Annotated in this window: 107 protein-coding genes; 83 read left to right on the top strand and 24 right to left on the bottom strand. The window is 61.2% G+C overall.

What is annotated here, in order from left to right:
* Positions 1-227: 227 nt before the first annotated feature.
* From pgfA to QP968_RS07890, 3 genes are all read left to right on the top strand, one after another.
* A complete protein-coding gene (pgfA, locus tag QP968_RS07900) occupies positions 228-1205 on the top strand; it encodes a cell envelope lipid trafficking protein PgfA (RefSeq protein ID WP_284855862.1) in 978 nt (325 codons plus the stop codon).
* Positions 1206-1512: 307 nt separating this feature from the next.
* A complete protein-coding gene (gene rpoB, locus QP968_RS07895; RefSeq protein WP_284855861.1) occupies positions 1513-5010 on the top strand; it encodes a DNA-directed RNA polymerase subunit beta in 3498 nt (1165 codons plus the stop codon).
* Positions 5011-5095: 85 nt separating this feature from the next.
* Positions 5096-9103, top strand: coding sequence for a DNA-directed RNA polymerase subunit beta' (locus QP968_RS07890; protein ID WP_284855860.1), 4008 nt, complete (start codon positions 5096-5098; stop codon positions 9101-9103).
* A 100-nt stretch (positions 9104-9203) separates the two neighbouring features.
* On the opposite strand, the gene QP968_RS07885 is transcribed toward QP968_RS07890, so the two are convergent.
* Both QP968_RS07885 and QP968_RS07880 read right to left on the bottom strand, forming a co-directional pair.
* The gene (locus QP968_RS07885) at positions 9204-9839 is read right to left on the bottom strand and encodes a DUF1707 SHOCT-like domain-containing protein (RefSeq protein ID WP_284855859.1); all 636 of its coding nucleotides are present in this window, start codon (positions 9837-9839) and stop codon (positions 9204-9206) included.
* A 585-nt stretch (positions 9840-10424) separates the two neighbouring features.
* A complete protein-coding gene (locus QP968_RS07880; RefSeq protein WP_284855858.1) occupies positions 10425-11369 on the bottom strand; it encodes a hypothetical protein in 945 nt (314 codons plus the stop codon).
* A 337-nt stretch (positions 11370-11706) separates the two neighbouring features.
* Between QP968_RS07880 and rpsL the strand changes: the two genes are divergently transcribed.
* The 4 genes from rpsL to tuf all read left to right on the top strand — a co-directional run bounded on the left by rpsL (position 11707) and on the right by tuf (position 16384).
* The gene (rpsL, locus tag QP968_RS07875) at positions 11707-12078 is read left to right on the top strand and encodes a 30S ribosomal protein S12 (RefSeq protein WP_076598032.1); all 372 of its coding nucleotides are present in this window, start codon (positions 11707-11709) and stop codon (positions 12076-12078) included.
* A 6-nt stretch (positions 12079-12084) separates the two neighbouring features.
* The gene (gene rpsG, locus QP968_RS07870; protein WP_284855857.1) at positions 12085-12552 is read left to right on the top strand and encodes a 30S ribosomal protein S7; all 468 of its coding nucleotides are present in this window, start codon (positions 12085-12087) and stop codon (positions 12550-12552) included.
* A 173-nt stretch (positions 12553-12725) separates the two neighbouring features.
* Complete coding sequence (fusA, locus tag QP968_RS07865; protein ID WP_284855856.1) at positions 12726-14849, top strand: elongation factor G; 2124 nt, start codon at positions 12726-12728, stop codon at positions 14847-14849.
* Between the two features lie 344 nt (positions 14850-15193).
* Entirely contained in the window at positions 15194-16384 is a 1191-nt protein-coding gene (gene tuf, locus QP968_RS07860; protein ID WP_284855855.1) for an elongation factor Tu, read from the top strand.
* Between the two features lie 330 nt (positions 16385-16714).
* Here the strand turns inward: tuf and QP968_RS07855 are convergent, their stop codons facing one another.
* The gene (locus QP968_RS07855) at positions 16715-17809 is read right to left on the bottom strand and encodes an HNH endonuclease signature motif containing protein (protein WP_284855854.1); all 1095 of its coding nucleotides are present in this window, start codon (positions 17807-17809) and stop codon (positions 16715-16717) included.
* 257 nt (positions 17810-18066) lie between these two features.
* Here QP968_RS07855 and QP968_RS07850 point away from each other — a divergent pair, with 257 nt between their 5' ends.
* Entirely contained in the window at positions 18067-18762 is a 696-nt protein-coding gene (locus QP968_RS07850; RefSeq protein WP_284855853.1) for a hypothetical protein, read from the top strand.
* Here the strand turns inward: QP968_RS07850 and QP968_RS07845 are convergent.
* Genes QP968_RS07845 through QP968_RS07820 form a run of 6 tightly spaced genes read right to left on the bottom strand, consistent with a single transcriptional unit; the run spans position 18759 to position 21784 of the window.
* Positions 18759-19322, bottom strand: coding sequence for a hypothetical protein (locus tag QP968_RS07845; RefSeq protein WP_284855852.1), 564 nt, complete (start codon positions 19320-19322; stop codon positions 18759-18761). The genes QP968_RS07850 and QP968_RS07845 overlap by 4 nt on opposite strands.
* Positions 19319-19876 (bottom strand): DUF6286 domain-containing protein, encoded by a 558-nt coding sequence (locus QP968_RS07840; protein ID WP_284855851.1) that lies wholly within the window; start codon positions 19874-19876, stop codon positions 19319-19321. The genes QP968_RS07845 and QP968_RS07840 overlap by 4 nt, the downstream gene beginning before the upstream one ends.
* A 4-nt stretch (positions 19877-19880) precedes the next feature.
* On the bottom strand, positions 19881-20729 hold the full coding sequence (locus QP968_RS07835) for an Asp23/Gls24 family envelope stress response protein (RefSeq protein WP_284855850.1): 849 nt from the start codon (positions 20727-20729) through the stop codon (positions 19881-19883).
* Positions 20729-20929 carry a hypothetical protein gene (locus QP968_RS07830; RefSeq protein WP_284855849.1) on the bottom strand — a complete coding sequence of 67 codons (201 nt, stop codon included), beginning with the start codon at positions 20927-20929 and terminating at the stop codon, positions 20729-20731. Before QP968_RS07830 ends, QP968_RS07835 begins: the two co-directional genes overlap by 1 nt.
* Positions 20930-20944: 15 nt before the next feature.
* Positions 20945-21286, bottom strand: a complete 342-nt coding sequence (locus QP968_RS07825; protein WP_284855848.1) for a hypothetical protein — start codon at positions 21284-21286, stop codon at positions 20945-20947.
* The gene (locus tag QP968_RS07820; RefSeq protein WP_284855847.1) at positions 21287-21784 is read right to left on the bottom strand and encodes an Asp23/Gls24 family envelope stress response protein; all 498 of its coding nucleotides are present in this window, start codon (positions 21782-21784) and stop codon (positions 21287-21289) included.
* Positions 21785-22594: 810 nt separating this feature from the next.
* On the opposite strand from QP968_RS07820, the gene rpsJ reads away from it, so the two are divergent.
* From rpsJ to QP968_RS07745, 15 genes are all read left to right on the top strand, one after another.
* Positions 22595-22900, top strand: coding sequence for a 30S ribosomal protein S10 (rpsJ, locus tag QP968_RS07815; RefSeq protein ID WP_003848085.1), 306 nt, complete (start codon positions 22595-22597; stop codon positions 22898-22900).
* 23 nt (positions 22901-22923) lie between these two features.
* Complete coding sequence (gene rplC / locus QP968_RS07810) at positions 22924-23577, top strand: 50S ribosomal protein L3 (RefSeq protein WP_034664277.1); 654 nt, start codon at positions 22924-22926, stop codon at positions 23575-23577.
* Positions 23574-24227 (top strand): 50S ribosomal protein L4, encoded by a 654-nt coding sequence (gene rplD, locus QP968_RS07805; RefSeq protein WP_034664275.1) that lies wholly within the window; start codon positions 23574-23576, stop codon positions 24225-24227. The genes rplC and rplD overlap by 4 nt, the downstream gene beginning before the upstream one ends.
* The gene (rplW, locus tag QP968_RS07800; RefSeq protein ID WP_034664273.1) at positions 24227-24529 is read left to right on the top strand and encodes a 50S ribosomal protein L23; all 303 of its coding nucleotides are present in this window, start codon (positions 24227-24229) and stop codon (positions 24527-24529) included. Before rplD ends, rplW begins: the two co-directional genes overlap by 1 nt.
* Positions 24530-24571: 42 nt before the next feature.
* The gene (gene rplB, locus QP968_RS07795) at positions 24572-25408 is read left to right on the top strand and encodes a 50S ribosomal protein L2 (protein WP_284855846.1); all 837 of its coding nucleotides are present in this window, start codon (positions 24572-24574) and stop codon (positions 25406-25408) included.
* 16 nt (positions 25409-25424) lie between these two features.
* Positions 25425-25700 (top strand): 30S ribosomal protein S19, encoded by a 276-nt coding sequence (gene rpsS / locus QP968_RS07790; protein ID WP_034664270.1) that lies wholly within the window; start codon positions 25425-25427, stop codon positions 25698-25700.
* A 3-nt stretch (positions 25701-25703) separates the two neighbouring features.
* Positions 25704-26060, top strand: a complete 357-nt coding sequence (gene rplV / locus QP968_RS07785; RefSeq protein WP_284855845.1) for a 50S ribosomal protein L22 — start codon at positions 25704-25706, stop codon at positions 26058-26060.
* 3 nt (positions 26061-26063) lie between these two features.
* Positions 26064-26816, top strand: a complete 753-nt coding sequence (gene rpsC / locus QP968_RS07780; RefSeq protein ID WP_284855844.1) for a 30S ribosomal protein S3 — start codon at positions 26064-26066, stop codon at positions 26814-26816.
* A 5-nt stretch (positions 26817-26821) separates the two neighbouring features.
* Positions 26822-27238, top strand: coding sequence for a 50S ribosomal protein L16 (gene rplP / locus QP968_RS07775; protein ID WP_034664264.1), 417 nt, complete (start codon positions 26822-26824; stop codon positions 27236-27238).
* Positions 27238-27474, top strand: coding sequence for a 50S ribosomal protein L29 (rpmC, locus tag QP968_RS07770; RefSeq protein WP_034664262.1), 237 nt, complete (start codon positions 27238-27240; stop codon positions 27472-27474). Before rplP ends, rpmC begins: the two co-directional genes overlap by 1 nt.
* The gene (gene rpsQ / locus QP968_RS07765; protein WP_034664260.1) at positions 27474-27758 is read left to right on the top strand and encodes a 30S ribosomal protein S17; all 285 of its coding nucleotides are present in this window, start codon (positions 27474-27476) and stop codon (positions 27756-27758) included. Before rpmC ends, rpsQ begins: the two co-directional genes overlap by 1 nt.
* Positions 27759-28007: 249 nt before the next feature.
* On the top strand, positions 28008-28823 hold the full coding sequence (locus QP968_RS07760; RefSeq protein ID WP_284855843.1) for a hypothetical protein: 816 nt from the start codon (positions 28008-28010) through the stop codon (positions 28821-28823).
* Between the two features lie 23 nt (positions 28824-28846).
* Positions 28847-29803, top strand: a complete 957-nt coding sequence (locus QP968_RS07755; RefSeq protein WP_284855842.1) for a hypothetical protein — start codon at positions 28847-28849, stop codon at positions 29801-29803.
* Between the two features lie 10 nt (positions 29804-29813).
* A complete protein-coding gene (locus tag QP968_RS07750) occupies positions 29814-30488 on the top strand; it encodes a DNA methyltransferase (RefSeq protein WP_284855841.1) in 675 nt (224 codons plus the stop codon).
* A gap of 129 nt (positions 30489-30617) precedes the next feature.
* Positions 30618-31493, top strand: coding sequence for a hypothetical protein (locus QP968_RS07745; protein ID WP_284855840.1), 876 nt, complete (start codon positions 30618-30620; stop codon positions 31491-31493).
* Between the two features lie 18 nt (positions 31494-31511).
* Here the strand turns inward: QP968_RS07745 and QP968_RS07740 are convergent, their stop codons facing one another.
* Positions 31512-33113, bottom strand: coding sequence for a GTPase (locus QP968_RS07740; RefSeq protein WP_284855839.1), 1602 nt, complete (start codon positions 33111-33113; stop codon positions 31512-31514).
* Positions 33100-35004 carry a GTPase family protein gene (locus QP968_RS07735; protein ID WP_284855838.1) on the bottom strand — a complete coding sequence of 635 codons (1905 nt, stop codon included), beginning with the start codon at positions 35002-35004 and terminating at the stop codon, positions 33100-33102. The genes QP968_RS07740 and QP968_RS07735 overlap by 14 nt, the downstream gene beginning before the upstream one ends.
* A gap of 205 nt (positions 35005-35209) precedes the next feature.
* Between QP968_RS07735 and QP968_RS07730 the strand changes: the two genes are divergently transcribed.
* The 5 genes from QP968_RS07730 to rplE all read left to right on the top strand — a co-directional run bounded on the left by QP968_RS07730 (position 35210) and on the right by rplE (position 37317).
* On the top strand, positions 35210-35443 hold the full coding sequence (locus QP968_RS07730; RefSeq protein WP_284855837.1) for a hypothetical protein: 234 nt from the start codon (positions 35210-35212) through the stop codon (positions 35441-35443).
* A 39-nt stretch (positions 35444-35482) separates the two neighbouring features.
* A complete protein-coding gene (locus QP968_RS07725) occupies positions 35483-35746 on the top strand; it encodes a hypothetical protein (protein WP_284855836.1) in 264 nt (87 codons plus the stop codon).
* Between the two features lie 306 nt (positions 35747-36052).
* Positions 36053-36421: a 50S ribosomal protein L14 gene (gene rplN / locus QP968_RS07720; RefSeq protein ID WP_284855835.1), complete on the top strand. Its 369-nt coding sequence runs from the start codon at positions 36053-36055 to the stop codon at positions 36419-36421.
* Positions 36422-36736: a 50S ribosomal protein L24 gene (gene rplX / locus QP968_RS07715; RefSeq protein ID WP_034664250.1), complete on the top strand. Its 315-nt coding sequence runs from the start codon at positions 36422-36424 to the stop codon at positions 36734-36736.
* A complete protein-coding gene (gene rplE, locus QP968_RS07710; RefSeq protein ID WP_284855834.1) occupies positions 36736-37317 on the top strand; it encodes a 50S ribosomal protein L5 in 582 nt (193 codons plus the stop codon). Before rplX ends, rplE begins: the two co-directional genes overlap by 1 nt.
* Positions 37318-37404: 87 nt before the next feature.
* Here the strand turns inward: rplE and QP968_RS07705 are convergent, their stop codons facing one another.
* Positions 37405-38097, bottom strand: coding sequence for a hypothetical protein (locus tag QP968_RS07705; RefSeq protein ID WP_284855833.1), 693 nt, complete (start codon positions 38095-38097; stop codon positions 37405-37407).
* A gap of 119 nt (positions 38098-38216) precedes the next feature.
* On the opposite strand from QP968_RS07705, the gene QP968_RS07700 reads away from it, so the two are divergent.
* The 3 genes from QP968_RS07700 to QP968_RS07690 all read left to right on the top strand — a co-directional run bounded on the left by QP968_RS07700 (position 38217) and on the right by QP968_RS07690 (position 40184).
* Positions 38217-38912 carry an ABC transporter ATP-binding protein gene (locus QP968_RS07700; RefSeq protein ID WP_284855864.1) on the top strand — a complete coding sequence of 232 codons (696 nt, stop codon included), beginning with the start codon at positions 38217-38219 and terminating at the stop codon, positions 38910-38912.
* Positions 38884-39609, top strand: coding sequence for an ABC transporter permease (locus tag QP968_RS07695; RefSeq protein WP_284855832.1), 726 nt, complete (start codon positions 38884-38886; stop codon positions 39607-39609). The genes QP968_RS07700 and QP968_RS07695 overlap by 29 nt, the downstream gene beginning before the upstream one ends.
* A gap of 317 nt (positions 39610-39926) precedes the next feature.
* Positions 39927-40184, top strand: a complete 258-nt coding sequence (locus tag QP968_RS07690; RefSeq protein ID WP_284855831.1) for a hypothetical protein — start codon at positions 39927-39929, stop codon at positions 40182-40184.
* Between the two features lie 77 nt (positions 40185-40261).
* Here the strand turns inward: QP968_RS07690 and QP968_RS07685 are convergent, their stop codons facing one another.
* A complete protein-coding gene (locus QP968_RS07685) occupies positions 40262-41242 on the bottom strand; it encodes an L-lactate dehydrogenase (RefSeq protein ID WP_284855830.1) in 981 nt (326 codons plus the stop codon).
* 246 nt (positions 41243-41488) lie between these two features.
* On the opposite strand from QP968_RS07685, the gene QP968_RS07680 reads away from it, so the two are divergent.
* Positions 41489-42232, top strand: coding sequence for a DUF2786 domain-containing protein (locus QP968_RS07680; RefSeq protein ID WP_284855829.1), 744 nt, complete (start codon positions 41489-41491; stop codon positions 42230-42232).
* A gap of 7 nt (positions 42233-42239) precedes the next feature.
* On the opposite strand, the gene QP968_RS07675 is transcribed toward QP968_RS07680, so the two are convergent.
* Together QP968_RS07675 and QP968_RS07670 are read right to left on the bottom strand one after the other, a co-directional pair.
* Positions 42240-43550, bottom strand: coding sequence for an MFS transporter (locus tag QP968_RS07675; RefSeq protein WP_284855828.1), 1311 nt, complete (start codon positions 43548-43550; stop codon positions 42240-42242).
* Positions 43547-44932 (bottom strand): family 1 glycosylhydrolase, encoded by a 1386-nt coding sequence (locus QP968_RS07670; protein WP_284855827.1) that lies wholly within the window; start codon positions 44930-44932, stop codon positions 43547-43549. Before QP968_RS07670 ends, QP968_RS07675 begins: the two co-directional genes overlap by 4 nt.
* A 449-nt stretch (positions 44933-45381) precedes the next feature.
* Here QP968_RS07670 and rpsH point away from each other — a divergent pair, with 449 nt between their 5' ends.
* From rpsH to eccB, 18 genes are all read left to right on the top strand, one after another.
* Positions 45382-45780, top strand: a complete 399-nt coding sequence (rpsH, locus tag QP968_RS07665; protein WP_284855826.1) for a 30S ribosomal protein S8 — start codon at positions 45382-45384, stop codon at positions 45778-45780.
* Between the two features lie 14 nt (positions 45781-45794).
* On the top strand, positions 45795-46331 hold the full coding sequence (rplF, locus tag QP968_RS07660) for a 50S ribosomal protein L6 (protein WP_284855825.1): 537 nt from the start codon (positions 45795-45797) through the stop codon (positions 46329-46331).
* A 3-nt stretch (positions 46332-46334) separates the two neighbouring features.
* Positions 46335-46736, top strand: coding sequence for a 50S ribosomal protein L18 (gene rplR, locus QP968_RS07655; RefSeq protein ID WP_034664239.1), 402 nt, complete (start codon positions 46335-46337; stop codon positions 46734-46736).
* A 46-nt stretch (positions 46737-46782) separates the two neighbouring features.
* Positions 46783-47472, top strand: coding sequence for a 30S ribosomal protein S5 (rpsE, locus tag QP968_RS07650; RefSeq protein ID WP_284855824.1), 690 nt, complete (start codon positions 46783-46785; stop codon positions 47470-47472).
* A 5-nt stretch (positions 47473-47477) separates the two neighbouring features.
* Positions 47478-47663 (top strand): 50S ribosomal protein L30, encoded by a 186-nt coding sequence (rpmD, locus tag QP968_RS07645; RefSeq protein WP_284855823.1) that lies wholly within the window; start codon positions 47478-47480, stop codon positions 47661-47663.
* A gap of 7 nt (positions 47664-47670) precedes the next feature.
* Positions 47671-48141 (top strand): 50S ribosomal protein L15, encoded by a 471-nt coding sequence (rplO, locus tag QP968_RS07640; RefSeq protein ID WP_284855822.1) that lies wholly within the window; start codon positions 47671-47673, stop codon positions 48139-48141.
* A gap of 231 nt (positions 48142-48372) precedes the next feature.
* On the top strand, positions 48373-49701 hold the full coding sequence (gene secY, locus QP968_RS07635) for a preprotein translocase subunit SecY (protein WP_284855821.1): 1329 nt from the start codon (positions 48373-48375) through the stop codon (positions 49699-49701).
* Positions 49701-50246, top strand: a complete 546-nt coding sequence (locus QP968_RS07630) for an adenylate kinase (protein WP_284855820.1) — start codon at positions 49701-49703, stop codon at positions 50244-50246. The genes secY and QP968_RS07630 overlap by 1 nt, the downstream gene beginning before the upstream one ends.
* A gap of 69 nt (positions 50247-50315) precedes the next feature.
* On the top strand, positions 50316-51113 hold the full coding sequence (map, locus tag QP968_RS07625) for a type I methionyl aminopeptidase (protein WP_284855819.1): 798 nt from the start codon (positions 50316-50318) through the stop codon (positions 51111-51113).
* A 44-nt stretch (positions 51114-51157) separates the two neighbouring features.
* Positions 51158-51922, top strand: coding sequence for a L,D-transpeptidase (locus tag QP968_RS07620; protein WP_284855818.1), 765 nt, complete (start codon positions 51158-51160; stop codon positions 51920-51922).
* Positions 51923-52123: 201 nt separating this feature from the next.
* Positions 52124-52342 carry a translation initiation factor IF-1 gene (gene infA, locus QP968_RS07615; RefSeq protein WP_034664224.1) on the top strand — a complete coding sequence of 73 codons (219 nt, stop codon included), beginning with the start codon at positions 52124-52126 and terminating at the stop codon, positions 52340-52342.
* A 181-nt stretch (positions 52343-52523) separates the two neighbouring features.
* Positions 52524-52892: a 30S ribosomal protein S13 gene (gene rpsM, locus QP968_RS07610; RefSeq protein ID WP_034664222.1), complete on the top strand. Its 369-nt coding sequence runs from the start codon at positions 52524-52526 to the stop codon at positions 52890-52892.
* Between the two features lie 3 nt (positions 52893-52895).
* The gene (rpsK, locus tag QP968_RS07605; RefSeq protein WP_034664220.1) at positions 52896-53300 is read left to right on the top strand and encodes a 30S ribosomal protein S11; all 405 of its coding nucleotides are present in this window, start codon (positions 52896-52898) and stop codon (positions 53298-53300) included.
* Positions 53301-53330: 30 nt separating this feature from the next.
* Complete coding sequence (gene rpsD, locus QP968_RS07600) at positions 53331-53936, top strand: 30S ribosomal protein S4 (RefSeq protein ID WP_284855817.1); 606 nt, start codon at positions 53331-53333, stop codon at positions 53934-53936.
* Between the two features lie 109 nt (positions 53937-54045).
* A complete protein-coding gene (locus tag QP968_RS07595; RefSeq protein WP_034664216.1) occupies positions 54046-55059 on the top strand; it encodes a DNA-directed RNA polymerase subunit alpha in 1014 nt (337 codons plus the stop codon).
* A 52-nt stretch (positions 55060-55111) separates the two neighbouring features.
* Positions 55112-55654, top strand: coding sequence for a 50S ribosomal protein L17 (rplQ, locus tag QP968_RS07590; protein WP_284855816.1), 543 nt, complete (start codon positions 55112-55114; stop codon positions 55652-55654).
* A gap of 269 nt (positions 55655-55923) precedes the next feature.
* Positions 55924-56802, top strand: a complete 879-nt coding sequence (gene truA / locus QP968_RS07585; protein ID WP_502870927.1) for a tRNA pseudouridine(38-40) synthase TruA — start codon at positions 55924-55926, stop codon at positions 56800-56802.
* A 105-nt stretch (positions 56803-56907) separates the two neighbouring features.
* On the top strand, positions 56908-58191 hold the full coding sequence (gene eccB / locus QP968_RS07580) for a type VII secretion protein EccB (protein WP_284855814.1): 1284 nt from the start codon (positions 56908-56910) through the stop codon (positions 58189-58191).
* Here eccB and QP968_RS07575 read toward each other — a convergent pair.
* Together QP968_RS07575 and eccD are read right to left on the bottom strand one after the other, a co-directional pair.
* On the bottom strand, positions 58127-59368 hold the full coding sequence (locus QP968_RS07575) for a S8 family serine peptidase (protein WP_284855813.1): 1242 nt from the start codon (positions 59366-59368) through the stop codon (positions 58127-58129). The genes eccB and QP968_RS07575 overlap by 65 nt on opposite strands.
* A 2-nt stretch (positions 59369-59370) precedes the next feature.
* Positions 59371-60720, bottom strand: coding sequence for a type VII secretion integral membrane protein EccD (gene eccD, locus QP968_RS07570; RefSeq protein ID WP_284855812.1), 1350 nt, complete (start codon positions 60718-60720; stop codon positions 59371-59373).
* Positions 60721-60934: 214 nt separating this feature from the next.
* Between eccD and eccCa the strand changes: the two genes are divergently transcribed.
* From eccCa to QP968_RS07520, 10 genes are all read left to right on the top strand, one after another.
* Positions 60935-64525 (top strand): type VII secretion protein EccCa, encoded by a 3591-nt coding sequence (gene eccCa / locus QP968_RS07565; RefSeq protein WP_284855811.1) that lies wholly within the window; start codon positions 60935-60937, stop codon positions 64523-64525.
* Entirely contained in the window at positions 64522-65445 is a 924-nt protein-coding gene (locus QP968_RS07560; RefSeq protein ID WP_284855810.1) for a type VII secretion-associated protein, read from the top strand. Before eccCa ends, QP968_RS07560 begins: the two co-directional genes overlap by 4 nt.
* A gap of 164 nt (positions 65446-65609) precedes the next feature.
* Positions 65610-65930, top strand: a complete 321-nt coding sequence (locus QP968_RS07555; protein ID WP_284855809.1) for a WXG100 family type VII secretion target — start codon at positions 65610-65612, stop codon at positions 65928-65930.
* A gap of 47 nt (positions 65931-65977) precedes the next feature.
* Positions 65978-66265 carry a WXG100 family type VII secretion target gene (locus QP968_RS07550; RefSeq protein ID WP_284855808.1) on the top strand — a complete coding sequence of 96 codons (288 nt, stop codon included), beginning with the start codon at positions 65978-65980 and terminating at the stop codon, positions 66263-66265.
* 386 nt (positions 66266-66651) lie between these two features.
* Positions 66652-67095, top strand: coding sequence for a 50S ribosomal protein L13 (gene rplM / locus QP968_RS07545; RefSeq protein WP_284855807.1), 444 nt, complete (start codon positions 66652-66654; stop codon positions 67093-67095).
* Positions 67095-67649, top strand: a complete 555-nt coding sequence (rpsI, locus tag QP968_RS07540) for a 30S ribosomal protein S9 (protein WP_284855806.1) — start codon at positions 67095-67097, stop codon at positions 67647-67649. The genes rplM and rpsI overlap by 1 nt, the downstream gene beginning before the upstream one ends.
* Positions 67650-67744: 95 nt before the next feature.
* Positions 67745-69088 (top strand): phosphoglucosamine mutase, encoded by a 1344-nt coding sequence (gene glmM, locus QP968_RS07535; RefSeq protein WP_284855805.1) that lies wholly within the window; start codon positions 67745-67747, stop codon positions 69086-69088.
* Positions 69089-69214: 126 nt separating this feature from the next.
* Positions 69215-69517 carry a hypothetical protein gene (locus tag QP968_RS07530; protein WP_284855804.1) on the top strand — a complete coding sequence of 101 codons (303 nt, stop codon included), beginning with the start codon at positions 69215-69217 and terminating at the stop codon, positions 69515-69517.
* Positions 69510-70841, top strand: a complete 1332-nt coding sequence (locus QP968_RS07525; RefSeq protein WP_284855803.1) for a hypothetical protein — start codon at positions 69510-69512, stop codon at positions 70839-70841. Before QP968_RS07530 ends, QP968_RS07525 begins: the two co-directional genes overlap by 8 nt.
* Positions 70841-71086, top strand: coding sequence for a hypothetical protein (locus tag QP968_RS07520; RefSeq protein ID WP_284855802.1), 246 nt, complete (start codon positions 70841-70843; stop codon positions 71084-71086). The genes QP968_RS07525 and QP968_RS07520 overlap by 1 nt, the downstream gene beginning before the upstream one ends.
* Before the next feature lie 25 nt (positions 71087-71111).
* On the opposite strand, the gene QP968_RS07515 is transcribed toward QP968_RS07520, so the two are convergent.
* Positions 71112-71939 carry a dienelactone hydrolase family protein gene (locus tag QP968_RS07515; protein WP_284855801.1) on the bottom strand — a complete coding sequence of 276 codons (828 nt, stop codon included), beginning with the start codon at positions 71937-71939 and terminating at the stop codon, positions 71112-71114.
* A gap of 93 nt (positions 71940-72032) precedes the next feature.
* Between QP968_RS07515 and glmS the strand changes: the two genes are divergently transcribed.
* The 11 genes from glmS (at position 72033) to groL (ending at position 81556) form a co-directional block, all read left to right on the top strand.
* Entirely contained in the window at positions 72033-73895 is a 1863-nt protein-coding gene (gene glmS / locus QP968_RS07510) for a glutamine--fructose-6-phosphate transaminase (isomerizing) (RefSeq protein WP_284855800.1), read from the top strand.
* Positions 73895-74542, top strand: a complete 648-nt coding sequence (locus QP968_RS07505; protein ID WP_284855799.1) for a sulfite exporter TauE/SafE family protein — start codon at positions 73895-73897, stop codon at positions 74540-74542. The genes glmS and QP968_RS07505 overlap by 1 nt, the downstream gene beginning before the upstream one ends.
* A gap of 27 nt (positions 74543-74569) precedes the next feature.
* A complete protein-coding gene (alr, locus tag QP968_RS07500) occupies positions 74570-75664 on the top strand; it encodes an alanine racemase (RefSeq protein WP_284855798.1) in 1095 nt (364 codons plus the stop codon).
* Positions 75648-76145 carry a tRNA (adenosine(37)-N6)-threonylcarbamoyltransferase complex ATPase subunit type 1 TsaE gene (tsaE, locus tag QP968_RS07495; protein ID WP_284855797.1) on the top strand — a complete coding sequence of 166 codons (498 nt, stop codon included), beginning with the start codon at positions 75648-75650 and terminating at the stop codon, positions 76143-76145. The genes alr and tsaE overlap by 17 nt, the downstream gene beginning before the upstream one ends.
* A gap of 10 nt (positions 76146-76155) precedes the next feature.
* Positions 76156-76680, top strand: coding sequence for a hypothetical protein (locus QP968_RS07490; RefSeq protein ID WP_284855796.1), 525 nt, complete (start codon positions 76156-76158; stop codon positions 76678-76680).
* A 12-nt stretch (positions 76681-76692) separates the two neighbouring features.
* Positions 76693-77382, top strand: coding sequence for a tRNA (adenosine(37)-N6)-threonylcarbamoyltransferase complex dimerization subunit type 1 TsaB (gene tsaB / locus QP968_RS07485; protein WP_284855795.1), 690 nt, complete (start codon positions 76693-76695; stop codon positions 77380-77382).
* Positions 77383-77390: 8 nt separating this feature from the next.
* Positions 77391-77882 (top strand): ribosomal protein S18-alanine N-acetyltransferase, encoded by a 492-nt coding sequence (gene rimI / locus QP968_RS07480; RefSeq protein ID WP_284855794.1) that lies wholly within the window; start codon positions 77391-77393, stop codon positions 77880-77882.
* Positions 77879-78928 (top strand): tRNA (adenosine(37)-N6)-threonylcarbamoyltransferase complex transferase subunit TsaD, encoded by a 1050-nt coding sequence (gene tsaD, locus QP968_RS07475; RefSeq protein WP_284855793.1) that lies wholly within the window; start codon positions 77879-77881, stop codon positions 78926-78928. The genes rimI and tsaD overlap by 4 nt, the downstream gene beginning before the upstream one ends.
* An 82-nt stretch (positions 78929-79010) precedes the next feature.
* Entirely contained in the window at positions 79011-79457 is a 447-nt protein-coding gene (locus QP968_RS07470; protein ID WP_284855792.1) for a hypothetical protein, read from the top strand.
* A gap of 175 nt (positions 79458-79632) precedes the next feature.
* Complete coding sequence (groES, locus tag QP968_RS07465) at positions 79633-79935, top strand: co-chaperone GroES (RefSeq protein ID WP_034664178.1); 303 nt, start codon at positions 79633-79635, stop codon at positions 79933-79935.
* 19 nt (positions 79936-79954) lie between these two features.
* A complete protein-coding gene (gene groL / locus QP968_RS07460) occupies positions 79955-81556 on the top strand; it encodes a chaperonin GroEL (RefSeq protein WP_284855791.1) in 1602 nt (533 codons plus the stop codon).
* Positions 81557-81608: 52 nt separating this feature from the next.
* On the opposite strand, the gene QP968_RS07455 is transcribed toward groL, so the two are convergent.
* Together QP968_RS07455 and QP968_RS07450 are read right to left on the bottom strand one after the other, a co-directional pair.
* Positions 81609-82718 carry an HNH endonuclease signature motif containing protein gene (locus QP968_RS07455; protein ID WP_284855790.1) on the bottom strand — a complete coding sequence of 370 codons (1110 nt, stop codon included), beginning with the start codon at positions 82716-82718 and terminating at the stop codon, positions 81609-81611.
* 139 nt (positions 82719-82857) lie between these two features.
* Positions 82858-83157: a WhiB family transcriptional regulator gene (locus QP968_RS07450; protein ID WP_284855789.1), complete on the bottom strand. Its 300-nt coding sequence runs from the start codon at positions 83155-83157 to the stop codon at positions 82858-82860.
* Positions 83158-83465: 308 nt separating this feature from the next.
* Between QP968_RS07450 and QP968_RS07445 the strand changes: the two genes are divergently transcribed.
* Both QP968_RS07445 and QP968_RS07440 read left to right on the top strand, forming a co-directional pair.
* Positions 83466-84041: a sigma-70 family RNA polymerase sigma factor gene (locus tag QP968_RS07445; protein ID WP_284855788.1), complete on the top strand. Its 576-nt coding sequence runs from the start codon at positions 83466-83468 to the stop codon at positions 84039-84041.
* A 2-nt stretch (positions 84042-84043) separates the two neighbouring features.
* On the top strand, positions 84044-84826 hold the full coding sequence (locus tag QP968_RS07440; RefSeq protein WP_284855787.1) for a hypothetical protein: 783 nt from the start codon (positions 84044-84046) through the stop codon (positions 84824-84826).
* Positions 84827-84847: 21 nt separating this feature from the next.
* Here QP968_RS07440 and QP968_RS07435 read toward each other — a convergent pair whose 3' ends face one another.
* Positions 84848-85219, bottom strand: coding sequence for a DUF5319 domain-containing protein (locus QP968_RS07435; protein WP_284855786.1), 372 nt, complete (start codon positions 85217-85219; stop codon positions 84848-84850).
* Between the two features lie 128 nt (positions 85220-85347).
* On the opposite strand from QP968_RS07435, the gene guaB reads away from it, so the two are divergent.
* From guaB to QP968_RS07410, 5 genes are all read left to right on the top strand, one after another.
* The gene (guaB, locus tag QP968_RS07430; protein ID WP_284855785.1) at positions 85348-86895 is read left to right on the top strand and encodes an IMP dehydrogenase; all 1548 of its coding nucleotides are present in this window, start codon (positions 85348-85350) and stop codon (positions 86893-86895) included.
* A gap of 2 nt (positions 86896-86897) precedes the next feature.
* Positions 86898-88112 carry a GuaB3 family IMP dehydrogenase-related protein gene (locus QP968_RS07425; RefSeq protein WP_284855784.1) on the top strand — a complete coding sequence of 405 codons (1215 nt, stop codon included), beginning with the start codon at positions 86898-86900 and terminating at the stop codon, positions 88110-88112.
* Between the two features lie 163 nt (positions 88113-88275).
* Positions 88276-89196: a metal ABC transporter substrate-binding protein gene (locus QP968_RS07420; protein WP_502870926.1), complete on the top strand. Its 921-nt coding sequence runs from the start codon at positions 88276-88278 to the stop codon at positions 89194-89196.
* 4 nt (positions 89197-89200) lie between these two features.
* Positions 89201-89941, top strand: a complete 741-nt coding sequence (locus QP968_RS07415) for a metal ABC transporter ATP-binding protein (RefSeq protein WP_284855783.1) — start codon at positions 89201-89203, stop codon at positions 89939-89941.
* A complete protein-coding gene (locus tag QP968_RS07410; protein WP_284855782.1) occupies positions 89938-90852 on the top strand; it encodes a metal ABC transporter permease in 915 nt (304 codons plus the stop codon). The genes QP968_RS07415 and QP968_RS07410 overlap by 4 nt, the downstream gene beginning before the upstream one ends.
* On the opposite strand, the gene QP968_RS07405 is transcribed toward QP968_RS07410, so the two are convergent.
* Both QP968_RS07405 and QP968_RS07400 read right to left on the bottom strand, forming a co-directional pair.
* Complete coding sequence (locus QP968_RS07405) at positions 90780-91490, bottom strand: metal-dependent transcriptional regulator (protein ID WP_284855781.1); 711 nt, start codon at positions 91488-91490, stop codon at positions 90780-90782. The two genes, QP968_RS07410 and QP968_RS07405, sit on opposite strands and share 73 nt — an antisense overlap.
* Before the next feature lie 10 nt (positions 91491-91500).
* Positions 91501-92376 carry an EamA family transporter gene (locus tag QP968_RS07400; protein ID WP_284855780.1) on the bottom strand — a complete coding sequence of 292 codons (876 nt, stop codon included), beginning with the start codon at positions 92374-92376 and terminating at the stop codon, positions 91501-91503.
* A 42-nt stretch (positions 92377-92418) separates the two neighbouring features.
* Between QP968_RS07400 and guaA the strand changes: the two genes are divergently transcribed.
* Positions 92419-93990: a glutamine-hydrolyzing GMP synthase gene (gene guaA / locus QP968_RS07395; protein ID WP_284855779.1), complete on the top strand. Its 1572-nt coding sequence runs from the start codon at positions 92419-92421 to the stop codon at positions 93988-93990.
* Positions 93991-94019: 29 nt separating this feature from the next.
* Here the strand turns inward: guaA and QP968_RS07390 are convergent, their stop codons facing one another.
* Positions 94020-95087, bottom strand: coding sequence for a PspC domain-containing protein (locus tag QP968_RS07390; protein WP_284855778.1), 1068 nt, complete (start codon positions 95085-95087; stop codon positions 94020-94022).
* 111 nt (positions 95088-95198) lie between these two features.
* Here QP968_RS07390 and QP968_RS07385 point away from each other — a divergent pair, with 111 nt between their 5' ends.
* The 4 genes from QP968_RS07385 to QP968_RS07370 are packed head-to-tail and all read left to right on the top strand — an operon-like array spanning position 95199 to position 99337.
* Positions 95199-96332, top strand: coding sequence for an ATP-binding protein (locus QP968_RS07385; protein ID WP_284855777.1), 1134 nt, complete (start codon positions 95199-95201; stop codon positions 96330-96332).
* A 10-nt stretch (positions 96333-96342) separates the two neighbouring features.
* Entirely contained in the window at positions 96343-97014 is a 672-nt protein-coding gene (locus tag QP968_RS07380; RefSeq protein WP_284855776.1) for a response regulator transcription factor, read from the top strand.
* A 58-nt stretch (positions 97015-97072) separates the two neighbouring features.
* Positions 97073-97774: a DnaE2-dependent mutagenesis accessory factor ImuA' gene (gene imuA' / locus QP968_RS07375; RefSeq protein ID WP_284855775.1), complete on the top strand. Its 702-nt coding sequence runs from the start codon at positions 97073-97075 to the stop codon at positions 97772-97774.
* On the top strand, positions 97775-99337 hold the full coding sequence (locus QP968_RS07370; RefSeq protein WP_284855774.1) for a DNA polymerase Y family protein: 1563 nt from the start codon (positions 97775-97777) through the stop codon (positions 99335-99337).
* Positions 99338-99415: the final 78 nt, after the last annotated feature.

Raw genomic sequence — 99415 nt, 5'->3', positions numbered from 1 at the left:
CGCCCGGGTGTTACTGGATACTCACCCGGGCGTTACTCGATCCTCACCATGGCGTTACTAAATCGGTGGTCTGAACACACAACCCCCATTAAAAGACCAGGATTGCTACATACTTTTGAAAATCGTGCAGAACCGGATTGCCCCGAGAGCCGCCCACGACGAACTCCGGGGAGTTGCCGCGGTGGCTCCTTAACACTCCCCAGGGCCAAGCCCGTAAACTCGCTGGCATGCTTCCAAAGTCCCGTATTCTTTCTGCTCTCCTCGTTGGCCTGGGTTTGGCGTTGGTGGTGGCGGGGTTGGCGGCGCCGTCGTTTTTGAACGGTGATGCGCGGTTCCCGCTGGACTTGGAAAAGACAACGTGGACGATGAAGGATCCGGCAGCGCAGGTGGGGGAGGAGACCACCGCGGTGACGCGGCAGTTGCACATGACGGTGCAGAACCCGGCCACGGACAAGGTGGTGGCGCTGCGTATTGGGGATACGCTGCGGCGGGAGGATAAGGGCGATGACCTGGAGAATCTGATTTCGGCGGCGACGTGGTCGTTGGAGATGGACCGCAGGACGGGGGAGTTTGTGTCGCCAGCGAAGTTGAGCACCGTGATGGTGATGCCGGAGGAGACTGTGCCGGTTGAGGGGGTGTGGCTGAAGTTCCCGTCGAATGTGCAGCAGCAGAACTATGAGGTGTTTGAGCCGACGCTGCGCAAAGCGGTTCCGGCGACCTTTACGGGTGAAGACGAGATTGGTGGACGGAAGGTCTACACCTTTACACAAGAGGTGACACCGGTGAATGTGGCCACGTTGTACGCGAATATGACAAACACGATCATGGCGCCGCCGGAGCAGGGTGGGGGCCAGGCGTTCTTACACCATGAAGCATCGCGGACGTTTACGGTGGACCAGGTCACGGGCTTGGTAGTGGGTATGACGGAGAAGGTGTCTGATTATTACGCTGACCGCGAAGGGAACCGGGTGCAGGATGTCGTGTCCTATGACGCGGCGATGGATGAGGCGCAGCAGGTGGGGTTGGCGGAGCAGCTGACTGGAGTGACGCAGGCGATCTCCCAAACCGTGACGTGGGTGGTCATTGGTCTTGGTTCGGCGCTGGTTCTTCTGGGATTGGTGGGGGCGTTCCGGCCGGGTGGTGGCCGCCCAGGGGGCGACCACCAGAAGCTAGGCCTGGAACTCGACCAGAAACTGGATGTGTAACACGCCGAGGGGTTGCGGCGCTTTCGGGATTGGGTGGTAAGGTTCCACGCGAAAGTGACGGCGTAGTAGCGGGCCGATAAATCGGTCCAGCTGAGCGCTTTACAAACAGCTGTTGGGGGTATAAGCTGTCTCCTTGCGCTGGAAGCCGTCACCGGTGCCCAAAAGTAAACCTTGGTAAAGCGATTGAGAAATCGATTTGACAAGGTGGTTTTGTGCTTTTTAGGGGACGGGGCTTCCACTATGAAAGAAATGCTATTTATCCAGCGGGAATGCTTACATATAGCGCCGTATGTAAGACCCGCGTGAGGTGCTGGAAGGACCCATCTTGGCAGTCTCCCGCCAGACCAAATCGGTGGCCACTATTCCCGGAGCTCCGGAGCGTTACTCGTTCGCTAAGATTGACGAGCCTATTGCTTTGCCCGGACTCCTTGATGTTCAACTTGAATCTTTCGCCTGGCTTGTCGGCACGTCGGAATGGCGTGAGCGCCAGGCTGCCGAACGCGGGGATGATGCCCGCATTACGTCGGGGCTCGAGGACATCCTCGAGGAGATCTCCCCGATCCAGGATTACTCCGGCAACATGAGCTTGTCTCTGTCTGAGCCGCGCTTCGAAGACGTGAAGTACACGATCGACGAGTGCAAGGACAAGGACATTAACTACTCCGCACCGCTGTATGTGACGGCGGAGTTCATTAACAATGACACCCAGGAGATTAAGTCTCAGACTGTCTTCATCGGTGATTTCCCGCTGATGACGGACAAGGGCACGTTCATTGTTAACGGCACGGAGCGCGTTATCGTTTCCCAGCTGGTGCGTTCCCCGGGTGTGTACTTCGATGAGACCATCGATAAGTCCACCGAGCGTCCTCTGCACGCTGTGAAGGTGATTCCTTCGCGTGGTGCGTGGTTGGAGTTTGACGTCGATAAGCGTGACACGGTGGGTGTGCGCATTGACCGTAAGCGTCGTCAGCCGGTGACCGTGCTGTTGAAGGCACTGGGCTGGACTGAGGCGCAGATCAAGGAGCGTTTCGGCTTCTCCGAGATCATGATGTCCACGCTGGAGAACGACGGTGTGGCTAACACCGACGAGGCTCTGCTGGAGATCTACCGCAAGCAGCGTCCGGGTGAGCAGCCGACGCGTGATTTGGCGCAGGCTCTGCTGGAGAACGCGTTCTTCCAGCCGAAGCGCTATGACCTGGCGCGCGTGGGCCGCTACAAGGTCAACCGCAAGCTTGGTCTGGGCGGTGACCATGATGGTGAACTGACGCTGACGGAAGAGGACATTGCTACCACGCTTGAATACCTCGTGCGTCTGCACGCTGGTGAGCGTGAGATGACCTCCCCGGAGGGCGTGGTTATCCCGATCAACACCGATGACATTGACCACTTTGGTAACCGTCGTCTGCGTACCGTGGGTGAGCTGGTGCAGAACCAGGTGCGTGTTGGTCTGTCCCGTATGGAGCGCGTGGTCCGTGAGCGCATGACCACCCAGGATGCGGAGTCCATCACTCCGACCTCCCTGATTAACGTGCGTCCGGTGTCCGCAGCGATCCGCGAGTTCTTCGGTACTTCGCAGCTGTCCCAGTTCATGGACCAGAACAACTCTCTGTCGGGTCTGACCCACAAGCGTCGTCTGTCGGCTCTTGGCCCGGGTGGTTTGAGTCGTGAGCGCGCCGGCATTGAGGTGCGAGATGTGCACCCGTCCCACTACGGCCGTATGTGCCCGATTGAGACTCCGGAAGGCCCGAACATTGGTCTGATCGGTGCGCTGTCTTCTTACGCTCGTGTGAACCCGTTCGGTTTCATTGAGACGCCGTACCAGAAGGTCGTTGACGGCAAGGTCACGGACCAGATTGATTACCTCACCGCTGATGAGGAAGACCGTTACGCCATCGCTGAGGCAGCTACTGCCCGCGATAAGGACGGCACCATCACGGAGGAGCGCATTGAGGTCCGTCTGAAGGACGGTGACATCGGTGTTGTTGGCGCAAAGAGCGTTGATTACATTGACATTTCCCCGCGTCAGATGGTGTCTGTGGCAACGGCGATGATTCCGTTCCTCGAGCACGATGATGCTAACCGTGCCCTCATGGGTGCGAACATGCAGAAGCAGGCTGTGCCGCTGCTGCGTTCGGAGGCTGCATACGTGGCCACCGGTACGGAGATGCGTGCGGCGTATGACGCGGGCGACATCGTCATCGCTAAGAACGGCGGTGTGGTCCAGGACGTCTCCGGCGACGTGATCACCATCTACGAAGACGATGGGCATCAGGAGTCCTACCTGCTGCGCACCTTTGAGCGCACGAACCAGGGCACCTGCTACAACCAGACCCCGATCGTGTCTGCAGGCGACCGTGTTGAGGCTGGCCAGGTCATCGCTGATGGCCCGGGCACCAAGAACGGTGAGATGGCTCTGGGTACTAACCTGCTCGTGGCATTCATGCCGTGGGAAGGCCACAACTACGAGGACGCCATCATCCTGAACCAGCGTGTGGTGGAGCAGGACATCCTGACTTCCGTGCACATTGAGGAGCACGAGATTGATGCTCGTGACACCAAGCTGGGTGCAGAAGAGATCACGCGTGAAATCCCGAACGTCTCCGAGGACGTGCTGAAGGATCTGGACGAGCGTGGCATCATCCGCATCGGTGCAGATGTCCGTGACGGTGACATCCTCGTGGGTAAGGTCACCCCGAAGGGTGAGACCGAGCTGACGCCGGAAGAGCGCCTGCTGCGCGCCATCTTCGGTGAGAAGGCACGTGAGGTGCGCGATACTTCCCTGAAGGTTCCGCACGGTGAGACCGGTAAGGTCATCGCGGTTCGTCGCTTCTCCCGTGAGGACGATGATGATCTGAGCCCGGGCGTGAACGAGATGATTCGTGTCTACGTTGCTCAGAAGCGCAAGATCCAGGACGGCGATAAGATGGCCGGCCGCCACGGCAACAAGGGTGTTGTAGGCAAGATCCTGCCGCAGGAAGATATGCCGTTCATGGCTGACGGCACCCCGGTGGACATCATTTTGAACACCCACGGTGTGCCACGTCGTATGAACATCGGTCAGGTCCTTGAGGTCCACTTGGGTTGGCTGGCTAAGGCTGGTTGGACCGTGAACCCGGATGACCCGGCTAACGCGAAGCTGCTGGAGACCCTGCCGGAGCACCTCTACGACGTGCCGGCTGAGTCCCTGACCGCGACCCCGGTGTTCGACGGTGCGACGAATGATGAGATCGCTGGCCTGCTGGCTAACACCAAGCCGAACCGTGATGGTGACGTGATGGTGGATGCGGACGGCAAGACTGTGCTTTTCGACGGCCGCTCGGGCGAACCGTTCAAGTACCCGATTTCGGTCGGCTACATGTACATGCTCAAGCTGCACCACCTCGTGGACGAGAAGATTCACGCACGTTCGACTGGTCCGTACTCCATGATTACGCAGCAGCCGCTGGGCGGTAAGGCCCAGTTCGGTGGCCAGCGTTTCGGCGAGATGGAGGTGTGGGCAATGCAGGCATACGGTGCGGCCTACACCCTGCAGGAGCTTCTGACCATCAAGTCTGATGACGTGGTGGGTCGTGTGAAGGTCTACGAGGCCATCGTGAAGGGCGACAACATCCCGGATCCGGGTATTCCGGAGTCCTTCAAGGTCTTGCTCAAGGAGCTTCAGTCGCTGTGCTTGAACGTGGAGGTTCTGTCCACGGATGGCACGCCGATGGAGCTGACCGGCGACGATGACGAGTATGACCAGGCCGGATCCTCTCTGGGTATCAACCTGTCCCGTGATGAGGGGTCTGCGGCTGATACGGCGTAGGGGAGACGTCGATAAGCAATTGCTTATCGACGCAAACCTGCAAGCAAATAGAACTCATTAAAAACTACTGAAAAGGAACTTTTACGTGTTTGACGTAAACCTCTTCGATGAGCTCCGCATCGGCCTGGCCACTGCTGATGACATTCGCCGTTGGTCCCACGGCGAGGTGAAGAAGCCGGAGACCATTAACTACCGCACCCTGAAGCCGGAGAAGGATGGCCTCTTCTGTGAGCGCATCTTCGGCCCGACCCGTGACTGGGAGTGCTCCTGCGGTAAGTACAAGCGTGTCCGCTACAAGGGCATCATCTGTGAACGCTGTGGCGTTGAGGTGACCAAGTCCAAGGTGCGACGTGAGCGCATGGGCCACATTGAGCTGGCTGCTCCGGTGACGCACATCTGGTACTTCAAGGGTGTGCCGTCCCGTCTGGGCTACCTGCTGGATCTGGCTCCGAAGGATCTTGAGCGCATCATTTACTTCGCCGCCAACATCATCACCTCTGTCGACGAGGAGGCACGTCACAATGACATGTCCACCCTCGAGGCTGAGATGATCCTGGAGAAGAAGGAAATCGAGCAGGACACTGAGGCTGATATTGCTGACCGTGCCCAGAAGCTCGAGGAAGACCTCGCTGCGCTGGAGGCGGAGGGCGCTAACGCGTCTGCCCGCAAGAAGGTGCAGAACGCTGCTGATAAAGAAATGCAGCACATGCGCGAGGCTGGCGAGCGCGAGATCGAGCACCTGGACGAGATCTGGAACACCTTCATCAAGCTTGCTCCGAAGCAGATGATTATTGATGAGAACCTGTATGAGGAACTCGTTGACCGCTACGAGGATTACTTCACCGGCGGCATGGGTGCAGAGGCGATCCAGACCCTCATCCGCAACTTCGACCTGGATGCTGAGTCTGAGGAGCTGCGCACCATCATTGCTGAAGGCAAGGGCCAGAAGAAGGTCCGTGCTCTCAAGCGCCTGAAGGTTGTCGCTGCTTTCCAGCGTTCCGGCAACGACCCGGCGGGCATGATCCTGGACGCTATCCCGGTGATCCCGCCGGAGCTGCGCCCGATGGTTCAGCTTGACGGTGGCCGCTTTGCTACCTCCGACCTGAACGACCTGTACCGTCGCGTGATCAACCGCAACAACCGTTTGAAGCGCATGATCGATCTGGGTGCACCAGAGATCATCGTGAACAACGAGAAGCGCATGCTGCAGGAATCCGTTGACGCCCTGTTCGACAACGGCCGCCGCGGTCGCCCGGTCACTGGTCCGGGTAACCGTCCGCTGAAGTCCCTGTCTGACCTGCTGAAGGGTAAGCAGGGTCGCTTCCGCCAGAACCTGCTGGGTAAGCGCGTGGACTACTCCGGTCGTTCCGTGATTATCGTTGGTCCGCAGCTGAAGATGCACGAGTGTGGTCTGCCGAAGCTGATGGCTCTCGAGCTGTTCAAGCCGTTCGTGATGAAGCGCCTGGTGGACAATGACTACGCGCAGAACATCAAGTCTGCGAAGCGCATGGTGGAGCGTCAGCGCCCCGAGGTGTGGGACGTCCTCGAAGAGGCGATTGCTGAGCACCCGGTGCTGCTGAACCGTGCACCGACGCTGCACCGCCTGGGTATTCAGGCCTTCGAGCCGGTGCTGGTTGAGGGTAAGGCTATCCAGCTGCACCCGCTGGCATGTGAGGCGTTCAACGCTGACTTCGATGGTGACCAGATGGCTGTTCACCTGCCGCTGTCCGCTGAAGCCCAGGCAGAGGCCCGCATCCTCATGCTGTCCTCCAACAACATCCTGTCCCCGGCATCCGGTAAGCCACTGGCTATGCCGCGCCTGGACATGGTGACCGGCCTGTACTTCCTCACCATGGAGAAGGGCGAACACGAGATCGGCGGCGAGGGCGCTTACGCTCCTGCTGATGAGAACGGTCCGGCACGCGGCACCTACACCGACCACCGTGAGGCCATCATGGCCTACGACCGTGGCGTTCTTGGCCTGCAGGCGCCGATCAAGGTGCGCATCAGCCACCTGCGTCCGACGGTGGAGATCGAGGCTGAGCAGTTCCCCGATGGTTGGGAGAAGGGCCAGACCTGGACCGCTGAGACCACCCTGGGCCGCATCATGTTCAACGAGATGCTGCCGTTCAACTTCCCGTACCAGGAAGGCGCCATGGTGCGTAAGGGTGGCGGCGCTGGCAAGGTGCTGCTCGGCGACATCATCCAGGCGATGGTGGAGAAGTACCCGATGATCACCGTCGCTCAGACGATGGACAAGCTGAAGGACGCTGGCTTCTACTGGGCTACCCGTTCCGGCATCACCATTGCTATGTCTGACGTTCTGGTTCTTCCGAACAAGGATGAGATCCTGGAAGAGTACGAGCGCGAGGCTGCGACCATTGAGCGCAAGTTCTGGGAGAAGGGTGCTCTGACGGAGGAGAACCGTTACGACCGTCTGGTTGAGCTGTGGCAGGACGCCACCAACAAGGTGGGTCAGGCTGTGGAGGACCTCTACCCGGACGACAACCCGATCCCGATGATCGTGAAGTCCGGTGCTGCCGGTAACATGCGCCAGATCTGGACCCTGGCCGGCATGAAGGGCATGGTTGTGAACTCCCGGGGTGAGTACATCACCCGCCCGATCAAGACCTCCTTCCGCGAGGGCCTGTCCGTGATGGAGTACTTCAACAACTCCCACGGTTCCCGTAAGGGCCTGGCTGATACGGCTCTGCGTACCGCTGACTCCGGTTACCTCACCCGTCGTCTCGTCGACGTGGCACAGGATGTCATCGTCCGCGAAGACGACTGTGGCACCCACCAGGGCGTCAAGGTTCCAGTCGCCGTGGAAAGCGCTGGCAACGAAAAGAAGTACACCCGTCACGATCTCATCGAGACCTCCGTGTCCGGCCGCGTGCTGGCCTCCGATGCAACTGACGCTAACGGCAACGTCGTCGTCGCTGCAGGTGAGGATCTCTCCGAGGAGCGTATCGACGCGCTCGTGGAAGCCGGCATCACCGAGGTCAAGGTCCGCTCCGTGCTGACCTGCCAGACCCCGACCGGTGTCTGCGCGAAGTGCTACGGGAAGTCCATGGCCACCGGCAAGCTGGTGGACATCGGCGAAGCTGTGGGTATCGTCGCTGCTCAGTCCATTGGTGAGCCTGGTACCCAGCTGACCATGCGTACCTTCCACCAGGGTGGTGTCGGTGGCGACATTACCGGTGGTCTGCCACGTGTTCAGGAGCTGTTCGAGGCGCGTGTGCCGAAGAACTGCGCCCCGATTGCGTCCGTCGCCGGTGAGATCTCGCTGGAAGACGAAGGCAACTTCTGGACGTTGACCATTCACCCGGAGGACGGCTCCGACGACGTGGTCTACGAGAAGCTGTCCAAGCGCCAGGGCCTGGCCCAGGTGCGTCGCCCGATGGAGTCCAACCCGGACGCCATGATCGAGCGTTCCCTCAAGGACGGCGACAAGGTCCAGGTCGGCGACCGTCTGCTGCGCGGTGCTGCTGATCCGCATGACGTGCTGGAGATCCTTGGCCGTCGCGGTGTGGAGAAGCACCTTATCGACGAAGTGCAGGCCGTGTACCGCACCCAGGGTGTGTCCATCCACGACAAGCACATCGAGATCATCATCCGCCAGATGCTGCGTCGCGGCACGGTCATCGACGCGGGCTCTACGGAGTTCCTCCCGGGCACCCTCGTGGACCTGTCCGAGGCACGCCAGATCAACGGCCAGGCTGTAGCCGAGGGTGGCGAGCCGGCAGAGCTCCGCTCGGAGATCATGGGTATCACCAAGGCCTCCCTGGCAACCGAGTCCTGGCTGTCCGCCGCCTCCTTCCAGGAGACGACGCGTGTGCTTACCGACGCCGCTATTAACAAGCGCTCCGATAAGCTCATCGGTCTCAAGGAGAACGTGATCATCGGTAAGCTGATCCCGGCTGGTACCGGTATATCCCGCTACCGCAACATCTCCGTCAAGCCGACGGAGGCTGCACGTTCCGCCGCCTACTCGATCCCGACCTTCGGCGATTCCATCTACGGCGACGAAGGCTACGGCGAGTTCACCGGCGCATCCGTGCCGCTGGATGAGTACGGCTTTGAGCAGTACTAAGCACTAGCCGCAACTAGCGCCTAGGTAGCTAAACCCGGTCCTTTCTCCCCGCACTCAGCGGGGGTGAGGACCGGGTTTCTCGTTAGTGCAGGCGTGCTGATTAATGCAGGCGCGCTGAACGCGATGCGCGTACCACCCCGATACCACCCATGACGGCGGCACCACGGATGCGGATGGTGGGGGCGTTGGGTGGAAGATCGCTCATGAGCACCGTGCACGAAGGGTGATCTTCGATGCCGAAACCGCCCATGATGCCGATGCCTTCGCTGATCACACGCACATCCTCCGGGACGATGATTTCCATGCCACCCATCACTGCGTAAGCGTGGATCACTGTCTCCCGCGCCGACAGTTCGGCGTGGCGCAGGTCAAGGGTGTTGCCACCCATCGTGGTGAATGAGGCGTGGTGCCGTGCGACCTGCCAGCTGCCTTCGCGGGAGGATCCGCCCATGATGGAGAACGTCAGCCGGGCACCGCCGGGCGTCGGTGTGATGGCCGGTGCGGCGCTGGCTGCGGGCGCGGGGGCGTGCGTGACGTCTAGGTCCGCGGTGAGTTCCGCGAGCTCATCGGCGTACGTCAGCCGCCACAGCTTTGTGCTGCGTTCATCGAATTCAGTGACATTGAGCTGCCCATCAGCCAATGCGGCCGACAGCATGTCCGCCACATCTTGACGCGCGGCGGTGGAAACCCGCTTGCGTGGTAGGTGATCATCAGTCCGTTCAATCTCAGAATTCATGCTTTCAGCGTACCTAGCCAGGCCCGAACTGCACGGCGAAAGAACATGAAGGAATACTACTTCGGCCACAACTAACGGCAAACAGAATTTGCTACGAACGCCGAGGTTGAGAGCACCCAAGGGGCAACCGTGCATTACTGGCTTATCTCCGCTATTTCTGGTGAAGGACAGAACCGCCCGCGGATGACACGTGGTTTATGGACCTTTTCCCATTTGATGGAAAGAGCTGGACAGACACATCTATCGGTCGCGACTGCACCAACAAAATCGCGTGGAACGTGATTCTTCAGCGCGGAGGTTATCAAGGAATCACTGAAAAGCACCAGGATTTCCTACACAGGCATGACCCGAAGCGCGTCGACGTGGCTCAACTCATGCAAGAAGGTGTGACATGGGTCGATGGCCTGAAATGCCTGCCCAACGGCCCGGCTCTCTCATCTCGGGGGGCGGGCCGTTCTCGCGCATTGGGCACGGCGCATACGAAACGGCCACTTCCCGGTCGCTCTTCGTAGGGAGGGGGAAGTGGCCGTTAGAGGGTGTGCGCCTCTGGGAAGCGTGTCACCTTAGTGGTTCTGGGTTGTTCCTCTACTGGGTGAACTTCGCCAAAGTGGAGAAGAGAACAGCGAGGATTCCACCACCGATGATGGCGGACCAGAAGGTGATAGCGGTCTGCTTGCCTTCATCGGACTTGTCCATCCCGAAGATCTTGAAGATGAACGAGAGGAAGTCATCAGTCGAGGAACCCTGCTGCTCTGGGTCGGACGGCGCAGGATCGCCTCCGCCCGGGTTTTCGTTGTTGTTGTCGCCCTCACCCGGGGTCTGGTCATCACCCTCACCTGGGTTCTGGTCGTCGCCCTCGCCAGGGTTCTCGTTGTCGCCCGGTGCCGGGTCCTCGGGGTTCGGTTTTGGCTCCGGCGCCGGGGCTGCCTTGATGGTGGTTTCGTTCAGTTGGGTGGCGGTGGTCTGGCAAGTCGTTGGGACCTCGCCGACCGATGCCTTCAGCTTCACGTCGATGACGTTGCTTGCGGCGCCGACCGTGACCTTTTCACCGTCGGTGGAGCGCAGGGTGAACTCGGCTGGCTTCGCGGTGACAGTGACGTCGCGCATTGCAGTCTTCGATGCGGAGAGAACATTCGCGACGCTCAGTACACCGTTATTCAGGGTCACACCCTCAGGTGTGCCAACGAGCTCCGCGTTAGGGGAGACCTGCAGGCGGATGGTGCTGCCCTCGGCGCTCACCTTAGTTACGGCAATGAAGGCGCCGTGGGAGATCGTTGCGTCGCCAGTGGTGACCTTCACCGAAATATCAGCGCCAGCGTCGACCTCTTTGGGCATGTCAACGGTGACTTTCGCGGTTGTCTCAACGTCCTTGGTTCCTACGAGAGGTGCGGTGTAGGTGCACTTCAGTGCCAGGTCCTTGCTCGCGGCCTCAGCGGCGGCGTGGGGAATGGTTACGGTGCTTGCTGCGAAAAACAGGGATGCTGCGGTCACGCCGACGGCGGCACCGCGATTAATACGAAGGCTCTTCATGGGCCATCCTTTAAGTCTCGTACCAATTGCCAAACAGAGGATTCTGAGGCAAAAGTAAATATAACTGTGATGCGAGTCACCCGTGGAGAAATGGGGAAAATATTTTTTGGGGGGCGTCGAAAAGCAATTTGCTTATCGACGTCTCCCTTGTGTATCTTTTACTCCGATTCCACCAACGGGCGATGAGGTCGTTGGATGTGGAAAATGAACTCCCCGTTCACCTTGAATGGTTCGATGTTCATGCACGCGGAAGGGCCCCGAAAAAGAGCCCCCATTTTTGCGTGTCTGGGCATGGTTCCGTTCGGGGTGGGCGATAAGACGACAAGAAAGTGTTGGTATGCCAACTATTCAGCAGTTGGTCCGCAAGGGCCGCCACGATAAGAGCAAGAAGGTCGCTACGGCAGCCCTGAAGGGCTCCCCGCAGCGCCGCGGTGTGTGCACCCGCGTGTACACCACCACCCCGAAGAAGCCGAACTCCGCTCTGCGTAAGGTCGCGCGTGTGCGTCTGACCTCCGGCATTGAGGTTTCCGCATACATCCCGGGTGAGGGCCACAACCTGCAGGAGCACTCCATGGTGCTCGTGCGCGGTGGTCGTGTGAAGGACCTTCCGGGTGTCCGCTACAAGATCATCCGTGGTGCACTGGATACCCAGGGTGTCAAGGACCGCAAGCAGGCTCGCTCCCGTTACGGCGCGAAGAAGGGACAGTAATCAAAAATGCGTAAGCAGCAAGCACCGAAGCGTCCCGTCGTTAAGGATCCGGTTTACGGCTCCGAGCTGGTCACCCAGCTGATCAACAAGATCCTGAAGGACGGCAAGAAGTCCACCGCGCAGCGCATCGTCTACGACGCGTTGGAGATCTGCCGCGAGAAGACCGGAACCGACCCGGTTGGCACCCTGGAGAAGGCACTGGGCAACATCCGCCCGGACCTCGAGGTTCGCTCCCGCCGTGTTGGTGGCGCAACCTACCAGGTTCCGGTTGAGGTCCGCCCGGGCCGTTCCACCACCCTGGCGCTGCGCTGGATGGTTACCTTTACCCGTCAGCGTCGTGAGAACACCATGGTTGAGCGCCTTGCAAACGAGATCCTGGACGCATCCAACGGTCTCGGCGCATCCGTGAAGCGCCGCGAGGACACCCACAAGATGGCAGAGGCCAACCGCGCCTTCGCCCACTACCGCTGGTAGTTTCCCGCTTTGCTGCGTCTGGCACGACGCCTTTGCGGCGTGCTAATGCCAGATCAGCGAGGACGTGGCACAATTGACCAAGGAAAATATCCGCAAAGGCGTCTCACAGTCGCCCCGTTTAGATGGGGATGCGGCTCAAGGGCGTCGACGACAATTAAGTTGGGGTACACAACGTGGCACAAGAAGTGCTTAAGGATCTGAATAAGGTCCGCAACATCGGCATCATGGCCCACATCGATGCTGGTAAGACCACCACGACCGAGCGCATCCTGTTCTACACGGGCATCAACCGTCGTGTGGGAGAGACCCACGACGGCGGCGCAACCACTGACTGGATGGAGCAGGAGAAGGAACGCGGCATCACCATTACGTCCGCTGCTGTGACCTGCTTCTGGAACAACAACCAGATCAACATCATCGACACCCCGGGCCACGTCGACTTCACCGTTGAGGTTGAGCGCTCCCTGCGCGTTCTCGACGGCGCTGTCGCAGTGTTCGACGGTAAAGAGGGTGTGGAGCCGCAGTCCGAGCAGGTGTGGCGTCAGGCTGCTAAGTACGACGTCCCGCGTGTCTGCTTTGTCAATAAGATGGACAAGCTGGGCGCTGACTTCTACTACACCGTTCAGACCATCATCGACCGCCTCGGCGCTAAGCCGTTGGTTATGCAGCTGCCGATCGGTGCTGAGGATGACTTCGACGGTGTTGTTGACCTGATCAACATGCAGGCCATCACCTGGCGTGGCAAGACCGAGATCGGTACCGAGGGCACCATCGAGGAGATCCCGGCCGACCTTCAGGAGAAGGCTGAGGAGTACCGCGAGAAGCTGCTCGAGACCGTTGCTGAGTCCGACGAAGAGCTCATGGAGAAGTACTTCGGCGGCGAAGAGCTGACTATCGATGAGATCAAGGGCGCCATCCGCAAGATGACCGTCAACTCCGAGATTTACCCGGTCTTCTGCGGTACCGCATACCGCAACAAGGGCGTCCAGCCGCTTCTCGACGCGATTGTGGACTACCTGCCGAACCCGCTGGACATCGGTGAGGTCACCGGTACGTCCATCGATGGCGACGAGCAGCTGACCCGTAAGCCGTCCGTGGAGGATCCGTTCTCCGCACTGGCATTCAAGATTGCTGTTCACCCGTTCTTCGGCAAGCTCACCTACGTGCGCGTCTACTCCGGCCAGGCAATCCCGGGCGAGCAGATGCTCAACTCCACGAAGAACAAGAAGGAGCGCGTGGGCAAGCTCTTCCAGATGCACGCGAACAAGGAGAACCCGGTCGAGCACGCTGACGCCGGCAACATCTACGCGTTCATCGGCCTGAAGGAAACCACCACGGGTGACACCCTTTGCAGCCCGGACCACCCGATCATCCTCGAGTCCATGGACTTCCCGGATCCGGTGATCCAGGTTGCTATTGAGCCAAAGACCAAGGCTGACCAGGAGAAGCTGGGCACCGCTATTCAGAAGCTCGCCGAAGAGGACCCGACCTTCACCGTCCACCTCGACGAGGAGTCCGGCCAGACCGTCATCGGCGGCATGGGCGAGCTCCACCTCGACGTCCTCGTGGACCGCATGAAGCGCGAGTTCAAGGTTGAGGCAAACATCGGCTCCCCGCAGGTTGCTTACCGCGAGACCATCCGCAAGGCAGTCGAGCACCTCGACTACACCCACAAGAAGCAGACCGGTGGTTCCGGCCAGTTCGCGAAGGTCATCATCTCCATCGAGCCGTACAACCCGGACCCGGAGACCCTCGAGGAAGGCGAGTCCGCCATTTACACCTTCGAGAACGCCGTCACTGGTGGCCGCGTGCCGAAGGAGTACATCCCGTCCGTCGACGCTGGTATCCAGGACGCAATGCAGTACGGCTACCTCGCTGGCTACCCGCTGGTGAACATCAAGGCCACCCTGGAAGACGGCGCCTACCACGAGGTTGACTCCTCTGAGATGGCCTTCAAGCTCGCTGGTTCCCAGGCTCTGAAGGAAGCTGTGGCTAAGGCAAAGCCGGTCCTGCTCGAGCCACTCATGGCCGTCGAAGTTGTCACCCCGGAGGAGTACATGGGCACCGTCAACGGTGACATCAGCTCCCGTCGTGGCCAGGTGTACGCCATGGAAGACCGCTCCGGCGCCAAGGTTGTCAAGGCAAAGGTTCCGCTGTCCGAGATGTTCGGCTACATCGGTGACCTGCGTTCCGCAACCGCCGGCCGCGCAAACTTCACCATGGTCTTTGACTCCTACGGCGAGGTCCCGTCGTCCATCGCCCAGGAGATCATCGACGAGCGCAACGGCCGGGCCTAACGTCCAGCCGTCCCCGCTTGGCTCTTGCCAGTAAGTGTTGAGCGGGGGCTCACCCACCCAGTGGTAGTGGCCGGGCTGAGGTTGGTGCAGGTCACAGAACCCGCCCAGCTTGAGCCGGCCGTTACCACCGGGAGACCCCGTTGTGGTTTGAAAAACGGCCACGACAAATCTAGGATCAAGTAACTGGCACATTGTGAAATGGCCATTGTTTCCATGCCCTCGCACCGGTTCACTGTTCGATTACGTGGACTGTGTGGACCGAGTGCTAGGAAATGAAAACAAGGCAAAGTAAATCCACGTGGCTGCGAGAGTCGTAGTCACATGTACGTCCAGGAGGACAAACAGTGGCAAAGGAAAAGTTCGAGCGCACTAAGCCGCACGTGAACATCGGTACCATCGGTCACGTCGACCACGGCAAGACCACCACCACCGCTGCTATCACCAAGGTGCTGGCTGACAAGTACCCGGAGGAGAACAAGGCCTTCGACTACGCTGCCATCGATAAGGCTCCGGAGGAGCGCGAGCGCGGTATTACCATCAACATCTCCCACGTGGAGTACAACACCCCGAAGCGCCACTACGCACACGTTGACGCCCCGGGCCACGCCGACTACATCAAGAACATGATTACCGGTGCTGCTCAGATGGACGGCGCAATCCTCGTTGTTGCTGCTACTGACGGCCCGATGCCGCAGACCCGCGAGCACGTTCTGCTCGCTCGCCAGGTTGGCGTTCCGTACATCCTCGTTGCACTGAACAAGTGCGACATGGTTGACGATGAGGAGATCATCGAGCTCGTCGAGATGGAAATCCGCGAGCTGCTGGGTGAGCAGGACTACGACGAAGAGGCTCCGATCATCCACATCTCCGCTCTCAAGGCTATCGAGGGCGAGGAGAAGTGGGTTCAGTCCATCGTTGACCTGATGCAGGCTTGCGACGACTCCATCCCGGACCCGGTCCGCGAGACCGACCGTGACTTCCTGATGCCGATCGAGGACATCTTCACCATTTCCGGCCGCGGTACCGTTGTTACCGGCCGTGTTGAGCGTGGTGTCCTGAACCTCAACGACGAGGTCGAGATCATCGGTATCCGCGAGAAGTCCCAGAAGACCACCGTCACCTCCATCGAGATGTTCAACAAGCTTCTCGACACCGCTGAGGCTGGCGACAACGCTGCTCTGCTGCTCCGCGGTCTGAAGCGTGAGGACGTTGAGCGTGGCCAGGTCATCATCAAGCCGGGCGCTTACACCCCGCACACCAAGTTCGAGGGCTCTGTCTACGTCCTGTCCAAGGACGAGGGCGGCCGCCACACCCCGTTCTTCGACAACTACCGTCCGCAGTTCTACTTCCGTACCACTGACGTGACCGGTGTTGTGAAGCTGCCGGAGGGCACCGAGATGGTTATGCCGGGCGACAACGTCGACATGACCGTTGAGCTCATCCAGCCGGTCGCTATGGACGAGGGCCTGCGCTTCGCTATCCGCGAGGGCTCCCGTACCGTCGGCGCTGGCCGCGTGACCAAGATCCTGGGCTAGTTCTTAGCTAAACCAGGTTCTGGTTCTGCCAGAACAGCTCTTCAGAAGCCGCATCCCCTGATCGCAGGGAGTGCGGCTTTTGCTATGCCTGATTTCCGGTCGCTGTTACAGGTCGGGGAGGAAACCAAAGCGCACGTCCGGGTTTGGTGATCTGCAGTTGCTGAATAGTGGCCATGCTGACATACCGGAGTGTGGAGTTGATGGGCCGGTTTGACTATCGCACTGCGCAGCGTTCCGCGACCTGGGGTTTTGCGGTGCGTGATTCGCGATAGTCAAACCTGGGCATGCCGAAAGACCAGCTGTTGCTGGCTTTCGACATGTGTTGGCGGGCTATCTTCCGTACAGGAGTGTCATTGCCCCAAAGGGGTGGATGGTGTTGGGGATGAGGTGTCCGCGGGGTGATCTCCATTTGGGTGCGCCCCGGATGTTGTCTACCCGGCCGTGGTAGCTGCGTTCGGGGTCGTCGTCGTTGGTGCGGTTGTGATAGCGGCACAGCATGGCCAGGTTATCCATGTTGGTTAACCCGCCCTGTGACCAGGCTTTGATGTGGTGGACCTGACAGTTATCCGCCGCATGCCGGCAATCCGGTACTGGGCAGGTTGGTGATAGTGCTCTGGCTAGGTCGCGTTGTTTCTGGTTAGCAAACCGTTGCGTGTCATACAGGTTGACCGCACCTTGTTGTGGATGGAATACCGCCACTTCGAGTACGTCCCCAAAATTCTGGGCCAAGTATTCCGCACCGGTCATGGTGGTGCCATCGGTTAGCCCCAGGATGATGTCATCGCCTACACCACGGATGATTTTGATGTGTTCTTCTAGTGGGATCAGGATCAGTGGACGGGGGACAGCAGGAGCAATCCGAGCTGGAGTCTCGCCCACAGTGTCGGGACGAAGACCAAGGATGGTCATGAATGCTTCGTACATCTGTGGCCCGGCAGGCCCATCACCGGTGACTTTTTGGCGTAGTGCGTACTCGATGGCTGCCATGTCGTGTTCTGGACCCATAATGTTCATGGGGCGGGACTGTTTACGTGAGCGACCAAACCGGATTGTTGGCTCCGGGGCAGGCGTGTCCACTTCGGGGATGATGTCTTTCGCCCGACGCTGAAGCGTGTCGTAGTTTCCCTTGACCGACAACAGGGCAAGGCGTAACTCCCATGTCTTGCCGGGGTCTGTGATCCCGGCAAGACATGATTCGATGTAGGCGAGCTGATCCAAGGACTTCTTCGTCGAGCGAGCTATCTTGATCGCGTTGGCTTGTTTGCGGGTGAACTTGGTGGGCCCGTAGTAGACCTTGTGGACTTTGGTCCATTCGCGTACAAGGGCGGGTTTGCAGCCAGCGTCGAGGAGGACCTGGGCATCAAAGGATGCCAGGGTCTCGATCGGGTTGGTTAGACCCGCCACTAGTGCTGCAAAAGTGTTCATGCCACGCACACTAAACCGAAAACCAGAAACGTGCAGCTAGGGGCCAAAAAAGCCTGTGGATAACTCAAAAACTATCCACAGGGGGTGCGCGCGATAGCGCACGCCGAAACACGTAAAGAAGCCACATAACCTGCGAGAACAGAGCGAGTTCCCAAACCGGCAAAAAAGTTAAAGCCCGCGGGAAACAACCAAATTCTGAGCCGCGGCGGGGCACCGCTAGGTACATATGTGGTCGTTTACCCCTAAGCTCTGTGGGCGTGCATGACCCGACGCGTATTCCCCGAGTACTTGACCGCCTGCGTGAGGCGTGGGAGGGCCAGCCTGATCTTCCGCTGGCTACGCTGTTTGGCATTCTTGCGAATCAGGGTGCTGGGTGGGGCACTACGGATGAGGAGTTGGAGGACTTGCTTATCCGTGAAGCCCAGGAACACCCCGCTGAACTGCCGCGCACCGATGAGGGCTGTGTGGCCATGGATGTCCTGGTGGAAACAACCTCACCGGAACACCGTGTCACGCTGACGGCTGCAGGGGATGTGGTGGTGCGCTCCGGCACTGAGCGTGAACGGCAACCGAGCGTGTGGGGGTATAGCTCGGTGCGTCCCACCGGGCCGGGCAGGATGCTCGTGGTCGCGGACAGTGTTGGTGTGGAGCATCGCTTGGGTGTGGTCACGCTGATCTCCCGTGTGGAAGGCTCTGCGCTGCTGGAAGGGCTGGAGCGGTCGGAGATCGGTAACGCGGTGTGGCTCGCTGTCATGGAGGGAGGGGCCCGAGCAGTGGTGACGCAGCGCATTCACCTGTGGCAGGTGGAAGGGCGCTCTGTGCTAAAGACAGCGCAGGCGTGGGAGCGCATCGTCAGCGCGGAGCCCGGTGAAGACTTCCGCTACGCCCCAGCTGGTGGTGGCCAACCTGTGTCTCTCGGGCGGGTCGAACAAATCCTCAGGCTTGAGGCTTAAAGTGCTTTGACCTTGTCCAGGTGCAGCTTGAATACGGTGTCAATGTCCATGGTGTCCACTGCGTCGCGAAAATCCGTGTCCATCTGCTCCGCAAAGGAAATGATGGTGTCTAGCTCCACGTTGGGGTTCGCGTTGATGGTGAAGGTCACGGTGGGGCGCTGACCCACATAGGCGACAGTCTGTGTTGCCTTGCTAACAAAACTTGTGTCTTCGGCATGGTTGCAGGCGGCCTGAGCTACTCGCGCGACATTGATGCGGGTGTTGCCCAGCTCTGGTTGTGCGGGCATAAGGGTGCGGTTGCTGAAGGAGCGGCTGCGGATGTTCGGCAAGATCAGCAGCAGGGCAAGGACCAGGGAGACCACCAGTGCCCCGATCAGAGCAATGCCGTACCAGTCCATGCCAGGAACATCCATGAGTACGGAGCGGTTCAACGTTCGCACGAAGGGGGAGAGGTAGGGGATCTCCCAGTAAAGACCCACCGGCACGAGCCCACCGGCAACCAGCACCAACCCGAGCAGGAAGATAATCAGGCGGTCAAAAAAGGCGAGGACTTTGGTCATGGCATGTCCTTTGCTGGGGGTGCGGGCAACACGTTGACTTTCACGCGGGGAGTGGGCTTGAGCTTTTGTGCTTGCTCGGTCAGCGCGGAGGTGAGTTGGGTTTCAAGGTCAGCCGAGCCATCGTCAACAACGCTGACGGTGAGTTTGCGGCGGCTCGCACGCGAAGCGATGCTGGTCTGCCCCATCTCCGAACGCACCGCGGCGGTGGATTTACGCGCAATGTCCACGGGGCGTACCCACATCGAAGATGTAGGGGACACCACCTGAACGTAGCGCCGCGGACGGGGTTTCACAGCCGCGATGATGCACCACAGGCCCACCAGTGCCATGAGTATGCCCACGGTCACGCCCGCGCCATCGACGCCGGCAGACCCGAACCATTCAAAGGCAGGCCGCAGCCAGGAATTCTGCGGGTCGTCTGCTTGGTAGCGGTACCACAGATCGCGGCCAATCACGCTGGACAAGCCCAGAAGAAGCAGGCCGAGCAGGACAGTGAACCACCGTACGAGGGGGTTGCCCTTCGGTTCGGCGCCCGGTGTGGGGGTATCTGCCATGGTTTTAGCGTCTCTCCTTCCTGCTTGCGGTGGTTTCGGTGTAGGAATCCTGGTCCACGCGGTCCGGGTCGATGAAGATCTTGTCTAAGGGCCGTGGCTCCGGAACATGGGGGGAGGTGATGGGGGAGGGGGTGACGGTGATGCGTCGTAAAGCTTGCGGCATGGGACGCTCCACCGGAACGAACTTGGGGCGCCGCGCGGTGATCAGGCGAAGGGCTTTTTGCTTCTCGACGCTCACCGGCCTCAACCTTTCCACCCCCGGCACCTCCGCCCCCCGGGGAACAACCGGTGGCGGCGCGGCCACGGATATGGGTCGCACCGGTCGTGGGGTCTCAACGGGGGTCAACGGGGCAGCGTCAGGTACGTCGACGTGGCGCACGGACTCGTAAGTGGAGGAATCCACCGTGACCGGGCTGAGCTCCTGGGCCGGCTGCGTCACCGGGTACACTACGTGCGTGGCAGTGACCTGAACGGGGGTGGGGACAAACCCCACTGGGTGGTCGGCTAGATCCGAACGAGTGACAGTCGCCCCGGCAGTGACTTCCGCATCGGCCACCGCGATGTTCAGGCGGCTGACAGTCAATCCCGTCAACGTTTCCACATGGGCAACCACCGTACGGCGCACCTCATCGGTGATTGCGCCGACGGGGGCGGGGTAGGCGGTGACAATCTCAATGTCTAAAGCCACCAATCCCGCTGGGCGGTCAAGGTGCACATCCACCCGCGGAAAACTGCGTCCAGCGAGACCAGCGAGCTTTGCATCAACATCACGTGTCCCCGGCACGGAACGAATAGCCGCGCTGGCAACATGCGCGACTGTCTTTTCGCTGATGCGGTAGGAAGAGGGATCCATTATCCGCGACCCCGGCCGGAGGTGGCGCTGATGAGGGCAGCTACATCAATGCGGCCGTCCAGCTGCGCGCCGATGACGCCACCAATGGTGCCCAGCAGGAGGGTCGCGAGGAACCCGAGCCAGCCACCGAAAATCAAGGCGAAGGCTAACGCCACGCCGATGATGGCCCCGAGTGCTGTTTTGTTGGAAAAGATGTTCATGCTAGATCCACATTTCTACTTCGTGGGTGCGTGACGGACGGCGTCGGAGACCACCACATCCACGCGGGGTGAGCCCGGTACTTGAGCAAGTGCCGGGACGGCAAGGACAGTCGCTTGGACATCCCTGACCAGTTGAGGGATCTCGCGACGGGAGGACAAGTCATAGATGAGGTGAACTGCGATATGCGGGTTTTCCGTATCCGTCTCAAACACTTCAAGCCCCTCAATGAGCGCGCCAGGTAGTCGGAGTACGGCATGGGCCATCCGGCCACTGCTCAACCCCGCCACGCCGTCAACGGACAGGACAGCATCGCAGATCGCGTCAGCGATGTCCTTAGTAATGGTCAGGGGAGCCATCTACTGTTCCAGAACCTGGCCGTTGTTCGGTGTTGGCTGCTCGGTGCGGGCTGCGTCAGCGTCCGCGTTGTCATCCGGCAGATGCACGTCATGGACGGTGACATCCACGCGGTCAACGATGAGACCCGTCATGCGGGTGACAGCAACGGTAATGTTCTCGCGGATCGCGTTAGCCAGCTCATGGATAGCCACGCCGTACTCGGCGATGATGGCCACCGCCACGCTGGCATGGCCACTTTCTACCGCGACGTTCACACCCTGCTGCACATTGGTGGAGGAGGTCAATGACTCACGCACAGCACCCCACATACGGGCAGCGCCACCACCAAGGTTGTACACGCCGGAGACCTCGCGGGCTGCGATGCCGGAGATCTTGCCCACCACGTTGTCATCAATGACAGTGTTGCCGTGTTCCGTCTCCAGCACCTCATTGCGCTTCACCGGAGTTTCTTCCGTGGCAGCAGCTTCGTTCGTGGCCGGAGTGTTATTCGTTGCCATTAGTGGTCCTTTCGCCGTTAGTTATAAGCATCCTTGATGCGACACCTGTCCATCCTAGGGAGAAGCAAGCGCTACGGCTATAGCTTCTTTCGGCGGTCATTGAGCTTCACATCGTCATGGGGGCAAGCCGTGGTGAACGAACTGCAATAAATCAACTGCAATAAATGAACTCAAATAAACCAGGTGGATTAGCCTGGTGTGCCGCATTCGCCGTTTTGTCACCTGGCTTATTTGAAAACGTTTATTGCAGTCTGTTGTTGGGGGCGTCGATAAGCAAAAAGCGCAGTTTGCAAATGTGCGGTGAGGTGTGTTTGAATACTCGGGTTGCTTTAACACGACGCATCTGCGTCGCTGGTAGGGCGAACATGACACCTTTGCACGATGGGCTCTTGCTTATCGACGAAGGACCTGCGATCGAGCACAGGCCACCACAGAGTAGGCACTCTCGAGACCGGGGACCGGAGAAGGGGCATGGCAAATAAACAGCGGCAGTACGCGAAGGCCACGTCAGCGCCATTTTTATGGTGCACGTACCACCTTGCGAGCCTGACACTGCACACATGACGCGCCTGGCGCGTGCACGTGCGCGGCGGAAGCACTGACAAGCGTTGTTTATGCGCTTGCGCACCTTCCGAAGATGTCATGGCAGTCATTCATAAGAAAAGACACTGGCGTTGATGCCGGACCCAAACCGGACAACGTTATAGAGAAAAAGAAGACAGCTAGGTTTCCACCTCTTCGCTCTCGATTCACTTCGTTCACGTCGAGCGAAGCGAGAGGTGAACGTGGGACAGCGAGGAAGAGGTTGACGTGGCGGGACAGAAGATCCGCATTCGGCTGAAGGCCTACGACCACGAAGCGATCGACGCATCTGCGAAGAAGATCGTTGAGACGGTTACCCGCACGGGTGCCCGCGTCGTTGGACCGGTGCCGTTGCCTACCGAAAAGAACGTGTACGCCGTTATTCGTTCTCCCCACAAGTACAAGGACTCGCGCGAGCACTTTGAGATGCGCACGCACAAGCGCCTCATCGACATCCTCGACCCGACGCCTAAGACAGTTGATGCCCTCATGCGCATTGACCTGCCGGCCAGCGTCGACGTGAACATCCAGTAGGTCGTAGTAGGGAGAACTGACACATGACTAATGAGATCAAGGGCATTCTGGGCCGCAAGCTCGGCATGACCCAGATCTTCGACGAGGAGAACCGGGTTGTTCCGGTGACCGTCGTCGAGGCTGGGCCGTGCGTTGTCACCCAGATTCGCACTGAAGAGACTGATGGCTACTCCGCCATCCAGATTGCTTACGGCGACATTGATCCCCGTAAGGCAAAGAAGCCGCAGGCTGGCCACTACAAGAAGGCTGGCCAGAACCCGCGCCGCCACGTCGCTGAGATCCGTATGGATGACACCTCGGCGTACGAGCTCGGCCAGGAAGTGTCCGTCAATATCTTCGAGGGTGACACCTTCGTTGACGTTGTTGGCACCACCAAGGGCAAGGGCTACGCAGGCGCCATGAAGCGCCACGGCTTCGCTGGCCAGGGTGCCTCCCACGGTAACCAGGCTGCTCACCGCCGCGTCGGCTCCATCGGTGGCTGCTCCACCCCGGGCCGCGTGTTCAAGGGCACCCGCATGGCTGGCCGTATGGGCAGCAACCGTGTGACCACCCAGAACCTGAAGATTCAAAGGATCGACGGCGACTCCAACCTGCTCCTCATCAAGGGCGCTATCCCTGGTGCTAAGGGCAGCCTGGTTACCGTCAAGACCGCAGTGAAGGGCGGTGCTCACGCATGACAAACCTGACACTTGATGTCCACACCGCTGACGGAGCCACCAAGGGCACCGTTGAGCTCCCGGCTGAACTCTTCGACCGCGAAGCGTCTGTGCCCCTGATGCACCAGGTTGTGAACGCTCAGCTCGCAGCCGCACGCCAGGGCACCCACAAGACCAAGACCCGCGGCGAGGTTGCCGGTGGTGGCCGTAAGCCGTTCCGCCAGAAGGGCACCGGCCGCGCACGCCAGGGCTCCATCCGCGCTCCGCACTTCACCGGCGGTGGCACGGTGCACGGCCCGCAGCCGCGTAACTACGCGCAGCGCACCCCTAAGAAGATGATCAAGGCAGCTCTTGCTGGTGCTTTGACCAACCGTGCTCAGAACGACCGCATCCACGTGGTCGAGGAGCTCGTTCCGGGTCAGAAGCCGTCCACCAAGTCCGCCCGCACCTTCGTCGAGCGCCTCACGGACCGCAAGTCGGTCCTGCTGGTCATCGGTCGTGAGGACGTGAACTCCCGTCTTTCCGCACGGAACCTGCCGGGTATCACGATCCTTGAGCCGGGTCAGCTGAACACCTACGACGTGCTCAACGCAGACGATGTCGTCTTCTCTGTGGAAGCTCTGCACGACTTTGTCAACCGCGCCACTGCAGCAGTGGAGGATGAGAAATAATGGCCAAGATTGCTAACCCGCGCGACATCATCATCGCCCCGGTCGTCTCCGAGAAGACCTACGCGCTGATGGAGCAGAACACCTACACGTTCTACGTCGACACTGACGCAAACAAGACCCAGATCAAGATTGCCGTGGAAGAGATCTTCGGCGTGAAGGTCGCCTCCGTGAACACCGTCAACCGTGAGGGCAAGCGCAAGCGCTCCCGCACCGGTTGGGGTAAGCGGAAGGACACCAAGCGCGCTTACGTGACTCTCCGCGAGGGCAGCGACTCCATCGACATTTTTGGCGGCGTCGCCTAACGGCAACGAACCAAAAAGAGTTCGATACGAAAGAGGAAAATTATGGCTATTCGTAAGTACAAGCCGACAACCCCGGGTCGCCGCAACAGCTCTGTTTCCGAGTTCCAGGAACTTACCCGTTCCACTCCGGAGAAGTCCCTGCTGCGCCCGCTCCCGAAGAAGGGTGGCCGCAACACTCACGGCCACATCACTACCCGTCACCGCGGTGGTGGCCACAAGCGCCAGTACCGTGTGATTGACTTCCGCCGTACCGATAAGGATGGCGTGCCGGCAAAGGTTGCTCACATTGAGTACGACCCGAACCGCACCGCTAACATCGCTCTGCTGCACTACGCAGACGGTGAGAAGCGCTACATCATCGCACCGAAGGGTCTGACCCAGGGCACGATGGTTGAGGCAGGCCCGAACGCCGACATCAAGGTTGGCAACAACCTGCCGCTGCGCAACATCCCGACTGGTACGACCATCCACGCCGTGGAGCTCAAGCCGGGCGCTGGCGCCAAGCTTGCACGTTCCGCTGGTACGTCCATCCAGCTGCTGGGTAAGGAAGGCTCCTACGCAGTTCTGCGTATGCCGTCTTCTGAGATCCGCCGCGTGGACATCCGTTGCCGCGCAACCGTTGGTGAGGTCGGCAACGCTGACCAGATCAACATCCGCTGGGGCAAGGCCGGCCGTATGCGCTGGAAGGGCTGGAGGCCCACTGTCCGCGGTGTCGTCATGAACCCGGTCGACCACCCGCACGGTGGTGGTGAGGGTAAGACCTCCGGTGGCCGTCACCCGGTGTCCCCGTGGGGCCAGAAGGAAGGCCGTACCCGCAACCCGAACCGTTATTCCAACAACATGATCGTGCGCCGTCGTCGCCCGAACAAGAAGCGTTAAGAGGAGGTAACTTCATATGCCACGCAGCCTGAAGAAAGGCCCGTTCGTCGACGAGCACCTCCTCAACAAGGTGGACGCTCAGAACGAGGCTGGCACCAAGCAGGTCATCAAGACCTGGTCTCGCCGCTCGACCATTCTCCCCGATTTCATCGGCCACACCTTTGCTGTCCACGATGGACGCAAGCACGTGCCGGTGTTCGTGGATGAGTCCATGGTCGGCCACAAGCTCGGCGAGTTCGCACCGACCAAGACCTTCAAGGGTCACGTTAAGGAAGAGAAGGGGCGTCGATAAATCATGAGCGACACCATCACCTCCGCACGCGCGACCGCTAAGTACGTGCGTACGTCCCAGATGAAGGCGAACCGCGTCCTGGACCTCGTCCGCGACAAGACCGTGTCCGAGGCCCTGGCCATCCTGAAGTACGCGCCGCAGGCCGTTTCCACCCAGGTGGCAAAGGTCGTCGCGTCCGCCGCAGCCAACGCTGAGAACAACTTCGGTTTGGATCCGCGCACCCTGGTCATCTCCGAGGCTTACGCCAACGAGGGCCCGACCATGCGCCGTTACCAGCCGCGTGCTCAGGGCCGCGCATTCCAGATCCGTAAGCGCACCTGCCACATCACCGTGGTAGTGGAAAGCCAGAAGGAGGCTTAAACAATGGGTCAGAAAATTCACCCGCACGGCCTCCGGCTGGGTATCACTTCCGACTGGAAGTCCCACTGGTACGCCGACAAGTCCTACTCCGACTACGTCGCTGAGGACATCAAGATCCGCGAGTTCCTGAAGAACAACCTCGAGCGCGCCGGCATCGCCGACGTTGTCATCGAGCGCACCCGTGACCGCGTCCGCGTGGACATCCACACGGCACGTCCGGGCATCGTGATCGGCCGCCGTGGTGCTGAGGCAGACCGTATCCGTCGTGAGCTGGAGAAGCTCACCGGCAAGATGGTCGCCCTCAACATCCTCGAGGTCAAGAACGTCGACGCCAGCGCTGCACTCGTTGCACAGTCTGTGGCTGAGCAGCTGGTCAACCGCGTCGCTTTCCGCCGCGCAATGCGCAAGGCAATCCAGTCCGCAATGCGTCAGCCGCAGGTCAAGGGCATTAAGATTCAGTGCTCTGGCCGTCTCGGTGGCGCTGAAATGTCCCGCGTCGAGCGCTACCACGAAGGCCGCGTTCCCCTGCACACCCTCCGCGCTGAGATCGACTACGGTCTCGCCGAGGCAGACACCACCTTCGGCATCATCGGTGTCAAGGTATGGATCTACAAGGGTGACGTTGTCGGCGGTGTCCGCGAGTCCGAGCTGAACGCTCCGGGCAATGACCGCCGTGGCCGCGGTGACCGCGATCGTCGCCCGCGCCGTGGTGGCCAGCGCCGCCAGCGCGCCGAACAGCAGAATAAGGAGGGCTAAGACACATGCTTATCCCTAAGCGCGTTAAGTTCCGTCGTCAGCACCGTCCGGGCCGTTCCGGCGTGTCCAAGGGCGGCAATACCATCAACTTTGGTGACTACGCTCTGCAGGCTCTCGAGCCGGCGTACATCACCAACCGCCAGATCGAGTCCGCTCGTATTGCCATCAACCGCCACGTCAAGCGTGGTGGCAAGGTGTGGATCAACATCTTCCCGGACCGTCCGTTGACCCAGAAGCCGCTCGGCGTGCGTATGGGTTCCGGTAAGGGCCCGGTGGAGAAGTGGGTGGCCAACGTTAAGCCTGGCCGCATCCTGTTTGAGATGTCCTACCCGAACGAGGCAGTGGCTCAGGAAGCTCTCCGCCGTGCAGGCGCGAAGCTTCCCTGCAAGACCCGCGTTATCTCGAAGGAGGACCTGTTCTAATGGCAGTTGGAACCCCCGCACACGAGTTCCGTGAGCTGAATGATTCCGAGCTCAACGATCGTCTGTCCGCGGCTAAGGAAGAGCTGTTCAACCTGCGCTTCCAGCTGGCCACTGGGCAGCTGACCAACAACCGTCGTATTTCGGCGGTCAAGCGCGACATCGCACGCATCTACACCGTGCTGCGCGAGCGTGAACTTGGTCTGTCCACCGTCCCTGGTGCTGAAGGAGCGAACTAATGGCTGACAACACCACCGCACAGGCCCCGAAGGAAAAGGGTCTGCAGAAGCGTCGTCGCGGTTATGTCGTGTCCGACAAGATGGACAAGACCATCGTTGTCGAGCTCGAGGACCGCAAGTCCCACGCCCTGTACGGCAAGATTGTCCGTACCACCAAGCGCGTGAAGGCACACGACGAGGAGAACACCGCTGGTATCGGCGACCTCGTCCGCATCGAGGAGACGCGTCCGCTGTCTAAGGACAAGCACTTCCGTCTCGTCGAGATCATCGAGAAGGCTCGTTAAGCCCAAGTCGCTTATCGACGATTCTCTTACCCGCCCCTGCCCCCAATCCTTTCTGGATCGGGGGCAGGGGCGGGGTCTTTTGTGCCGCCTTTCTTTAGACTGGCACCTATGTTTCGAAAGATTGTCGCCTTGGTTGCGGTTTTGTCTACCTTCGCTCTCGGTGGATGTGTAGGTGGGTGGTCGGCGCAGTATCGCCTCAATGAGTTGGCGGAGTGGGTTGGCACCCAGCCTGCCTTGGATAGTCTGAGTGTGTCGCGGGCGAAGGAGATGGGGCTTTTCGGAAGCACGCTTTCTGACACCCTTCAGGCGCAAGGCGCGCTGCATGTGACAAGCGTTGTCGAATTCGCTACTGCCTTGGATCAGCTGAACGCTAAGTTCGATGAGCTGCCGTTTAGAGAACACCGATTCTTGAAGGTCGACGTCAAGGCTGATATCCAGGGGACGGAGTTCACGTGGGAAGGGTTCAGGTGGGAGCCGGGGTGGCGCGAGAGGTTGACAGAACTTCTTGACCTTTTCGCAGCCCCCGAGGTTCGCACTGTGAATGTCCGGCATGACGACGACGTCCTCTGGGTCAAAGTGGAAAGGGACTTTCAGGTCAGCGACGATGATGCGCGCGCATACCGTGACAGGGTGTTCCACTACTTAGACGACACGAAGGCCACGGAACTAATCGATTTGTTTGGATTCCCACTGCTGCACCCCACCGAGCCAGATGGTGGGGCTGCTTCTCCGTCGCTTCGTCTCTCGGGGTTCCCCCAGGGGTATGTAGCCACAGCAGCTTTCGCGGAGAAAGTAGACGCTGCAATCCCCTATGCGGTGCGAAGTGTGTGGAGTAATGAGATTTCGTATTCATGGAGGTTTTTCACCGAGGATGAGTACGACGAAGAAGTGATGAAGCAGCTCAAGGAGTTGCTCTCACAGCCGGAAGCCGGTAGCCCCATCAAAGTCGAGATCATAAGCAGCAAGAGGATTCTGGGCACTGTGGATACGAGCCCAACGCCAGAGAAGCTTCCTAAACATCCTGGGAAGTGGCAGGAGGACATGGAGCGAGTGTTTTTTGGCTGAAGCCCACCCCTACACTGGCTGTCATGTTCCGGAAAATCACTGCCGTCGTGGCCGCGTTAGCTAGCCTTGCTCTCGCTGGGTGTGTGTCATCAAAGATCACGCGTGAACTCGCCCCGGAACTTTCGCAGTGGGCAGCTACTCAACCCGCGCTCGTCGATGTGAAGTTTTCAGCTGCCCTGGCAGGCGGTATCCCGACCAACAACATTGACGTGGTCGGCGACGTGCATGTGGGCAGTGTGGCTGAGTTCTTTTCCGCTTTGGATCAGCTCTACGCCAGGCTGGCTGAGATGCCTGACGGAGATCGTCTCGGGTTGGATCTGAACGTCAACGCCGACATCGAGGGCACCCCGTTTACCTGGAAAGGCCGCAATTGGGAGCCGGGCCGGGATAAGGAACTAACCGCGGTTTTCGAGCCGTTCGCAGCGCCCGAGATACGCACGGTTTTGATGGACGATTTCTCACGCGGCTTGCGGGCCGAGGTTTATCGTGATCGTGAGACCAGCGACGAGGACGCGCATGCCTACCGTGACACGGTGCTCCGCCACCTGGACGTCGTGCAACCGACCGGCAGCATCGAACTGGTTGGGTTCCCGCTGGCGCGTCCCACACTTTCTGAAGAGGAAGGACCCTCCAGGCGCATCTCGCCGGTGCTTCGCCTTTCAGAGTTCCCCCGAGGCTATGCCGCCACAGCTGCTTTCGCGGACAAGGTGGATGCCGCAACCCCCTATGCGGTGCGATCCGTTTGGAGCTTTGAAGGTTTCTACCACTGGGAGTTTTACACCGAGGGGGATTATGACGAGGCAGCGATGAAGCAGCTGAAGTCCGTGCTTTCCAGCTCAGCAGCCGGCGCCCCCGTTGGGGTGCAAATCAAGGGGCCGGACGGCCGCCTGGGCGAGGCAATTGTTGGGGCACCAATGGACGAACAGCCTGAGGACACCGGGCCATGGGGTGACCGCATGGTTCAACTTTTCGCTGATTAAACTGCTCGATATGGCGCTTTCCCAGCGGTTACGGGCGACTCTCACCCAATTCCACGCGGACCGTCCTGCCGGTGCGGATGAGGACGTGCACATGTGCACCGCCATCGTGGACCACGTAATTAACACGTACTCAGCGTCGGGTGATCTGGTATTCGACCCCTTCGCTGGATTTGGCACGACGCTGTCCCGCGCCGTAACGCTCGGCCGCCGCGCAGCCGGCATTGAGCTCCTCCCAGATCGCGTGGCCCAGATCCAGGCAGCCGTGCCAGAAGCAAGTATCGTCACCGGTGACGCGCGCCGCACCCTGCCGCAGCTAGCTTCCGCGGAGCTGCGCCCCGCTGTCGACCTGATTCTTACTTCCCCGCCCTATATGGCCGCAACGGAGACGGATACAGATCCGCTCGAAGCCTATGAACGGGGAAGTGGGGACTATCAGCGCTACCTCGCTCAGCTCAACGCCGTGGCGCGTCAATGCTCACGCCTCGTACGTCCCGGCGGTCACGTGGTGTGGAATGTTGGCAACATCCACCATGCCGGTGCACTCACCCCGCTTATCGACGACTGCGCCGCCCTACTCGCCGAACACCTCGAGCAGGTAAGCGTTACCGACATCGAGTGGGACGAGTATCCGCACGACATCACTCGCGATGCTCTGCTTGTGTTCCAGCGTGGAAAAACTGGTTAATGGCTGGGAAACGCTGAGTAGCCCGAGTAAAAGACTGCTCCCCAGGAGCCGGATTGGCCTGCCGGTGCAACGAATAGGGGCAGTTCAGGGTGTGGAGGTCCGGCAGTTCTGTCTTTTAGGATGGTGGGCATGATGCGGAAAGTCATTGCTGGCGTTGTTGGTGCAGTTGTTCTAGCGCTTTCTGGCTGTGTGGACCCGACTGCAGATGAGCAGGAGGCGTTGGCACAGTGGGCTGCCACGGACCCGGTGTTTGAGGGGCTGACGTTCTCTTCGGTGATTGCGGGCGGCATTCCATCGAGCACGATCTCGGTGAGTGGTTCCGTGAATGTGCACGATGCCCCCGAGTTCGTGGCTGCCTTGGCCACGCTGCATGAAAAGGGGGAGGAACTCAATCAGGAGATGACTTCGCATGTGCACGCGGATCTGGATGGAACGGCTTTCAAATGGCAGGGCCCGTTCCCAACCGCGGAATTCGGAGCACAATCTGGAGAGCAATTGGCGCCGTTTGCAGCACCCGAGGTGGCAGAGGTCTCCATCTCGGCTTCGAGCCCGGATGGGGAACTGAGTGTGGTGGTGTTGAGGGAGACGTCGATAAGCGATGGCGCGGCACGTGAATTTCGTGACCGTGCGTGGGAGCATCTTGACGCGCACGGGGGAGGCATATTTAACCTGCGCGGTTTTCCGCTGCACAAGCCCGCGCGGCTGGACGGCGTACCTGGCTGGGGTGATCTCGCCCCGAGCCTTAAGCTTTCACCAGACAGTGGGAGCGTGAACGCATTCGTTGAACAGGCAGAACGCGTTGATGCCGCAAGTAACCTTTACCTGTATGAGACGGGCAATACCGGCCTGCTGAGCGTGTGGTACTTCTACACCGACGGCGAATACGATCCCGCGGAGCTAGATCCGATCAAAAAGATCCTGTCTCAATCCGTCGACGGCAAAGCTGCCAACCTGATAGTCAACGGACCTGAAGGCGAAATCGAGCGGACAATCGTGGGAGAGTAGTGCACCTGATGCGTGGGCTTACGTGCCCGCGGCGACGGCGATGTATTCGGTAAAACGCACGTAGTCATCCCGGATCTCCGCTAACGGCGCGACAACGGTTGTCTCCGACATCGCAGCAATTTCTTTGCGGAGCGCTGTGCGCGTACGCCGCTTGATATTGCTACCGACGATCCCTCCAACACCCGCAGACATCAACCCGATGACCACGCCAGTGAGGATTCCCACCATGATGAGCAGCGTGGGGATGGGCCATCCCTCGACGTCCGGCACAAGATCTTCGCCTAGAAGTGGGGTGAGAATTCCCGGTACGAGCGCCACGATGAGATACCACAGCGCGCCAACGAGCGCTGCGACAAAGGCAAGCCATTGAATGAAGGTGAGCACGCGCCACGCCTTTGAGGGTTCCGCCGGGAGCTTTGTCCGCGTCACAGCAACATCGAGTTCGGCCGGAACACTCACAGCCACGTCATCAGCACGGTCGAACACGGCTCCAGCCCACTGGGGTGGCAAACCTTCCGCAATCGTGGCCGCATACTCGCGGACACCCTTGTTGGCCACAGCCTTTGAAGCAGCGTCCAACTCAGGCAGGGATGAGCGATGAACACCAACACTATCTGGTTCTTCGCGCAGCCCCAGCCGTTTTAAGGGGTCAGGCCGGAAGCGTGCCATCCAGGAAACAACGGGCCAGCCGGTGCGCTGAAAAAGCCTCTTGCGGTACGCAGCCGCAGTGGTGTTGGCCAGACGGTCTGCTCCCACAGCGTGGCTCAAGGCCTTGTCTAGCTCGCGTTTTGCGCGTTTATCCGGGGCGCTTGTCTTGGTGCCGTGGGCAAATTCATCGGTGACGGACACAATGTCTGCCTCGATTCGGGCGGATTGCGCCGAGTGAGCACGGGCGACGCGGGCAATGGCCGCTCGAACATCACCAATACCTGCACCGGTGAGCGTCGATGTAGGCAGAACAGAGACATGTGTGAGGCCATCAGAGCGAAGCAGCTGCGCATAAGACTGTGCAACGGTGGGCACATCCCCAGAATCCAGCAGGTCTGATTTATTCAGAACAGCAAGGGTAACTGCAGAGTGGTTGGCATGCGGTTGGATGAACTGTTCATGGATGACACTGTCGGCATACTTCTCTGGGTCGGAGACCCACACGAGAACATCCACTTGACCTGCAAGACGGGTGGCAATCTCCCGGTTGGATAGTTCTACCGAGTCGAAATCTGGGAGGTCCAACAAGATCAATGGCCCAGCACCAGGAGCGAATTCACCGGGGCGTGTCCGACGGTCTTCCACCTCAAGCCAGTCGAGCAGTTCCTCTGAACCAGCAGGTTCCCAGACCGCTGCGAGCGGCGAGGAGGTCGTTGGGCGGCGTGCAGCAGCCTTGCCTAAATCTTCCCCAACAACCGCGTTGAACAGCGATGTCTTACCGGAACCCGTTGCCCCGAAGAAACCAACAACAGTGTGCTCTGCCGACAGGGCGCGACGTTCTGCCCCCGCGCGTGCCACGTTTTCTAACCGTTCCCTTTGCGCAGGCGAGAGGTACGGTGCACCAATCTCGGCGGCATCTTTTAAAGCCGTAAGGCGCTCACCAAGCGGCGCGGTGCGTTTAAACAGTGCCACCGGATTCTCCTTCCGCTTGTTGCGCGGGGCGCTGGAAACCGCCACGGAGTTGAGTGAACAGATCACGCAAGGGTCCACGTTGCGCGGATGCCGCTAGATCCGTGGTGCCTCCACTGTCTTGGTCATCCTGAGTAGCAGGGGCCAGCGCGCGCGAGGCGACGTTGGTTGTCCCGGCCAATTCAGGGAACCGCCCGGCAACGGCGGTGCGGGCAGTACTGACTGCTTCCTGTAGCTCGCCTGCTGGAGTGCCTTCAACCAAGGGATCAGTGACGGGGTAGAAGCGCGCGCGTTCGCGTTGCAGGAGCGTGTAGAGGCGCTCATTCAAATCATTGCGGGCATCAGTGGCCATGCGACGCACCGTGTCTTCACCGAAGATTGTTTCCAACAGCTTCTGGCCAAGCACCGCTGACCCACCAGCGATGGCAACTTCAGAGCCCGTGATCCCCGCCGTGGAAGCAAACACGACGAGCATGAGTGCCACGGTGAGGACATTTAAACCAAAAGACATGGCGCGGGCACGCTGCCGCTTCGCCCCAGCGGTTTCCTGGATGTGAGCGAGCAACGCAGCCTGCCATTCCCTCACGAGTGCCGCCGCTTGGGCATCAATATCCTCGCTCGAACGTGCCAGAGCCGGATCAGCGGCAGCGCGAAGATCTGGGGCAACTGCGCCGATGTGGGCCCATGAACGGGCGGCCGCGGTATCGGCGGCATCAACGATGACAGCATGTAAGCCAGATTCCAGTTCTGTTTCCACCTCGCGCAACGGGGCAGGCTCGCCACTGAAGAAGCTGCCAACCTTATCCATGGCGTTGGAAAACCAGCGTTCGAATCCGCGGGTCACATCGGAGGTACCCACCACGTCCTGCCAGCGGTTCATCACCTCGGTGCGTAGCAGCTTGCCATCGGACGTGGCATCGATGACATGGGCATGTGCGGCCGAATACTGCTCATCAATCGCGGTATTGAGTTGGCCGGCGAAGGCTTCTTGGCGGGAACGGGCCTCCACCACAGCGTCGATACGCGAAAGGGCCCCGATGATTGCTCCCGCGACAGTTTTTCCAGCCACTGCGCGGCGCGCGACAGAATCTTCAGCGAGACCAGTGAGATACGCGCGCACATCAGCAACAAACTCATCGCGAAGGAATTCGCCGTCCGTGCCAGCGCCATCGCTGCCCAAGCCAGGTACGAATGGGACAGTGAACACGGTGGCGCCACCCAGCCCGGCCTCATCCATCATCCGGCGCAAATCATCGGGAACGGTTGCAGCCGCAGACTCATCAAGACGATTCAGCACCACAACAACTTCGATGCCTCTTCCCGCAGCATCGTGCAAAAAGTTCCACACAAGCTGATCGGCATAACGCGCTGGTGTAGTAACAAAAACCCACAGATCTGCAGCGGCCAGCAGTTGTGATGCCAACGCTCGATTCCGGTCATCGATTGAGTCAAAGTCCGGCGCATCCAACAGCGCTAAGCCAGCCGGGATGCTAGAGGTAGGGACAATCCGCAGCGTGGTGGATTGTTCATCCCCTGCGCCATGGGATCGTGCCAAGCCAGGAAGGACCTGAGGCGAATTGAACCAATCAGCGTCATCCGGGTGAGCCACCAGCACAGGCTGGCGGGTAGTAGGCCGGATCACGCCCGGATTGGACACGTGTTCACGCAATATCGCGTTAACCAGGGTTGATTTACCGGATCCCGTGGAGCCACCGATCACGGCTAGTAGCGGCGCATCCAGATTGGCCAGCCGGGGCAGAATATAGTCATCCAGCTGGTTCACAATGGCACGAGCATCTTCAGCTGCGTCATCCAGCCGGGTTCCGGCGAGAGCATCGCGCAGCCCGTGCATAGCATCGAGCATGTCAGGCGTAGAGGACTTCACCTGATCCATTCTGGCAGATGACATAGTGAGCAGCCGGGCACACCATGGCGTATGTGGGCGCACAGCTACCCCCAGAAGGGAGCACTGAGGAAAACCAATGGCAGAAGATGCCAGCTAATCCTGCGGTAATTCGCAGAGTCCTTTAATATTGGGGGTTGCTGGGACTGACCGGCTCTACTGCATTAATTCGTTCCCCGAAGATATGGAGACCCCTATGAAGCTTCGTCGTTTTGCGGCAGCTGCTCTTGTTGCTACGTCTGTGTTCGCCGCTGCTCCGGCAGCTAACGCTCAGCCGGCTCCGGAACCGCTGGCACAGGTTCTGCGTGAGATTGAGGCACGTGCGGGTTGGCAGGCTCAGAACCTCATCCTGGTGCCGGCTGCCCTGTCCGCCACGTCCATGACGATCAGCATCATCACGTCCATCATTAACGCAGCCATCAAGAAGTAAGCCGCCAGTCGGTTAATACAGAGTTTAAGGAAATAAGACATGAAGATTCGTCGTTTCATTGCCGCTTCGCTGGCCGCTACTGCCATCACCGCTGGCGTCACCGCTCCCGCTCAGGCTCAGACCTACCCGGAGCCGCTCAACCAGGTGATGAATGAGCTGCGCAAGATCGGTGGTCCGCAGGGCCCGAACGCACTGCTCGTCCCCGCAGCCCTGTCTGCAGTTGGTCTCATTCCGAGCATCCTGAGCCTCCTTGCTGTAACTGGCGTTCTCACCGCCGGCACCATCGCAGCATCCAGCTCCTAAATTAAAAACAGAAACAGCACCATCCCTTAAGGCCTGAACAGGCCATGGGGGATGGTGTTTTTCTTTTTCGCACTCCGAAAACCTAGGCGAACCAGCATGGATTTGGGTTTACCAGGGGGAGCGTGGTTTAATACCACAGTTGTCTAAACGCTGGTCGTAGCGGATGCGCGTTTCCGAGTTGAAGCTGCGAGACCCTTCGACGGTGGGTTCCACTGTTCGTCGATAAGCGAAAAGGCACAAAGACATTGACCACGTGCGTACAGGACGGAAATCTGGCGCACATTGATCCAGGTCAGGAGACCAAAAGTGATTCAGAAAGAATCGCGTCTGAAGGTCGCCGACAACACTGGTGCACGCGAAATTCTGTGCATCCAGGTGCTCGGCGGTTCTGTTCGACGCTTCGCCGGTATCGGCGACACGATTGTCGCCACCGTGAAGGAAGCTGCCCCCGGCGGCAACGTCAAGGAAGGCGAAATTGTTCGCGCTGTTGTGGTGCGCGCAAAGAAGGAAACCCGTCGCCCGGACGGCTCCTACATCTCCTTCGATGAGAACGCTGCAGTTCTGATCAAGAACGACACCGAGCCGCGCGGTACCCGCATCTTCGGCCCGGTGGCACGCGAGCTGCGCGACAAGAAGTTCATGAAGATTGTTTCTCTCGCTCCGGAGGTGATCTAGTTGAAGATCAAGAAGGGCGATATGGTCCAGGTCATCGCTGGTAAGGACAAGGGCGCGCAGGGTCGCGTCATTGAGGCTTACCCGAAGCGCGACCGCGTCCTCGTTGAGGGCGTCAACCGTGTGAAGAAGCACGTGGCCAACTCCTACAATGAGCGCGGCGCTGAGTCCGGCGGCATTGTTACCCAGGAAGCAGCGATCCACGTGTCCAACGTGATGCTCGTTGACTCCGATGGCAACCCGACCCGTGTGGGCTACCGCTTCGATGAGAACGGCAAGAAGGTCCGCGTGGCCAAGTCGAACGGGAAGGACATCTAATGAGCGAGGCTAACTACACCCCGCGTTTGAAGACGCGCTACAAGGACGAAATCCGTGGCAAGCTCTCTGAGGAGTTCGGCTACGACAACGTCATGCAGATCCCGGGTCTGACCAAGATCGTGGTCAACATGGGTGTCGGCGACGCTGCTCGTGACTCCAAGGTGATCAACGGTGCCCTCGAGGACCTCACCGCCATCACCGGTCAGAAGCCGCAGCTGCGTCGTGCGAAGACCTCGATTGCTAACTTCAAGCTGCGCGAAGGCATGCCGATCGGCGCGAAAGTCACCCTCCGCGGCGACCGTATGTGGGAGTTCCTCGACCGTCTGCTGACGGTTGCTCTCCCGCGTATTCGTGACTTCCGTGGCCTGTCCGACAAGCAGTTCGACGGCAACGGCAACTACACCTTCGGCCTGTCTGAGCAGACCATGTTCTACGAGATCGACGTGGACAAGATCGACCGTCCGCGCGGTATGGACATCACCGTTGTCACCACCGCTGTCAACGACGAGGAAGGCCGCGCGCTCCTGCGCCACTTCGGCTTCCCGTTCAAGGACAAGGGTGGCAAGATGCAGCGCCCATAAGCTTTTGCTTATCGACGTCTCACTTGGCCCCCACCACGCAGCCTTCCCGCTGGGTGGTGGGGGTTTCGTCTTTCCAAAAGATTTCGGTTACATGTCGATGAGGGCCCAGCCAACCTGCGGCAAGCGTTCACCGGTAGCCATCCACGTTTCAAATGTGGCGAGGGTCTCGTCGTAACTGGCGATCATTGCCTGGTAGTGGGCATCAGGGCCGCCGTCGCGGACCTCCACCTGGTACGCCTCTATAGCGGGCCGGTAGATCGTTTGGATGAACTTGTGTTCTTTGCTGGTGTCTTCGACAACGAGGAAGTCCACGGCGTCGCTTCCATGGTCATGGTAAAAGATCATTTCCTGGGTCGTACGGCCCAGCCACTGTGGCAGTGCGCGGAGGGAAGCCCAGGCAATGTCCCATTCGTTTGTGCGGATAGACATGCCCGGAATTTCATCACCGAAGGCGAATACGAGGCCGTCAAGCTCGGAGACGACTACTAGCCCCTTTCCCGCAGTTGTCTGTGATAGGCGCTTGATGACCAAGGAGACCACATGGTCCGATACGTCCACGACGAGGCAGCGTTCGCCGCGAAGCCCAGTCCTGTCGGGGTAGAGGAGACCGTCGTCGATGAGGTCGCGGTTATCCTGCAGGATCTGGTTGTGTAGCTGCACCAGGTATTCATCTGATACCTGTGGTCCGTCGGTGGCAGCGACCACGGCCTCGATCAGCTCTTGGTCGGGCATGGTCAGGGGTGCGTCAGGTTTGTGGATGATCAGGTCTGTGTTTCCCATGTTTCTTTCGTTTCGGCGTGGCTTTCCGTGTCTTTTATTCAATACACTTGTCAGGTTACTGTTCTGTGCTCAAAGGTGAAGCTATGAGTAACCTGAAAAACCAAAGCGCGGCCGTAGTGATGGAAGGTGCATCAGCCCGCATTGTGGACTGTGCCACTTTCAGCTTGCCGCGAGGATCGATGACAGCACTAGTCGGGCCATCGGGCTCAGGCAAAACCACGTTGATGCGCATGATCGTGGGAACCCAGGCCAATGTCCAGGGTGAGGTGCGGGTACTTGGGCTGCCCGCAGGCCATCCCGATTTGCGGACGCGGGTGACGTACGCGACCCAAGCTGCGAGTATTTTCGACGATCTCACTGTCCGAGAGGATCTTGACTACGTGCGCAGCATCTATGGCTTGCCGGTGGGGCGGTGCAAGGAGATCGTCGACAAGCTTGATTTGCAGAACCACGTCGGTAGCATCTGCGGAAATCTGAGTGGTGGACAGCGCAGCCGGGTGAGTCTTGCGATGGCGCTACTACCGTATCCGGAGCTCTTGATCCTAGACGAGCCGACTGTCGGCCTTGACCCGTTGCTGCGGCGCCAACTGTGGAATCTCTTCCATGATCTGGCGGAAGAGGGCACAACACTCATTATCTCCAGCCATATTCTCGACGAAGCTGAGCACTGCGACCAGGTGCTTTTCGTGCGAGATGGGGATGTCATGCGCACGACCCGCGACAGCATCGTGGCGCAGACGGGAACCGCGAACCCTCGTGCTTGTGTTTGTGGTCCCGGCGTTATTGATGGCTTTGTTGTATTGGATACTCATTGATACTCCGTTGTTCGGACGCATCGCTCACGCGATTTTCGCGCTGTTTCCATTCTTGGTGATGTTCATGGTTGCGTCGATTACAACGCTGCGAGAGCGGCGTTCCGGGACGCTCGAGCGAACGCTCACCATGCCAGTGTCACGTGGCGCATTCATTGCAGGTTACGCGTTGGCGTTTAGCCTGCTCTCGCTCGTGCAAACCTTGATCACTGTTGGTGTGTGCGTAGCATGGCTCGGCGTAGAGGTAGATGGGTCTCTCGGCACTTTCTTTGGCATCGCGCTTCTCGACGCCTTGGTGGGCACCGCCGCAGGCCTCACCTCCTCCGCATTTGCGCGCACGGAATTCCAGATCGTGCAGTTCGTTCCGGCGGTGGTGGTTCCACAGTTCCTCCTGTGTGGGCTTCTCGTGCCACGGGCGGACATGCCACGTGTACTCGAATTGATTTCGGCAGCCATGCCGGTGAGTTATGCCGTCGACGCCATGCAAACCCTGGGAGGCATGCCTGCACAAGTCATATCATCGATCATGGGCTGTGGCTCGGGGTTACCCATGGCGGCCAGAATATCCGGAAAACGCACCGGACATTCGGTGGTGAAGTCCACGACAGGCTCGTACCGCACCCGTTTATCTGCTGGTAAGGAGGGTGACTGCGCTCGGATCGTTGCTTCCGTGTCCTCGTTTCGCATGGCCACCTCGTAGATGTGCCGCATCGTGTCTACATCACCGGTGAGTGAGATCACTCCAGGCTCATGCTTTACGTCGACTGTGTTGGGGGCGACCCAGGCAGCGTCGATAAGCATGCGGGCAACATCCTTCGGACCTGTAGCTGCCACGAGTGTGGGAGGCAGAAAATCCTCAAACACGAAGACATTTCCCACGCCCCCGATTTCTGAGAAGTGGAGAGTCTCGCCCGTGAACCGGCACCGCGCGGAGGCAAACAAGCGGATGAAATGCAGGTAGTCATCGCAGTCGGTGGATAGGAGTAAGCCGAGGGTGCCCCAGGAATACCCAGTATTGTGGATGAGCCTATGGACGGCCATGAAAGCATCCATGGCCAGCCCATCAAGCGGATTCAGATCCTCGGGCCACGCATTATCCTCGGCCTGATCAAACTGGTCCTCGAAACGATCCAGCAGATCTCGTGCCTCCTGCGGAAGAGAGAACTGACCCGTCGCTTCGTCGTACTCGAGATGGTTGATCACGGCCCGTACGTCAGGCCACCGCGCGGCGCACGGGCGGATGAAACCTTGGAGCAACACTTTGACAGTGGCTAGCGCTCCAAGGACCTCGGCCGTAGCGGAACCTGCACGGTCCAGGGCCTCGTCGTAATGCATTGATGTCGCCCTGGCTGCTACCCGACGAGCCCGCCGTCCACCATCACCTGGCGCAGTACCTCTGCGGAGTGCTGGAATTGCTTGGACTCTGTCTCGTCGAGCGTGAGTTCGACGACATCGCGGATGCCGTTGCGATTGATCACAGCCGGGGTGCCAATGTAGATGTCCTCGAGGCCGTACTGGCCTTCCAGCAGAGCACTGACCGGCAGCACCACGTCCTCATTACGCAGGACAGCACGGGTGATGCGGGCAAGGCCACCACCGATACCGTAGGACGTTGACCCCTTGGCCTGGATGATCTTGTAGGCAGCGTCCCGGGTTTCCTCAAAAATGGTGGTCATGTCGGAGGAAGCTTCCGGGTTGTGTTCCGCGGCCTTCTTGAGTTTCTCCGGCAGAGGGACGCCGGCGACGCTGCCGGTGGATACGACGGGCAGCTCCGTATCGCCGTGCTCGCCGATGACGTAGGCGTGGACGGAGGTGGAGCTCATGTCGAAGTACTCGCCGAGTGAGTGGCGGTAGCGTGCCGTGTCCAGAATGGTGCCGGAACCGATCACGCGGGACGACGGCAGCCCGGAGAACTTCCAGGTGGCGTAGGACAGCACATCCACCGGGTTGGTGGCCACGAGGAAGATGCCGTTGAAGCCGTGGGCCATGACCTCGTCCACAATGCTCTTGAAGATCTTCAGGTTACGGGCCACCAAGTCCAGGCGCGTTTCGCCTGGGCGCTGAGCAACACCAGCGCAGTTGACCACCATTGCGGCATCGCGGCAGTCCTCGTATGTGCCCACGGTGACGCGGGTGTTGTGGCCAGACCATGGCACCGAGTGGTTGAGGTCCTCCACGTGGCCCCACGTCTTTTCCTCATTGATGTCAATGATGGCCAGGTGATCGCACAATCCCTGGTTCACCAGGGCGTAGGCGTAGGCAACGCCGACGTCACCGGCGCCGATGAGCACGATCTTGTTGCCGGGGGTGGGTTTGCTCGTCGTGGTTGTCATGGCGGAGGTCTGTCCTTTCAAGTGTGGCTTTGGTTGAGGTCGAATGCGGTCGCGCCACTGGTATTGCCCGTAACGGCCTTGCTTTCGACGGTAGTCCAGTTGCGCAGATCGTGCTTAGCAAAAGTCCCTGGACTGCGCATTCGAACGGTTATCCACAGGCTGTCGCGCACAACGAGGAGGGCGTGTCGCCCCTAGACGATAGATGTGGGTTCGTACCTTTCAACAACACACCACAAGGGGGAAATCATGGGTACAGGAACAATCGGCACTTACGGCAACATCGACAAAATCAAAGAGCGCGTACAGAAATTACTCAACCAAGCCGCTGATCAGGAGGGCACTGCGGAAGGTGCCGCCTTTTACCGCAAAGCCTTTGACTTAATGGCCACGTACGGTTTTGAGGAGCGTGATCTGGATAGCCCCGGTGCGGACGATGAGGTGATTACGCGCGAGTTCCGCTTCGCTGGCTCTTACACTGACATGCAGTCGCAGTTACTCAGTTACCTCGTTGCCGCACTTCACTGCGTGGCATTTAGACACGGCAAGCGTAACTCCACCAAGGTGGAATCAACCATGGTCTTCGGTGTGCGCAGACATGTTGAGCGCGTGGAATTACTCTTCGCCATCCTCAACCCCCAGATGGCTGCGGGCGCGCGCCGGGTGAAAGGGGATCGCATGCGCGGGGTGTCCACGGTGGTGGCGCGCCGTTCGTACATGCACGGGTTTGCCGTCACCATCTATGAGCGCCTGAGCGGTGCCGAAACCAATGTCGCCTCTGGGCAAGAAAGATATGCGCTCGCGCTTATCGACGATGTAGGGAAGGCCGAATCCGCTCGCGACGAATTCATCCGTGCGCAGGGGATGTACCTGGTGTCGTCGAAAACTAAACGACGCACAGATGCGACCTCGTACTGGCAAGGAATGAGCGATGGGGAACAAAGCGACCTCGGCCAAACGCGCGTAAGAGCCCGGCCGGCGCTGCCGTGTTAGGCGGCGTCTAACGGGAGGAACGAATGGTCAGGGCCAGTCCGGCACCAATGATGCAGGCTACGGCGCACGCCTGGTACAGCCCTGGGTAGCCACCGAGGTACTTCAAACCTGCGGCGGCGAATCCGCCGGCGACCATGTTCGCAGTGCCTTGAGCCAAGGTCATGATGGACACGTCCCGGGCGCGGCTGATCTTTGAGGGGAGAGACTCATTGATCATGGCTTGTTCCACGGCTGAGAACATGCCCCACGCCACACCAAGGAACACCGCGGCGACAACCACGAAGGCGACGGCGTCCACGAAGGTCATGATCACGGTGGCTGCTGCCATGGTTAGTGCGGCCAGGATGAGGAAGATGCGGCGTCGCTCTAGCTTGTCCGACAAGGTGCCGGACACTGCGGCGGTGACCATTGTGACTACGGCGAACACAACGGTGAGGATGAGTACCCAGGTATCCGGATCACCGACACCGATGTAGTCACGCAAGTAGTAGAGGAGGTAGAACAGCGCGGTGTACTGGGTGGCGTGCATGACAAAGCGCGCTAGGAACACAGTCCAGTAGTTGCGGTAGACCGACAGTGGGAGCTTTTCTGCCTCACTATCGCCACCGAGGACGATGGCGCCGAACTCTGCTTGTTCATCCACGGTGGATTGGTTCACCACTGGGTCTATCGCGCCACGGCCGAAACCAAGCTGGATGACTAAGCCCAACGCCAGGCCCGCAATGATGATGTAAGCCCAGTTCAGTGGGAGGAGGCTCGCAATCGCGGTGCCACCCACGAGCCCAAGGACGTACGTGACACCGAGGACGCCGGAGATCGCCCCGAAGCGTTTCTGAGGGACAACGTCGGCGGTGATGGTGAACAGGTTGTTCGTCATAAACGCGACGAAGCATTGGATGAGACACCACAGCACTACGAGTGACCAGTAAGGAGGTGTGAAGGACAGTGCCAACATGCCCAGCGATGCCAGCGGGAGCGCCAGCATGATCCACGGGAAGCGCTTACCCCAGCGCCGTGCCCACGCCGAATGGTTGGACAGGTGTGAGCGGTCAGCGATCAACCCCACCAGCAGACTCGTGATCACGGCGGTGGCGCCACCGCACATCATGAGCAGCGCCAGAGCATTCTCGTAGCTCTCTGGCCGCACCGCGATCATCTGGTTGGCCAGTAGGAGCTGCGATGGCCCGGCCCAGACGAGGCAGGTGCCAAAGTAAGCCAGCGCGAACTTCCAGAAGAACGCGCGCGGGTGACGCTCCGCGATCGTCGTGCCGGCGGATGTGTCAGCCGGTGCTGGGCTGAGGTGCTGTGCGTGCGTCACTTCAGGCCCCTGCCGGGTGTGCTGATGCGGGCATTCTTCGCGGTGGGTTCGCGGTACTGCTCATCGATGGCGGTGGTCAGTGCGCCAGCGCGGTTGATATCGCGCAACATGTAGGCCGCAGGTTTGGGGTGGCGGCCAAGCTCATTATCGAGCGCCACCACACCGAAGTGTTGTGCCATGCCCTCAGACCACTCCCAATTGTCCACGAAGCACCAGTGGTAGTAGCGCTGGACCGGGACCGCCTCCTGCGGGGTACCGTCGGGAGCGGGCATGCCCGCATTGAGGCGGGCGAGCTCCTCCAGGTGGTCGTAGACAAAGCCGCACCGGAAGGACTCGGTGTTGTCAGCGGTGCCGTTCTCTGTGATCCAGATGGGCAGGCCGTATTCCTTGGCTAGTGGGGCGGAAACTTCCACGATGCCGCGTGGGTAGATCTCCCACCCGAGGTCATTGGTGGGACGGCCAGGGAAGGTGGCGTCATTAAAACCTTTGACAGCGGTGCGGGAGTAGTAGTTAATCGCAATCGCATCCGCGTAGTAGGTTTTAGAGCCCGCACCGTTGCCAAAGCCGCGGGGCAGGGACTCTGGCCGGCCGAGGACGGGATCGAATTTCCCGTGGTAGAAGGCCTTTTCCATAGCGCCTTGGAAGAGGTATTCCACCAGCGGTGTCAGCGCGCGGTGGATCGGGTTGGCGGGGTTCATCGGGTCGAAGACGCGCTTGTGGTGGGCGAAGGTGACCTTGATCTCCCGGTCGGGGGAATCCAGGCGGGCGTGGATGTGCTCGTAGGCAAGTAGGTGGGCCGCAGCCATGTTCTGCAGGACCTTACGCACGGGTAGGTAACCGCCCTTACCGGGTGGCTGGGAGCCGAAGAGGAAAGCTTCGGAGGCGTAGACGTTGGGTTCGTTGATGGTGATCCAGTCGTCGATGAAGTCCCCGAGGTGGTCGAGCACAACGTCCACGAAACCGAGAAACGCTGGGACGATCTCCGGGTTTGTCCACCCGCCGCGGTGCTCTAGCCACAGGGGTTGGCCGAAGTGATGCAGGGTCACCAGCGGTTCGATGCCCTTGGCCTTCAAGTCGCGGTACTCCTCGGCGTAGCGCTCCAGCGCGGCGGTGTCGTACTGGCCGGGTGCTGGTTCGATGCGGGACCACTCCACACCCACGCGGGCAATGGGGAACTCCAGTTCCGCCATGAGTTGGTTATCCTCCCGCCATTTCAGCCAGTGGCCCGTGGTCGGTTCAAGCGTTGTGCCGTCGGCGATGTTGCCGCCATCGGCCCATTCTGACCAGTTGCTGGGGCAGGGGGAGCCCTCAATCTGCAGGCCAGCAGACGCGGTGCCGATGCGCATTCCGTTCAAGGGGATATCGGTGATGTTTTTGGACATGAAAGAAACCCTAAAGGTCATCGAGGAGTCCATGTTGCGGTTTGCGCATCTTTGCTTATCGACGTCCCCCCGCCACCTATTTTTTGGGGGCAAAGCAGTGGGGCTGTGGGGCGTCGATAAGCGATTTGTGCTTGAACTGCGCTGACCTGTATGGTTGACCGACGGACCTGCGCGCATGGCACGTAGTGTGCATTTCGTGCGCGTCAGAGCCGTAAGAACGTAAGAATCCAACTTTGTTGCAGGCCCCCCGCCTCAATGCGGACCGTATGGAGGGTGGCGGCGAGCACCTGGCGCTACTAAGCGCTGGGGAGCGCCCCAACTGCTCGTGAACACGCTGTGTGCGAGCAAAAGTAGCCCCCGACACATCACACGGAAAACGCAGTCAGCCGCTACGTGCGGCGGACATATGGGTGGAGAGGAACCGCAACGAGAAAGGTAAACGGTCAACTATGACCATGACAGATCCCATTGCGGACATGCTGTCTCGCGTGCGCAACGCAAACAACGCGCACCACGAGTCCGTGTCCATGCCCTCCTCGAAGTTGAAGGTCAACATCGCGGAGATCCTCAAGCAGGAGGGCTACATCGCTGACTACAAGGTTGAGGACGCAAAGGTGGGCAAGACCCTCTCCCTCGACCTGAAGTACGGCCCGTCCCGTCAGTCTTCCATCGCTGGTCTGCGCCGCGTGTCCAAGCCGGGCCTGCGTGTGTACGCCAAGTCGACTGACCTGCCGCAGGTTCTCGGCGGCCTGGGTGTGGCAATCATTTCCACGTCCCAGGGTCTGCTCACGGACCGCCAGGCCCAAGAGAAGGGTGTAGGTGGGGAAGTCCTCGCCTACGTCTGGTAAGGGAGGAGTAGTACATGTCTCGCGTAGGAAACGCACCCATCGCTATCCCCAACGGTGTAGAAACCAAGATCGATGGCCAGCTCGTTGAGGTGAAGGGCCCGAAGGGCACACTCTCCGTTGACGTGCCGGAGCCGATCACCGCTGCCGTTGAGGACAACCAGATTGTGGTCACCCGTCCGGATGACCACCGTGACAACCGCTCCCTGCACGGTCTGACCCGCTCTCTCATCAACAACTGCGTTGTTGGTGTGACCGAGGGTTACAAGATCAACATGGAGATCTTCGGTGTTGGTTACCGTGTTCAGCTCAAGGGCAAGGACCTTGAGTTCTCCCTCGGCTACTCCCACCCGATCCTCATTGAGGCTCCGGAGGGCGTCACGTTCGCCGTTGACGGCAACACGAAGCTGTCCATCGAAGGCATCAACAAGCAGCAGGTTGGCCAGATTGCTGCGAACATCCGTCGCCTCCGCAAGGATGACCCGTACAAGGGTAAGGGCATCCGTTACGCGGGCGAGCAGGTTCGCCGCAAGGTCGGAAAGACGGGTAAGTAAACAATGAGCACTGAAGCAAAGCAGAAGCGCACCCCGGTCGGCCGGGACATTGCCACCCGCCGCCGCGAAGCACGCGTCCGCCGCCACAACCGCATCCGCAAGACGCTGCGTGGCACCCCGGAGACCCCGCGTCTCGTTGTCCACCGCAGCTCCCGCCACGTGCACGTGCAGGTCATCGATGACCTGGCAGGCCACACCCTGGTCTCTGCTTCCTCCATGGAAGATGCCGTGCGCACCCTCGAGGGCGACAAGAAGGCCAAGGCAGCCAAGGTTGGTGAGCTCATCGCTGAGCGCGCCAAGGCTGCCGGCATCGAAGAGATCGTCTTCGACCGCGGCGGATACAAGTACCACGGCCGCGTCGCCGCTCTGGCTGACGCCGCACGTGAAGGTGGTCTGAAGTTCTAATGACCATCGCAGCTAAGTACGTAAACATCAACGGAAGGATCGCGTAATGGCCGAGCGTGAACGGCGTGACGGCGGAGCATCCGCCGAAGACCAGAACAACAACAGCACCGAGCAGCGTGGCGAGCGCGGTGGCCGCAACGAGCGTGGTGGCCGCAACGACCGTAACGAGCGTGGTGGCCGCGGCCGCCGCGACGACCGCCGTGGCGGTGCACAGGACGAGCGCGATAAGTACATCGAGCGCGTCGTCACCATCAACCGTGTTGCCAAGACCGTTAAGGGTGGCCGCAACATGTCCTTCACCGCACTCGTTGTGGTTGGCGACGGCCAGGGCATGGTCGGTGTCGGCTACGGCAAGGCAAAGGAAGTCCCGGCCGCAATTCAGAAGGGTGCAGAGGAAGCTCGTAAGAACTTCTTCCGCGTCCCAATGATCGGTGGCACCATCCCTCACCCGGTTCAGGGCGAAGCTGCAGCGGGCATTGTTATGCTCCGCCCGGCTGCTCCTGGTACCGGTGTGATCGCCGGTGGCGCAGTCCGTCCGGTGCTTGAGTGCGCTGGTGTCCAGGACATCCTGGCCAAGTCCCTCGGTTCCGACAACGCCCTCAACGTGGTTCAGGCCACCGTTGCTGGCCTGAAGGAGCTCGTCCGCCCGGAGGAAGTTGCCGCTCGTCGTGGCAAGTCCGTCGAGGAAGTCGCACCGGCTCGTATGCTGCGCGCACGCGCAGGACAGGAGGCATAAGCACAATGGCTCTGAAGATTACGCTGCACCACGGGAAGGTCGGCCAGAAGCCGGTCACCCGCAAGAACCTGGAGGCTCTGGGCCTGCGCAAGATCGGCCAGTCCGTGATCAAGCAGGACAACGACGCAACGCGCGGCCAGATCCTCAAGGTGGCCCACTTGGTCACCGTCGAAGAAGTAGCAGGGGAGTAGATAAACCATGGCTGAAGTAATCAAGCTCCATGATCTGCGCCCGGCTGAGGGCGCTAACAAGGCCAAGACCCGCGTCGGCCGCGGTGAGGCTTCCAAGGGTAAGACCGCTGGCCGCGGTACGAAGGGCACCAAGGCTCGTAAGCAGGTTTCCGCTGCTTTCGAGGGTGGCCAGATGCCGCTGCACATGCGTCTGCCGAAGCTCAAGGGCTTCAAGAACCCGAACAAGATCGTCTACCAGGTGGTCAACGTTTCCGACCTGGCAAAGGCGTTCCCGAAGGGTGGCACCGTCGCCGTTGCAGACCTCGTCGCTGCTGGTCTTGTGCGCAAGAACCAGCCGGTGAAGGTCCTGGGCGACGGCGAGATCAGCGTCAAGCTGGACGTGACCGCCGAGAAGTTCTCCAAGTCTGCGGTGGAGAAGATCACCGCTGCTGGTGGTTCCACCACGGAGGCAACTGTGAAGGCTGGCGAGGAGAAGTAGTTTCTCACTCCTAGTTTTCTCCCCGCATGAGAGGGCATCAGCTCATCTCATGCGGGGATTTTTGCATTCAAGCGCAAGTTTGCTTTTCGACGCCCACCGGGACGCACCCTTACCTGCCACCGGAATCAATGTTTTTGACGCACACCTGCTAGGGTAGACAAGTCAATTACGTTATCTACTGTCCGCTATCGCCGTGGGGCTCAAGTCACGCGGGATAAGCCAGGAGGCCACGTGTCCACCATTGTCCAGGCGTTCAAGGATGTTGATCTTCGCAAGAAGATCTTGATCACGCTAGCCCTGATCATCCTCTACCGCATTGGCGCGCAAATCCCGACGCCGGGAGTTGATTACGGCATTATCGCCGAGCGTCTCCGCGCCCTCGCTGCCGGTGATCAAGGCAACATCTTCTCGGTGATCAGCCTGTTCTCCGGCGGTGCGCTACTGCAGTTGTCGGTGTTTGCTATCGGCATCATGCCGTACATCACCGCATCCATTATCACGCAGCTGCTCACCGTGGTGATTCCGCGGTTTGAGGAGCTGAAGAAGGAAGGCCAGGCTGGCCAGGCCAAGATGATGCAGTACACGCGCTACCTCACGGTGGCGCTTGCTCTGCTGCAGTCCGCGGGCATCGTGGCTCTGGCGGACCGTGAGCAGCTGCTCGGCCAAGGTGTGCCCGTCCTGGTTGAGGACCGTACGGTGTGGACACTGGCCATGATGGTCATTGTGATGACCTCCGGCGCCGTTCTGATCATGTGGCTCGGTGAGATCATCACGGAGAAGGGCGTGGGCAATGGTATGTCCCTGCTCATCTTCGCCGGTATTGCTACCCGCCTACCTACCGATGGTGCGAACATTCTCCGCCAGTCCGGTCCATTGATCTTCGCAGTGGTGGTCGCTGCCGTGATCTTCCTTGTCGTGGGCATCGTGTTCATCGAGCAGGGGCAGCGCCGCATCCCAGTCCAATACGCCAAGCGTATGGTTGGTCGCCGCCAGTACGGTGGTACCTCTACCTACCTGCCGCTGAAGGTGAACCAGGCAGGCGTGATCCCGGTGATCTTCGCGTCCTCCCTCATGTACGTTCCGGTTCTGATCACTCAGATTGTGAACTCCAATAAGCCGACCCCTCCGGATAACTGGTGGATGTCCACCGTCATGGCGTGGCTGCAGAACCCGGCTTCCTGGCAGTACATTTTGACCTACTTCGCGCTGATCATCTTCTTCTCTTACTTCTACGTGTCCATTCAGTACGACCCGTACGAGCAAGCAGACAACATGAAGAAGTACGGCGGCTTCATCCCCGGTATTCGTCCGGGCCGTCCGACTGCGCAGTACCTCGCGTTTGTGATGAACCGTTTGCTGTTCGTCGGTGCAATCTACCTCGGCCTGATTGCCATCCTGCCGAACATCGCCCTTGATATGGGCCTTGGTGGCGCCGGCGGTGGCGGCATGTCCGCGTTCGGTGGTACGGCTATTCTGATTATGGTGTCCGTGGCCCTGACCACGGTGAAGCAAATTGAATCCCAACTCCTGCAATCCAACTACGAAGGACTGTTGAAATAATGCGACTTGTACTCCTCGGCCCTCCCGGTGCCGGTAAGGGCACCCAGGCAGCGATCATTTCGGAGAAGCTCGGTATCCCGCACATCTCCACCGGTGACCTGTTCCGCGCCAATATTGGTGAGGGAACCCCGCTGGGTGTAGAGGCGAAGGAGTACATCGACGCCGGCAAACTCGTTCCCACATCGGTGACTGCTCGCATGGTGGAAGAGCGCCTGGCTGAAGCCGATGCCCAGAATGGTTGGCTTCTGGACGGTTTCCCGCGCACCGTTGAGCAGGCTGAGATCCTAGAGAAGCTGCTGAACTCCCAGGGGCAGAAGCTCGATGGCGTGATCAACTTCCAGGTCGACGAGGACACGGTGGTGGGCCGCATGCTGGCCCGTGGTCGCGCGGATGACAATGAGGACACCATCCGCACCCGCCTGCAGGTCTACCGTGATGAGACTGCTCCGCTGATTGACCACTACGGCGACGCCCTGATCAACATTGATGCTGACGGTGACGTTGAGCAGGTTAACGCCCGCACGATGGAGAAACTGGGTAAGTAGCTTGCCGAAGAGATGAGCGCTGGCCACAATTAGGCCAGCGCTTCTCTTTTTGAAGGAAGGGACCACACAATGCTGTTCGGACGTAAGAAGACTATCGCTGCGAAGACACCGGGCGAGCTCGATGCCATGGAAGCCGCCGGCCGGATCGTCGGTCACGCCCTCACGGCCGTACGCGAAGCTGCCGCCCCAGGTGTGACCACCCAGGAGTTGGATGCGATTGCCGAACAAGTGATCCGTGACCACGGTGCGATTCCAACGTTCAAGGGCTACCAGGGTTTCCCCGGTTCTGTCTGTGCCTCAGTCAATGAGGTTGTTGTTCACGGTATTCCCTCCGCCGATACGGTGCTCAAGGAAGGCGATCTTGTCTCCATCGACTGTGGTGCGACCCTAGACGGTTGGGTTGGGGATTCGGCGTGGAGTTTTGGGGTGGGGGAGGTGGCGGAGGACGTCGATAAGCTCAATCGCGCAACACGCGCTGTGCTTCTTGGCGGGCTCCAGGCGATGATCCCGGGCAATAGGCTTACCGACGTCTCCCATGCCCTCGAACGCGCCACCCGCGAAGCCGAAGTGACCTTTGGTGTGAAGCTGGGCATTCTGGCGGGCTACGGTGGCCACGGCATTGGTCGGACCATGCACCAAGATCCTTACTTGGAAAACGAGGGCCGCCCAGGCCGCGGACCACACATTCAAGCTGGTTCTGTGCTCGCCATTGAGCCGATGCTCATTCTGGGCGGGGAAACTGATTCTTACGTGCTGGAAGACGACTGGACTGTGGTCACAGCAGACGGCTCGCCCGCAGCCCACTGGGAACACACCGTCGCCGCAACAGACGACGGTCCGCGCATTCTCACCCCGCGCAGCGCATAACGCGCCGTTCCTGTATTTGGCGCTTTGACAGTTATACTTTCCGCATGCACGAAAATAACCTGCTCCTGAAGAAAGCGCGCCGATTCGGCTCCCTCGTCGCTGCGGCCGGCCTGGCCATCGGCCTCCTTGCCACACCCGTGACAGCCGAAGCACAGTCCCTTTCCTCGAACGTGAGCAGCTCCAGCCCGTTCCTCCAGCAGGCGGAGCGTAGCCTCCAGGCTGCCTCGATGACCATGAACAACAACGCACGCAACGCCGTGTGGGATGTGCGTAACGCGCTGCGCGCGCAGGCTACCGCACTGGCAGGCGGCAACAAGGCGCAGGAGCAGCAGTTCCACGCCGACATTGACCGCCTCGTTGAGGGCATAGCTCCCGGTCTGATTGCTGAGCGCACTCCACGCCCGGCGCCTGCACCGGCTCCAGCGCCCGCACCGGCTCCAGCGCCCGCACCGAACCAGCCCGCTGGCTGCGCTCCGTCCGCCCGAGCTTGCGTGGATATTGCCAACCAGCGCACCTGGCTCCAGGACAACGGCAAGATCACCTACGGGCCAGTCCGCATGGCCTCCGGCAAGCCGGGGCAGGACACCCCGAAGGGCTTCCACCACGTCAACCGCAAGGTGCGCGATGAGATTTCCTACGAATTCGACAACGCCCCCATGCCGTTTGCTACCTACTTCACGTACAACGGCATCGCGTTCCACCAAGGCGATCCGTCGATCAAGTCTGCTGGCTGCATCCGCATGTACAGGGGTGATGCTCAGCACTACTTCAACACTCTGCGCATCGGTGACCAGGTTCACGTGTTCTAGTTTCCGCTAGGTGTGAGGGCCCGTCGGGCGACCAACAATGCAGGTCGTCCACGGGCCTTTGGTTTTGCTTTACCGCAGGTAGATGGCTATAGTTGTCAAACGGTGTGTAGCTTTGTGCTGCATGCTCCAAGCAGTTGACTCAAATACGTTAGGTACCAGCGGTTTCACCGCATCAAACATGGTGCCGGGAAAGCGGAGTGTATGGCTAAAGAAGGCGCAATCGAGGTTGAGGGCCGCATTGTCGAGCCCTTGAAGAACGCAATGTTCCGTGTCGAGCTGGACAACGGGCACGAAGTTCTCGCTCACATCAGTGGCAAGATGCGCCAGCACTACATCCGCATTCTCCCTGAAGACCGGGTTGTCGTGGAGCTTTCCCCATACGACCTGGAACGCGGACGTATCGTCTACCGCTACAAGTAAACCTTTAAGCCTCCTTATTCACGGCATACCCCAAGGTGGGTGTGTCTTCTCACCTCCGGCTGCGGTGGCTGGAGCCGCGTGAATCACGACCCAATAGTCCGGTATGGTCCGGACACAAGCGTCGCGTGGCGCGGACGAGTAGGGAGAAAACCACCGAAACAACCTGAAAGGTACGTACCACATGGCACGTCTTGCTGGTGTTGACCTGCCGCGCAACAAGCGCATGGAGGTCGCACTTACCTACATTTACGGAATCGGCCCAGCCCGTTCCAAGGAATTGTTGGAGAAGACTGGTATTTCTCCCGACCTGCGCACTGACAACCTGACCGATGATCAGGTTGCTGCTCTTCGTGATGTCATCGAGAGCTCCTGGAAGGTAGAGGGTGACCTCCGCCGCGAAGTTCAGGCTGACATCCGTCGCAAGATCGAAATTGGCTCTTACCAGGGCCTGCGCCACCGTCGCGGTCTTCCCGTCCGCGGCCAGCGCACCAAGACCAATGCGCGCACCCGTAAGGGACCGAAGAAGACCATCGCAGGAAAGAAGAAGTAATTCATGGCTCCTAAGACTCGTTCCGGCGCGCGTCGCACTGGTCGCCGCGTCGTTAAGAAGAACGTGGCCAACGGCCACGCGTACATCAAGTCCACCTTCAACAACACCATCGTGACCATCACGGACCCGAGCGGTGCTGTTATCTCCTGGGCATCCTCCGGCCACGTCGGCTTCAAGGGTTCCCGTAAGTCCACTCCGTTCGCTGCGCAGATGGCTGCTGAGAACGCTGCCCGCAAGGCAATGGACCACGGCATGAAGAAGGTTGACATCTTTGTCAAGGGTCCGGGCTCCGGCCGCGAGACCGCAATCCGTTCCATCCAGGCCGCCGGCCTGGAGGTGTCCTCGATCTCCGACGTGACGCCGCAGCCGTTCAACGGTTGCCGTCCGCCGAAGCGTCGTCGCGTTTAACTAGGCAGAAAGGAATAGAGGTAACACATCATGGCTCGTTATACAGGCCCTGCTACCCGTAAATCCCGTCGCCTCCGCGTCGACCTCGTCGGCGGCGACATGTCCTTCGAGCGTCGCCCGTACCCTCCGGGGCAGGCTGGCCGCGCTCGCATCAAGGAATCTGAGTACCTGCTCCAGCTGCAGGAGAAGCAGAAAGCTCGCTTCACCTACGGCGTGATGGAGAAGCAGTTCCGCCGCTACTACGAGGAGGCTAACCGCCTCCCGGGTAAGACCGGTGACAACCTGCTGATTCTTCTGGAGTCCCGTCTGGACAACGTTGTGTACCGCGCTGGTCTGGCACGCACCCGCCGCCAGGCACGCCAGCTGGTGTCCCACGGTCACTTCACCGTGAACGGCAAGAAGACCAACGTGCCTTCTTACCGCGTGACCCAGTACGACATCATCGATGTCCGCGAGAAGTCCCGCAACATGCTGTGGTTCGAAGAGGCCCAGGACAACCTGGTCGATGCTGTCGTTCCGGCGTGGCTGCAGGTCGTTCCTGAGACCCTGCGCATCCTCGTGCACCAGCTGCCCGAGCGCGCTCAGATCGACGTTCCGCTGCAGGAGCAGCTCATCGTCGAGCTTTACTCGAAGTAAAACAACAGGATTCGCTACCCGGCGCATCCATCCACTTTCCCGTTCTGGCGGTGTTTGCCGTAAGAACCTACCGGCGTCATATAGCGGTCGCCGATAAAGGAGAAGTTCAATGCTCATCTCACAGCGTCCTCAACTGTCCGAGGAGTACATCGATACCAACCGTTCGAAGTTCGTCATCGAGCCTCTCGAGCCTGGTTTCGGCTACACCCTGGGCAACTCGCTTCGTCGTACTCTGCTGTCGTCCATCCCGGGCGCAGCGGTGACATCCATCAAAATCGACGGTGTGCTCCACGAGTTCACCACGATCAATGGTGTGAAGGAAAACGTTTCCGAGATCATCCTCAACGTCAAGGACCTGGTTCTGTCCTCCGAATCTGACGAGCCGGTGGTCATGTACCTGTCCAAGGAAGGCCCGGCTGACGTCACCGCCGCAGACATTGATCTGCCGGCAGATGTCACCGTGCACAACCCGGATCTGCACATCGCGTCTCTGAATGAGAACGCGCGGCTGGAGATGGAACTCGTCGTTGAGCGTGGCCGTGGCTACGTTCCGGCAATGCCCAACTCCGGTGGCGAGATCGGCCGTATCCCAGTCGACCAGATCTACTCGCCGGTGCTGAAGGTTTCCTACAAGGTTGAGGCAACGCGTGTTGAGCAGCGCACCGACTTTGACAAGCTGATCATCGATGTGGAGACCAAGAACTCCATGACCGCCCGCGACGCTCTCGCGTCCGCTGGCTCCACCCTGGTTGAACTGTTCGGCCTCGCACGCGAGCTGAACACCGCCGCCGAGGGCATTGAGATCGGCCCGTCCCCGCAGGAGACGGAGTTCATCGCGGCCTACAACATGCCGATTGAGGATCTGAACTTCTCTGTGCGCTCCTACAACTGCCTGAAGCGCCAGGAAATCCACACCGTCGGCGAACTCGCTGAGTGTTCCGAGTCTGATCTGCTGGACATCCGTAACTTCGGTCAGAAGTCCATCAATGAGGTCAAGATCAAGCTGGCATCCCTGGGGCTCACCCTCAAGGACGCACCGGAAGACTTTGATCCCACGCAGATTGAAGGCTACGACGCAGAGACCGGCGACTTTGTCGACGGCGGACTGGATGACGCCGAGTAAAGCACTGAGCACACACTCGAGCACACACTTATAAACCACACGAGGAGTAACAATGCCTACCCCGAAGAAGGGCCCGCGTCTCGGCGGCTCGGCTGGGCACCAGAAGCACATTCTGTCCAACCTGGCTAGCCAACTGTTCGCAAACGGCTCCATCAACACCACCAACGCTAAGGCGAAGGTTCTGCGCCCGTACGCAGAGAAGCTGATCACCAAGGCGAAGTCCGGCACGGTCAACGACCGTCGTGCAGTGGCTGCTGAGATCCCGAACAAGGATGTCGTTGCATACCTGTTCAACGAGCTTGCACCGCTGTTTGAGAACCGCGATGGCGGCTACACCCGCATCATCAAGCTGGAAAACCGCAAGGGTGACAACGCCCCGATGGCCAACATCTCCCTCGTTCTCGAGGAGACCGTGACCGCCGAGGCAACCCGCGCTACCCGCGCTGCCGCATCCAAGGAGAAGGCCGCAGAGGCTGAAGCCGAGGCTGAAGAGGCTAAGGCTGAAGAGGCTGAGGCTGAAGAGGCTGAGGAGGCTGCGTCCGAGGAGAAGGTCGAGGAGACCCCGGCTGAGGACAAGGCTGAGGACGAGGAGTAAAGCTCCCGCACCTGTCAGCGCCCAGCACCCGTTCCCTTTCATGGGGGAGCGGGTGCTTTTGTGTGCCGGAGTTCCTGGGTTTCTGGGTTGGTTAGTCGCGTATGGTTTCCTAATCACATAAGCCACATAGCCACCACGTGACCTGCGGGTTTATCAGGCGATTTCAAACGCGACTAACCGTGGGCTTTATGGTGGAAGCCATGAACACAGGGACAGGTGCATCTGCAGGCATTCAGGAGCCTGGTGTGCCCTCGGAGAAGGCAGACGAGATGATGCGGCTCCGGTTTGATATCGCGTATGACGGCACGGATTTCCACGGTTGGGCACGCCAGAAGCCGGCCGATGGGCAGGAGGTCCGCACCGTGCAGGGTGTTCTGGAGGATGCGTTGAGCCTCGTCTTGCGCTACCCGGTTGAGCTCACTGTCGCTGGTCGTACGGATGCCGGGGTGCACGCCGCGGGTCAGGTCGCGCACGCTGACATTCCCCGCGCGAGCTTGGAGCAGCGTTCGATTGAGGGGGATGCGGGGAGGTTGGTGCGTCGATTAGCAAAGCTGTTGGATCCGGATGTGAGGGTGACTCGCGTGACGGAGGCACCAGTTGGCTTCGACGCGCGATTTTCGGCGCTGACCCGCACCTATCGGTACCGAGTGACCACGGCGGAGGCGGGCGCGTCGCCACTGCGCGTGCGCGATACTGCGGTGTGGCCGAAGAAGATCGACCTTGATGCGGTGCAACAGGCAGCCACGGCGCTGGTGGGCCTGCACGATTTCGCGGCGTTTTGTAAACCGCGCCCGCACGCGACGACGATCCGCGATGTCCATTTGTTCACCTGGGCCGATGTGTCCACGGAGGAGGAGCCGGAGCTTTACGAAGCCACGATCACCGCGGACGCTTTCTGCTGGCATATGGTGCGGGCACTCGTGGCCAGTTGTCTCGACGTGGGCGCTGGACAACAGCCCGCAGACTGGGTTCAAGGGCTTTTACTTATGCGCGCCCGCTCCCCCCACGTCCGCCTCGCCCCCGCCCGCGGCCTGACACTGGTCGACGTGGACTACCCGGCGGACGATGAATTGGCAGCGCGCGCCGCGGTGACACGCGACCGGCGGGATGCCTCCGAGGTGCCTGCGCGGAAACCTTTCGTCGAGTAGCGGTTGTGACCACGCGTGGAGAGACCTAGACTTTGAGGGCAGTTGCGCGCCCGCACGGGGTGGGACGCGCTGGGGGATTAACACTGCTAGGGGGAGGATGTGCCGGTGGGCACGGACAAGAACGAACAATCGGGGGCACAAAGGCTGCTGCCCACAACGCGATCGCAGGTCTCTGGTCACCGTTTCATGCGGCGGCGCGTGGAGCATGGACTGATCTACGGTGACATCCGTATGATCCATGACCCGTTGGCGTCGCGGCGCAGGTCGGCGATCTTCGGGGTGATAGCAGTGGCTCTCATCGCAGCTGGTTGTGGGCTGTTTGCGTGGCTGCGACCGAACCCGGATCCGGGTACCGCAGCGATTTTGCGGGCGACGGACGGTGCACTGTACGTCCGTGTTGGGGAGACCGTTCACCCTGTGACGAACTTGACCTCTGCCAGGCTCATCGCTGGTGCGCCGGAAGAACCACAGCGAATCGGGGATGAGCGTCTGGCGGCCTTGCCTCGTGGCGTGCCGGTGGGACTGCCCACGGCACCGGCGATGTTCGCGCCGGCGGAGAGCGAGGATGCGGCGTGGTCTGCGTGCGTGGACACTGGTGGCGTAAGGGGGATCACTGTTACAGCAGGAACTCCCGTCAAGGAGCTCGGGGCACAACACGGGATCGTGGCGCTTTACGAGGGGGAAGAGTGGCTCCTGACCGCCGCCGGCCGCGCCAAACTGCCCGCGGCCACGGATCCGGAGTCCCGGGTTCTGCGCCGTACCCTCGGAATTGATGCCTCCACACCCCGCTGGGAGGTCGGGGAAGCGGATGGTGTGCTCAATGCCATGCGGGAACTGCCACCTATCCGTCTGCCGGATCCGTTGCCGGACGTCCTTGAGACGGAGACGGAAGCGTGGATTCTCACTCCTCATGGTGGCATCCAGCAGGTAACACAGACACAAAAGGATGTACTGGGGGAGGCAGGAGCGAACGTGAGTCGGACAAAGGCCTCGGCCATTGCCGCCTACCCAGACGCGGATCCGCCGATGCCACTGGACATTCCTGAACAAGCGCCGCAGTGGATACCGCTTGACGGTGTGGAGGTATGCGCCACGGAGACTGGCCGTGTGGCCACGGCTGAACCCCACGACGCTGCCGGAACAGTGGAGCTCTCCGGGGATGCGCCCGCAGCGTGGTTCCGTGGCTTGGATGCCGGGGCAGTGGCCGTGGATACGGGTACTGGCTATCACGTTATTTCCGCACAAGGGCAGCGCCATGAGGTGAGCAACCAGGAACTCTTAGCCGTCATCGGGGCAGCACACACGGAGAGCGTGCCGTGGGCGATTATCCGCCTGTTGCCCGCAGGCCCGGAGTTGAACCGGGAAGCCGCGTTGACCGCGACCTACTAAACGCTTGGGATGCTGATGCCACCGCAGTGACCAGGAGACCTGCCACCATCAGGACACCCAGGACGATGCCGGCCCGTAGTGGCGCCGGTGAATGGGTTTTCACTTCCGGGGTGAGCACGAGCGGTGTGCTTTCCGTGTGTGCGGGGCTTGTTGCTCCGAGGAAAGTCAGCGTGCGCAAAGGGTCGACCGCACCACCGGATGGTTCAGCGGCTGCAGCGATGATGTCGCGGATCTGTGCGGCCGAGGCGTCTGGGTAGCGCTGCTTGAGCAAAGCGGCCGTTCCGCTGACGACGGGGGCGGCGAAGCTGGTGCCCTCGAAAGGCCGGATGGCGCCGCGGTCGCCGGCTATGCCGGTCGCCCACACATCAGGACCAGGGGATAACGCGATAGCGGGGCGTCCTGGCGCGGACAAGAGCAGGTGTCCATCTGGAACTGGGAGTGAGTAGTCCGTGAGCGTATGGGTGTCGGCGCGGGCACCAACGGCGAGCACCGTAGGAAAGTGCGCAGGAAAAACCATGGACCCCGGTGGGCAGTCGGGGTTAGTGTTGCCAGCAGCGGAGATGACGACGGCACCGTCATGTTCCGCGCGGTTCAAGGCGTCGACGAGCCCACGGGTGTCCACGCGCTGCGCCACGGTCGGTTCCAAGCAGGACACGACGGACATGTTGATCACCCGTGCGCCCTCATCAAGGGCATTGTGTATGGCATGGGACAGGGTTTCCAGGGTGCCGGCGGCTGCAAACTCTGCAGCGTTTTCCCCTGGATCTCGTGGTGTGCGGTAGTGCGCGGAGGATTGCCGGATGGCCAGGATCTCTGCGTCGGGGGCGATGCCCACTTGAGTTCCTGCGATGATGCCGGCGACGACAGTGCCGTGGACGTCGCAATCCAAAAACGGTTGCGGGTCATCCGGCGTGACAAAATCCGCGCCGGGAACCAGCTGGTCAAGCTGGGGGTTTCTGGCCACGCCGGTGTCGATGACGGCAACTTTGACACCAGCGCCCGTTGCTAATCGACGAAGCTCCGCCAGCTCCTCAATGTCGTAGGCTCCTTCAGAGCCATCCGCAGCAGGGGCGGCTACCGCGCAGGCAATGTCCTGCGCCTGAGCCACGGCCGGCAGGTAGGCGAGGCCACCCAAGAACAGAGCAGCCACCCCCACGACATGAGCTGCGCGACGCATGCTCACAGCCCCCGGATCAGGTCGAAGATCCCAGTGAGGTACACCGCCACCGGAATCACCCCGATGATGGCGGCGGCCTCAGCGCGCTCGATCCACACCAAGGTGGTGGGCTCCAATTCCGGGATGCGCCGGGCCCAGATGGCGGCGGAGGCGCAGGCGGTGGTGAGGAGGATGGTGAGGGCGATGAGGGCGGTATGGGGGGCGTCGATAAGCGACACGGTGAGAACTGCACTACCTGCAGAAACGGCGGCAGTGAGGCCGAGGCTGAGGCGCGGGGCGCTGGAATGATGGCGGGAGGCATGCACGAGCAGTGCGCCGGCGAGCGTGATGCCCAGTGCGCAGACCCATGCGGAGGCGGCGAAGGCGAGCAGGATGAGCGCGGGAACCGTGCAGGCCGCGACGCCGATGCTGATGCCGTCGGCGACAAGGCGCGCCACGTGCGTGCGTTCGTCCACATCCTCCTGGTAATCGTCCGCGATGGAAAACTCCTGGCCGGCAGTGGGAACCCGTGGTATGCGCAGACCCGCGGCACGCGTTGCGGCGGCGGGTGTGCCCATCACGGCGGCGAGCCCGGCAAGAACCATGAGCGCGGCGGGAGCGTATGTAGACGGCAACCACGCTCCCAGCGCACCAGCAGCCACCAGGCAGCTGGCAGTGACTAAGCCGGCGCCAGAGCGAGGGCTGACAAGCCTCAACGCAGAACCACCGGCGAGCAGAACACACGTGACAGCCACCGCCGACAGCGCACCGAGAGCCACAGCAGGTGAGAGTGGATGCAGCGTCGTGGGCCCGTCGCTAATGCCGGCGACCCACGCACCACAGCCCAGCCCAGCGGTGGTGGCGGCGATAGGGAACAGCACCCGTGAGCGGGCCACGATAGCCACGGTAAGCAGCAACAACGCCGCGAGACCGACCCCGGCGAGTGGATTCATAAAAGCGCCCACCAGCAATCCAGCACCTGCCGCGCCCGTCAAAGAAAACAACAGGTCAATCCCACCACGCGGCGTGGATCGTGCGGAGTCAGCGGCGAGTGATTCCGCCGCATCGCGTACCACTGGCGGGGCAACTGGCTCATGCGGACGGAGAGTAAGCACCGCGCCGTCACGCAACCGCATGTGCATGAGCGCTGTGTGTGGATCAAGCGGGGCACCCGCGGCCGTACTGAACTCCCACGGGCGATTGATCTGCGGCAGGTCAATGAGCCGGGCGATTTCCGGCAGGATCTCGCTGAATGAGGAGGACGTGGGCACGGACACGTCGATTGAACGAGCAAACGCACCCGCATTCGCACGGATAGATACGCGCACAACCTGCGACGATGATGTGGCTGGCTGCAGTGACGGCGCCGTCATACAAATCCCCCTGTTACCGTTCCTGCCAACGCACCCCCGCGCGCAAACAAGAACTCAAGAAACTAAAAACTCAGTGGCCCACAATGTACATCACGCCGGGGACACGTGCACCGGTGAGAATAATTTTGGTGGAAGCACTGGCATTCTCGCCAGAGTTGTGGTCTTCTAGTTGCCAGAAGATCCGGGGGGATCTTTTCACAAGGGGGGGAAGTTTATGCTTGGGCTCGACAACGACCCAGTCCGCGTTGTGCAAGCGGGGGAGCAGGCGGAATACGCGCTTGATGCGGCACCACCCATGCCCGCAGGAAAGCTCGACGCGGAGGCGGTGCCGCTCGCGGTGCGTCGGCCGCCGGAGCCGTTGATGAAGGTGATCATGCCCATCGTCATGGTGGCGGCGATCGGCGCGATGGTGGCCATCATGGCGCTGTCTGGCCGTGGCGTGAGTCCGATGATGATGGTGTTTCCCCTCATGATGGTCATGGGCCTTCTGACCATGCTCAATCCGCCGGAGAAGGCGGGGGATATTGATGAGTCGCGCCGGGTGTACCTGCGTCACCTCGACGCGTTGGCGGCGCGTGCGCGGGAGAACGGCGCGCAGCAGCGTGAGCATGTTGAGTACTTTCACCCCCACCCGAAAGCACTGGTCAATGGGGTTCCGGCGGAACGTGTGTGGGAGCGTAGCCGGGAACACCCGCGGGCGCTCGAAGTGCGGGTGGGCACGGGGGTGACGCGGATGAGCACGCCTATCGACGTCCCCGATCCCGGTTCCCCCGAAGACCTCGATCCAGTGTGTGCGGTGAGTTTACGCCGCACGATTGCGGCGGTCAGTGTTGTCCCGCAGGTGCCGGTTGTGGTGCAGCTGGAGGCCTTCCCAGCGGTGACATTGACGGGGCCGGATGCGAGGAATGTGGCGCGGTCCATCATCACACAATTGGCGTTCTTCCATGGCCCGGAGCTGGTGGGGCTGCACATCGCGGCGGAGGGCTGCGAGTGGGCGAAGTGGCTCCCGCACACCAAAGATCCAGAGTCCGCGGTGTTCACTGTGGCTGTGGTGGAGGCGGGTTCGCCGGAGGCAATCGCGGCGTCGCACGATTGTGTTATCGCAGTTCATGATGGGGAGACCTCGCTTATCCAGGACGATGCGCTGCACCTCGTGTGTGATGGGGAGCTGCATGCGCTCACGGCAGCTGGAAAAGAAAAGCTTGGGCTTATCGACGTTTTCCCCACCCCCGCCGCCGAATTCATCGCCCGCAACCTTTCCTTTTATCGCCGGCCTGATTCCGCGACCGGCAGTGGCAGCGGCGACCTGATGGAGCTTCTCGGCTTAGGTGATGTTGAATCACTCACCCCAACAACGATGTGGCCGGGCCGGGAAGGAACACGCCTGAAACTCATGGTGCCCATCGGGACGGAAGGCTCCGGCGCAAGTGGTGCGCCGGTCTACCTGGATTTGAAGGAATCTGCCCACGGCGGAATGGGGCCGCATGGCCTGTGTATCGGTGCTACGGGGTCCGGAAAATCGGAACTTTTGCGGACTCTCGTTGCAGCTTTAGCCGCAACGCATTCGCCGGGTGAACTGAACTTTGTCCTCGTGGACTTCAAAGGCGGTGCCACGTTCTTGGGGTGTGAGGCGCTGCCACACACCTCCGCCGTGATCACCAATTTGGAAGATGAAGCGGTGCTGGTGGAGCGCATGTTTGATGCGATCTCCGGTGAGATGAATCGACGCCAAGAGCTCCTGCGCGCGGCTGGCAATTTTGCTAACGCCACTGACTACAACGCCGCCCGCATGGGGGCGCGCCCAGACTTGGAGCCATTACCGGCGCTGCTCATCGTGGTGGATGAGTTCTCTGAACTGTTGGGGCAGCACCCGGATTTCGCGGAGTTGTTTGTCGCGGTGGGCCGGTTGGGCCGATCGTTGGGCGTGCATCTTCTTTTGGCTTCGCAGCGTCTGGAGGAGGGGAAGCTGCGTGGCCTCGATTCGCATTTGTCCTACCGGATTGGCCTGCGCACGTTCTCCGCGGCGGAATCACGCCAGGTATTGGGCGTGCCGGACGCGTATGAGCTGCCGGCAGATCCTGGTTCCGGTTACTTGAAAACCGCGTCGAGTGAGGTCACGCGCTTCCAAGCCGCTTATGTCTCCGGTCCGCTGATGCGTCGTGTGAATAGCGTCGCAGCACCCACGGGCGTGCGGGTGTTCACCGGGTGGGAGGCAGACGTAGCGCCGGAGATGTCCGTGGATGATTCGACAACGCTGCTTGACGCGGTTGTCAGCGCCGCTCAAGCTGCCGCGGATCTGCGCGGGGAGCAGGCGCGGAAGATCTGGCTGCCACCGTTGCCGGTACGAGTGAACCTGCCCGATGTGTGCGAACCAGTCGGGGATCTCGCAGCGAGCATGGGGCTCGTGGATGATCCCTACCGCCAACGCCAGGACCCCTTCATCTGTGACGTGGGAACAGCGGGTGTTCACGTAGCTATCGCAGGTGGTCCGCAAACGGGCAAGTCGATGGCGGTGCGCACCTTGGTCACCGCGATGGCAGCTACCCACACCACGAGCCAGGTCGGTTTCTACATCATTGACGCTGGTAGTGGCGAGCACGAGGCGCTCGAAACGTTGCCCCACGTCGCCGGTGTGGCTGAGCGTACCGATGAGGAGAGGGTCCGCAGGGTCATCGATGAGGTGGAAGGCTTCATTGATAACGCGCGCGCCGACAACTCGCCTGCCCACACCGTTCTCGTCATCGACGGCTGGCACTCACTCACCGCACCTGACTCGAAGCTGGAAGACCTCCGCGACTCCCTCGCGCGCATTGCTTCCGAAGGTCCCGCCGCTGGCGTTCACCTCGTGATCACCACCCAGCGGTGGAACGCGATTCGCCCCAATGTGCGCGACCTGGTGGGCACCCGCATTGAGTTCAAACTCACCGAACCGATGGATTCCGTCATCGACCGCAAGGCGCAGGAAAAGCTGCCAGCGTTGCCCGGCCGTGGCATTACGCCGCAGGGGCAAAACATGCTCGTCGCGTTCACCGCGAAGGAAGACATCGCGCATGTCGCTGCGCAGGAGGCGGACCAGGTGCCCGTGCCACAGCTGAAGGTGTTGCCAAGGTTTGTGGGGTTGGAGGAGACGTCGGAAAGCATTCTGCTCGGGCGCGGTGGGCGCGATCTTGGCCCGATCCACCTGGATGCGCAGCACCTCGTGGCTATTGGTGAGGCGGGATGCGGCAAATCGACGCTCATCGAGACAGTCTTTGTGCAGGTCGCGTCACTTCCGCGGGAGGATGCGCGCATCGTGTTGCTTGATCCGCGTCGCGCGCATCTTGCTCACGCGCCGCACACGATGGTCGCCGCGTACGGCAGCTCCACCGATGCGATGCGTACCGCGATCGCGGATACGGCGGCCACGCTCACCGCACGCTTGCCCGGCGCGGATGTCACCGCGGAGCAGCTCGCCACGCGTTCGTGGTGGACCGGCCCGGACATTTACCTGCTTATCGACGACTTCGAGCTCCTCCCACCCGAACACCTCCAACCGCTGATGCCCCTGCTGCCGCACGCCCACGATATTGGTCTGCACATTGTTGTGGCGCGCAAATTCGGTGGTGCGGCACGCGCACTGCTGTCCCAATTCATGTCCACCCTGCGCGACCAACAGCCGGATGCCGTCATCTTTTCCGGCAACCGCGAAGAAGGCCAACTGTTCGGCGTACGCCCGATCCCGCTCGACCCGGGCCGCGGCATTCTCGTCCGCGCCGGGGACAATGCCGGCCCCATCCAGATCGCCGCGAGGGAGGAAACCCCATGACCCACACGCTCCATCAACCACGCCACGTGCTGCGTATCGACGTCTCCGATGGCTGCGCGATCTTCAGCGGCGCCGCGAATCTGCATCGCTTCGATGAGCCGTCCGCCACCGACATCGCCGCCTCCGTCCGCGGGCTGCTGGCTGATCACTCCACGTCCGTTCGCATTGAGGTCGCCGCGGAAGACACCCTGGTGGAAGAGCTTCGCGCCCTGCTCACTGAGTACAACGTGGAAGCATCTTCGCTTGTCGACGCCCCCGATCCCGCCACCTCCGAATGGGACACCGTCACCGTTTCCCGCCCCACCCTGGATGTTCAGGACAAGAAACAACGGGTCAACCTGGTTCTCCTTGGCGTTGTCGGGGTCGTGATTCTGCTGTGCGCTGTGGCGATCTGGTTTGTCATGGGGCGGGTGACGGGAGCGTCAATGGCAGCTCCTACGCCTGTCTCGGTTGCTGCATCTTCTTCGCCTGCTGCGTCTTCTGCTCCTTCTTCTCCACGCCCTAGTACACCGGCACCTCCGCCAGAGACCGTGACTTTAAGCCAAGACGGTCTGAGCGTCGAACTTCCGGCTGGTTTTGCTCTTGCACCGGATGAGGACATGTGGCGCGCTACTGGCCCGGACCCGGACCTGCGCATCCAGTTCGCGGTGGACCCTTTGTATGGGGTGCCGGCGGAAGCAGTCCTGGATCAAATTGAGCAGGAAATCAGCGCAGACCCTGAGCTCACCCTGTTGGAACGAGCGGACGGAACAATCCGTTACCGGCACCTGCTTCCGGACGGTTCGGAAGCCCTCTGGGCCGCCTGGGCTGAGCACGGCCACCAGATCTCCATTGGCTGCCACAGCCGCACCGCGCCCACAACTATTCAACTGGCCGCCTGCACGATGGCGAATAACACCGCTCGGTTTAACCCGCCATAGTGTCGTAAAAGTGCAGGTAGGCCGCGTGCGAAAAAATATTTTGCACAATTTTGGATTGTGAGGGAACCAAACGGGGCCCTGAAGCAGTCTAAGTAAATAGGAACGGCGCCAATCGGGGAGCCGGACCACTTCCATCAATCACACAACCACCAATCGGGGGAAAGATGAGTAACGATCAGTTCAGGACAGAAGCCGACGTCATGCGCACGGCCGCGAACAACGTGGACGCGACCAATGACTCGGTGATCACGGAACTCAACCGCCTCCAGGACATTGCGGAATCCACCCGCAGCTACTGGACCGGCCAGGCACAGGCGAGCTTTGACAGCCTGATGAGGCGTTTCGACGATGCAGAGCGTCGCCTGAGCGAAGCCCTGCGCGGTATCGCTGACAATATCCGCGACAACGCGGGCAACTTTGAGAACGTGGAGGCGACGAACTCGGATTCCTTCACAAACGCCGCGCCTGCTGGGCTGGCGCTGTAAGTCACCGACACGCACACACGACGTAAAAGACTAAGGAGATCCACACCATGACCGTAATCAAGTACAGTTTCACGTCCCTGTCCGCGGCTGCGGAAGACATTGAGACGTCCTCGCGCACCATCACCGGCCAGCTGGAAGACCTCAAGGCGCAGATCAAGCCGATGGTTTCCGCCTGGGAAGGTGACGCGGCGGACGGCTACAAGCAGCACCAGGATAAGTGGGATGCCGCTGCCTTGGAGCTCACTGAGATCCTGTCCACCATCGCCCGTGCGGTTGAGGACGGAAATCAGCGTATGAGGGCCGTCAACACTGCTGCAGCAAACAGCTGGGCTTAAAGGCCTGCGCTTAAAAGCATATGACTTTTAAGCCCAGGGAAGACAAAGGAAAGGGGGGACTTATACGACAGGTGTGAACTCGCAGCCTGACCCAGCTCATTTCATTGGTCATTTCCGTTTAAATTGGTTCGTTTAAATTGGTTCATTGTGGGCAGGCGCGGTTAATGGTTACCAGGCGCCGGTGCGCGGACATGTTCCGCCCGCCGGCGTTTTGGGTTTTTAAGGGAAGGTGCTTTAAAGTTGATGTCCTGTGTGTTTTTCTTTCCGGGCGCATTCGTGCCCGGCCCACCTCACCGGGTCTCCACCGGCCGCCGGACAGAGGAGGGGACGAGGGAAGCACGCCTTGGCCGGCAGCCTTCTAGATTTAAGACTTCAAGGAGTCATGAATGTCTACCTACCACCCGAAGAGCGGTGACATTACCCGTAAGTGGTACGTCATCGACGCTACCGACGTGGTGCTGGGCAAGCTCGCTTCCACCGCAGCTGACTTGCTGCGCGGTAAGCACAAGCCGCAGTTCGCACCGAACGTCGACACCGGTGACCACGTCATTGTCATCAACGCTGACAAGGTCCACATTTCTTCCAACAAGCGTGAGCGTGAAACGCGTTACCGTCACTCCGGTTACCCGGGTGGCCTGAAGTCCATCACGCTCGGCCGTGCTCTGGATGAGCGCCCAGACCGTGTCATCGAGGAGGCAATCAAGGGCATGATGCCGCACAACCGCCTCTCCCGTCAGTCCATTAAGAAGCTTCACGTCTACGTCGGCTCTGAGCACCCGCACGAGGCGCAGAAGCCGGAGACCTTCGAGTTTAAGCAGGTGGCCCAGTAATGACCGAGCCGAACATCACCCCAGATACCGCTAGCGATCTCGCCGGCGAGACCGATATCGACGCTGCAACCGCGGCTACCGAGGAGTTCAACTACACCATCGCTGATGCCGTGGCCGTCGAGGCTGACACTCAGGATGAGGTCGTGGCTGAGGCTTCGGTTTACCACGAGGGCCCGATCCAGACCGTCGGTCGCCGTAAGCGCGCAATTGCTCGCGTGACCGTTGTTGAGGGCGAGGGCAAGATCACCGTCAACGGCCGTGACCTTGAGGACTACTTCCCGAACAAGCTGCACCAGCAGGACATCCTGTCTCCGCTGGTTCTGCTCGAGCGTGAAGGCCAGTTCGACATCAAGGCCAACATCGGCGGCGGTGGCCCGACCGGCCAGGCTGGCGCTCTGCGTCTGGCTATTGCCCGTGCGCTGAACGTTTACAACCCGGCTGAGCGCCCGACCTTGAAGAAGGCTGGCTTCCTCACCCGTGACGCTCGTGCTGTTGAGCGTAAGAAGGCTGGTCTGCACAAGGCCCGTCGCGCACCGCAGTACTCCAAGCGTTAATCGCTGCTGTCAGCGCAAGCAAAGCGCCGCTGTCCTCACTGTGGGATGGCGGCGCTTTCGCCTTGTCTGGGGTGGGGCAGGCATAATTGGTGGCTATGACTCGACTTTTTGGAACCGATGGTGTGCGTGGGCTGGCTAATGAGAAGTTGACGGCCCCGTTGGCGATGAAGCTCGGGCAGGCCGCAGCAATGGTGCTCACTGAGACGAAGCGGTCGGAGCAGCGTCGCGCGACGGCGATCATCGGCCGGGATCCGCGTGTGTCGGGGGAGATGTTGGCGGCGGCGATGGCGGCGGGGATGGCGTCGAAAGGCGTTGATGTGCTGCGTGTGGGCGTGATTCCTACGCCGGGCCTGGCCTTTCTCACGGATGATTACGGCGCCGACATCGGTGTGATGATCTCCGCGTCGCACAACCCCATGCCGGACAACGGCATCAAGTTCTTCTCAGCAGGGGGCAAGAAGCTTGACGACGAGGTCGAGGACCGCATCGAACGCGCCATGACCTCCATCGACGAAGCCGGCCCAACTGGCACTGGTATTGGGCGCATCCTGGAAGAATCCCCGGATGCTTTCAAGCGCTACCTGCAGCACCTGGAGGAGTCCGTGACCACACCGTTGAACGGAATCAAGGTTGTGGTGGACTGTGCGAACGGTGCGGCTTCGCGGATCGCGCCGAAGGCGTACGCGACGGCGGGCGCGGAGGTCATTCCGATCTTCAACGAGCCGAACGCATTCAACATCAACGACAACGCCGGTTCCACCCACATTGAGCAAACTCAGAAGGCTGTTCTGGCCCACGGCGCGGACCTTGGTTTGGCGCACGATGGTGATGCGGATCGCTGTCTCGCTGTCGACGCGGAGGGCAATGTGGTTGACGGGGATCAGATCATGGCGATTTTGGCTGTGAATATGAAGGAGAAATCGTCGTTACGCAAAAACACGCTGGTGGCTACTGTGATGAGCAACCTCGGCCTGAAACTCGCGATGGAGCGCGAGGGCATTGAGGTGCGCGAAACCAAGGTGGGCGACCGCTACGTGCTAGAGGAACTGGGGCGCGGCGGATTCTCGCTTGGCGGTGAGCAGTCGGGCCATGTGGTGATTCCGGAGCGTGCGACGACCGGGGATGGCACCCTGTGCGGCCTCATGCTCATGCAGCGCATGGCGGAAACCGGCACGAGCCTCAAAGAGCTCGCCAGCGTGATGACTGTCCTGCCACAGGTGCTCATCAACGTCCCCGTTTCCGATAAATCCCTCATCCTCGATGATCCCGCAGTGACCGCGGCGATCGCTGAAGCGGAGAAGGAGCTCGGCTCCAGTGGCCGCGTACTCCTGCGCCCATCCGGTACTGAAGAACTTTTCCGCGTCATGGTCGAAGCCGCCGAAAAAGAGCAGGCCCGCCGGGTTGCTGGCCGCCTCGCGGCTGTGGTCGCGGCGGTGTAGGCACCCCCGTTTTGAAAAAAGTTTGGGATTTGAGGGAACCAAACCGGGGGTTAAGGCAGTCTAAGACTATGGAAGGTAAAGACTGCTGCCTGCCATAGGCGGCTTGACCATACGGGGGGGATGACATTGAGCACGCCTTTAGAGCTCGACCCGGAGGGGTTCCGGGAACGCATCAACGCTGCGATCAATAAGTACAACGAGGCGATTGCAGCCTTGGAGGCCAACAAACCAGAGATCAATCCGGCCTCATTCGGGGACGGGTTTGTGGTTCACGGGGAGACTATCGCTGCGTCCGTGGAGGCCGTCCACGAGCGCACGCTTGCCCGGTTGCGGTCGCGCGTGGCGCAGTACACGTCTATGCTCGCGCTCACGGGGGATGTGTCGTCGACGGATGGCACGAATGCAGGGGGGTTGACTACTCATGAGTAATGCGCAGGTCAAAGAAGGCCTGGATGCCATCGCGCGCGAGGTAGCCGCGGTGCCAGGTATGTCGCTTGCCGACGTCTCCTTGATCCAATCCCACATCCACTCCATCTCCTCCAAACTGGATTGGACCAATGGGCTTGATAATTCTGCGCTGCCGGCTCAAGTGGGGCGCGTGAACTCCGCGCCGTCGCTCGGCAGCAAGGGTGGCAAAGGTGGCAAGGGCGGTGGTCTAGCTGGTGGCCTGGGTGGCGGCTTGCTTGGGGTGCTGAGCACGTTTGCGCCTTTCCTTTTTGGGCAAGGCAGCAGCGGTGAATCCAGTTGGCTCGAGGACATTGGCATCACTGACCACGAGAAGAACGTGGACGCGGAGCAGTCCGAACACTCCGATGCCTTGGACGAGCTGTGCCGCGAGACTCAGCGCTGCGTGGACTCCGTCAAGGAAATCAACGATGACGCTGCCATAGGTATGAACGAGATCATCCAGGTGGTGCTCACGTTCATTTCGATGTTGCAGCTTCATCCCTTGGTGCGCATCGGGGCGGTGCTTCTTGGCCCGATCATCGAGGGGCTTTTAGCTATTGAGAAGACCGTGGATGACCGCAATGAGTCCATCAGTTGCTGCTACGAGCGCCTCGACGAGCTGTGCACGAATACTGACACTCCGCCACCGCCACCGAAGGAATACTGCCCGCCCGAAGCATCACCACCGCCCGCGCCGATACCCGCGCCGGGCCCGGCCCCTGCGCCACCGGCACCTGCACCGGCGCCCAGCCCGGTGCCCAGCCCGGTGCCTGCTCCCACCGCCCCCACAGCACCCGCTTCAGCCTTCGGGGTGGGCAGCGCGGGGTTGAACCTGAACGTCAACGCGAATATCAACGTTGATCTCAGCAGCTCGCTGCCACCGTGCCCGACGCTGCCAACGGTGCCTCCGACGGGCCCGGCGGGTATCAATCTGCTGGAGCAGTTCAACATGGGTTTGGAGGGCTTCAAGAAGACAGTCGAGGATTGCCTGACGCAGATTGAATGCCCGCCAGCGACGCCGGAACCAGATACGGAGCCGACGCCAGCGCCGACGCCTGAGACGAAGGAGGAAGACTGCCTCCCCGTCGAGCCGGAACCGGAGATGCCACCGGAGAAGCTAGCGCAGATGAAGGAACCACCTCCGCCGCCAAAGGGGGAGAGTGCGCCCGCGGCTGCTGGGCCGGTGGCGGAGCAGCCAGTGGAGCAGCCGGCGGAGCAGCCGGAAACACCCACGCAGCCGGAGCCTGCTGCCAACGCTGACGCCCACGAAGATCAACCCCGCACCCGAAAGACGAGGACCTGGTAATGGAATTTAGTGATTACGCGGAGCAGTTCCGCCGTCGCACGGCCTACCGGATGGCCGAGTTTGAGAAGGTGCTGAAGCAAAGTCAGCGCCAAATGGAGGAGCTGGTGAGGCAGCAGGAGTTGGCCAAGGAGATGAACATCCAGAAGCCACCACGGGTAACACCGCAGGGTGTGTACCGGGGTTTCCGGCCAGGCAAGGTTCAAGGTGTGCTGCGGAAAGAGGGCCCGACCGAGAACCGCGGCTAACTGGGACTAGTGGGGAGTAGCGGGCCTAGAACAGCTTGGTGGCGTCGGCAAGATCCTTGCCCACGAGGGATTCCACGTCCTTGCCGGAGGCGTCGGGCTCGGAGTAGGCGCTGCAGACCTTCTCCCCACGCAGCTGGTGGAGGAAGTAGCCGGTGAGCAGAGCACGGACGGTTTCCTGCACGCTGGTCTTGGAACGGCCGGTGCCCACCAGCAGCTTGGCCAGGGAGTCCTCGCTGAAGGATTGCTGGTTGCCGTTCTTCACCGTGCGGTACGCAACGGGGCCGGACCAGTTGTAGGCCAGTTGGGCGGGGTTACCGGATCCAAGGATGCCATCAGAATCCTCATCAGGCCCAATGACTAGGCCCGGTTTGAATAGGCCACGCGCAGCGGTGATCGCGGACGGCGCCACGTCGGCGGGGTACACAGCAGCAACAGCCTTGACCTTGGGGTTATCCGCACTAGCCAGAACGGCGCAGCCACCGCCCATGCCGTGTCCGGCGATGCCAAGCCGGTTGGGGGAGACAGTGACGTTGCCGTTACCCAGCTTCACACCCGCGAGGATCTGCAGAGCGGTTTCCAGGTCAGCAGCAAAGCCAGCGTGATCGGGACGCAGACCACGTTCGGTGTCCGGTGCAGCGACGGCGATACCCCAGCTGGCCAGGTGGCGCAGCGTCTTGTGATAGTCACCGACGTTTTTCATCCAGTCGTGGCCAAAAGCGATACCGGGAATAGCTTTGCCTTCAGCGGGGACGTACACCTTGCCGGGCAGGCCGGTGAAGCCGAGGTCACCTTCGAGCACGCGGTGGGGGCCTCGCTTGGACAGTTCACTGAGCTTTTTCAGGTTCGCAGACACGCCACCAACCCTACTGCATTCGCACATGGGCTGGTCCCGCGCCACGGGCGGACCTACTAGGGCGATGTTGCTTCATAGATTAATGTTGTCCGCATGTGTGGAATCGTGGGATACGTAGGTAAGCAGCAGGCTCTCGGCATTGCGCTCGAAGCTTTGCGACGAATGGAGTACCGCGGCTACGACTCCGCCGGCATCGCCGTGGTCGACCGTGGCCACATCAATGTGGCGAAGCGTGCCGGCAAGCTGCAGAACCTCGAAGACAAGATCGCGGAGATGGGTGCGGATGCCTTGGCAGGCACCACTGCCATTGGTCATACGCGGTGGGCAACGCACGGACGCCCGACCGATGAGAATGCGCACCCGCATGTGTCCTTCGACGGTAAGGCGGCGATTGTTCACAATGGCATCATTGAGAACTTCGCGCCCCTGAGGGCCGAGCTGGAGCGCGAAGGCATCCAGATGGTGTCGGACACGGACTCCGAGGTTGCTGCGCACCTTTTGGCGAAGGCGTACAACGAGGGGGAGACGGCGGGGGACTTTAGGAAGGCGTCGTTAAGCGTGCTTAACCGCCTTGAGGGCGCGTTTACCGTGCTGTTTACGCATGCTGATCACCCGGACACCATCATCGCAGCGCGTCGTTCAACCCCGCTGATCGTGGGTGTGGGCGACGGCGAGATGTTCCTGGGCTCGGACGTGGCGGCCTTCATTGAGTACACGAAGGACGCGGTGGAACTGGCCTCTGATTCCGTCGTTGTGATCACGAAGGATTCCTACGAGGTGCTCAGTTTTGACGGCAGCCCGAGCGAAGGCAAACCGTTCACCATCGACTGGGATCTGGAGGCCGCGGAGAAGGGTGGCTTTGATTCCTTCATGATGAAGGAGATCTACGAGCAGCCCGCCGCCGTCCGCGACACGCTCGCCGGCCACTGGGATGGCAAGCGCGTGGTGCTGGATGAGAACACGATCTCGGAGCGTGACTTGAAGTCCTTCGACCAGGTCTTCGTTGTCGCGTGTGGTTCGGCGTACCACTCGGGTCTGGCTGCGAAGTACGCGATTGAGCACTGGGTGCGCATCCCAGTCCAGATCGAGGTGGCCTCTGAGTTCCGCTACCGCGACCCGGTGCTGGATGAGCGCACGCTCGTGCTGGCCATCTCCCAGTCCGGTGAGACCGCTGACACTCTGGAGGCTGTCCGCCACGCGAAGACGCAGGGCGCGAAGGTGCTCGCGGTGTGCAACACGAACGGTTCGCAGATTCCGCGCGAGTCCGACGCGGTGCTGTACACCCACGCTGGTCCGGAGATTGGTGTGGCATCGACCAAGGCATTCCTTGCGCAGGTGGCCGCGAACTACATCGTGGGTCTTGCTCTTGCGCAGGCGAAGGGCACGAAGTACCCAGATGAGATCCGTACGATCTGGGATGAGCTTGAGGCGATCCCAGCCAAGATCGAGGAGGCGTTGGCTAGCCACGACCAGGCGAAGCAGATTGCGTCGACGCTGGGTGCGGTGAAGACCATGCTCTTCTTGGGGCGCGGCGTCGGTTTCCCGATCGCGCTTGAGGGCGCGCTGAAGCTGAAGGAGCTCGCCTACATCCACGCGGAAGGTTTCGCGGCGGGCGAACTGAAGCACGGCCCGATCGCGTTGATCGAGGACGACCTGCCGGTGGTGGTCATCGTGCCGAGCCCGCGCGGGTTGCCCCAGCTGCACTCGAAGATCGTGTCCAACATCCAGGAGATCCGGGCGCGTGGCGCGAAGACGATTGTCATCGCGGAGGAAGGCGATACCGCGGTGGAGCCGTACGCGAACTGGCTCATCCGGATTCCACAGTCGCCGACGATCATGCAGCCGTTGCTGGCTACGGTTCCGTTGCAGTTCCTCGCGGCGTTCATCGCGCGGGAGTGTGGCAACGATGACATTGATAAGCCGCGCAACCTGGCCAAGTCGGTCACGGTCGAGTAGTGCTCGCGGCTCTCGGCTTCGCGTTCATTGACTCGATCAACCTGTTGTTGATCGGGGTCATCGTCGCGGTGGGTATTGTTGCACCTCGCTTTTCGACGACCGCCGCTTTGCTCATCGCTGGCGACTGGCTCGGGGTCGCATCCCTGGCTTTTTTGATGCTCGTGGTGTTCGACGGGCTCGGCGATGTGGTGCATCGCTTTGTCGATGGGCCGGTGTTTGGCATCTTGCTTGTTGCCACTGGTGTTCTCACTGCGGTGCTTGCTATGCGGGGCGGTGATAATTCCGGGCTTGTGCAGCGCATCATGCGGCCGTTGCGCACCCCTTCCGGGACGACCGTGCTGGTGGGTTTCGTGCTGGGCATCATCCAGTCGGCGACGTCGGTGCCGTTCTACGGTGGCCTGGCAGTGCTGTCCACAGCGGGTGTGCCGGTGGGGACGCGCTACGCCTTTCTCGTCTTGTACGCGACTGTCGCCTTGAGCTTGCCTACGTTCTGCGCCTTCCTCGTCGCCTGGGTTCGCCGCTACCCAGAGAGCCCTGCCGGCCGCATGTTTGAGGCGGCGCGGCAGAACTCCGCCGCCGTATCCGCTGGTGCGACGTGGGCCGTGGCGGTGCTGCTGGCCGGTCTGGGCGTGCTGCATCTGGTGTGACGTATGGCAACTGGCACAATGTCACCCATGAGTCCCGCCACCTTGACCATTGACCTCGGTGCGATTGCGCACAATACCGCTGTGATGAAGCGCGTGGCGGGTGACGCCAAGCTCATGTGCGTGGTCAAGGCGAATGCGTACAACCATGGCGCGCAGCGCGTCATCCCAGTCATGGACGCCGCTGGCGCAGATGCTTTTGGCGTAGCGACGCTCACAGAAGCCGCCCAGATCCGCCCCCTCACCGACAAACCGGTGTTGGCCTGGATCTGGCAGCCGGGGGAAGAGATCCCTGCGGGGATTGAGGTGGGGGTTCCCGGCCTGGAGCACCTCCGCTGGCTCGTGGAACAGGGGGAGAAGCGCCCCGTGCACCTCATCGTGGACACCGGCCTGAACCGCTCCGGGATTGATGAGGAGGACTGGCCAGAAGCCTTCGATCTCGCTGCTGCTTCCGGCCTTCAGGTCCGTGGCCTGATGTCGCACTTTGCGTGCGCCGATGAGCCCACCCATCCTCACAATCAGGTGCAGCGTGACGCTTTTCAGCGGGCCATCGCCCTTGCCCGCACCCACGGGCTGGAGGTGCCGGTGAACCACCTGGCTAACTCGCCCGGCACGTTGACCGGCGCGGAGAATGCCTTCGGGATGGTGCGCCCAGGCATCGCGCTCTATGGCCTAGACCCGCTGGAGAGCTCTGGAGCGGACCTTCACCCGGCAATGACATTGTCCGCGGGACTTACCGCCGTGAAGCGGATTAAGAAAGGTGAAGGCGCAAGTTACAGTCTGACCTGGACAGCACCGGAAGATGGCTGGACCGCCATCGTCCCAGTCGGATACGCCGACGGAATCCTGCGCGCTTGGCAGGACCACATCGAGGTGACCATCGGTGGCCAGCGCTACTCGCAGGTCGGCCGCGTGTGCATGGACCAATTCATCGTGTGGCTAGGCTCCGACCGCGCCGGCATTAACGTTGGTGACCAAGCAATCATCTTCGGCCCCGGCGGTATGAGTGCCGCCGAGCTGGCGCGCCGGGTAGGCACGATCCACTACGAGGTGGTGTGTGCGCCGGGTGGGCGTGTGGTGAGGGAGTACGTCGATAAGCAGGAGAGCCATGAAGCAACCGTTTGATTCTGCGGGAACCGTCGAATGCGCAAGCGCTGAAGACACGCGCGCATTCGGCCGCACGTTGGGGGAGGCGCTGGAGGCAGGCGACGTGGTCATCCTCGACGGCCCCCTTGGTGCTGGCAAAACCACCCTCACGCAAGGAATCGCTCAAGGCATGGGCGTGAAAGGGCGTGTGACCAGCCCTACCTTCATCATCGCGCGTGAACACAAAAACCCGACCGGCGGCCCCGCGCTCGTGCACGTGGATGCTTACCGGCTCCTCGACAGCGTCGGAGGCACTGGCGCGATTGACCCGCTGGGGGAGTTGGATGCGCTTGACCTGGACTCCGAACTCGACAGCGCCGTCGTGGTGGCGGAGTGGGGCGGTGGCCTCGTGGAACAGCTGGCCACGCGCTACCTGCTAGTCACCCTCGACCGTGAGACGCGTGCACTTGAGGACCCGGAATCGCAGGCCCGCATCATCTCGTGGACGCCATCAGAGTAGGGTTAGTCCCATGCAAAAGCTGACTGCTAGCCAAAAAGGTTGGACCGCCATTGTCATCGCGCTGTGGGTCATTGCGCTCGCAGCCCTGATCTTTGTCATGCCGAGTTCGAGCGCTGCTTCTGGGCAGAAATCGCTCGGAGAGGCAGAAGCATCAGGTTCGCTGGCAACGACGCTCGCGGAGATGGAACCCCCAGTTCACGACGCCATCGCAGCCGAGATCATCGACCTGCGCTACGTGTACGGCCAGGAGATACAGGGCTTTGTTCCAGTGTGCAACAACGAGCCGGAACAGCTGGTGGACATGAAACTGCAGGCAGCCGGCGATCTTGCGGATCAGATCAAGCTTGACGGCAGTAACAACTACATCCTGCTGTTCAATGACTCGAGCGAAACCGCTGTCGCGGTTGATGCGATCCCGGCCAACGTGATGGACTTGTGTGGAGACAACTACTTCCAGGAGATCTTCAGCACAGAGCAGGGCTTCCCGGTTCATTATGACGGCGGCATGTGGCGCTTCGGCCCGCGTATTCAGTAGCCCCGTAGTCGCATGATTGTTCTTGCGCTTGATACGGCCACCACGGATCTGGTGGCCGGCATCGTTGATGCGCACTCGGGGGAGGCCCTCGCGGAGGTGGTCACCCCGACGCGTTCCCACAATGAGTTGCTTGTTCCTACCGTGATGGAACTGCTCGATTCAGCTGGCCTCGCATTCACCGACCTGGAGGCGGTTGTTGTGGGCTGTGGCCCCGGCCCGTTTACGGGCCTGCGCGTAGGTATGGCCACTGCGTCCGCATTTGGGCAGGCCCTGGGTGTGCCCGTGCATGGTGTGTGCACGCATGATGCGGTTGCTCGGCTTTTGCGCGGCTCCTCCTCCCTCGCCCTTACCGACGCCCGCCGCCGCGAGGTGTACTGGGCGCGCTACTCCGGTAGTGAACGTGTTGACGGGCCTCATGTGATCGCGCCTGACCAGCTTGAGATTGCGCCGGTGGACGTGTTGTCCGTCCCGGAGCATCTGCGTGAGAAGCTGCCGGAAGCCCTGATTGAGGCAGCGGGCACCGTGACGTACGAAGCGCCGCGCGCTGCCGCGCTTGTTGCCGTCGCGCGTAGGGCCGTGGAGGATCTGAGCGCGCCGGGCGAACCGCTCGTCCCGCTGTACTTGCGCCGCCCGGATGCGAAAGAACCGGCGCCGAAACCACTGTCTTCGGCGATTCCGCGCGTATCTATCGACGAGGAGTGACCACCCCCGTGCGCATCCGTGAACTCCGACCCGCCGATGCCGTTGCAGCAGCGGCCATTGAAGCGGACCTCTTCGTCAATGAAAGCCCGTGGTCCCGCGACGTCTTCCTCGCGGAGCTCGCGCACCCCTACACCTTTTATGTTGGGGCATTCGTGGGTGAGGACGATGAGGAAGTTCTCGCCGGGTACGCCGGAGTGGCCCGCCTGGGACCACGCGAGGACCCGGAGTTTGAGGTGCATACGATCGCGGTTGCGCGTCAGTGCCAGGGGCGCGGCATTGGGCGCGTGCTCATGGACCAACTGGTGCATGCTGCGGATATGTACGACGCCCAAATGTTCCTTGAAGTCCGCACCGACAACGAGCCAGCCATTGCGCTGTACAAGAGTTATGGGTTTGCCGAGGTGGGAGTGCGCAAGGGATACTATCCCTCGACTGGGGCAGACGCGTACACGATGATGCGCCACTCCATCTCAGAGATGTCAGAGGAGTCAGAGCAATGATCATTCTGGGGATCGAGTCTTCCTGCGATGAAACAGGCGTGGGTGTTATTGACCTGCGGCCGGACGGCTCGATGGAGATTCTCGCCGATGTCGTGGCATCCTCCATGGAGGAGCACGCCCGCTTCGGTGGCGTGGTGCCGGAGATCGCGTCGCGTGCTCACCTTGAGGCGATGCCGCGGGTGATGGAGAAGGCGTTGGCGGACGCCGGTATCACGAAACCGGACGCTGTTGCTGCAACGGTGGGGCCGGGTCTGGCGGGAGCGTTGCTTGTTGGCGCGTCCGCGGCGAAGGCCTATGCCGCTGCGTGGGGTGTACCGTTCTACGGGGTCAACCACTTGGGTGGGCACGTCGCCGTGGCCAATCTCGACGATGCGGATGAGCTGCCACATTCCATCGCATTGCTCGTCTCCGGCGGACACAGCCAGATCCTTGAGGTCGACGCGGTGGGCAAGCCGATGAAGGAGCTCGGAAGCACGCTTGACGACGCCGCCGGCGAAGCCTACGACAAAGTCGCCCGGCTGTTGGGGTTGGGGTATCCGGGTGGGCCGGTCGTCGATAAGCTTGCGCGACGTGGCCGTCCGAACATTTCCTTCCCACGCGCACTCTCGCGAGCTGAAGATCTGCGTGGCGAGCACCGCTACAACTTTTCTTTCTCCGGCCTGAAAACCGCGGTCGCGCGGTACGTGGAGTCCGCTGAGCGGGCAGGCGATGTGATCAGCATCGAGGATGTGTGCGCGTCCTTCCAGGAAGCCGTCGTGGACGTGCTCACCGCGAAAGCGATCATGGCCTGCGAAGACACTGGTGCGCGCACGTTGTTGCTTGGTGGGGGAGTCGCGGCGAATTCGCGGTTGCGGGAGCTCGCACAGGAGCGTTGCAGCGCTCACGGGATCGAACTGCGCGTCCCCCGTTTCGCCCTGTGCACCGACAACGGAGTGATGATCGCGGCGCTTGCCGCCCAGCTCATCCACGAAGGTGCGCAACCTTCCGGGTGGGACACGGCAACCGACACGGCGCTTGAGGTGGAGACCCCGCTCGTGCATTCTTAAATCTCACCGAGCGAAGTCCGCAGTTTCGGGTTAACGTGACAACCGCGTAAAAATTCACTTCCCGAAAGGACGCCCTCCCGCCATGAAGTCTCGCGATCATGAACGCTTTGGTTTTCTGGTGAACCCGGACCTGACCTACCGCCGGATCATCTTTGACATGGACCACGCGAGCCAGTTTCTCGGCCCAGTTGTCCTCGAGGGAGTACGCGTCGCGTTTTCCCAAAACGACACGCAGTACGAGGCGATCTACTCGCCACAGGCCCGTGAGAACCGTGCCGCGCCGAACCCTGTCGCGTCCATGGCGGCGAACCTTGCGGCGACGGACAACGCTAACTTCCTGCAGGACCCCACGTCTGCAATCTCCGGCCCGGTGATCTTTGTTGGCCGCGACGGGCACAGCATTGACGACGAGATCGTGGACCAAATCAAACAAGCCATCCGCGCCGTCCGCCACTACCGGGACGACAACCCAGAGGAATACGAACTCTGGCACAACGCGGTGCTCAACATGGGGACGGTGCAGGACTAGCCAGGACTAGCCAGGACTAGCTCTGCGCGTGAGGGGAGGGGAGCCCCTTGGTTGTCGTTTAGCACTCGCATGGGTAGAGTGCTAAACAGGTTTTGGGCACAGTTTGTTCACCCGCGACGACGGCTGCGCACCGAGAAACCGTGTAATGAATCCAACTTTCACGAAAGGTTCAATCGTGGCAAACGTCAACATCAAGCCTCTGGAAGACAAGATCCTCGTCCAGATCGTCGAAGCTGAGACCACCACTGCCTCCGGCTTGGTCATCCCGGACTCCGCACAGGAGAAGCCGCAGGAAGCAACCGTCATCGCTGTTGGCCCGGGTCGCTGGGACGACGAGGGCGAGCACCGCATCCCGGTGGACGTCAAGGAAGGCGACACCGTGATCTTCTCCAAGTACGGCGGCACCGAGCTGAAGTACAACGGCGAGGAGTACTTGCTGTTGTCTGCGCGTGACCTGCTGGCCGTCGTCGAGAAGTAAAAGGCGGGATTAATCCTCTATGGCAAAACTCATTGCATTTGACCAGGAGGCCCGCGAGGGCATCCAGCGCGGTGTGGACATCCTCGCCGACTCGGTCCGCGTGACGCTTGGCCCGCGTGGTCGCAACGTTGTGCTGGACAAGGCGTTTGGCGGTCCACTCGTGACCAATGACGGCGTGACCATCGCCCGCGACATCGACCTCGAAGAGCCGTTTGAGAACCTCGGTGCGCAGCTGGTCAAGTCCGTCGCTGTGAAGACCAACGACATTGCCGGTGACGGCACCACCACCGCGACGTTGCTCGCCCAGGCCATCATCAACGAGGGCCTGCGCAACGTTGCCGCTGGTGCGAACCCGATCGAGCTGAACAAGGGCATCGCCGCAGCAGCTGAGGCTGTTGTTGAGGAGCTCAAGGCTCGTGCAACCGAGGTGTCCTCCAACGAGGAGATCGCCAACGTTGCCACCGTCTCCTCCCGTGACTCCGTCGTCGGCGAGATGGTTGCTGGCGCCATGGACAAGGTGGGCAAGGACGGTGTTCTTACCGTTGAGGAGTCCCAGTCCATCGAGTCCTACGTGGACGTCACCGAAGGCATCTCCTTTGAGAAGGGCTTCCTCTCCCCCTACTTCATGACGGACCCAGAGGCCGGCCAGGCCGTCTTAGAGAACCCGCAGGTTCTGCTGGTTCGCAACAAGATCACCTCCCTGCCGGAGTTCCTCCCGCTGCTGGAGAAGGCCGTGGGCACGTCCCGTCCGCTGCTCATTATCGCGGAGGATATTGAGGGCGAGCCGCTGCAGACCCTCGTGGTCAACTCCATCCGTGGTGCCTTGAAGGTTGTCGCGGTGAAGTCGCCGTACTTCGGTGAGCGCCGCAAGGCCTTCATGGATGACCTCGCCGTGGTCACTGAGGCGACCGTCATCGACCCGGAGGTCGGCGTCAACCTCAAGGACGCGGAGCTTGACGTGCTGGGCAGTGCCCGCCGCGTTACCGTGACCAAGGACGACACCGTCATCGTCGACGGCGCTGGCTCTGCCGAGGCAGTGGAGAACCGCCGCGAGCAGATCCGCCGCGAGATCGAGAACACCGATTCCACCTGGGACAAGGAGAAGGCGGAAGAGCGCCTGGCCAAGCTGTCCGGTGGTGTCGCTGTCATCCGCGTCGGCGCTCCGACGGAGACCGAGGTCAACGAGCGCAAGCTGCGCGTCGAGGACGCCATCAATGCTGCCCGTGCAGCTGCGCAGGAAGGCATCATCGCCGGCGGTGGCTCCGCTCTCGTCCAGATCGCGGCGAAGCTCGAGGAGCTCGCTGAGAACTACCCGGGCGAGCAGAAGACCGGTGTGCTCACCGTAGCTCGTGCGCTGGTGAAGCCGGCCTACTGGATCGCGGAAAACGCAGGCCTGGACGGTTCCGTCGTTGTGTCCAAGGTCGCTACGCTGCCGAACGGTGAGGGCTTCAACGCCGCCACGCTCGAGTACGGCAACCTCATCGAGCAGGGCATCATCGACCCGGTGAAGGTGACCCACTCCGCTGTGGTCAACGCCGCATCCGTGGCCCGCATGGTGCTCACCACCGAGGCTTCCGTGGTGAACAAGCCTGAAGAGGAAGAAGCTGGTCACCAGCACTAGGCGATTGCTTATGCGCGAAGCGCTCCCACCCCCGGGGGCGCTTTTTCGTTGCCTAAGCTGCTTGGGCTGCTCGGGGGAACACCGTCTGCATGGCTCCGTAGGGGTGGATGTCGTTGACCACTGGGTAGCCCTTGGGGGAAATCCAGGTGGGAGTGCCGGTGAGCATCTCTACGTGGCCGCGGTGGGCAAGATGTGGATCGTCGTCGTTGACGCGGTTGTGGTAGCGGCACAGTGGTGCGAGATTGTTCAAGTTGGTTTCCCCGCCGTTCTTCCACGCCTTGATGTGGTGCGTTTCGCAGAGATCCGCAGCCTGGTGGCAGCCGATGAACGCGCAGACGGGGGAGGTGGCTTTGGCCAAGTCCCGCTGTTTCTGGTTTGCAAAGCGCTGGCTGCGGTAGAGGTTGATGGCTCCCTCAGCGGGGTGGAAGATAGCTGCTTCGAGATGGTTGTCTGCGGTAGCGATGAGGCGGTTGAGGTATTCCGCGCCCGTCATCGTGGTGCCGTCCGTAAGCCCCAAGATGACCTCATCGCCTTCGCCGTTGAGGATCTGCACGTGTTGGTCGAGGCCGATGAGCAACAAGGGTCTGGGGACTGCTTTCGCGACACCGCCTCCGTCCCGTAGGAGAGCAACGATTGCTTTTAATAATTGCGGGCCGATCGGCTTTGAAGGGTCTAGGTCCTGGTAAGCCGCGAATTTGAGGTCGGCGGCGGTACGCTCATCCATGGTCAGCGTGACGGTGGTCTTGCCCATATTCGGAACGCCGAAGGTGGCCTGCTCGCGTGGCGGGGTTTTCTCCTTGGCTGGGACGATCCGCTTCGCCAAGGCAAGGAGAGCTGTGCAGGTACGCGAGACGTGCGCGGCGGCACTTAGCATCTTCATGCGGTAGCTATGGCGCCGAGTGGCGTGAGAAATGTGTTTTACAGCGCGCTCGATCTGCGCGAGCAATCCCAGGCTTAACCCCAACGCCCGTGCTTTATCGCGCGCTTTTTGCTGTTTGGCGGAGGATAAGTTCTCCCCGTAATACGCCTCATGAACTAATTTCCAGTTATTCACCGCGGATTGTTCAACACCGGCGTCAAGCGCCCGCGATTTATCAAAGTGCTCTAACGTATCGATGCCTAAAGAGCTATGGGCATCCAACAAATCATCAAAAGTTTTCATGCCCCGACGGTAACCGCGCCAAAACCCCTGGGTAAAGGGTTTTTGAGATTTCCCACAATGTAAAATTTTATGGAACCAAACAGGGGGTTAAGGCAGTCTAAGTAAGGTTGGGGGTTTTTAGACGTCGATAAGCGAGAAGCTAGTTTGCGGCGACCTTGACGCGACGCAGCGCAGCCTGGCGCTCGGACTCGCTCATGCCACCCCAGATGCCGTACGGCTCCGCAACCGCAAGCGCGTGAGCACGGCATTGCTCGAGGACAGGGCAGGAAAAGCAGATCGCCTTCGCGCGGTTCTCGCGGTTCGCACGGGCGCGGCCACGCTCCCCGTCGGGGTGGTAGAAGACCTCAGATGCCTCGCCGCGGCATGCGCCGTGGAGTTGCCAATCCCAGAAGTCCGCATTCGGGCCGGGCAGCTGCTGGGGCATGGAAAGAGCAGGCATATACATCTCCGTGTGTGAAACCTATGACGAACGTTATCTCGCGCAGTGTGCAAGGCAATGGTGAACAATTGGTTTCTGCCAGGTTTCACACAGTTAGATGTGATCTAGCACGTTTCATTTTGATCTGCCTGACGTGCGCAAATGTTTGAAGGTGAAACGTTAGTGAATTGTTGGTTACGTCACGCTCACAATGCTGTGCGGTGAGCCATGGGATTTAGGGAGATCACGCGACCGGCGCGTAGGATGTTGCCGGTGCAGGTCTGTTATACCTGCGAGCCCTGCCCATTTACGAGAAAAGGAGAGACGTAATGGCCTCAGCTGACGCGGACCAACGTCTCGCCGAACTCGTACCGTTAGCCCAGGCAGGTGATACTGCGGCGCTCCAGGACATCATCAAGATTGTGCACCCGATGGTGCTGCGTTACGCCCGCGCGAGGATTAGCGCGGGGCGCACTCCCACCGCGGAGGATGTTGCCCAGGAGATCTGCCTGGCCGTGGCCACGAGCGTGGGGAAGTATCAGGACACTGGCAAGCCGTTCATGGCTTTCGTGTATGGCATTGCGTTCAACAAGGTTGCGGATGCGCACCGGGCGCTGGCGCGCGACAAAACAAACCCGACAGACGAGGTCCCTGACCAGGAATTTTCCGGCGCTACCCCCGAAGATGCAGCGATGGTGGCGGCGGGAAGTAACAGAGTGCGCGCTTTGCTCGATCTGTTAAGTGACAAGGCGAGAGAGATTGTCATCTTGCGTGTGTTTGTCGGATTGTCTGCTGAGGAAACAGCGGAGATTGTGGGCAGCACTGCAGGAGCGGTCCGAGTCGCGCAGCACCGAGCGCTTGCCACTCTCCGGCGGGCACTCGAAGAGGAAGTTCAGGGAGGGTAGATATGGAGCCAATGTCGCAGTTTGGCCGTCATCGCCGTCGTAATGAGCACGACGTTGAGGCAGATGACGCCTTCCTGACCTCGCTTTCGCACGGTGTTGATCCGTCGGATGGTGCAGATGAGCTCGCGTCGCTGCTGCTGGGTCTGCGGGATGAGGTTGAAGCGCCCATGCCGGCCGCCCCGCTTATCGACGAAGCCGTGGCCCCCGTCACCTCCCTCACCGAACGCCGTGCTGCGCGGGAGGCGTCGCGCCGTTTCCGGACGAGCCCGTGGATGGCCGGTCTTGTCGGCGCTGCTGCGGCCACCGTCGCCGTTGCCGGGACCGGTGCTGCGCTGTATAGCGCCACCCCGGGGTCTGTTCTGTGGGGCCCGTCTCAGGCTGTTTTTGGTGAGCGTAAGAATGTTGTGGAGCTGGCCACCAAGCTCGACGAGATTGAAAACATGACTGAAAGCGGCAACTTGGCGGGCGCAAAACTGCTGATTGATCAGCTGCGTGAGTCCATGAACCTTGAGCGCGGCACCTCGGCACCGGGGGCTTCAGCCCCGAAGGAGACCGTTGTGGTCACGCCTGAACCGGAGCAGCCCTCAGAGGAGAAGTCCCCGGAGACGGTCACCGTGACTCTTGAGCCCACTACCGTCACCGTGGTGGTGACGGAGCAGCCGAGCGAGGCCACGGCCACCGGCACATCTACGGCGCCATCGAGTACCCGTCAGAGTTCGCCGGCAGCGCCGACCACGACGATTATCCTGCAGTCTGATCCGGCGGCCACGCAGTCTTCGCAGTAAAAGCGTTACTTTCGCGCGTACCTAGCGCGCGTCGAGGCCGTCGAGGTACCCCAGCGCGTAATCCCAGGGCACGTAGGCCTGGAAATTCGGCTGAGCGCTGGGCTCATGCACTGGGGGCAGTTGGCTGTTGAGGATGGCGATCATGTTGTTGATCATGATGTCCCAGTCGTAGAAGTGCATCTCATCGCAGTCTTCGCAGATGAAGGTGATGCCGAGGATGCCGCGGGGCTCAAGCACAAGCTTGAATTCGCGGGTCTGGGCCAGATCGCGGAGGACGGCTTCGCGCTCCTCCGGTGTGAGGGGTGCGGGGGCTTCGTCGTCCTCGATGAAGGACGCCGGGTCGTTGGGGTCGTCGGCGAACGGGTCACGAGGCATCATCGAGTCGAAGAACATGCTCCCAGCCTAGGCAAGGCTCTAACAAGGGGCCATTTCGGGGGCATCTGCTCTCATTGGGGGAGTAGGCGGATTACCCACTATGCTTGCTGGCTAGAAGCGGAAGCGAGATACAGCAAGGGAGCGACATGGGTAACATCTTCGGTTCTAATAATTCCGGTGAGAGGGTACATACCGGCGGGGATGACCCGTCGAAGGTGCTTCTGCGTGGTCTGACCTTTGACGACGTGCTGCTCCTACCTGCGGAGTCCCACATCGTTCCGGGGGAGGTGGATACCTCGGCGCAGTTCACCCGCAATATTCGTTTGGGTATGCCGATTGCGTCGGCAGCAATGGATACGGTGACGGAGTCCCGCATGGCCATTGCCATGGCGCGTCAGGGCGGCATTGGTGTGCTGCACCGCAACCTGTCGGCGGAGGACCAGGCGGAGCACGTTGATGTGGTGAAGCGTTCGGAGTCCGGCATGGTCACGGATCCGGTGACCGCTACGCCGGGCATGAGCATCAGCGATGTGGACGCGCTGTGCGCTCGTTTCCGTATTTCGGGTCTGCCGGTGGTGGATGAGCAGGGTGTGCTGGTGGGCATTATCACCAACCGCGATATGCGTTTTGAAGCTGATTTCTCGCGCCCGGTGTCCGAGGTCATGACGCCGATGCCGCTGGTGGTGGCGCAGGATGGCGTGAGCAAGGAAGAGGCGCTCCAGCTTTTGTCGGAGAATAAGGTGGAGAAGCTGCCGATCGTCGATAAGCAAGGCAAGCTCACTGGCCTCATCACCGTGAAGGATTTTGTGAAGACCGAGCAGTTCCCCAACGCCTCGAAGGACAGTGAGGGGCGTCTGCTCGTCGCGGCGGGCATCGGCACGGGCGAGGATTCCTACAATCGTGCGGGCCTGCTTGTCGACGCTGGCGTGGACGCCCTCGTCGTCGACTCCGCCCACGCACACAACAACCGCGTCCTGGAGATGGTTGCGCGGGTGCAGAAGGATTTCGGTGACCGCGTCGATGTCGTAGGCGGCAACCTGGCCACCCGCGAGGCCGCTGCCGCGATGATTGAGGCGGGTGCGGATGCCATCAAGGTGGGCATCGGTCCGGGCTCCATCTGCACCACCCGCGTGGTTGCCGGTGTGGGTGCCCCGCAGATCACCTCGATCCTGGAGGCGTCCGTGCCGGCGCATGCTGCTGGCGTTCCGGTCATCGCTGACGGCGGCATGCAGCACTCCGGTGACGTGGCTAAGGCGCTCGCTGCTGGTGCGTCGACGGTCATGCTCGGCTCCATGCTTGCTGGCACGAAGGAAGCGCCGGGCGACATCGTGGTCGTGGGTGGCAAGCAGTACAAGCGCTACCGTGGCATGGGCTCCATGGGTGCGATGCAGGGCCGTGGCCTGACAGGTGAGAAGCGCTCCTTCTCCAAGGACCGCTACTTCCAGGCTGACGTGACCAGCGAAGACAAGCTCGTGCCGGAAGGCATTGAAGGCCGCGTGCCGTACCGCGGTGAGATTGACGCGATCACCCACCAGATCGTTGGTGGGTTGCGCGCGGCGATGGGCTACACCGGTTCTGCCTCCATCGAGGAGCTGCAGACCAAGCGCTTTGTCCAGATCACCACCGCTGGCCTGCGTGAGTCCCACCCGCACGACATCACGCAGACCGTCGAAGCACCGAACTACAGGGGTTAAGCATGCGTGATTACGTTGAAATTGGCATTGGCCGTGAAGCGCGTCGCGCGTACGGCTTGAACGAGATCAACATTGTTCCGTCGCGTCGCACGCGTTCTTCGAAGGATGTTGATCTGCGCTGGCATATCGACGCCTACACGTTCGACGTCCCCCTCGTCTCCCACCCGACGGACGCTCTGGCTAGCCCTGAGTTTGTCATCGAGATGGGCAAGCAGGGAGGCCTCGGCGTGATCAACGCTGAGGGCCTGTGGGGCCGTCACGCGGACCTGGATGCGGCGATCAAGAAGGTCATCGAGCCGATTCTGTTCGCTGATCAGGACGTGCATGGCTTCCGTCAGCCGGGCGTGGCGGAGCTGCAGGAATTGCATGCGGCACCGCTGGACACGGACCTGTTGGCTGAGCGCATCGCACAGGTGCGTGATTCGGGGGTGACCGTTGCTGTTCGTGTGAGCCCGCAGAATGCTCGTGAGCTGGCGCCGATCGTGGTGAAGGCCGGGGCCGAGATCCTGTTCATCCATGGTGAGAACATCTCCGCCGAGCACGTCCAGGAGGGTGGGGAGCCGCTGAACCTGAAGGAGTTCATTGGTTCCCTCGAGGTGCCTGTCATTGCCGGTGGTGTGTCGGATTACACCACTGCACTGCACCTGATGCGCGCTGGTGCGGCTGGCATCATCGTGGGACAGGGCTCCACCACCTCGCCGCTGGCGCTGGGTATTGATTCCAACCTGGCTACCCAGATCGCCGATGTTGCGGCGGCGCGCCGTGAGTACCTCGACGAGACTGAGGGCCGCTACGTCCACGTGATCGCCGATGGTGACATTGACACTAGCGGTGAAATCGCCCGCGCCGTTGCCTGTGGTGCGGATGCGGTCATGCTGGGGCAGCCGCTCGCTGCTGCGGCCGAGGCTGCTGGACACGGCTTCTACTGGCAGTCTCAGAGCGCACACCCGCGCTTCCCGCGCGGCCTGATCACTCAGACCGAGTACGGCTACGGCTGGGTTGAGGCAGGTCTGGCGAGTGATGGTGGCGCATCCCACGAGGACATCATTGCCGCGAGCGGTGCTGATCGTCCGAGCCTGGAGACCGTGTTGCATGGTCCGTCCACGAGCACGTGGGGTGGCTACAACCTCGTCGGTGGTTTGCGCCGTGCGATGGCGAAGTGTGGCTACACGGACATCAAGAGCTTCCAGAAGGTGAGTATCACCGTCTCGCAGTAGTTTTCCGCGCTCCTTCTACGGCCGCCTGGTGGGTTTTCCGCCGGGCGGTTTTCTTTGGTTTGGCTTATCTTCGTCAAGCGGTGTAGTCTTGCGAAAATAAAAGTACGGCAAGACGTACTTTAGAAACTGCAATGACGGAATATCGTTCTGATGGGAGATGAAAATGGCCATAGCACGGAGATTCGCAGCGTTTGCGGCAGCGGCAATGCTGCTGGTGGGTTGTGCACCGGCGACGGAAGAGGAGGCCGCGGAGAAGGCTTCGGAGAAGCCGACGGTGTTGACCACCTTCACGGTGATCCAGGACATCGCGCAGAATGTGGCGGGAGAGCACCTCACGGTTGAGTCCCTGACCAAGCCGGGCGCTGAAATCCACGGCTATGAGCCAACGCCGGCGGATATTCGTCGCGCGACCAACGCGGACCTCATCCTGGATAACGGCCTGAACCTGGAGAACTGGTTCTCTCAGTTCGTGGAGGACAGTGACGCACCGCACGTCACCGTGACGGACGGCATCACCCCGATTGACATCACCGAGGACGAAGGTGCCGGCCTGCCTAACCCGCACGCGTGGATGAGCCCGCTTGAGGTGAGGACCTACGTTGACAACATGGTCGCAGCCTTCTCTGAGCTTGATCCGGAGCACGCCACCGACTTTGAGCGCAATGGTGAGGATTACAAGAATCAGCTCCAGGAGGTCCACGACGGAATGGTGGAGGAGCTGTCCCAGCTGCCGGAGAAGCGCCGTGCGCTGGTGACCTGCGAAGGGGCGTTTTCCTACATGGCACGTGATGCTGGGTTGGAGGAGCGCTTCATTTGGGCGGTGAACTCCGAGAACGAGGCGACTCCGCAGCAGATTTCCCGCGCTATCGAGTTCGTGAAGGAAAACGACGTCCCGGCGGTCTTCTGTGAGTCCACTGTTTCGGATGCACCGATGCAGCGCGTGGTCGAGGCCACCAACGCAACCTACGGTGGCACGCTCTACGTGGACTCGCTCTCGGAAGAGGGTGGCCCGGTGCCGACCTACCTCGACCTGATCAAGCACGACGCAGACGTGATCACCAAGGCTCTGACAGGAAAGAAGTAGTGCAATGAGCCAGCAGGGTACAGCAGCAATCTCGGTGCGCGATGTCACCGTCCACTATGGGAGCGTGCTTGCTCTCGACGGCGTCACCCTGGACATCGCGCCGGGGCGCGTGTGCGGACTCGTCGGGATGAATGGCTCCGGTAAATCGACGCTGTTCAAAACGATCATGGGCCATATCCAGCCTGACGTGGGCACCGTGGCCATCAACGGCCAGGACCCCGCTGCTTCACGACGTTCCGGCGTCCTCGGCTACGTCCCCCAACGCGAAGCAGTGGACTGGGACTTCCCGGTCAGTGTCCGCGACGTGGTCATGATGGGCCGCTACGGCCAGATGGGTTTTACCCGCCGACCACACCGCAAAGACATGGAAGCGGTGGAGCACGCGCTGGAACGCGTGGAGCTCACCGAATTCGCCGACCGCCAGATCGGGCAACTGTCCGGTGGCCAGCGCAAACGGGCATTCGTCGCTCGGTGTATTGCGCAGGGGGCGGAGATTATGTTGTTGGATGAGCCGTTTGCGGGCGTCGATAAGCGAAGCGAAGCAACGATGACCCGGCTCTTTCGTGAGATGGCGGCGAGCGGATCCACGATCTTCGTGTCTACCCATGATCTGCCTGCGCTGCCTGACCTGGCGGATGAGGCGCTCCTGCTGTACCGCCGCGTGCTCGTGCATGGGCAGCCCGCGGAAGTCCTGAAACCAGAGAACCTCGCTGCCGCCTTTGGCTTGGATGTGATGAACCAATGATGTCTTTCCTCCTTGACCCCTTTGCCTACGACTTCATGACGCGCGCACTGGCAACCAGCCTTGTCGCGTCTGTGGTGTGTGCGGTGCTGTCATGCTGGCTGGTGCTCATCGGCTGGTCACTCATGGGCGACGCGGTGTCCCACGCAGTCTTCCCCGGCGTGGTGGTGGCATACCTGCTCGGCGCGCCTTTTGCTGTGGGGGCCGTGATCTTCGGCTTCCTCGCGGTCGGCTTGATCGGCGTGGTGCGCGACACGAGCCGCCTGAAAGAAGACGCCGCGATCGGCATCGTCTTCACCACGCTGTTCGCGTTCGGCCTTGTGCTCATCTCCGTGACGCCATCGCACACGGACCTGAATCACATCATCTTCGGCAACCTGCTCGGTGTGTCCAAAGCTGACCTCGCGCAAATCCTCTTGTTGGGTGCCATCACGCTAGCGATCCTCCTGCTCAAGCGACGCGACTTCACTCTGTTTGCCTTCGACCCGATCCACGCTCACGCGATCGGGCTGCGCCCGAAAATGATCGGTGCGGTGCTGCTCGCGCTGCTGGCGTTGACATGCGTGGTTGGGCTGCAGGCCGTCGGTGTCATCCTCGTGGTGGCCATGCTGATCATCCCCGGCGCGACCGCCTACCTGCTGACCAACACGTTCAGCCACATGCTGATCATCGCGCCAGTGATGGCGGCAGGATGCTCTGTGGTTGGCTTGTACGCCAGCTATTACCTGGATGCGTCGCCGGGTGGGCTCATCGTCGTGGCGCAGGGCGTGGTGTTCCTACTGGTGTATCTGTTTAGTCCGAGCCAGGGCATCATCACGAAGCTGATGAGGAAGAAGCCTGTCTACGCCGAAGTAGGGGAGGCTGTGGAGACGAACAACGCATCCGTAGCGATGTTGCCCAGCGGCACGGCCTGAGAAGCCTTATCGACGGTCACCTCCAGCGCCTCCGAGAACGGCGCACCTTCCGTGACCGTCAGGACGGCGCCGACGACGATGCCGTTTTCCTCGAAGTGCTTGAGCAGCTCCGGGTCCGAGTCCGAAATCCTTTCGACGGTGACCCGGAGTTTTTCTGTGCCCTTTTCCATGGCCGCGGCCAGGTCGGTGAGGCTGCGGGCATCCAGCGCTGGCACGGTACCGTCCGCGGCAGGGATGGGATCTCCGTGCGGGTCGCGCTCCGGGTGGCCCAGGAACTCGTCGAGCCGAGCGACGAAGAAATCGGAGACCGCGTGCTCCATGTTCTCGGCCTCGTCGTGGACCTGGTCCCAGGTGTAGCCGAGGGTGTCCACCAAGAACGTCTCGATGAGTCGATGTCGCCTGATCATGGCTACGGCGTAGGTGCGGCCCTCGTCCGTCAGCTCCACGGAGCCGTACGGTGCGTGGGAAATCAACCCCTGCGAACCTAGCTTGCGCATCGCGTCAGACACCGAGGACATGCGCAAACCCGTCTGCCGGGAGATCAACGTTGCGGTGACGGGTTCAGCCGACCATTCCGTGAGACTCCAGATCACCTTCAGGTAGTTCTGGGTCGAGGTAGACAGGTCGTTTACGGACATAGGAATCACTCTATACGGGTTGAGCTCTTTTCTTACCGCGCCCTTGCATTGCCTGAATGACCGCGGCTGCGATCACCAGAAGGATCGCCGTGAACTTCATTCCCGAGATGTGCTCCGACAGCAGCAGCCAGCCGAAGAATGCGGCGATGGCGGGCTCGAGGGCGAGGAAGATGGCGAAGGTGTTGGGGGTGAGACGTCGTAAAGCAATAAGCTCCAGCGAGTACGGCACGAGCGACGCAAGAACCGCGGTGCCCAGCGCGATGCCGAAGAGGTGGGTGTCCGACATGATGGTCAGCGAACCCTGCCAGCCGAGCGGCATGAGGGCCAGGCCACCGATGAACAGAGCCACCGCGAGACCACCCTGGCCAGGCACCGAATTGCCCGCGCGCTTGGATGCAAGAATGTACAGCGCCCAGAACACACCCGCTGTCAGTGTGAACGCAACGCCAACCGGGTCGAGCGGATAGCCGTTGTAGGAATTGATGCCCAGCAGCAGCATGCCGGTGAGCGCAAGGGCCACGCAGATCGCGTCGCGCACGGAGCGCGACAACAGCGCGGCGAGAGTCAGCGGGCCCAAGAACTCGATGGTCACTGCGGTGCCGAGGGGGATCCGCTCGATCGCTGTGTAGAAACAGCCGTTCATGAACCCCATGGTCAACCCAAACGTGATCACGGCGCGCCACTGATCCGAAGTCCAAGCCCAAAAGTGCGGACGGCTTGCCGCGAGAAGGATCACCGCCGCGAGAAGCAGGCGCAACGATGCCGTTGCCCAACTGCCGGCGTGCGGGAACAACTCAACCGCCAGGGCCGCCCCAAGCTGCAGCGAAATGCACGAGCCGATGATGCACGCAACGCCAAGCGATGAGGTAGGAGCAGAAGCGGTCATGGCGGTTCAGTCTATGCAGGCCATGCGTTAAACTTTGAATCCGTGACTACCTCTCCAACTGCTAACGCGCATCCGCGCCCAGTCCTTGTTGTGGACTTCGGCGCGCAGTATGCACAGCTCATTGCCCGTCGCGTGCGTGAAGCGCGCATCTACTCTGAGGTCGTGCCGCACACGATCACGGCTGAAGAATTGAAAGCTAAGGGCCCGGTTGCACTCGTGCTGTCCGGCGGCCCGTCGTCTGTGTACGAGGACGGTGCGCCGAAGCTCGATCCGGCCATCTTCGAGCTGGGCTTGCCCACGTTCGGCATTTGCTACGGCTTCCAGGTGATGACTCAGGCGTTGGGTGGCACCGTGGCCAAGACGGGTTCGCGCGAGTACGGCCGCACGAAGATGGATGTGTGCGGTGGCGTCCTCCACGCTGGCCTGTCGGAGCAGCATTCCGTGTGGATGAGCCACGGCGATTCCGTGACGCAGGCGCCGGAAGGTTTCGAGGTCACCGCGTCTTCTGAGGGTGCACCGGTCGCCGCCTTTGAGAACGCGGATCAGCGTATGGCGGGCGTGCAGTACCACCCGGAGGTCATGCACTCGCCGCACGGTCAGCAGGTGCTCACCCGCTTCCTCACGGAGATCGCGGGGCTCGAGCAGACCTGGACGGCGTCGAATATTGCAGAGCAGCTTATCGACGCTGTCTCGGCCCAAATCGGCCCCGACGGCCACGCCATCTGTGGTCTGTCTGGCGGCGTGGACTCCGCTGTCGCAGCGGCGCTGGTGCAGCGTGCGATCGGCGACCGTTTGACCTGCGTGTTCGTTGACCACGGTCTGCTGCGCCAGGGCGAGCGCGAGCAGGTGGAGAAGGACTTCGTGGCCGCAACCGGCGCGAAGCTGGTGACGGTGGATGAGCGTGACGCCTTCCTGAGCAAGCTCGCCGGCGTGACGGAGCCGGAGGCGAAACGTAAGGCGATTGGTGCGGAGTTCATCCGTTCCTTCGAGCGCGCCGTGGCCTCCGTGCTGGAGGGGGAGGACGTGGGCTTCCTCGTCCAGGGCACCCTGTACCCGGATGTTGTGGAATCCGGCGGCGGCACGGGCACCGCGAACATCAAGAGCCACCACAACGTGGGTGGCCTGCCGGACGATGTGGAGTTCGAGCTTGTCGAGCCGCTCCGCCTGCTGTTTAAGGACGAGGTCCGCGCTGTTGGCCGGGAGCTGGGTCTGCCGGAGGTTATTGTGAACCGCCAGCCGTTCCCGGGCCCGGGCCTGGGTATCCGCATTGTCGGTGAGGTGACGTCGGAACGCCTAGAGACCCTGCGCAAGGCCGATGCCATCGCCCGCGAGGAACTCACCCGCGCTGGCCTGGACGATCAGATCTGGCAGTGCCCGGTGGTCTTGCTCGCAGACGTTCGCTCCGTCGGTGTTCAGGGTGACGGCCGCACCTACGGCCACCCGATTGTGCTGCGACCGGTTGCTTCCGAGGACGCGATGACCGCCGACTGGGTGCGCGTGCCGTACGAGGTGCTGGAGACGATCTCCACCCGCATCACAAACGAGGTGGAGGACGTCAACCGCGTGGTCGTGGACATCACGTCCAAGCCACCGGGAACCATCGAGTGGGAGTAAGCCTGGGAGATTAACCCAGTCTTACTGTCTTACTCAGCAAACTGCGCGGACACGGATCCAATGCGGTGCTTCACATTAATGGTGAGCAGCGCGCCATCCTTGTCCGCGTTTTGCTTTCCTGAGGGGCAGGTGGTGTCGCCGACGTTGGCCTGGCAGTGCACCTCAACGGGCACGTTCTTCGGCAGGAGGATGTTGATCTCGCCGATGCCGTTGTTGAAGTTGACGGTCTTTGGCTCCTTGAGCGGCGCCAGGTTCGAGAGGTCAACGTTCATTTCGCCGACGAGATTGTCCACATCCGGGATTGAATTCGCGTCCTCGTAGGAGACGTTCACTTCGCCGATGCGGTCGGAGACGCCAGGCACGAAGACGAGGGGTGCGGCGATGAGCAACGCCACCGGGATCCACAGCCACAGGCGCGAGCCCTTCTTCTTAGGCTCCGGTTCCGGGGCCGGCTCCGGGGCAGGGTCCGGCAGGTGCCACAGCCCTGGCGCCGCGCCCAACGGATCCCACGCCGGGGGAGTAGGGGCAGCAGGTTCCGGGCCAGCCGGGTGTTCGTGGCCTTCCGGTGGTGTGAACCGCGCAGTCACCGGCGGCTCAGGCTGCGTCTTCGGTTCGTGAGGCTTCTGCGGAGAAGGCGGGACCACGAGCCCAGCCGGCGGGACCGGCGTGCGCTGGTGCAGCGCCCACCATGCCACCGCCGCAGCCACGAGGCCGCCGAGGGCAGAGAACACCAGCTCGCCGCCAGCGCCCACGGACAAGGTGGGGAAGAAGATGATGAGCAAAACCAGCAGCACCCAGCCGGTGGTGCGGTCATCGCGCTCCGCGTCCGTCAGTTCTTCATTCGGCCGCGAGATCACCTCCGCGGGGCTGGCTGCCATGCCAAAGCGCGGCATGAGGAAACCACACAGGATGTAGGTGAACAGGCCAACACCAAACGCGAAGGACAAGGCAACAAAAGCCACGCGGACGAGCAATGCGTCGATGCGGTAGCGCACCGCGATGCCTTCGCAGATGCCGGCGATCATTGCGTTTCCGCCCTGTTTCTTCGGGATGCGGGGAGGGCGGGTGTCCCACATTTCCTTCAGTGTCTCGTTCATGGTTCCAGTATGAAATGCAGGGGCGCGGAGCGGTATCGGGAATGACCCTGGTTTTTGGATTTCAGGGTTTACCCTGATTCGCGCCGCGAACAAGCATGCAAAGATAAGCGCATGTCCTATTCCAATGGTGCCTACCCGCGTTTTGTGCGCGTGGAGCAAGGGCGGGTTGTCGCAGGTGTCGCCGCAGGGTTGTCGGCGCATTTGCGTATCGACGTCACCTGGGTCCGCCTCGCCCTCACCCTCACCTCCTTCCTCGGCGGGATGGGAGTTCTGGCGTATGCGGCGCTGTGGATGTTCAGCCCGGTGGGCACGCCGCAGGAGCCGGTGATTGACCGCTACCGCGTCGGGGGTGCTGCGCATGCCTTCATGATCGTGGGGGCGTTTGCGCTGTGGGCCCTATCGGCAGGCGGTGCCGGCTGGTTCTTCCTGGTTATCGCGCTGGTGGCTCTTGGCGCGGTGTTGGCGTGGCAGGCCTATGACCGTGACATGCGCACCACCGGTTCCGTCGTGCTGTTGGCGTGTGGCGCGGTGTTGGTGATGGGTGGTGTCGTGGTCATTGCCCTGATGGGTGACCGCGGTGGGATTACTGGCGTGATCATGGCGGTTCTTGCCTCGGTGATTGGCGTGGGCATTCTGGTGGTGCCGTTGATTCTGCGGCTGTTCCGCTCGCTCGTGCAGGAGCGCGAGGAGAAAGCGGTGGCCGACCAGCATGCTGTTATTGCCGCTCATCTGCATGATTCAGTGCTGCAGACACTCGCCCTCATCCAAAAGCGCGCGGATGATGCGGAGGAGGTTGCGCGCCTTGCTCGCGGCCAGGAGCGTGAACTGCGCGCCTGGCTTTACGACGCCCCCGCCACCCCCACCAGCCTCTTCGCCGCCCTCAACACCGCGGCGGGTGAGGTCGAGGACATGTTTAATGTGCGCATCCGGCCCGTCACCGTCGGTGAGGACCTGGCGCTGGAGGAGCACGTGGAACCCATCGTCTTGGCAGCTCGCGAAGCCATGGTGAATGCCGCGAAGCATTCAGGCACGTCCGCCATTGACGTGTACGTGGAACACATCGCTGGTGAGCTCAGCGTGTTCGTTCGTGACCGTGGAACCGGCTTTGATGTGGATGCTGTCCCGGCGGATCGGCACGGCATCCGCGATTCCATCACCGGCCGCATGGACAGTGCCGGCGGGACCGCCGCGGTGAAAACGGCCCAGGGCGAAGGAACAGAAGTGGTACTCACGTTGCCGCTGTAAAGTCGAGATCATGCAGCCAGTTCGCGTTTTTCTTGTCGACGACCACTCCGTCTTCCGCTCCGGCGTCCGCGCCGAACTGGCCGGTGCTTATTCCGCCGCGGCGATTGAGGTCGTCGGCGATGCTGGCACTGTGGCCGAGGCCGTTGCTGGTATCGCGGAGACGAAGCCTGACGTTGTCCTCCTGGACGTCCACATGCCGGACGGCGGTGGCCTCGCCGTGATCACGCAAGCACCGGGCCCGAAGTACTTGGCGCTGTCTGTGTCGGATGCGGCGGAAGACGTCATCGCTCTCATCCGTGCGGGGGCGCGCGGGTACGTGACGAAGAACATCAACGGCCCGGAGCTCGCTGAAGCCGTCATGCAGGTGCATGGTGGGGATGCGTACTTCTCGCCGCGCCTCGCTGGGTTTGTCCTCGATGCGTTTGCCTCCGGCGGGGTTGTGGAGGATCCGGCGGGGGAGCCGGAGAAGGTGGGGGAGGGGGAGATCGTCGATAAGCTCACGCGCAGAGAGCTCGAAGTGCTGCGGCTTTTGGCGCGCGGCTACACGTATAAGGAGATTGCGGCGGAGCTGTTCATTTCGGTGAAGACGGTGGAAACGCACGCGTCGAATGTGCTGCGTAAGACGCAAACGTCGAACCGCCATCAGTTGACGCGGTGGGCGTCACAGCACTCACTGGACTAGAAAATATGTTCGACCACGGGGATTGACCGTGTCGCCCACGCGGAGCATAATAATTCGCGTGAGTGGAACAAGTGTTCGTAAGGTTGATCTGGCTGCCGTGCCACTTGCTTCCTCGCGCGCCGAACAAATTGCGCAGCTGCGCGCCCAGATTTCGCAGATGGGAGGGGGCGCGCGGGAAGAAAGTGCGGTTCAAGGTCTTGACCTGCTGCCTATCGACGGGCCCCTGGGCTCCGTCCTTCCCGGCGGCCTTCCGCGGCGCGCAATCACACACCTGAGCGACACGCCGGGGCTGGTTGTGGAGTTGCTGCGCCATGTTACCGCTGCTGGTGGACACGCGGGTGTGGTGGGGTGGTCGGAGCTGTCTTATGCCGCGCTGCCGGCGGCAGGTCTGGAGCGCATCATCGCGGTGCCGGACGCCGGCGTGGATCCGCTGGGCGTGGCCGGGGTACTGGTGGAAGGGCTTGACCTGGTGGTGTTCCGTTCTCCGGTTGCGCTGGAGTTGTCGCCGGTGCGGGCCCGGCCGTTGCTGGGCAAGCTGCGCAAGGGCCATGCCGCGCTCATGCTGGTGGGGGCGACGGTGCCGTCGCCGGCGCTGTCTATGACGGGGGAAGTGGTGGGCTTCCACGGTATCGGCCGCGGCACTGGCCGCATCATGGGGATGGACGTGCGGGTGCGGGTCACGCAGAAGAACACGCGCCCGGCCTCGACCGTGATCACGGTGGGTGACGCGCCGGCACCTGCCTTGCGGGTGGTGCGGTAGATGCGCGTGGCGGCCGTGTGGTTCCCGGATTGGCCGATCCAGGCGGCGCGGCTCGATGCGGGGGATGAGCTGGAGGAGCCGTTGGCGATCGGTGCGCATCATCGCATCAAAGTGGTGTCGCACGCGGCGCGCAAACTGGGGATTCGGCGTGGGATGAAGGTGCGTCACGCTCAGTCCGTGTGCCCGGATCTGACGGTGGTGGAGGATAATCCGGACCGGGATGGGCGCATGTTCGCGGCGCTCGCGGCGAGTTTCGATGATGTTGCCGCGTCCGTGGAGGTCCTGCGCCCAGGGCTCGTCGTCGTGGATATCGCCGCCGCGGGCACGTTCCACGGGAGCGAGGAAAAAGCGACGGAGATGCTTATCGACGCTGCCTCCCGCCGCGGCATCGACGCCCTCGCCGGCGTAGCCGATGAGATTGCCACGGCTGTCATCGCGGCGCGTGTCCCGGCGGTGGTGCCGGCGGGGCAGTCGGCGGCGTTTCTCGCCGGTCTTCCTCTGCGCATGCTGGTGGCGGAGACAAGCCTGGGTGCGGACGCAGACACCGTCGCTGCCCTGGGGCAGCTGGGGGTGGGCACGCTTGGGGAGCTCGCCGCGCTGCCATCCACTGCCATATCCACGCGTTTTGGGCGTGCAGGGCTGCATTGCCACCGCATTGCGTGTGCTGCGCCGGACCGGCGGGTAGCGCCGGAGATTCCGTCGGCGGACCTGAGCGTGTCAGTGTTTCCGGAAGACCCCATCGAGCGTGTTGATGCCGCTGCCTTCGCCGCTCGTGCTTTGGCGGCGCACCTGCATGAACGTCTCGCGGATGCGGGTCTGAACTGTCTTCGCCTCAAAGTAAAAGCAGAAGTAGACGGCGGGGAGATCGTGGAACGCACGTGGCGTACCCGCGAAGCCCTGACGGAAGAGGCCACGGCCGATCGGGTGCGGTGGCAGCTCGATGGGTGGTTGACGCACGGCGGTGCCGGGGCAATCACCTCCCTGATCCTTGAACCGTTGGAAGTGGCGCAGCCCGATACCGCGGGGCAGTTGTGGGGCAGCGGTCCTGCCGCGGGACCTGGGGCGGGGAATGCTCAGGCGCGCCGGGTGGCGGAACGCGTGCAGTCCCAGCTCGGGATCGATGCGGTGGTGCAGCCACGCTTCGTCGGCGGGCGCGGGGTGGCAGAACGCGTCGCCCTCGTTCCCTTTGGGGAACGCGGCCCTGAGAGCAGCAACGCCGCCTGGCCTGGCGCGATCCCGCAGCCTTTGCCAGCGCGGATTGGTGGTGGCTTAAACCACCCGGCATCACGGGTCACGATGATTGATGCCCACGCCACCCCCATCGGCGTCACCGCAGAAGCGCTACTCACCTCCCAGCCTTACGCCCTGAGCTGGGGTGGCAACAAATACCTCATCACAGGCTGGGCAGGTCCGTGGCCCGTGGACGGCGAATGGTGGGAGGAGACACCCCACAAAGTCGCCCGTCTCCAAGTCGTCGGCTGCACGCCACGTGATCAAGAACCAGTGGGGTGGCTGCTGGTGTGGTCGAAGCAGCAGTGGCGGGTCGAGGCGATGTACACCTAGCTACACCCATCTGTACGCGCTGACCTGCGGCGTTGTGGGTTGTGCCGAGCGTGCTGCCGGAGTCCCTTTCAGTGTCCC

Source organism: Corynebacterium sp. MSK041 (assembly GCF_030232265.1).
Classification (GTDB): Bacteria; Actinomycetota; Actinomycetes; order Mycobacteriales; family Mycobacteriaceae; genus Corynebacterium.
The sequence above is the reverse complement of the archived record's forward strand: the minus strand, read 5'-3'. Positions and strand labels throughout refer to the sequence as shown.

Coding starts and splice junctions, on each gene's coding strand:
- pgfA (WP_284855862.1), top strand. CDS start 228: ATGCTTCCAAAGTCCCGTATTCTTTCTGCTCTCCTCGTTGGCCTGGGT.
- QP968_RS07885 (WP_284855859.1), bottom strand. CDS start 9,839: ATGAATTCTGAGATTGAACGGACTGATGATCACCTACCACGCAAGCGG.
- QP968_RS07880 (WP_284855858.1), bottom strand. CDS start 11,369: ATGAAGAGCCTTCGTATTAATCGCGGTGCCGCCGTCGGCGTGACCGCA.
- rpsL (WP_076598032.1), top strand. CDS start 11,707: ATGCCAACTATTCAGCAGTTGGTCCGCAAGGGCCGCCACGATAAGAGC.
- rpsG (WP_284855857.1), top strand. CDS start 12,085: ATGCGTAAGCAGCAAGCACCGAAGCGTCCCGTCGTTAAGGATCCGGTT.
- QP968_RS07855 (WP_284855854.1), bottom strand. CDS start 17,809: ATGAACACTTTTGCAGCACTAGTGGCGGGTCTAACCAACCCGATCGAG.
- QP968_RS07845 (WP_284855852.1), bottom strand. CDS start 19,322: ATGACCAAAGTCCTCGCCTTTTTTGACCGCCTGATTATCTTCCTGCTC.
- QP968_RS07840 (WP_284855851.1), bottom strand. CDS start 19,876: ATGGCAGATACCCCCACACCGGGCGCCGAACCGAAGGGCAACCCCCTC.
- QP968_RS07835 (WP_284855850.1), bottom strand. CDS start 20,729: ATGGATCCCTCTTCCTACCGCATCAGCGAAAAGACAGTCGCGCATGTT.
- QP968_RS07830 (WP_284855849.1), bottom strand. CDS start 20,929: ATGAACATCTTTTCCAACAAAACAGCACTCGGGGCCATCATCGGCGTG.
- QP968_RS07825 (WP_284855848.1), bottom strand. CDS start 21,286: ATGGCTCCCCTGACCATTACTAAGGACATCGCTGACGCGATCTGCGAT.
- QP968_RS07820 (WP_284855847.1), bottom strand. CDS start 21,784: ATGGCAACGAATAACACTCCGGCCACGAACGAAGCTGCTGCCACGGAA.
- rplC (WP_034664277.1), top strand. CDS start 22,924: ATGACTAATGAGATCAAGGGCATTCTGGGCCGCAAGCTCGGCATGACC.
- rplD (WP_034664275.1), top strand. CDS start 23,574: ATGACAAACCTGACACTTGATGTCCACACCGCTGACGGAGCCACCAAG.
- rplW (WP_034664273.1), top strand. CDS start 24,227: ATGGCCAAGATTGCTAACCCGCGCGACATCATCATCGCCCCGGTCGTC.
- rplB (WP_284855846.1), top strand. CDS start 24,572: ATGGCTATTCGTAAGTACAAGCCGACAACCCCGGGTCGCCGCAACAGC.
- rpsS (WP_034664270.1), top strand. CDS start 25,425: ATGCCACGCAGCCTGAAGAAAGGCCCGTTCGTCGACGAGCACCTCCTC.
- rplV (WP_284855845.1), top strand. CDS start 25,704: ATGAGCGACACCATCACCTCCGCACGCGCGACCGCTAAGTACGTGCGT.
- rpsC (WP_284855844.1), top strand. CDS start 26,064: ATGGGTCAGAAAATTCACCCGCACGGCCTCCGGCTGGGTATCACTTCC.
- rplP (WP_034664264.1), top strand. CDS start 26,822: ATGCTTATCCCTAAGCGCGTTAAGTTCCGTCGTCAGCACCGTCCGGGC.
- rpmC (WP_034664262.1), top strand. CDS start 27,238: ATGGCAGTTGGAACCCCCGCACACGAGTTCCGTGAGCTGAATGATTCC.
- rpsQ (WP_034664260.1), top strand. CDS start 27,474: ATGGCTGACAACACCACCGCACAGGCCCCGAAGGAAAAGGGTCTGCAG.
- QP968_RS07755 (WP_284855842.1), top strand. CDS start 28,847: ATGTTCCGGAAAATCACTGCCGTCGTGGCCGCGTTAGCTAGCCTTGCT.
- QP968_RS07750 (WP_284855841.1), top strand. CDS start 29,814: ATGGCGCTTTCCCAGCGGTTACGGGCGACTCTCACCCAATTCCACGCG.
- QP968_RS07745 (WP_284855840.1), top strand. CDS start 30,618: ATGATGCGGAAAGTCATTGCTGGCGTTGTTGGTGCAGTTGTTCTAGCG.
- QP968_RS07735 (WP_284855838.1), bottom strand. CDS start 35,004: ATGGATCAGGTGAAGTCCTCTACGCCTGACATGCTCGATGCTATGCAC.
- QP968_RS07730 (WP_284855837.1), top strand. CDS start 35,210: ATGAAGCTTCGTCGTTTTGCGGCAGCTGCTCTTGTTGCTACGTCTGTG.
- QP968_RS07725 (WP_284855836.1), top strand. CDS start 35,483: ATGAAGATTCGTCGTTTCATTGCCGCTTCGCTGGCCGCTACTGCCATC.
- rplE (WP_284855834.1), top strand. CDS start 36,736: ATGAGCGAGGCTAACTACACCCCGCGTTTGAAGACGCGCTACAAGGAC.
- QP968_RS07705 (WP_284855833.1), bottom strand. CDS start 38,097: ATGGGAAACACAGACCTGATCATCCACAAACCTGACGCACCCCTGACC.
- QP968_RS07700 (WP_284855864.1), top strand. CDS start 38,217: ATGGAAGGTGCATCAGCCCGCATTGTGGACTGTGCCACTTTCAGCTTG.
- QP968_RS07695 (WP_284855832.1), top strand. CDS start 38,884: ATGGCTTTGTTGTATTGGATACTCATTGATACTCCGTTGTTCGGACGC.
- QP968_RS07685 (WP_284855830.1), bottom strand. CDS start 41,242: ATGACAACCACGACGAGCAAACCCACCCCCGGCAACAAGATCGTGCTC.
- QP968_RS07680 (WP_284855829.1), top strand. CDS start 41,489: ATGGGTACAGGAACAATCGGCACTTACGGCAACATCGACAAAATCAAA.
- QP968_RS07670 (WP_284855827.1), bottom strand. CDS start 44,932: ATGTCCAAAAACATCACCGATATCCCCTTGAACGGAATGCGCATCGGC.
- rpsH (WP_284855826.1), top strand. CDS start 45,382: ATGACCATGACAGATCCCATTGCGGACATGCTGTCTCGCGTGCGCAAC.
- rplF (WP_284855825.1), top strand. CDS start 45,795: ATGTCTCGCGTAGGAAACGCACCCATCGCTATCCCCAACGGTGTAGAA.
- rplR (WP_034664239.1), top strand. CDS start 46,335: ATGAGCACTGAAGCAAAGCAGAAGCGCACCCCGGTCGGCCGGGACATT.
- rpsE (WP_284855824.1), top strand. CDS start 46,783: ATGGCCGAGCGTGAACGGCGTGACGGCGGAGCATCCGCCGAAGACCAG.
- rpmD (WP_284855823.1), top strand. CDS start 47,478: ATGGCTCTGAAGATTACGCTGCACCACGGGAAGGTCGGCCAGAAGCCG.
- rplO (WP_284855822.1), top strand. CDS start 47,671: ATGGCTGAAGTAATCAAGCTCCATGATCTGCGCCCGGCTGAGGGCGCT.
- QP968_RS07630 (WP_284855820.1), top strand. CDS start 49,701: ATGCGACTTGTACTCCTCGGCCCTCCCGGTGCCGGTAAGGGCACCCAG.
- map (WP_284855819.1), top strand. CDS start 50,316: ATGCTGTTCGGACGTAAGAAGACTATCGCTGCGAAGACACCGGGCGAG.
- QP968_RS07620 (WP_284855818.1), top strand. CDS start 51,158: ATGCACGAAAATAACCTGCTCCTGAAGAAAGCGCGCCGATTCGGCTCC.
- infA (WP_034664224.1), top strand. CDS start 52,124: ATGGCTAAAGAAGGCGCAATCGAGGTTGAGGGCCGCATTGTCGAGCCC.
- rpsM (WP_034664222.1), top strand. CDS start 52,524: ATGGCACGTCTTGCTGGTGTTGACCTGCCGCGCAACAAGCGCATGGAG.
- rpsK (WP_034664220.1), top strand. CDS start 52,896: ATGGCTCCTAAGACTCGTTCCGGCGCGCGTCGCACTGGTCGCCGCGTC.
- rpsD (WP_284855817.1), top strand. CDS start 53,331: ATGGCTCGTTATACAGGCCCTGCTACCCGTAAATCCCGTCGCCTCCGC.
- QP968_RS07595 (WP_034664216.1), top strand. CDS start 54,046: ATGCTCATCTCACAGCGTCCTCAACTGTCCGAGGAGTACATCGATACC.
- rplQ (WP_284855816.1), top strand. CDS start 55,112: ATGCCTACCCCGAAGAAGGGCCCGCGTCTCGGCGGCTCGGCTGGGCAC.
- truA (WP_502870927.1), top strand. CDS start 55,924: ATGATGCGGCTCCGGTTTGATATCGCGTATGACGGCACGGATTTCCAC.
- QP968_RS07575 (WP_284855813.1), bottom strand. CDS start 59,368: ATGCGTCGCGCAGCTCATGTCGTGGGGGTGGCTGCTCTGTTCTTGGGT.
- eccD (WP_284855812.1), bottom strand. CDS start 60,720: ATGACGGCGCCGTCACTGCAGCCAGCCACATCATCGTCGCAGGTTGTG.
- eccCa (WP_284855811.1), top strand. CDS start 60,935: ATGCTTGGGCTCGACAACGACCCAGTCCGCGTTGTGCAAGCGGGGGAG.
- QP968_RS07560 (WP_284855810.1), top strand. CDS start 64,522: ATGACCCACACGCTCCATCAACCACGCCACGTGCTGCGTATCGACGTC.
- QP968_RS07555 (WP_284855809.1), top strand. CDS start 65,610: ATGAGTAACGATCAGTTCAGGACAGAAGCCGACGTCATGCGCACGGCC.
- QP968_RS07550 (WP_284855808.1), top strand. CDS start 65,978: ATGACCGTAATCAAGTACAGTTTCACGTCCCTGTCCGCGGCTGCGGAA.
- rplM (WP_284855807.1), top strand. CDS start 66,652: ATGTCTACCTACCACCCGAAGAGCGGTGACATTACCCGTAAGTGGTAC.
- rpsI (WP_284855806.1), top strand. CDS start 67,095: ATGACCGAGCCGAACATCACCCCAGATACCGCTAGCGATCTCGCCGGC.
- glmM (WP_284855805.1), top strand. CDS start 67,745: ATGACTCGACTTTTTGGAACCGATGGTGTGCGTGGGCTGGCTAATGAG.
- QP968_RS07525 (WP_284855803.1), top strand. CDS start 69,510: ATGAGTAATGCGCAGGTCAAAGAAGGCCTGGATGCCATCGCGCGCGAG.
- QP968_RS07520 (WP_284855802.1), top strand. CDS start 70,841: ATGGAATTTAGTGATTACGCGGAGCAGTTCCGCCGTCGCACGGCCTAC.
- glmS (WP_284855800.1), top strand. CDS start 72,033: ATGTGTGGAATCGTGGGATACGTAGGTAAGCAGCAGGCTCTCGGCATT.
- alr (WP_284855798.1), top strand. CDS start 74,570: ATGAGTCCCGCCACCTTGACCATTGACCTCGGTGCGATTGCGCACAAT.
- tsaE (WP_284855797.1), top strand. CDS start 75,648: ATGAAGCAACCGTTTGATTCTGCGGGAACCGTCGAATGCGCAAGCGCT.
- QP968_RS07490 (WP_284855796.1), top strand. CDS start 76,156: ATGCAAAAGCTGACTGCTAGCCAAAAAGGTTGGACCGCCATTGTCATC.
- tsaB (WP_284855795.1), top strand. CDS start 76,693: ATGATTGTTCTTGCGCTTGATACGGCCACCACGGATCTGGTGGCCGGC.
- tsaD (WP_284855793.1), top strand. CDS start 77,879: ATGATCATTCTGGGGATCGAGTCTTCCTGCGATGAAACAGGCGTGGGT.
- QP968_RS07470 (WP_284855792.1), top strand. CDS start 79,011: ATGAAGTCTCGCGATCATGAACGCTTTGGTTTTCTGGTGAACCCGGAC.
- groL (WP_284855791.1), top strand. CDS start 79,955: ATGGCAAAACTCATTGCATTTGACCAGGAGGCCCGCGAGGGCATCCAG.
- QP968_RS07455 (WP_284855790.1), bottom strand. CDS start 82,718: ATGAAAACTTTTGATGATTTGTTGGATGCCCATAGCTCTTTAGGCATC.
- QP968_RS07450 (WP_284855789.1), bottom strand. CDS start 83,157: ATGCCTGCTCTTTCCATGCCCCAGCAGCTGCCCGGCCCGAATGCGGAC.
- QP968_RS07445 (WP_284855788.1), top strand. CDS start 83,466: ATGGCCTCAGCTGACGCGGACCAACGTCTCGCCGAACTCGTACCGTTA.
- QP968_RS07440 (WP_284855787.1), top strand. CDS start 84,044: ATGGAGCCAATGTCGCAGTTTGGCCGTCATCGCCGTCGTAATGAGCAC.
- QP968_RS07435 (WP_284855786.1), bottom strand. CDS start 85,219: ATGTTCTTCGACTCGATGATGCCTCGTGACCCGTTCGCCGACGACCCC.
- guaB (WP_284855785.1), top strand. CDS start 85,348: ATGGGTAACATCTTCGGTTCTAATAATTCCGGTGAGAGGGTACATACC.
- QP968_RS07425 (WP_284855784.1), top strand. CDS start 86,898: ATGCGTGATTACGTTGAAATTGGCATTGGCCGTGAAGCGCGTCGCGCG.
- QP968_RS07420 (WP_502870926.1), top strand. CDS start 88,276: ATGGCCATAGCACGGAGATTCGCAGCGTTTGCGGCAGCGGCAATGCTG.
- QP968_RS07415 (WP_284855783.1), top strand. CDS start 89,201: ATGAGCCAGCAGGGTACAGCAGCAATCTCGGTGCGCGATGTCACCGTC.
- QP968_RS07410 (WP_284855782.1), top strand. CDS start 89,938: ATGATGTCTTTCCTCCTTGACCCCTTTGCCTACGACTTCATGACGCGC.
- QP968_RS07405 (WP_284855781.1), bottom strand. CDS start 91,490: ATGTCCGTAAACGACCTGTCTACCTCGACCCAGAACTACCTGAAGGTG.
- QP968_RS07400 (WP_284855780.1), bottom strand. CDS start 92,376: ATGACCGCTTCTGCTCCTACCTCATCGCTTGGCGTTGCGTGCATCATC.
- QP968_RS07390 (WP_284855778.1), bottom strand. CDS start 95,087: ATGAACGAGACACTGAAGGAAATGTGGGACACCCGCCCTCCCCGCATC.
- QP968_RS07385 (WP_284855777.1), top strand. CDS start 95,199: ATGTCCTATTCCAATGGTGCCTACCCGCGTTTTGTGCGCGTGGAGCAA.
- QP968_RS07380 (WP_284855776.1), top strand. CDS start 96,343: ATGCAGCCAGTTCGCGTTTTTCTTGTCGACGACCACTCCGTCTTCCGC.
- QP968_RS07370 (WP_284855774.1), top strand. CDS start 97,775: ATGCGCGTGGCGGCCGTGTGGTTCCCGGATTGGCCGATCCAGGCGGCG.